Consider the following 113,805-nt stretch of genomic DNA (forward strand, 5'->3'; position numbering starts at 1 on the left):
CCTGAACCAGCGAAACGCCACCCCCCACAACAACGCCTTCCTGAACGGCTGCGCGCGTTGCGTTCAGAGCATCGTCAACACGATCCTTACGCTCTTTCACTTCAACTTCGGTCATGCCACCTACGCGGATAACAGCAACACCGCCGGCCAGTTTGGCAACGCGCTCTTGCAGCTTTTCACGGTCGTAGTCCGACGAGGTTTCTTCGATCTGAGTGCGGATCTGAGCAACACGTGCTTCGATCTCGGCTTTCTCGCCAGCACCGTCGACGATGGTGGTTTCGTCTTTGGTGATTTCGATTTTCTTGGCAGTGCCCAGCATGTCCATAGTGACGGACTCGAGCTTCATGCCCAGATCTTCGCTGATGACTTGACCGCCGGTCAGGATTGCGATGTCCTGCAGCATGGCCTTGCGGCGATCGCCGAAGCCCGGTGCTTTGACAGCAGCAATTTTCAGGCCGCCGCGCAGTTTGTTGACAACCAAAGTTGCCAGCGCTTCGCCTTCAACGTCTTCAGCAATGATCAGCAGCGGCTTTTGCGACTGGATCACCTGCTCGAGCAGCGGAACCATCGGCTGCAGCGAGGACAGTTTCTTTTCGTGCAGCAGGATCATGCAGTCGTCGAGGTCTGCAATCATCTTGTCAGCATTGGTGACGAAGTAAGGCGACAGGTAGCCACGGTCGAACTGCATACCTTCGACAACATCGGTCTCGGTTTCCAGACCTTTGTTTTCTTCGACGGTGATAACGCCTTCGTTGCCAACCTTCTGCATCGCGTCTGCGATTTGCTGACCGATTTCAGCTTCGCCGTTGGCCGAGATGGTGCCAACCTGAGCGACTTCTGCCGAGTCTTTGACTTCACGCGCCATCTCTTTGATGCCTTCAACGACCTTGGCAGTTGCCAGGTCGATGCCGCGCTTCAGGTCCATCGGGTTCAGGCCAGCAGCAACCTGCTTCAGACCTTCTTTGACGATCGACTGAGCCAGAACAGTTGCAGTGGTGGTGCCGTCGCCGGCTTCGTCATTGGTGCGGCTGGCGACTTCTTTCACCATCTGCGCGCCCATGTTTTCGAACTTATCTTCCAGTTCGATTTCCTTGGCAACCGATACACCGTCTTTGGTGATGCGCGGTGCGCCGAAGGATTTGTCCAGAACCACGTTGCGGCCTTTGGGGCCCAGGGTCACTTTGACAGCATCGGCCAGGATGTTCACACCTGACAGCATGCGGTTGCGGGCATCGGTGTCGAACTTGACGTCCTTAGCAGCCATGTTGTTTCTCCTTGAGAAAAATGTTGGAAATGAAGATCAGAGAAGCGCGGGCGCTTACTCGATGATCCCCATGATGTCGCTTTCTTTCATCATCAGCAGCTCTTCGCCGTTGACCTGAACCTCGGTGCCCGACCACTTGCCGAACAGGATCTTGTCGCCAGCTTTTACAGCCATTGCGATCAGTTCGCCGCTGTCCTTGCGCGCGCCTTCACCGGTCGAAACGACTTCGCCTTCGCTGGGCTTTTCTTTTGCGCTTTCGGGAATGATCAACCCGCCTGCGGTTTTCTCATCGCTTTCGGTACGACGAACCAGCACACGGTCATGAAGCGGTTTCAATGCCATCTTTGCAGCTCCTTGGGCTCAAAGTTTATCTATCCTCCCCCCGCCTTTCAGCGAGGCGTTAGCACTCAGCAGTAGAGAGTGATAACGACACATAGCTAGGGGGTCGAAATGACCGAGTCAACAAGTTGCCTGAATATTTTTCGCACGCAGAGCCCCAGAACGCCCGGTTTACACAGCGCCCTAGCCAACTTAGGTGATGGCGACCACATTTGACCAAGGCAGATTCGATGCGTGGGCTCAGGAAAATCACAACTACCCTGTTGTTTTTAATTACTATTACTGTTGGTTTAGCCACATCAGCACAGGCGCAGCCCCTTACCGAAACGGTCCAGAGCTGGGAGCGCCGCCTTGATGCCCGGATCGGGCTGCTCCTTTATGATCCCAGCAACGAATGGGAGGTTTCATACCGCGCGGATGAGCTGTTTCCGATGTCCAGCACGTTCAAAACGCTCTTGTGCGGCGCCGTGCTGGCAGAGGTGGATGCAGGTACGGAAAGCCTGTCAGATCACGTCACGTACCAGACGACGGACCTGGTAGATTACTCCCCTGTCACCAGCAAACATGTTGAGACCGGTATGACTGTCGGAGCGCTATGCGAAGCAACGATGACGATCAGCGACAATGCTGCGGCCAATCTGCTGTTGCGCCGCCTGGATGGGCCTGCCGGACTGACCGAGTTTTTTCGGACAAACGGCGACGACATCACCCGCCTTGATCGATGGGAGACGGCGCTGAACGAAGCCACTCCAGGCGATCCGCGCGACACTACAACGCCTCGGGCAATACTGGCGACGCTCGACCGGTTGTTATTTGGCCAGGCGCTCTCACCCGCATCCTCCGCACAACTCAGGCAATGGATGATAGACGATCAAGTGGCCAACGGTCTTATCCGCGCGCACGTGCCTGACGGGTGGACGATCGGGGACAAGACCGGTGCCGGAGGCCACGGCAGCCGTGCGATCGTTGCCTTTTTGCAGACACCCGAGCCCCGCACCTATCTGGCCGCCATCTATCTGACCGAAAGCGATGCGCCATTTCCTGAACGCAACGCCGTCCTTTCAGATATAACCCGCGCCATGATTGCCGAAATTGCCGCACGGCCTGACTAGTTCGCATCTTCCCAGCTATATGCCCAGTGCTTCAACCCTTCGGCCCCCGTTGCCGACAGCGCATAGACCCCTTTCTCGACCTTGTCGAACCACCCGTAGTGATTGTCCCGCATCAGGCGCGTGGCCTGGGCGACGCCGGTGGATTGGGCAACTTCCGCCCCCTTTGTCGCTCCGCATTCGGCCAGATGGGCTGCACATTTCAGCGCGTCCTGACGATAGGCCGTCACGATCCCGTGCCGGGTCGCCCCACCTGCGTTGGGATCACCTTCAAGCCGGTCAAATTCACGGAGCAGACGAGCCGATTTTGCTTTGTTTTTTCGCGGTGCATACGGGCCCGGGTCACATTGCACCTCGACCGCGCCGTCGGCACGTACAGTGATCAGACCAAGACCAAGCCTGCGGCACAGCGCCAAATTGTCCTTTAACGCGCGCCGCGCTGTTCGCCCTTTTGGTTTGCACACACCTATATAGACTTGGTCAGTCACCCTTAACCGCGTGATTGCCTGATGAAATAGCGCCAATGAGAACCGCAGCTTCAGCTCAACAATCACCGGCTCATCGCCATCTCGAACAGCGACGATATCGGCAGCGCCGACTTCGCCTTTGACGGTATAGCCCTGACGCTCGAACAGCGTCTTGATCGGCGGGTATAGATCCTGCTCGCGGTCCATTTCGCCATGCTATGCAAATTTGCCGCGAACGCCAGCCATCACCTGCATCTGGCTTGAATACATTGCTGCGCAAAGGCAATGTCGCGGTCACACTGAAGTTTCCGAGATGATCCTTATGCGCCTGTTTGCACCGTTGCTTTTCCTTTTCCTGCCCGCCGCCGTACAGGCCGCATGCGAAGGGAATGATCTGAGGCCGGGACTGAGCCCTGCGGTAAAGTCCGAACTGCAACAGGCAGTGGCCGATATCCCATTTCCCGAAGGTAACCACTGGATCGCTTCCAAGGGCGACACGGTTCTACACCTTGTTGGCACGTTGCATGCCAATGACCCACGCATGGACGCAGTGGTCGAACGGCTAACGCCGACCCTCAGCGATGCGGACGCGTTTTATTTCGAGGTAACGCAGGAAGAAATGGACGCGTTCGAACAAGACCTGGCCAAGGACATGAGCCCGGTGATGATCACCTCGGGACCCAGCCTGATTGACCTGATGTCCGAGGAAGACTGGTCTGCCCTGTCTGACGGGCTATCCGAGCGCGGTATCCCCGGCTGGATGGCAGCCAAAATGCGGCCCTGGTTTCTAAGCATGATGCTGGGCGTCCCCCCGTGTATGATGCAGGACCCCAGTGCGAGCCACGGGATGGACGCCCGTCTTGATCAACTGGCTGACGAGTTGGGCATCCCCAAACGCTCGCTTGAACAGGTTGCCGATCTTATGAGTATGTTCGACAGCCACCCCATCGAAAAGCAGGTCCAGTCCCTTGTGCGGATGGCCGGTGCCATGGGCGGCAGCGAGGATCAACTGGCCACGATGGCCAATGCATATCTGGAAGAGAAACATGTTGAAATCATCCAGCTCGCCCGCCTGCAGGGTTTGGAAGACTCGGGCCTGCCGCCCGAGGTGTTCGACGAGGAATGGAATGATTTCGAGCAAAAACTTCTTGTCGAGCGCAACAGCAACTGGATGCAGAAAATTCTGAGCATTCAGGACCAAACTGTCGTGATCGCGGTCGGTGCCGGGCATCTTGGGGGCGATTACGGGCTGCTGAACCAATTGCAGCAGGCCGGGTACACCCTGACCCGCGCCCCGTTCTGACCCCACCTCGATTTCAGACCAACCGTCGCAGCGTAAACACTGTTGGGTGACAACCCCGGCGGACCGCCCTATAAGGCGCGCAAAATGATCACCCTCAGGACGCTGACATGACAACGCTCGTATTTGGACATAAATCCCCCGACACCGACTCCACAGGCTCACCTATCCTGTGGTCATGGTACCTGAACGAAATCAAAGGCGAACAGGCTGAGCCGGTTTTGCTGGGCGAACCCAACACCGAAGCGGCATTCCTGCTGCAGCGCTGGGACCTGCCAAAGCCGCGCATCATCGAGGACGTGGCCGAGGGCGCACCGGTAGTCATCGTGGACACCAACAACCCGGCCGAGCTGCCAGCCAGCGTAAACAGCGCCGACATCCGCGCAATCATCGACCACCACAAGCTGGTTGGCGGTCTGGAAACCAAAGGCCCGATCGACATCACCGTGCGTCCGCTGGCTTGCACTGCGACCATCATGATGGACCTGATCGGTGACGACGCCGCCAAGATGCCCGACGCCATCAAAGCCGCCGCACTGACCTGCATCCTGTCGGATACGCTGGAATTCCGCTCACCCACCACCACCGCACATGACCGCGCAGTGGCCGAGAGGCTGGCCGCTGATCTGGGTCTGGACGTTGCGACCTATGCCGCGGAAATGTTCGCGGCCAAATCGGATGTGTCGTCTTTTTCGGACGCCGAACTGATCCGAATGGACAGCAAGGAATATGAGGTCGACGGTACCAAGTTCCGCGTTTCGGTTCTGGAAACCACTGCACCGGGCGTCGTTCTGGACCGCAAGGCCAGCCTGGCGGGTTCGATGGCTGACGTAGCCAAGGAAGACGGCGTTGATCAGGTTCTGCTGTTCGTGGTCGATATCCTGAACGAAGAGGCCACCCTGCTGGTGCCGAACGATCTGGTCAAAGGCGTCGCGGAAAAGAGCTTTGGCGCAAGCGTGGACGGCGATGCCGTAGTCCTGCCTGGCATCATGAGCCGCAAAAAACAGATCATCCCGAACCTCAAGGTTTGACGCTGACAAACATCCCAACCGAAAGGCGCCCCTCCCGGGCGCCTTTTTTCTTTGCTACTATTGTTTTGCGCGAATGGCATCCGTTGGTAGTCTGACATCAATAGCCAGACAGCGAATTGGGTCAGACGACGTTCATGAGTTCCCGCAAGTTCAGCACCACACGCGACATCCTGAGGTTTGAAGGCAAGGACAAATCTGCCTATTGGCGACGGTTTGCCATGCTTCTGACCTTATCCGTTGTGATCGCCACGATGGGCATGCTGCGAGATTCCGGTGCGGTGGTCATTGCCGCAATGCTTGTTGCGCCATTGATGACACCTATCCTTGGGGTCGCGGCCGCGATGGTCATGGGGTGGCTGGGTCGCGCGTTCAAGTTAGCTCTGATCGTCTGCGGCGCGGCGGTAATCAGCGTCTTGCTGGCGTGGCTTCTCGTCTATGTCGCAGACGTCCCGCGCGGTATTCTGATCCCCGATCAGGTTCTGGCCAGAACGGATCCGGGCACCGAGGATCTGATCGTTGCGCTGGCCGCCGGGGTGGCCGCCGCCTACGTTCAGATCAACCGGTCCGAGGCCAGCCTACTTCCCGGTGCAGCCATCGGCGTGTCATTGGTGCCACCTCTGTCTGCATCGGGTGTGTTGCTGTATTTCGACGAACCCGCCGAGGCCTATGAAGCCGGCCTGCTGTTTGCCACCAACCTTGGTGCGATCATTCTGTCCGCTTGCGCGGTTTACATCGTGTATGCAGCGCGGGCGGTGGTGTTTAGCAAGGGTAGGCGCAAGCTGAACTTCACCGCAAGCGTGGTGGTGACACTGGCATTCCTAGCCTTCGTTGTCCTTCAACTGGGAAAGTCGACCTACAACCGTTACCTCGAAACCCGGACCGAGGCGCAGTTGGCGCAAACGATCCGGGACTGGGCCGATCCGGTCTCAGTTGAGATCATCCGCGTGGACGTGAATGCCAAACGTAAACACGCCGATATTTGGCTGATCGTGGACCTTCCGATTGAAGCGGCTTACAAAGTATCCTCGATCGCCGGTTTGCTGCCCGAGACCCTGCGTGACACGCCTTTGGTCGACGTACTTCAGAAAGAACTGGGGCCGGGTTTTCTGGTCGTAGTGCGTTTCCAGAACAGGATCGGCGCACAGATCATATTGGGCACCGAAAACGTCCAACAAGCACCCGATGTCGAAGAAATCGTCGAATGACGCGATCAGACACACTGTGTTCGACCCGCAATTGATATTGCGGGATGGCCAAGAGGTGAAAGCTTTGCCATAGCTGTCACAACTCAGAATTTCAGGTCCCGAGGCTCCCATGACCCAGATCATCCACACGCTTTCCGAGATTTCAGGCCGCTACAAGGCACTGTTCGTTGACCTGTGGGGATGCGTTCACAACGGCATCATTGCCTATCCCGATGCGGTCGCGGCTTTGCAAAACTACCGGGCGCAAGGCGGGATCGTTGTGCTGGTCACCAACTCACCCAAACCGCGTGCTGGCGTGGCTGAGCAGCTTGGGCAGTTCAATGTCCCCGCAGATGCCTTTGACACCATCGCCACCAGCGGGGACTCGGCTCGGTCGGCCATGTTCCGTGGGGCGGTTGGTGAAAAAGTCTATTTCATGGGGGAATGGGAACGCGACGCGGGTTTCTTTGAGCCGCTAAAAATACTACACTATCCGATCCACATCGAACGTGTCCCGCTGGATGAGGCCGAAGGGATCGTCTGCTGCGGGCCGTTCGACCCAATGGCGGATCCGGCGGTCAATCGCGCCGATTTCCTCTATGCCAAACAGAAAGGCATGAAGCTGCTCTGCGCCAACCCCGACATCGTTGTTGACCGGGGCGAGATACGCGAATGGTGCGCGGGCGCGTTGGCGAAGCTGTATACCGAGATGGGAGGCGAGAGCCTGTATTTCGGAAAACCCCACCCGCCGATCTATGATCTTGCGCGGCGCAGGCTGCAGGAATTGGGTCATGACATCCCTGATGGCGACATTCTTGTGATCGGCGACGGCCCACATACGGACATTCTCGGCGGTATGGGCGAAGGGATTGATTCTCTGTTCATCTCGGGTGGTTTGGCCGCAGCGGAAACAAAAACTGAGCATCATCCGCATCATGAATCCCTAAGTGATTATATTGCAAAGGAAAACATCAATCCTACCTACACAATCGGTCGATTGAGGTAGTCAGAAAAGACTTGATTTTCTGCAGTTGCGAAGTAATAAAGTTGCCAAACCGGGGCAACTTGAGTTGTTTTGTTGCCCATTGAACTCGAGTGAGGGCGACATGTTGGATAATCTTCCACGCGGCACGATCTGTATTGAAGACATCGAGATGGGCATGACCCGCCACCTGCGCAAAGTGGTGACGGACGAAGATATCGAGATGTTCGCGCAGGTTTCAACGGACCGAAACCCCGTTCACCTGGACGACGACTATGCCCGCGACACGATCTTCGAAGGTCGCATCGCCCACGGCATGTTGACGGCGGGCCTGATCTCGGCGGTGATCGGCGAACAGCTGCCGGGCCACGGCACGGTCTATATGGGTCAGTCTCTCAAATTTCTGGCTCCAGTGCGCCCCGGTGATATGGTCTATGCCGAGGTCAAAGTGATCGATATTGATTTTGCCAAGCGTCGCGTGAAACTGGATTGTCACTGTGCGGTCGACGGCAAGAAGGTGTTGGTGGGCGAAGCGATGGTTCTGGCCCCGTCGCGCAAATTCGACTGAAGCCTCGATACCTCTATCCTTTTGAAGGGCGCCGGAAACGGTGCCCTTTTTTGTTGCGCAGCATTTGGACCAATCAGGTGCTTGAACCCGGTCTCCAGTCCCGCTAGGCAAGCTGCATGCAGATCATCCGTGATTTCCAGTTTGTCGAGCCAGAAGACCGCGGTGCCAGTGTGGCAATCGGGAACTTCGATGGCGTACATGTGGGCCATCAGTCGGTGATTGAACTTGCACAAAGCGTGGCCCCGGATGCTCCGCTTGGTGTTCTGACGTTCGAACCTCACCCTCGCGAGTACTTTGCACCCGATGCCCCACCTTTTCGTCTGATGCGCGGAAACGCACGTGCGCACCGGTTGGAGAAACTGGGTGTGCAAAAGCTGTACGAATTGCCGTTCAATGCAGCGCTTGCCGGTCTGACGCCCGAAGGCTTTGCCCGCAATGTCATCTGCGAGGGACTTGGTCTATCACACGTCGTGGTCGGCGCGGATTTCTGTTTCGGCAAAGGGCGTAGTGGCACCGCCGAAGATATGGCCCGGTTCGGGCAAGAAATGGGGTTTGGCGTCACCATTGCACCGCTGATGGAACGGTCTGACGATGTGGTATCCTCGACTGGTATCCGCACCGCGTTGACCGATGGCCGCCCCCGCGACGCCGCGGCAATGCTGGGCCATTGGCACCGCGTCGAGGGCGAAGTGATCGGCGGCGAACAACGCGGGCGCGAGCTTGGGTTCCCCACCGCGAATATGTCTATCGAAGGGTTGCACCCGCCAAAATTTGGCGTCTATGCGGTGCTGGTCGATGTGCTCGACGGACCTCATCAGGGCAGCTATCACGGCGCATCCTCTGTCGGCGTACGGCCAATGTTCAACGGAGAGGTTCCGAATATCGAGACCTTCCTGTTCGATTTCTCAGGCGATCTATATGGTTCGACCTTGTCCGTCGGCCTGGTCGAATACCTGCGCCCCGAGATGACGTTTGACGGGCTGGATGCCCTGATCGCGCAGATGGATGCCGATTGTGACAAGGCGCGCATCCTGCTGGCCGCGCTATGACCACCGATCCGATCAATCGCAATGGCCTTGGCCCGCGGTTCTGGGAACGCAAACCGCTGACCAAGATGAACCAGCGCGAATGGGAAGCCTTGTGCGACGGCTGCGGCAAATGCTGCCTGAACAAGCTTGAGGATGAGGACACCGGCGAGGTCGCCCTGACCTGCGTCGCCTGCCGTCTGCTGGACGATGAGACCTGCCGCTGCACACAATACGACATCCGCCACCAATTCGTCCCGGAATGCATCGTGATGAAGCCCAACAACATCGACGATCACGCCTATTGGCTGCCCCAAACCTGCGCCTATCGACTGCTGTGGGAGGGGAAACCGCTGTACGAATGGCATCCCCTGATATCAGGTACACCGGACAGCGTGCACGCAGCTGGCATGTCAGTTCAGGGGCGCACGGTGTCCGAATTCGAAACCCCCTTGGAAGAGTGGGAAGACTATATCATTGAGGAACCCAGCTGATGTATTTCGCCTCTGACAATTCCGGTCCGGTTCACCCACAGGTCATGGCCGCGTTGAACGAAGCCAATCAGGGCTATCAAATGGCCTATGGCGCGGACACCCTGATGAACGAAGTGCGCGATCGTATTCGCGGAATCTTCGAAGCGCCAGGGGCCGCAGTTTATCTGGTGGCCACCGGGACAGCCGCGAATTCGCTGGCTCTGGCGACACTCTCAAACCCATGGGAAACCGTGTTCTGTTCACCCGTCGCGCATATCCACGAGGATGAATGCAACGCGCCCGAGTTCTATAGCGGCGCAAAGCTGACACTGGTGCCGGGCGGCGACAAGATGGAGCCCGCAGCGCTGCGTCGCTCGATTTTGGCCGAAGAAACACGTGGCGTGCACGGCCCCCAGCGTGGGCCCGTGTCGATCACTCAGGTGACAGAGCGTGGCTCGGTTTACTCACTGGCCGAGTTGCAGGCGCTGTGCAGTATCGCCAAAGAATACGACCTGCCAGTTCATCTGGATGGTGCCCGGTTCACTAACGCATTGGTCGCGCTTAATTGCTCGCCCGCTGAGATGACGTGGAAAGCGGGCGTCGATGCGGTCAGCTTTGGCGGCACCAAGAACGGGTTGATGGGTGTCGAAGCGGTAGTTTTCTTTGACGAATCCAAGGCCTGGGAATTCGAACTGCGGCGCAAGCGAGGTGCGCATCTGTTCTCCAAGCATCGTTACTTGTCCGCCCAGATGGCCGCATATCTGAACGATGATCTGTGGCTGCAGATGGCGCGACAAGCCAACGCCAACTGCGCGCATCTGGCCGATGGTCTACGCGGCAAAGGCGCAACCTTTCTACATGAGCCGCAAGCCAACATGATTTTTGCGCAGTTTTCGCGCGCGCGTCACAAGCAGTTGCACCAAGCGGGTGCGGTTTATCATCTGTGGGGCGCAGAGCTGGACGGTGCGGATGACGACGAGATCCTGGCCTGCCGACTGGTCTGCGACTGGTCGATCAACTCAGATGATATCGACCGGTTCATCGGCTTGTTGTGATTTCAGGGATTAGGGGTGTCATCCTGTCAACAACATGGTTCAGGATAGACCACCCCAAAACTTTCGAATGACGGCAGCCGTCTGATCCGGGTGAGTGATTGGGACCATGTGGTCAGCACCCGAAACAACGCCCGTTCCGGCATTGGGAAGCCGCCGGGCAAGACCTTCTCCGATCGCGGGCATGACGGGGTGCGTCTCAGACCCGCTCAGGATCAGAACCGGCATAGATGCGCGGTCCAGAACGCCAGGGTTCAGCATCCCCTTCTGATCAAGGAACAAAGCGTCATCAACGGCGGGCACAACGTGAATACCACGGATCATTCCCGCGCGTGTCCGCTCTGGCAATTCGGGCCATCGTGGGCCGTCCTGTGCGCCCCACATCCGGTTGAACAAACGGGCGGCCTGCTCAAAATTTCCGGCCGCGAGCGCATCAGAGACAGGTTTCGCCTCTTCATCATGTTGCCGCACCAAATCGGGCGTGTCCTGAATCGCAACCGCAAAGAACACTGGCTCGATCAGGACCGCACTGCGGACCAGGTCCGGAAACTCGACAGCCAGCCGAAGGGCTAGCATCCCGCCAAAGGAATGCCCGATCACATCCATCGGTTCGGTCAGATGCGCGGCCGACAGTTGGGTCACTTGGTCAAAGAAATCCCCGTGCCCATCCCAATCCGCGCTGCGGCCATGGGACGGCATGTCCGGGGCCGTAAATGTCGCCTCGCCCTTTAGAGCCGTCGCCAGCCCCGACCACGCCCCGGAATGCGCGATTGTGCAGTGCAGGGCGAGCACCTTGCGCGCGCCCTGCCCCAACGTTCTGACAAAGATGTTGTCTGTCAGGGGGGTGTCCCTCACCCCTTCAGTTCCGACATATGGCGGTCCAGATCATCCAGCCGGTCCTGCCCCCAGAACCGCTGATCGTCTTCGGTGATATAAAACGGCGCGCCAAATACACCGCGATCCACGGCCTCTTCCAGATTGGCGGCATAAGTTTCCGCGCCAACCAGAAGGCCACTATCCGCCAGCCCCGGATCAAAACCGGCCTGTGTCAGGCAATCGCGGATCACATCATCCTGCGCGATGTCTTTCTCCTCGGCCCAACAGGCCCGCACGAAGGAATGCGCAAGCTTTCCAACGTCGCCTGACCCGTCCTTGATCGCAGCGATGATCGCATAGGATGACGGCGCCGCATTGGTCGGCCAATGCGCGGGCTGTAGATTGAATTCCATACCAAGTTGCTTGGACTGTCGCTGTAGTTCCTGCGCCCGATATTCGATGCGAGAGATGTGGCGGTCTTTGGGAGGAGTGCCCCCCGTACGCCCAAACAGAGCGACAATATCCAGCGGTTTGTAGTTGATCGTCGCGCCATGTTTCGCCGCCACCTCTTCCAACCGCATACCTGCAAGGTAGGTATAGGGCGAGAGTGTCGCAAAATAGTAGTCAATCTGGGTCATTTGCACTTTCTCCGCTGCGTTATCTTTGCTGGACGTTAGACCCGTGCTAAGCGGTGTCAACATCACGAATCTGTCACATTGCCATTGCTGCCCGGGGACCTCAGCCGATGCCGACACTCAACGAACCCAAGCTTATCGCTGGGAACGCCAACCTTCCTCTTGCCGAATCTATCTCGCGACGCATGAGCCTGTATCGCGGCGTCGATCAGAATCTGGTCGATGCGCGGGTCGAACGCTTCAATGACGGCGAGATTTTCGTCGAAGTGTTCGAAAACGTGCGCGGCGAGGATATGTTCATTGTCCAACCGACATCGAACCCGGCGAATGACAACCTGATGGAGCTGCTGATCATCGCTGACGCGCTGCGTCGGTCTTCCGCACAGCGTATCACCGCCGTGATCCCTTATTTTGGTTACGCCCGTCAGGACCGCCGCACCAAGGCGCGGACGCCAATCAGCGCCAAGTTGGTGGCCAACATGCTGACCGGTGCAGGGATCGAGCGGATCCTGACCATGGACCTGCACGCAGCACAGATTCAGGGGTTCTTCGACATGCCGGTCGACAACCTTTATGCATCGCCGATTTTTGCGTTGGATGTGAAACACCAGTTCCAGGACAATCTGGACGAGCTTATGGTGGTATCGCCTGACGTTGGCGGCGTTGCCCGTGCGCGCGAGCTTGCCAAGCGCATCAACGCCCCCCTGTCGATCGTGGACAAGCGCCGCGAAAAGGCTGGCGAAGTGGCCGAGATGACGGTGATCGGTGACGTCAAAGACAAGATCTGCCTGATCGTCGACGACATGTGCGACACCGCCGGTACGCTATGCAAGGCCGCTCAGGTCCTGCTGGATAACGGCGCGAAAGAGGTTCATTCGTACATCACCCACGGTGTCATGAGCGGCCCGGCAGTCGAGCGTGTGACGAATTCGGTAATGAAATCTCTGGTGCTGACCGACACGATCCAGCCCACCAAAGAGATCACCAACGCCAAGAACATCCGCATTGTGCCAACCGCGCCTATTTTCACTCAGGCGATCCTGAACATCTGGAACGGGACAAGCGTGTCTTCGTTGTTCGAGGACAAAACTCTGACACCGATTTACGAGTCGATGTATCACATGGACTGACCGAGTTGGGCGGCGTAACAGCCGCCCTTTTTTGTCAACACAACAAGGCAGGACGTACCCGTGACAGCCTCAAAACGCATTGTTCTTTCTAGTGACCACGCAGCCATCGAGTTGCGCCAGGCGGTCGCCGACCACATCGCAGCGCAAGGCTGGGAAGTCGTCGATATCGGTCCCAAAACACTTGAAAGCACGCACTACCCCGTACACGGTAAAGCTGCGGCTCAGGCTGTTGCTGCTGGTGATTGCCACCTTGGGATCGTCCTATGTGGTACTGGTCAGGGGATCATGATGGCGGCCAACAAGGTTCCGGGCATTCGCTGTGGCGTATGTTCTGACGCCTTTTCGGCCCGCATGATCCGCGCGCACAACAACGCCAACATGCTGTCGATTGGCGCGCGTGTCGTGGGCGAAGGTCAAGCCCTTGATATCGTCGACGCTTTCCTCGGCACTGAGTTCGAAGGTGGCCGCCACGCAACTCGTGTGGACATGATCGAAGCGTCGGACGACTAACCCGCCTTACCTATCCCGAGACCTCACATTGGCCCCCTGACAGGGGACCTGTCGCGTTAAGAGATATTCCAATCATCGTCATGGGCCACCTCTCCGATGGCGGTCCATGTGACACGTATCCGGGCGATCCGTGTATCCGACCATGTGCGGAAAACGGCGCTAAAGCCCTCTGGCGTGATGTCTTCGGCCGTAACTTCGGCGCGCAGAGCGGAAGATGTATCCACATCCCACAAAGAGACACCGATCTGAACCACTGGATTGGATCGGAACGGTTGCTTGAACGTAACGCTCGATCGCCGCTGGCGCGGTCCTTCGCCCGTCCACATTTCGCCACCATCGGCGAATTCGGAAAAAATAACTGCCTCGCCTTGGTCAATACCAATTGGATGGGTTCGAAACGTCTTCATTGATTTGTCTTTATCTATGTAATTCCGGACCTTAACCCGTCACACTTGTAAAATCACGATAAAAAAACGGCCCCGTGTTTACGGGGCCGTTTCTGACTGTCGGAATACGATGAGCCTTACAGGCTCATATGCGTTCCAAGGGCTTCCATGTCAGCCAGCAGTTTGGCAGCGTCATCGACAATTGTCTGATCATCGCCTGCCTTGGCTGCTTCGTGCGAAGCACGCGCCTCGGCGACCAGATCGTCCAGATGCGACCGTGTCACTTCGGCGACCGGAATGGCTTTTTCGGCCAGAACCGACAGGCCATCGCCATTGATCTGAGCAAACCCGCCGGTGACCAGATATTCACTGGACCCTTGGGGTGCCTCGACCTTCAGGATGCCCGGGCGCAGCGTCGTGATGGTGGGGGCATGATCAGGCATCGCCGTCATGTCCCCGTCCGCGCCGGGAAGCTGGACCGCGGTCGCGCTGAGCGAAGCAAGGCTACGCTCGGGGCTGACGAGGTCGAATTGCATCGTGTTTGCCATCAGGTGTGCTCCTTAGGCGGCTTCTGCGGCCATCTTTTCCGCTTTGGCGATCACGTCGTCGATGCCGCCAACCATCAGGAAGGCTGCCTCGGGCAGGTGATCGTATTCGCCGGCCACTACGGCCTTGAACGACGCGATGGTGACATCCAGAGGAACCTGAACGCCGGGCGAACCGGTGAAGACCTGTGCCACGTCGAACGGCTGCGACATGAAGCGTTCGATCTTACGGGCACGGGCCACGGTCAGTTTGTCCTCTTCCGACAGTTCGTCCATGCCGAGGATGGCGATGATGTCCTGCAGCGACTTGTAGCGCTGGAGGATCTGCTGAACGTCGGTCGCAACGGTATAGTGCTCTTCACCGACGATCGCCGGATCAAGCAGACGCGAGGTCGAATCGAGCGGGTCAACAGCAGGGTAAATACCCTTTTCCGAGATCGCACGGTTCAGAACGGTGGTCGCATCGAGGTGCGCGAACGACGTCGCAGGCGCGGGGTCGGTAAGGTCATCCGCAGGGACGTAGACGGCTTGCACAGAGGTGATCGAGCCCGACTTGGTCGAGGTGATCCGTTCCTGCATCGCGCCCATGTCGGTCGCCAGCGTCGGCTGATAGCCCACCGCCGAAGGGATACGGCCCAACAGGGCGGACACTTCGGAACCTGCCTGTGTGAAGCGGAAGATGTTGTCGACAAAGAACAAAACATCGGTACCGGTTGCGTCACGGAATTGTTCCGCAAGGGTCAGGCCCGACAGAGCGATCCGCATACGTGCACCCGGAGGCTCGTTCATTTGGCCGTACACCAGCGCGATTTTCGAATCTTCCAGCTTTTCGGGAACGATAACACCGGATTCGATCATCTCGTGATACAGGTCGTTGCCTTCACGGGTCCGTTCACCAACACCCGCGAACACGGACACGCCCGAGTGCACTTTGGCGATGTTGTTGATCAGCTCCATGATCAGAACTGTTTTACCTACGCCGGCGCCGCCGAACAGACCGATCTTACCGCCTTTGGCGTAAGGGGCCAGCAGGTCAACAACCTTGATGCCGGTAACCAGAACTTCGGATTCCGTTGCCTGATCCGAAAAGTCTGGCGCAGGCTGGTGAATGGCGCGCGTTTCTTTGGTTTCAACGGGGCCTTTTTCGTCGATAGGTTCGCCCACAACGTTCAGGATTCGTCCCAGTGTTGCGTTGCCGACCGGAACCGCGATCGGTGCGCCGGTGTCAGTTACAGCTTCGCCGCGAACCAGACCTTCGGTTGCGTCCATCGCAATGGTGCGGACAGTGTTTTCGCCCAGATGCTGTGCAACCTCCAGAACCAGCTTTTTGCCGTTGTTGGTTGTATCCAGCGCGTTCAGAATTTCTGGCAGCTGATCTTCGAAGTGCACGTCGACGACGGCCCCGATGATCTGTGTGACTTTGCCTTTTGCATTCGCCATGTTTCGTCTCCGGTTTGTCTCTACAGCGCCTCAGCGCCGGAAATAATTTCAATCAGCTCGTTGGTGATCACGGCCTGACGCGAACGGTTGAACTGGATCGTCAGCTTGTCGATCATCTCACCCGCGTTGCGTGTTGCGTTGTCCATAGCGGACATACGTGCACCCTGTTCCGAGGCTCCATTTTCGAGCAGAGCCGAGAAGATTGCAGTCGCAACCCCCTTTGGTAGCAGGTCGGCCAGAATGGCCTCTTCGCTGGGCTCGTAGTCGAACACGGCACCACTGTCGTCGCCCTCGGTATCCTCAAACGAGGCTGGGATGACCTGTTGTGCCGTCGGGATCTGGGTCACAACGTTGACGAACTTCGAGTAGAAGATCGTGGCAACATCGAACTCACCCCCATCGAAACGGGACAGGATGCCCTTGGCGATGTCTTGCGCGTTGGTGTAACCCAGACGCTTGACTTCGCTCAGGTCGATATGTCCAACGAACAGATCGCCAAGGTCACGCTTGAGCGCGTCGCGGCCTTTTTTGCCGACAGTCAAAACCTTGACCGTCTTGCCTTTCAGGCGCAGCTCTTCCGCTTTGACACGGGCCAGCTTGGCGATGCTCGAGTTGAAGCCGCCACACAGGCCGCGTTCAGCTGTCATGACAACCAGCAGGTGGACATCATCACTGCCCGTACCACGGAGCAGCTTGGGGGCGCTGTCGCTGCCCCCGACCGATGCCGCCAGCCCCGCCATCACGGCATTGAACCGTTCAGCATAGGGACGCGAGGCTTCGGCAGATTCCTGGGCGCGGCGCAGTTTTGCAGCCGCGACCATCTGCATGGCCTTGGTGATCTTGCGGGTCGATTTGACCGACTCGATCCTGTTTTTAAGATCCTTAAGATTTGGCATGTGCCCGCCTCTCCCTTAAGCGAAGGTTGCGGCGTATTCGTCCAGCGCAGCCTTGATCTTGTCGGAAGCGTCGCCCTTGATCTTGGGATCTTCGTCGGTGATCCACTGAAGCAGGTCGGCGTGCTTGCCGCGCAGGTGCGCCAGCAGGCCAGCTTCGTAACGGCCAACATCGGAAACGTCGATCTTGTCGAGGTAACCGTTGGTGCCGGCGAAGATGACACAGACGATTTCAGCATTGGTCAGCGGCGAGTACTGCGGCTGCTTCATCAGCTCGGTCAGACGCGCACCACGGTTCAGCAGCTGCTGGGTCGCGGCGTCAAGGTCGGAACCAAACTGCGCAAACGCAGCCATTTCGCGGTACTGAGCCAGTTCCAGCTTAACCGGACCGGCAACCGACTTCATCGAGTTGGTCTGAGCCGAAGAGCCCACACGCGAAACCGACAGACCGGTGTTCACAGCAGGACGGATGCCCTGATAGAACAGTTCGGTTTCCAGGAAGATCTGGCCGTCGGTGATCGAGATCACGTTGGTCGGAATAAACGCCGAAACGTCACCACCTTGCGTTTCGATAACCGGCAGAGCGGTCAGCGAGCCAGCACCGAAGTCTTCGTTCAGCTTCGCCGAACGCTCCAGCAGGCGGGAGTGGAGATAGAAAACGTCGCCAGGATAGGCTTCACGTCCGGGCGGACGACGCAGCAGCAGCGACATCTGACGATAAGACACAGCCTGTTTCGACAGGTCATCATAGATGATCAGTGCGTGGCGGCCATTGTCGCGGAAGAATTCGGCCATTGCGGTTGCGGCATAGGGTGCCAGGAACTGCATCGGCGCCGGGTCGGACGCGGTTGCGGCCACAACGATCGAGTAGTCAATCGCGCCGGACTCTTCCAGTTTCTTCACCAGCTGCGCAACGGTCGAACGCTTTTGGCCGATCGCAACGTAAACGCAGTACAGCTTCTTCGACTCGTCGTCGCCTGCTGCATCGTTGTAGGTTTTCTGGTTCAGGATGGCGTCCAGAGCAACGGCAGTTTTACCGGTCTGACGGTCACCAATGATCAGCTCACGCTGGCCACGACCAATCGGGATCATCGCGTCAACCGATTTCAGGCCGGTTGCCATCGGTTCGTGAACCGATTTACGGGGGATGATGCCAGGTGCTTTGACGTCAGCAACGCCACGCTCGGTGGATTCGATGGGGCCTTTGCCGTCCAGCGGGTTGCCCAGACCGTCAACAACACGACCCAGCAGACCGTTACCAATCGGAACGTCCACGATCGAGTTGGTGCGCTTGACGATGTCACCTTCTTTGATGTCACGGTCGGAACCGAAGATAACAACACCAACGTTGTCGCTTTCCAGGTTCAGCGCCATGCCCATGATGCCACCGGGGAATTCGACCATCTCACCCGCTTGCACATTGTCCAGACCGTATACGCGGGCAATCCCGTCACCGACGCTCAGCACGCGACCGATTTCGGCCACTTCGGCTTCCTGACCAAAATTCTTGATCTGGTCCTTCAGGATTGCAGAAATCTCTGCAGCTTGGATTCCCATTTATCCGACCTCTTTCATTGCATTCTGTAGGGAGTTGAGCTTCGAACGGATCGAGCTATCGATCATCTTCGAGCCCACTTTAACGACAAGACCGCCAATGAGGCTTTCATCAACGGTCGCATTTATTGTCACGGTCTTGCCCACACGCTCGGACAGCGTCTTGGACAGTTTTTCCAGTTGTGTCTTGGTCAGCGCCTTGGCCGACGCGACATCGGCGGTCACTTCGCCACGTTCGTCCGCCAGCATGTCGCGCAGAACCTGCACCAACTCGGGAACTACGAACAGACGGCGCTTCTGAGCCATCAGAGCCAGCGTGTTACGCATGATGGCGTGCAGACCCATTTTGTCAGCGATTGCGGTAATGGCGCCTTCTTGTTCGGCACGCGAAACCAGAGGCGATGCGATCAGGTCGCGCAGTTCGGCGCTTTCGCCCAATGCTGCTGCCAGATCGTTGATTCCGGTTTCCAGACCTGCGAGGTCATTATTCTCTTTGGCGATCTCAAAGATCGCGGTGGCATAGCGCTTGGCAATGCCTGTGGAAATCGAAGCTGGTTCGGACACGTCCACCCTTCCGATATTTTGGGCCCCGAATTCGCGTTGCGGCAGCTACCCCGGGGGCGTGAAGAAACCCCGGCCAGACGGTCGGGGATCAAAATCACCGGGGATGTAGCAGAGCCGAACCCAGCTAGCAATATATTATCACGGCAACAGGTTTATCCACAAAATGTTCAATTTCAATTACTTAAGGAGGGTGCGACCCTTTTATCCGGCTGAAACAGACGAAAAATGTTACGAAAGTGTAGGTTTTTGCGATTCCTGTGTCCTTTTTCCCTCAATTTTTGCGAATTGAAGAGGGGAAATGACCGGGCTGCTCAGGCTGGTTTCAGAAGGCCATCAAGCGCCTTTATCGGACGACGTTCGGCATCCTTTGCAACACTGCCGCTGGGCGGTCGGATGTGTTTTGTCACCTCAACCATAAGCACTCCGCCTGCCATGACTGTTGGCAGCCTTTGGCCAGTCTTTTCGATCAGGCTCGCCGACTTCAGCCAGAAACGGCGGAATGACGGCGGCAGATACAGAGCCGAGCAATGGCTTTCCGGGATGAAGTGATGCGCCTTGAGCTGACTTTCCAGCTGCGAGGCTGTGTACGGTCGGCCAAAGCCAAACGGGGTCTTATCCGTCCGAGACCACAAACCAGCCCGATTGGGCACAACAAAGAATGCGCGCCCCCCTGGCCCCAACACGCGCCAGCACTCATTTAGCAATTGGCTGGGCCGCTGCGAGGTTTCAAGCCCGTGCATCACAATCAGCTTGTCGACATGACCTGTTTCAATCGGCCACAGGGTTTCTTCGGTCAGAACCGACACATTGGGCATTCCGGCGGGCCAGGGCATGACGCCTTGCGGGCCTGGCATCAAACCGATCACGCGGCGGGCGTCCGCAAGATAAGGACGCAGCAATGGAACCGCGAAGCCGAATCCAGCAACCGTTTGCCCCTTGGCCTCGGGCCATTGCTCGATCAGTCGCCCACGGATCGCCGCCTGCGCGGCACGACCCAGAGTGCTGCGATAGTAGAAGTTCCTCAAATCCTGCACATCAAGATGCATTGCAGACACCCGGTCAATCGGCTTAGCTGGGCGCAGTCTAGCAACGAAAGGGCAAAAGGCCATGCCTCTTGAGGTCGTTACCATCCCATGTCTCAGCGACAATTACGCATTTCTGGCGCATGACGCCGCAAGCGGCAATACCGCACTGGTCGACGCGCCCGAAGCCGGACCCATTCTGGCCGAGTTGGACAAGCGCGGCTGGACATTATCCCATATTCTTCTAACCCATCACCATTGGGACCATGTGGATGGCCTGTCTGCCATTTTGGAAAAGCACCCGGCTAAAGTTGTTGGCGCGGCCTCCGATGCACACCGCCTGCCCCCGCTGGATCAGCAGGTCAGCGACGGCGATACGTTTGAATTCGGAAGCGAGCAGATTCGGGTGCTGGATGTGTCCGGCCATACTGTTGGCCATGTCGCCTTTTACATGCCGGACAGCGCAGTGGTTTTCACAGCAGACAGCCTCATGGCATTGGGGTGTGGACGCTTGTTCGAAGGCACGGCACCGCAGATGTGGGCCTCTCTCAGCAAGCTGGCCGCGCTTCCCGATGAGACAATCGTTTGCTCGGGCCACGAATACACGCAATCAAACGCAAAATTCGCTTTAACCGTCGATCCCACCAATGCCGCACTGCAAAAACGCGCGGATGATATTAACCGCGCTCGCGCTGCCGGAGAACCCACGGTTCCTTCGACGATGGCGCTGGAAAAGGCCACAAACCCGTTCTTGCGGGCCGCTGACCCGGCGATTCAGGCTCATTTGGGAATGCAAAATTCAGACCCCGCAGACGTTTTTGCTGAAATTCGGACTAGAAAAGACAGCTTCTAGTACCCAAATTGCCTTCCTCACGGCCACGGTCACGTGAAATGTGACTGTCAAGAGCAAGAAAACCCTTGAAGCCGGGCCACGATCAACCAAACTCTAATAGTATGAGGACATGGTTGGGATGGGGTTCCGGCCGAAGCCTGCCCCTTTCGACCCAAGACAGAGGAGCACCCGCGTGCCTTCATTCTCGAGCACATTAGAACAAGCCATCCACGCGGCCTTGGCGGCTGCGAATGAACGGCGTCACGAATTTGCCACGCTAGAGCATCTGCTTCTGGCGTTACTGGAAGAACCTGACGCCATCCGCGTCATGAAGGCCTGCAGCGTCGATCTGGAAGAACTGCGCAGCACTCTGGTTGAATTCATTGACGAAGACCTGTCCAATCTGGTCACGGATATCGACGGTTCCGAGGCCGTGCCAACCGCCGCTTTCCAGCGCGTCATACAACGCGCGGCGATCCACGTCCAAAGTTCGGGCCGGACCGAAGTGACCGGCGCAAACGTTCTGGTCGCCATCTTCGCCGAACGTGAAAGCAATGCGGCCTATTTCCTGCAAGAGCAGGACATGACGCGCTACGACGCGGTAAACTTCATTGCGCACGGCGTGGCCAAAGACCCTGCGTACGGCGAAAACCGCTCGGTTTCGGGCGCGGATCAAGTCGAGGAAGAGGCTCAGCCTGGCGTCACCGAAGGCGAACAGAAGGAAAGCGCGCTTGGGAAATACTGCATTGACCTGAACGCTAAATCGCGCGCAGGCGATGTCGACCCGCTGATCGGCCGTGCTGATGAGGTTGAGCGTTGTATTCAGGTCCTGTGCCGCCGCCGCAAGAACAACCCGCTGCTGGTAGGTGATCCCGGCGTGGGCAAGACCGCCATCGCTGAAGGCCTGGCACGCAAGATTGTTGGCGGCGAAGCGCCAGATGTGTTGTCTGAGACCACAATTTATTCTCTCGACATGGGTGCTCTGCTGGCAGGTACGCGCTATCGCGGAGACTTCGAGGAACGCCTGAAGGCGGTTGTGACCGAGTTGGAGGACCACCCCGACGCGGTGTTGTTCATCGATGAAATTCACACCGTGATCGGTGCCGGTGCCACCTCGGGCGGTGCGATGGATGCGTCGAACCTGCTGAAACCTGCCCTGCAGGGCGGCAAATTGCGCACCATGGGCTCGACCACGTACAAGGAATTCCGTCAGCATTTTGAAAAAGACCGCGCGCTGAGCCGCCGGTTCCAGAAGATCGACGTGAGCGAGCCTTCGGTCGAAGATAGCGTGAAAATTCTGCGCGGTCTGAAACCCTATTTCGAAGAGCATCATGAGATCAAATATACCGCCGATGCCATCAAGACCGCGGTGGAACTGTCGGCCCGCTATATCAACGACCGTAAACTGCCCGATAAAGCCATCGATGTAATCGATGAGGCCGGTGCGGCGCAGCACCTGGTGGCTGAGAGCAAACGGCGCAAGACCATCGGGGTCAAGGAAATCGAGGCGGTCGTCGCCAAGATCGCCCGCATTCCACCCAAGAACGTCACCAAAGATGATGCCGAGGTGCTGAAAGACCTCGAGGCCTCGCTGAAACGTGTCGTATTCGGTCAGGATCTGGCAATCGAGGCGCTGTCCAGTGCAATCAAACTGGCGCGTGCCGGTCTGCGTGAACCTGAAAAGCCCATCGGCAACTATCTGTTCGCCGGCCCGACCGGTGTGGGTAAGACCGAAGTAGCGAAACAGCTGGCGGATACGCTGGGTGTAGAACTGCTGCGCTTTGACATGTCAGAGTACATGGAGAAGCACGCCGTCAGCCGTCTGATCGGCGCGCCTCCGGGCTATGTAGGATTTGATCAGGGCGGTCTGCTGACCGATGGCGTCGACCAGCATCCGCATTGCGTGCTGCTGCTGGATGAGATCGAAAAGGCCCATCCGGACGTGTTCAACATCCTGTTGCAGGTGATGGACCACGGTGAGTTGACCGATCACAATGGACGTACGGTGAACTTCCGCAACGTGGTGCTGATCATGACCTCGAACGCAGGTGCGCAGGAACAGGCCAAGGCCGCCATCGGCTTTGCCCGTGACCGACGCGAAGGCGAGGATACGGCCGCAATCGAACGTATGTTCACGCCGGAATTCCGCAACCGCCTGGACGCTGTGATCTCATTCGCGCCACTACCGAAAGAGGTCATCCTGCAGGTGGTCGAGAAGTTCGTTCTGCAGCTTGAGGCGCAATTGCTGGATCGCAATGTGACCATCGATCTGACCCCCAAAGCCGCCGCGTGGCTGGCGGAAAAAGGGTATGACGACAAGATGGGTGCACGTCCTCTGGGTCGTGTCATTCAGGAACACATCAAGAAACCACTGGCCGAGGAGTTGCTGTTCGGCAAGCTGGCCAAGGGTGGTGTGGTCCGCGTGTCTGTCAAGAAAGGCGATTTGAACCTGGATATCCTTGGCCCCGATCAGCCAAGAATTCCGGGCGACAAACCTCCGCTTTTGACCGCGGATTAAGACGCCGCATTCGCCTAACAAGTCTAATCGCCCGGTTGTTCAGCAGCCGGGCGATTTCGTTTCGGCCACAAACTTTTTCGACGGAACAGCCAAACCTGCGCGTTTCATTATCACTGATAAATTGCAAAGGGGATTTTGATGACCAAAACCGTCGCCGTTTGGAGCGTAGCATTCGCCCTTTCTGCCGTTGCCGCCATAGCAACCGCTCAGCATAGATTTCGGTATCATGACGAAACGGAAACACGACCGTTGCGCCTGCAGGCCGCAACGGTTGATCCGGGGCACAGCCACTCTGAAATCTCTGAGACCCGCAAAAGTATACGCGTCTCGGCCAACGGGATCCCCGATCACCTTGTCGGGCGCTTTCCGAACCAAGGCAATCCGCACAGCATTTCCGAGCAGCGCGTCAACTTGAAAGTACCGACGAACCCGAAATCCAATCGATCCACCACCCCGCTTGAAATGGGTTGGAACTTTGGTGTGTCTCTAAACGGCGTCGTGTTTGACCCGTTGGCCGCAGAGTTTTGGCACGGCAATCCCCGCTCAGGCTGGTCCTACAATGCGCTTGGGGGCGCGATTACTTTGGGGTTCGACGAAAACTATGCCCATGTGCAACCCAATGGAAAATATCATTACCACGGCATCCCCACGGGCTTTATTGAGCTGCTGAACTATAAACCCAGCCGACATTCACCGCTGATCGGATACGCGGCAGACGGCTTCCCGATTTACGCAATGACCGGCGTTTTGGATGGGAAAGTGACGCAAATGAAGTCGTCGTACAGATTGAAAACCGGCAACCGCCCTGGAGGAAGCGCACCCGACGGAAAGCATGATGGCACGTTCAATGAGGACTACGCTTATGTAGCAGGCGCCGGAAATCTGGATGAATGTAACGGAGCCTTTACGATTTCACCTGAATATCCATCTGGAACGTATGCCTATTTCCTGACCGAAAGTTACCCGGTCGTCCCGCGCTGCTTTGCGGGTAAGCCAGACAACAGCTTTCGGTTTGGTCGTCGCTGACCCGTACCCTTAACGAGTGTCTCGGTTACCTTTCGGTGAGTTTCAGCTCGATCCGGCGGTTTTGTGCCCGGGCCTCCGGGGTGTCTGCCGGGTTTACGGGCTGGAACTCACCAAAACCGTTTGCGGCCAACCGGCTCGGCGGGATGCCCAGCGCATCGACCATGTAGCGCACGACGGACAAGGCGCGGCCCTGACTAAGCTCCCAATTGTCGCGATAGCGCCCGGACCCGGCAAGTGGCACGTTATCGGTGTGACCATCGACGCGGATCACCCAGTTCAGGCCTTCGGGAATTTCAGCCGCCACGCTGCGAAGGATATTGGCCACTTTGGCGATGTCCTGCTGCCCGGCCGGTGACAAAACGGCCGAACCCGTGTCAAACAGGACCTCGGACGAGAATACAAAACGGTCGCCTTCGATCCGAACGCCCTCCTCATCCCCAAGCACGTCGCGCAGTCTTCCAAAGAACTCTGACCGATAGCGTTGCAGGTCTTCGGCCTGCGCGGCCAGTTCCTGATTTTGTCCAGACAGAGCTTCTGCCTCGGCTTCAAGCCGGACACGCTCAGCCTCTTCCAGCAGACGCCGGCGGCGTTCTTCCGAGGCCGCGCGGGCCAAAGCTGCGTTCAGGTCCTGACCCAGGGTCTGAATTCGAATGTCCGAAGCGGCGTTGCGTTCTTCATAGTCGTCCAACAACGCCTGCAACCCGCCAAGTTGTTGGCGCAGCGCCGCCATCTGTTGATTCAACAACGCCGTCTCTCGCTGCGCTTTTGCGGAAATCGTTTTCTCCGCCGAGATCGCTTCACGGGCCACAGCCAATAGGTTTGCACGCTCTTCGGCTAATGATCGCTGCGATTGTGCCTCGGCCTGTGCCTCGGTCTGCGCAGCCAAAGCGGCTTGTAGTTGCGCCTGCAACTCGTCCGCATCCAGCGCACCGAACTGGCGCTCAAGCTCGGCCCTGGCGGCTTGTGCTGCGGCAAGCAGGGTCAATGTATCCTCAGCTTCTTTGCGCTGTGCTTCCAAGGCCAGTGTCATTGCTGTCAACTCGGCATCTGCATCCTGCAGACGGTTGCGCAGGTTCTCGGCAGCTGCAGCTTCGGCTAGCTTGGCGGCCTCTTCCGCACTGATCTGTTCTTCCAGTTCACTGATCCGCGTGGATTGCGCCGCGTCGCTTTGTTCAAGATCCGCAACCAACGCCTCCAGCGCCTCGCGTTGGGCGGCAGCCAGCCGGGCGGCTTCGGCCTGTTCGTCGATCTCAGATCGGCTTTGCGCCAGTGCGAGGTTCAGCGCCTCTTGGTCCTCCAGCAACTTGGCGCGCTGGGATTCCAGTGTTGCAATGGCACCGCGCGCCCGCTCCTGATCCGTCAGAAGTGCGGCGACCTGCGCCTCGAAATCCGTGATACGTGCCTGCGACAAGGCCAGGTCCACTTCGGCCCGCGCCAGCGTATCTTCAGTTTGCGAAAGGGTCGTGTTCAACGCGCCAAGACGGGCCTCCAGGCGGTTATTCTCACGCTCCTCCAATCCCAATGCCCCGGCCAGCGCTGCGACTTCGTCCGACAGGGCGGTCAATTCGTCCTCTTGCCCGGAAATGGTTTCGCGCAACACGAACTGCACCACCATAAAGATGGTCAGAACGAAGGTCAGCACCATCAGCAAACCGGTGATCGCGTCAACAAAACCCGGCCAAACCGAGCCCTGAAAACGCTGACCTGTGCGACGGGACAGAGCCATGGATTACTCTCCTTCCGGAGCGGTGCGCACGGCGCCTCGGGGCAATGTCAGAGCTTTGACCAGCAATTCGATATCCTTGCGCAGTTCGCTCATGCTTTCCTGACGACCGGCCGAGATTTCTTCGAGGATGCGCAATAGCTGAACGTCCATCGACCGCAGGCGCATCCGGCTTTCGGCGTCAATTCCTTCACCCGTGCCCTGATCACGCATGTGATCCAGAAGGGCGTCCTGCCCAAGGGCCACGCGTTCCAATGCGGCTGTCACCCCTTCGGATTCAGACTGTCGCACATTCATCTCACCAATCGCGTCGACCAACTGGCCCAGCTTGACCGACACGGTGGCGCGATCAGCCTCTTGCCCCGAAAACAGGTCTTGCAGCGCGTCCATCTGTTCAGACATCGCGTCTAGAACGGGTGTCAGGACCGCAATTTCCGCCCCACCTTCCTCAGCCGCGGCAAAGCCAACACGGGTGATTGAGGACAACCATTCCTCAAGCTCGCGGTAGAACCGGTTCTGACCGTGACCCGTGAACAGTTCCAGCAACCCGACGATCAGAGACCCGGCAAGGCCCAAAAGGGACGAACCGAATGCCACGCCCATTCCTTGTAGCTGTGCCTCAAGCCCCACCATCAGGCGGTTGAACACGGCCAGTCCTTCTTCGCCCTCTTGCGGGTTCAGGCTGCGGATCGTGTCGACAATAGCTGGGACAGTGGTCGCCAATCCAAAGAACGTGCCCAAAAGGCCCAGATAAATCAGAACATTGGTAATATAGCGCGTGATCTCACGTTCTTCCTCGACGCGTTCTGCAACCGAATCCAGGATCGACCGGGTCGAACTGGAACTGATCTGTGACCGGGCACCACGTTCCCGCAGCAACGATGCCAGGGGCGCCAACAATTGCGGCGTGCGCGCGTCCTCGCGAACAACGCCGCCAACAAAAGCCTCGATCCAGCGAACCGAGCCAATCAGCTGTGTCACCTGAAAGAAACAGGCAAAAACGCCGATTATGAAAACCAGAATGATAAAACCGTTCAGGTACGGGTTGGCCTGAAACACCGGCAGCACATAAGGCAGCGCCATGAAGACGCCCAACCCCGCCAGGCCAATTGCGACCAACATCATCACAATCTGACGGATGGGATGCGAGAAATGGGGTCTCGCGCCCTGATGTGCCTGCGCCATGCGCGTGTTTCCCGGTTTTTGCCTGCTCTGGCTTGAATCTAGCCAAAATCCGCCGGTGACGCCAAGGGTTTATGCTGTGATACTGCGTACCCGTTGCGCTAACCACTCAAGATCAGGATCGCGCAGGTTGATCTCGGCCAGATGTTCCGCAGTATTATACAGATATTCCGTATTCGGTCCGCGCCCGCCAATCGCATGTGCAATGATCTGCGCCTGCTCCTCTAACGGCATGCCACCACAGTATTGGACATGTTCTGCGTCGATCACATAAGTCACGGCGGTGACGACTTCGCCGTTGTTCAAATGCACATCAAGGTTTTTCTCGACATAAGCTGACGAAATCAGCTCGCGCTCGCGCAATTCATGCAAGGTGCGCTCTTCATGGCCGACCTCGACTGCAAGTGCCAAGCCGGTGCAATTGGCATCGGCCTGTTCGTCCAGTGCCAGTACAAGGCCGGGGTGTTCTTCGGTACCGCGGTGGTGAATTGAACTCATGCAGAATGCCCGGGCATACCCATGCAGCGTGGCGTGTTCGCTGCGTGCCACCGGAAAGCCCGGATTCCACAGCAATGATCCATATCCGAAAACCCACATCGTCATAGCTCTGGTCCTTGCCCGTTTCGGCCTATAAACATCAAATTCAACGCGGGAAAAAGGGCCAACTGCCATGCGCGGTCTAATACGAGTAGTCATTTTCTTAACGGTTATCTGGAGCGCCTATTGGTTCGTCGCCGGATTCGGATTGCGCAACGCAATCACCGCCTGGTTCGACAATCAGCAGGAACAAGGCTGGCAGGCGGACTTTTCCGATGTTTCGACAGCCGGGTATCCGTTTCGTCACGTTACGCGCCTGAACAGTCCTGCTCTGGCAGACCCGGTCAACGGCACCGCGTGGAGCGCGGATTGGATTGAGTTCCAAAGTCCCGCCATCTGGCCCGGACGCCAGGTGCTGCGCTTTGCTGACACCCCTCAGCGCCTGTCCTATTTTGATCAGACGGCGACCATTGAAGCCAGCGATCTGCAAGCCGAGCTGCAGCTGCAACCCGGTGTGGCGCTGGTGCTGGAAAAAATGGCTTTGACCGCGGGTTCATGGTTGATCACCGATGATGCCGAAGCGCTGGCTGGCGGCGATACGCTGACATTGGTTATGGAACAGACCTCTATTCCGGTAACATACGCCATCGGCGCTCGAATAGACGGGTTCACCCCGGGAGATGGTCTGCGCGATTTGATGCGGTCCGCGACCACATTGCCGCAGGCGTTTGAGACGCTCGAACTGGACATGACGGCCACGTTCAACAAACCGTGGGATCGTACGGCTCTGGAGCAGGGTAGACCACAGCCGGTGAAGATTGACCTGAACCTTGCCGAGATGAAATGGGGCGCTTTGCGTTTGTTTGCAGCAGGCGAGCTTGATATCGACCACCAGGGCATCCCAACGGGCGAGATTGCGGTCAAAGCTGAAAACTGGCGTGACATGATCGCCATGGCTAATGCTGCAGGCGCCCTGCCCGATCAGGCCGTTGATCCTGTGACACGAGCGCTGAATTTCATGGCCGGGCTGGGTGGGAACCCAAATGCGCTGGATCTGCAGCTTAACTTCCGGGACGGTTTCGTGGCGCTGGGGCCGTTGCCGCTGGGGCCTGCGCCCCGCCTGATCCTGCGTTAACGGCAGTATGGCCCGCGACGGTGGCGGGCTGTATCCAGATGGAAATGATCCCGGTGATACCGGTCCGCGTTTGGCCCCAATACGGTGCCAAACGGCCCGCATGCATCTCGCCAGATCTTGACCAGTTGTTTTTGGGACGGGTTCTTGCGCCAGCCATTCAGGACCGTCACAACCTCTCCATCGGCCATCTTGAAGGCCGAGATATCAATCGCGCGGCCTTTTCCATGCTCGGAAATGCGGGCGCCCTTACGGTTGTTGCGCGTCCGACACGCGTAGTGTGCGGCAACCTGCAATTGAACCACAGGCCCGCGTCGCTTGAACGTCGGCTTGACCGTTTTCTCAACCCATTTGTTCAGCGCAATCGCCGTTCCACAATCCATCGTGGAGGGACGGCTAAGCGTCACACCTGAGACCGAGGTGATCTGAACAGCGTCCTTGATCCCGCAAGCCTTGATCCTGCCCGGTACCGTCCCGACAGGCTTACCCTGAATATCGATGTCGCCACACACCGATCCTTTGCGCAGTTTGCGCTTTTTGAACAGCGCCTCCTGCTCCAAGGCTTTGGGCCGCAGGTAAGGCATCAGCGACGTGTCCGGGCCAAGCAGAGGCAGCTCTGCAGGTCGTGCCGCGGCTGCTAAAACCTGCGGTGAATCCGGCCGCAATTCTGGTCGTATGGTGGCCGGAGGCAGCTGAGGCACTGCGCTGCTAAGGACCGCAAGTGTAGCCTGAGGTCGCGATATCGGTATTAACGAACGTTCCAGCGAACCAGCCTGAGTTGACATTGCGCAAAGCGCTGCAAATCCGGTCAGAATGGTTCTCCAGCCCTGCGTCATGGGTTCGTTTTTCCCCGTCCGAAATCAGGCGCATCCGTATCCTGGCCAGCATCAATGATGCCGCGGCGGATGGCGCGCGTACGGGTGAAATAGTCGAAAAGCTGCTCGCCGTCACCCGTTCTGATCGCGCGCTGCAGTGCAAACAGTTCTTCGGTGAACCGGCCAAGGATCTCCAGCGTCGCATCCTTGTTGGTCAGGAACACGTCCCGCCACATGGTCGGGTCAGAGGCCGCGATGCGGGTGAAGTCTCGGAATCCTGCGGCGGAATACTTGATGACCTCGGTATCGGTGACCCGGCGCAGATCATCCGCAACGCCCACCATCGTATAGGCGATTAGGTGCGGCGCGTGCGATGTGACGGCCAGAACCAGATCATGGTGATCCGCATCCATCTCATCAACGTTTGACCCCATGCCTTCCCAAAGTGCCCGCAAACGGGCAATCGCATCCGGGTCCGAGCCTTCAACCGGGACCAAAAGACACCAGCGGTTGTCAAAGAGTTCTGCAAAACCCGATTCCGGGCCAGAATGCTCAGTTCCTGCCAGGGGGTGCGCAGGGATGAAATGCACACCATCCGGGATTACCGGCCCGACGGCCTGAATAACGTGACGCTTGACCGAGCCGACATCAGTCACCGTCGCCCCGGGTTTCAGGACAGGTGCAATATCTTTTGCAACAGCGCCCATCGCGCCGACAGGAACGCAGAGAACGACCAGATCCGCGCCCTCGACCGCCTCTTGCGCAGTATCGCAGACGCGATCACACAAGCCGATGCGGCGGGCCGTGTCGCGGGTGGTCTCGGACCGGGCATAGCCAGTCACTTCGCCAGCAAGCCCGGCACGTTTGATCGCCCAGAACATGGACGAGGCGATCAGGCCAAGACCAATCAAGGCCACACGGTCGTAAACTTGGCTCATGCGACGCCCCCTTTGAACGCGGTGATGGCCGCAACAACGCGGCGGCAGGCTTCTTCGTCGCCTACGGTGACCCGCAGGGCATTTGGCAGGTTGTAGCCCGCCACACGGCGCACGATCAAACCTTGTGTTTTCAGATAGTCGTCACACGCCTCAGCCTCTGCCCGATCGGCAAAGCGGGCGAGGATAAAGTTGGTGCAGGACGCATCCGAGGGCACGCCGATCTTGGCCAGTTCTTCCGACAGCCACACCCGCAGGCGCGCATTTTCAGTCTGACAATAGGACAGGAATTCTATGTCATTCACCGCAGCCTCTGCTGCCGCCAAAGCGGTCAAGGACAGGTTAAAGGGCTGACGCACCCGGTTCAGTACGTCGATAATCGATTGCGCAGCATAGCCCCAACCGACACGCATTCCGCCCAGACCGTACACCTTGGAAAAGGTCCGCGTCATGATCACGTTGTCAAACCGATCCACCAGCGATGCACCACCGTCGAACCCATCGACAAACTCGGCATAGGCCCCGTCGATCACCATCAGGCAGGTCTTAGGCAATGCTTCGGCCAGACGCAGCAACTCAGCCTCGGGGATCATAGTCGAGGTCGGGTTGCCCGGGTTCGTCACAAACACGATCCGGGTCTGGTCGCTCACGGCGGCCAGAATGTTTTCGACATCCACGTGGCGATTGCGCTCGGCCACCATCACCGGTGTCGCGCCGGCCATGCGGGCGATGATCGGGTACATTGAAAACCCGTGCTCGGTATAGATGACCTCATCACCCGGTCCGGCATAGGCCTGGGCAATGAATTGCAGCACTTCATCACTGCCAACGCCGCAGATAAGCCGCGCAGGGTCCAACCCGTGCCGTTCACCAATCGCTGAGCGCAGGCTTGCGTGATCGGTACTGGGATACCGATGCAGCGTCGTCGCACTATCGCGCACGGCCTCTATCGCCTTGGGGCTGGGACCGAACGGGTTTTCGTTGGAGCTGAGCTTGATCACATGCTCTACCCCGGCCACATGCGACTGGCCGCCCTGATAGAGCGCGATGTCCATAATGCCGGGCTGCGGGGTGATCTTGTTCATAAGAGGCTCCGTTGTTGGAGCCTCTCATACCCGTCTCAACGCGTTGAGAAAAGCGGCAATTCCGTCACGCCGCTTTGAAGCGGGCGGTCGCCGGGTCCGCGTTGTAATAAGGGGTGAATTCCTCAGTCCGGTGGGACAGATCATTGACGCTATCGATGATGAACTGAACCGTCTCCTCGCTCATAAGGTAAGAGAAATTCAGGCGGACCCATCCGGGTTTCTTCATCTCTTCCCCTGCGGACAAAGCAGCATGCAATTCAGTGGACGTTTTACGGTCGATATCCAGCAAGCGATGCGCATATGGCCCGGCACACGCGCAACCACCGCGCGCCTGAATGCCGTAGATGTCGCTGAGCATCCGGGTAAACAGCTGCTGATGCACCGGCTGGCCAGAGTTGTCCCGCACAAGGAAAGAATAGATCGGCAAACGATGCTGGTTTTCAGTGCCTAGCAAAGTCAGGTTTGGATTGTCGCCCCACCCTTTCAAGGCCATTTCATTATATCGTGCTTCGCGTTCAGCAATTTCATCCGTGCCGACGACATCCTTGACGATGAAGGCCAGCGCGGCGCGGATATCTCCGATCACATTGGGTGTTCCGGCTTCTTCCCGCGTGGCCAAATCCTCGCTGTAGTCATGGCGCCAGGGCGATACAAAGCTGACAGTCCCGCCACCAGGCCAACTTGGGCAAGTACGGCGAACTGCGTTCTGATTGACGATCAACACACCGGACGCGCCCGGGCCGCCCGGGAACTTGTGCGGGGAGACTACGATGGCATCCTTGCGCGCATCTTCTGGCCCCATGTCCATCGGCATGTAAGGTCCACCACCGGCGTAATCCCAGATCGAAACAGCGCCATGAGACTTGAGCAGCCGCGTGATCGGGTCCGGGTCTGTAATGATGCCGGTTACGTTAGAGGCAGCGGAAAATGAACCGACAATCAGATCGGAATCGGCATTGTCCACCAATGTCCGTTCAAGTGCACCGAGATCAACGCCGCCTTCGGGCGCTTCGGGGATTTCGATGACCTGCGCTTTGCTTTCCCGCCAGGGGAGGATGTTCGAATGATGCTCGTATGGCCCGATCAGAACAACCGGCCGGTCAGCCCCCTCAATTCCCATCAAACTGACCAGCCGGTTAAGGCCCGCAGTGGCGCCGGACCCGGTAAAGATCACCGCGTCGTCTTCCTTTGCTCCAACAATGCGGGCTATTTCCGCGCGCGCTTCGCGGCGCAGACGGGTCATATACGACCCACAATAGGAGGCCTCAGTGTGGCTGTTGGCATAAAAAGGCAGCACCTCATGGGCGACAAAATCCTCTACCTGCTGCAGCGCACGACCCGAAGCGACGTAGTCCGCATAAACCAGCGGCACGTCCCCATTCAGACCGGGGATCAGAACATTCTCTCCGATCAGCCCGTCGCGCAGGGTTGAATTGCGAGTGGTGGATTGGAGGTCTGCGCGAAATTTGGACAAGGTCATGATTAATTCTCCATATTGCATCACCAAATATGATTGAATGAGGACGCAGAAACTTCACCTTTCTTTTGGTATATTTCTAAATTTTTGTGTCATATGCTTCAGTATGGCAGAAAAATTAGATCATATTGACAAGCGCATCCTTCGCGAACTTCAAACAGACGCAACACTTTCGCAGCGTGAGTTGGCGGACCGAGTCGGGTTGTCGCAAAATGCCTGTTGGCGGCGGCTGAAGGCGTTGAACGAAAATGGCGTCATTACCGGTTCGACCGCGCGGATCGCCCGCGAAAAATTGGGGCTGAGCCTTGTGGTCTTTGTTATGCTGCGCACCCGGCACCATTCGGCTGAATGGCTACAGGCATTTCGAAGCCATGTCCTAACCATCCCCGAGGTAGTGGATTTTCACCGCATTGGTGGCGACTATGACTATCAGTTGAAAGTCGTCACGCAAGATATGACGTCATATGACAAGGTGTATCAGCGATTGATCGACAAGGTCGAACTAGACAGTGTGACCTCGTACTTTGCGATGGAGGCCATCGCCGAAAGCAGGTCGCTGCCAATTTGATTCAGCGCCTTCGGCGGACTTCTTCAATGGTCAGGCTGGAATACTGCTCGTAGGTTGTTACGCGTTCAATTCAAAACACAGCCTGCGCCACCCAAGCGTGTACTTCAGCATTCCCACCCACTGCAGGCGTTCCATTGGGGCACTTCGGTGGATATTTTCTAATAGCCGAGATGCAACTTGCTGGATCAGCCTTCAAACCCAATACGCGTCATCGCATGTCCAAAAAAAAAGGGCCGCGCAAATTGCGCGGCCCTGGAATTCTGGATGTCGGCGAAGATTAGTTCTTCGCGTAGAATTCGACGACCAGGTTCGGTTCCATGACGACCGGGTAAGGCACATCGCCCAGGCCCGGCGCGCGAACGAAGGTCGCGGTCATTTTCGAGTGGTCGGCGTCGATGTAGTCAGGCACGTCACGCTCGGCCAGAGCAGCGGCTTCCAGAACTACAGCCAGTTGCTTGGACTTGTCGCGTACTTCGATCACGTCGCCTTCTTTGACACGGTAGCTGGGGATGTTGACCCGCTTGCCGTTCACTTTGACGTGGCCGTGGTTCACGAACTGACGTGCAGCAAAGACGGTTGCAACGAACTTGGCACGGTAGACAACCGCGTCCAGACGACGCTCCAGCAGACCGATCAGGTTTTCACCGGTATCACCGTTCACACGTACAGCTTCGGCGTAGATGCGGCGGAATTGCTTCTCGGTCAGGTCGCCATAGTAGCCTTTCAGCTTCTGCTTGGCGCGCAGCTGCAGACCGAAGTCCGACAGTTTGCCCTTGCGGCGCTGGCCGTGCTGGCCGGGGCCGTATTCGCGACGGTTAACCGGGGATTTCGGACGACCCCAGATGTTTTCACCCATCCGGCGGTCAATTTTGTACTTGGCAGACGTGCGTTTGGTCACGGCTGATCTCCTTCGTTAGGTCGAGGCCCGTACAGGCCACTATGAAGGGCGTTGTCCTCTTGAGGTTTCCCCCATGACAGGAATCCCCTTACGGGGTCCACCAACACCAGTGAAGCCGCGCTTATATCCGCAGAATTGGCGGAGTCAACACGGCTGTGGATTTTTTGCTATGTGCGAATTTCGTCGGCCTGCTTGGCGTTTTAGTCTGCTACGCTTCGGACGCCCGCAACTGTGTTTTCCCAACTCTTATCCATCGGCGACCGCGTCGGGAAAGCGACAACGTTTTGGTCCGGGAGGCTGGAATTGCTTTCGCTTTCAAACTCGGTATACGCACTGACCCAGAATTCCTGATCGCGCGCGGGATACCCGTTTTCAAAAACCAGCGTTGGGTTTGCTTCTCCGGCGACCAAAAACAGGAGCGCCGTGTACTTTTGCGCGCCATTGGTCAGAACGATACGACCCAGCGCCCCGTCCGCCAGATTCGGCGACGGTGCTATGCTGCTTTGCAATTTTGAGGAATAAACTTCGGCCTGGCCTGACAACACAAGGCCCTGCTCGGCCGGACTGGCCAATGAAAGAGCCTGCCCACGCCACGACCATGCGGCTCCGATTTTCAAAAAAGACTGAGGCGCCGCCTCAAGTCCGTTTAACTCTGTCTGCGTCCACGAAATGGATATGCGACCGCTGTCCCCGGCTGTCATTGTATCCGCCTGTACCTTTCAACAAATCACTGCTTACTGCACCTTCTTATCAGGACAGAATCTGGCGGAAAAGAGACCGAAGTGCAGCAATCACGTAAATGTTTCCGGTGTGTCAAGTCAAACTGATACTAAAAGTGAAATAAATTCAACCTTAGATTGTTTTTGAACAAAAGGCGATGGACCAACCTCAAGAAAACTCAAAGCGATTCTCTACTCAAATATCTGTTTTTAAATTGCAAATTAAACCTAGGGTATTCGCTCTTCATGCACGGCCATTTCCCAGCGGTATTTCGAAAACCATGATATTCTGGTTCATCCAATCCTATCTGGGCATCCGATTTGAGCCGTCTGATCGTTGCATTACAGCAACTAAATTGGGCAGTGGCACCAATCTGGGCCAACCCTTGCTTCAACTCATCAATGGGTGCCATTCGATCGCTTCAGCTTGTCCAAGTAAGCTCGTTTCGCGGCTGCTATCTCTTCATCGCTCAAATTCGATCGGTTCAGGTCCAGAAAATAGTCGGTGCCTCCGGCTGGCTGGACGTTCCGATTGTCACTTGTGATGAGCCTATCGGATCTCACGTTTAGAATGGACAGCGCCTTAATCAACGGGAAATCGTGATCGTCCAGACCAGAAACGTTGACAGATTCCACCTCGGCGCGCGGTGAAACCGCCTCTTTCACGCGGCGGACCACCGCCTCAAGGTCTGCACCCTGTTGCAACACCTTGCCGTATTGTGACAGATCCTCGCGGATTCTATGGCTGCGAAGGTTTTGCCAATACGTACTTCTGATCCAATCAGCCGCGTTTCTGGTCGTAAACAGAAAGATAATGCGATCCCCGGCATCAGTCAGGCGCGAAACCTCATCCAACAGAGCTTTGGAAAGAACGTGCGTTTGCTCATATGACCAAACCCCTTTGCGACCGGGGATCAAACCAGCGAATTCTTCATTGCTGATCAGCAGGGGTTTGCCACCATGGTCCGCAAAAGGCTTCAGCGCCTCGCGAACGATTGCTCCGAAATTGCGAAGGGTGCGATCCTTGGGGGCGACCGCATACCGCCGTGCAGCCAGGCTGGCTTCTTGCAAGTCATCAGGCAATAGAACATTCACGCGATCTTTCAGGTATTCCCGATTTTTCGAGAGCGTCTTTTGCAGGGTCGTTGTGCCCGTTTTATGGAAACCTTGATGAATTACGACCTTCAATACAATACGTCCCGTTCGTCCTTGGCCTGCGTGCTGCAGGGCTTTCAAAAAAATGCCAAACCTGCTCAACACAGGCTTGGCACTTCTTTGGTCAGACCAATTTGAAACCGGCGCTGAATTTCACGACATCAGCCACATTTTGAATGACCGCAGCTGCGGCAGGTCATGCAACCCTCGATCATCACCATGTCGTACTGGCCGCAGGATGGGCAGGCTTTGCCGCGTGGCGCGTCCATGTTGACGACCTGAGCCTGGGGGTCGGATTTGAGCGCCATGCCCTCGCCCTCAAGAAAGCCAATATTGATCATGTGCTGTTCGATCACACCACCAATTGCGGCCAGGATCGACGGGATATACTTGCCCTGAACCCATGCGCCACCGCGCGGGTCGAATACCGCTTTTAGTTCTTCCACCACAAAAGACACATCCCCACCCCGGCGGAATACGGCCGAGATCATGCGGGTCAGCGCCAGCGTCCAGGCGTAATGCTCCATGTTCTTCGAGTTGATGAACACTTCGAACGGACGACGACGGCCACCAATGACAATATCATTGATCGTCAAGTAGATCGCGTGTTCGCTGTCGGGCCACTTCAACTTATAGGTCGACCCTTCCAGAGATTGTGGGCGATCCAGCGGCTCCGACATGTAGATCACGTCGCCACCGTCAATTTCATGCGGTGCGCTTGCACTTTCACCCGGCGCTTTGTCTTCGCTTTCCGACACGGTCAGGACGGACCCCGTCACATCGTTCGGACGATAGGTCGTGCACCCTTTGCACCCCTGATCCCAGGCCTGCATGTAGACATCTTTGAAAGCGTCAAAGCTGATGTCCTCGGGGCAGTTGATCGTCTTCGAGATCGAGCTGTCGATCCATTTCTGCGCCGCGGCCTGCATCTTGACGTGATCGGACGGGGACAGCGTCTGTGCGTTGACGAAATAGTCTGGCAGCTCTTTGTCGCCGAATTTGTCGCGCCACATCTGCACCGCGTAGTCCACGACCTCTTCTTCAGTGCGCGAGCCATCCTTTTGCAGGACCTTCCGCGTGTAGGCATAGGCAAAGACCGGCTCGATCCCTGACGACACATTCCCCGCATACAGAGATATTGTCCCCGTCGGCGCGATCGAAGTCAGCAATGCGTTGCGGATGCCGTGTTCGCGGATCGCATCGCGCACGTCATCATCCATCTGCTGCATCGTGCCGCTTTCCAAGTATTTCTCGGCGTCGAATAGGGGGAACGCCCCTTTTTCCTTCGCTAAGTCGACCGACGCCAGATACGCGGCGCGCGCAATCGCTTTCAACCAGAGCTCGGTCTGAAGCGCGCCCTCGTCCGATCCGTAGCGCAGACCCAGCATCAGCAGAGCATCCGCCAGCCCGGTCACGCCTAGCCCGATACGGCGCTTGGCCTGCGCCTCGGCGGCCTGTTCCGGCAGCGGGAACTTCGACGCGTCGACAACGTTGTCCATCATGCGGACGGCTGTCGCGACCAGCTCTTGCAGGGCAGCCTCATTCAGATGGGCCGCATCTTCGAACGGCTCTGCCACAAGACGGGCAAGGTTGATCGACCCCAACAGACATGCACCATATGGCGGCAACGGCTGCTCGCCACACGGGTTCGTCGCCGCGATGGTTTCGGCATAGCTGAGGTTGTTGGCTTTGTTGATCCGGTCGATGAAAATCACACCCGGTTCGGCATAGTCATAGGTGGCCTGCATGATCTTGTTCCACAGATCACGCGCTTGAACGGTGTGGTAAACCTTGTCTTCGAACACCAGCTCCCACGGGCCATCGGCTTTGACAGCTTCCATGAAAGGATCGGTGACCAGCACAGACATGTTGAACATACGCAGGCGTGCAGGGTCGGACTTAGCCGTGATGAACTGTTCGATATCCGGGTGGTCACAGCGCATGGTCGCCATCATCGCACCCCGGCGCGAACCTGCGGACATGATGGTGCGGCACATCGCGTCCCATACATCCATAAAGCTCAGAGGCCCGGATGCATCCGCCGCGACCCCATGCACATCCGCTCCGCGCGGGCGAATGGTCGAGAAATCATAGCCGATCCCCCCACCCTGCTGCATGGTCAGCGCGGCCTCTTTCAGCATATCGAAGATACCGCCCATGCTGTCCGGCACCGTGCCCATGACAAAGCAGTTAAACAGCGTCACACGTCGCGCAGTGCCTGCGCCAGCGGTGATACGGCCAGCAGGCAGGTATTTGAAATCTTCCAGCGCTTCGAAGAACTTCTGCTCCCAATGCGCCGGGTCTTTTTCGACCTGCGCAAGATCGCGAGCGATACGCCGCCAGCTGTCCTCAACCGTTTGGTCAATGGGAGTGCCATCGGCCTGTTTGAAACGATATTTCATGTCCCAGATCTGCTCGGCGATGGGGGCGGCAAAGCGGCTCATTGGTGATTCCCTGTTCTGAAAGAGGTATCCAGATTATCCCAGATCACACCTTAACCACAACACCTTGATGACAGGCTTTCTTGAGCTACAATGTATAGACGGTCTTGGGACGACTCTGTGGGAAAGCTGTGGATAAGTACATAAACCTCATAAAACTCTCCGTCGGATCGGAAAGCGTCGACACGCTGATGGAATGGCAGGATAGCCGCAAACCGCTTTATGAAGACGGCTTGCCGCGCCACGTCACCCGCATGTGGCCCAAGCGCGAGGCCGAGATTCTGAACGGCGGATCAATCTATTGGGTGATCAAGGGTGTCGTACAGTGCCGCCAGAAGATCCTGCGGCTGGACGAAGTGCGCGGCGAGGACGGTATCCGCCGCTGCGCCATCGTGCTGGACCCTGAGGTGCACCGCACACAGAACGCTCTGAAACGCCCGTTCCAAGGGTGGCGATACCTTAAACCCGAAGATACGCCTGCCGATCTTCCCAAAGGACGGGCCGAGGATGATTCTCTGCCCGACGATCTGAATCGCGCGTTGGCGGACATCGGCGTGCTGTAATCAGCTCAGCCGGTCAAGCAATTCGGAAAGAACCTCTTTTTCACCCACACCATAGCTGGCAACCCGACTACGCCACAGCGTGGCCTGTGATTGCAGGATCAAGCCGTCCGACAGGATTTTTAGGTGGTTTGCGCGCAATGTCTCACCTGTCGAGGTGATATCGGCAATCGCCTCGGCGGTTTCGTTCATCACAGTGCCTTCGGTTGCGCCCTGGCTGTCCACCAGAGTGTAATCTGCAACCCCAGCGTCCGTCAGAAACTCGCGCACCAATCGGTGGTATTTGGTCGCAATCCGCAACCGGTGCCCGTGGGTTTTGCGAAACGCTGCCGCGGCAGCATCGAGATCGTCCAGAGTTTCGACATCGACCCAGCAGGCTGGTGTCGCGATAATCAAGTCGGCTTTGCCAAAGCCCAACTCGGAGACTTCTTCAATCTGCTGTTCCCACCGTGGCAATTTTTCGTGCACCAGATCGGTTCCCGTGACACCCATATGAATGCGGCCAGCTGCTAGTTCGCGGGGGATTTCCCCGGCAGACAGCAGGATCAGCGAGACTCCGTCGATCCCTTCAACCTTACCGGCATATTCCCGGTCTGATCCGCTGCGCGACAATGTGATGCCGCGCTTTTCGAACCACGAAAAGGTCTTCTCCATCAATCGGCCCTTCGAGGGCACGCCCAGTTTCAGGGTCATTGCGCGGCCTCCTCGACTTCGAGCATCAGGTCGGGACGCAACACGCCGCCAACAGCTGGAATTTCTGCCCCGTTGCCCAGTTGTCGCGTCAGCGCATCGTAACGCCCGCCGGTGGCAATCGGAGGCAAATCGGGGCGACCTTCGGCATAAAACCCAAAGACAAACCCGTCGTAATACTCCATCGACGTACGCCCATAGGCAGCCTCGAAATCCAACCTACTCACGTCAACACCACGCGCCTGCAGGGCGGCAATTCTTGCCTCAAGCCTGTCCAGCGCCGGGGTGATCTGAGGCAGGTCAACGGCCACATCCCGCAACTGCTCCAAAGCAAAGGGCATGGTTTCCCGAACGGTCAGCAGAGATTCCAGGCCTGCAAGCTCGTTGTCAGAAATCGGTGACGTGTCGCGATCTTCGCGCAACGCGTCGATGCGCGCCTCGATCTCGGCAGCGCGGCGTTTGCCGATCATAGGAACGTCAAACCCCATCGGGTCTGCGGCCTCCAAAAGCATTGTGCGGTGTTCCGGCTCGGGCTTTCGCCCGGCGAACCGATCGAGCAGGACGCGGAACCGACGTGGACGCCACAGGTGGCGCATCAGCGCGGCCTTGCGCCGATCCGTGGTGCGCAGCCCCTGAACAGCCGCCGTAAGGATGCCGATGTCACCGGTTGCCGCGCGCAGGGGCAGCCCCCGCAATTGCAGGGCAAACAGAGAAAACACCTCGGCATCGGCCCCGGCGGGATCATTGCGGTCAAAAACTTCATAACCGACCTGAATGTACTCGTTGGACCGATCCGGGTCATGCTCTTGCCGACGAAAAACTTCACCAGAATAGGTATAGCGTGCGGGTTCAGCCCCTTCGGTCATGTGCATCTGCACGACCGGAAGGGTGAAATCGGGGCGCAGCATCTGCTCACCTCGCAACGCATCCGAAGTCACGTAAGCACGCGCGCGGATGTCTTCGCCATAAAGGTCCAGCAACGTTTCAGCCGGTTGCAGCAGGGGCGTATCCACAACCTGTGCCCCGGCGGCTTCAAACCGGACACGCATCATCGCGGCGCGGGCCTGTATCTGGGAACGATTGGGCATCGGTCAGTCCTGACTGTCCAGAATTTCGCGCACTTTGGCGACCAGATCACCACGTGACACTTCGAACTGGCTGGGGCGTTCTTTCCATTCCTCGAGCGTAGCGCTTTCGGCAATCTTCGCGCCAAGGATCAGGTCCTTGATCTGCACGATCCCATTGGCTTTCTCGTCACCGCCCTCGATCACTGCAATCGGAGAGTTCCGTTTATCCGCATATTTCAGCTGATTGCCGAAGTTCTTGGGATTACCCAGATAAACCTCTGCCCGGATACCTGCGTTGCGCAGTTCTGCCACCATCGCCTGATAATCGGCCATCCGGTCGCGATCCATAACGGTCACGACTACAGGACCCGTAGCCTGCGCGGCTATCCTGCCTTTTTCGCGCAGGGCAGCCAGCAGACGGTCGACACCGATGGAGACGCCGGTCGCCGGAACTTCCTGCCCGGTGAAGCGTTTAACCAGATCGTCATAGCGACCACCACCCGAAACCGATCCGAATTGCCGCTTGCGGCCTTTCTCATCGAAAATCTCAAAGGTCAGCTCGGCCTCATAAACCGGCCCGGTATAGTAACCCAGACCGCGCACGACCGAAGGGTCAATCTCGATCCGGTCCGCGCCGTACCCGCCCGCATCCAACAAGGTGCCGATTTGTTCCAACTCGGCGATCCCGTCCGCGCCGATCTTGCTGTCGCCTACGGCGGCGCGCAAGTTGGCCAATGTTCCGGCGGTTTCCGCGGCCTTGGAGGTCAGAAACGCGATCACCGGCTCAGCCTGATCCTCGCTAAGACCAACACCGTCGATAAACGCGCCAGAGGCGTCCAGACGGCCTTTGGTCAGCAGCTCTCGCACGCCCTGCTCGCCAACTTTGTCGAACTTGTCGATGGTGCGCAGAACGTTATCGCGGGCAGCGACGTCTTCGCCAAGCCCCATCGCCTCAAGCACGCCGTTCAGAACTTTGCGGTTGTTGACCCGCACAAGATAATCGCCGCGCGGAATGCCGACGGTCTCAAGCGTGTCCGACAGCATCGCGCAAATCTCGGCGTCAGCGGCCATCGAGGCCGTGCCCACCGTATCCGCATCGCATTGATAAAACTGGCGATAGCGCCCCGGCCCCGGCTTTTCATTCCGCCAGACTGGTCCCATCGCATAACGACGATAAGGCGTCGGCAAATCGTTGCGGTGCTGCGCGTAAACCCGGGCCAAAGGCGCGGTTAGGTCATAGCGCAGGGCCATCCAGTCGCCCTTGTCATTTTCGTCGACTTCCTGCCACGCGAACACACCCTCGTTAGGGCGATCTACATCCGGAAGGAATTTGCCAAGCGCCTCGACGGTTTCAACCGCGCTGCTTTCCAGGGCGTCAAAACCGTACTGATGATAGACGTCCGCAATAGCCCGCAGCATCTCGGTGCGCTGCGTGACTTCCTGGCCGAAATAGTCACGGAACCCTTTTGGCGTTACGGCCTTGGGGCGGGGCTGTTTCTTGGGCTTGGCCATGTGGGACGTCCTTGGGAGTTGCCTTGTTCCGCGCGCGGTCTATCCCATGGCCTGCATCGGGGCAAGGCGCGCTTTCGCTGGCCATGCGCTGTCCGGGTCGCTATGACCGGCCTAAGACACAGGAGTCCCCCATGCAGCATCTGGAAGAGCAGATCGCCCATCTTGCCCGTACGGTCGAAGACCTCAACTCGGTCGTCACCCGCCAACAGGACGAGATTGATCGTTTGACACGCCGTGTCGAGATGCTGATGCGCCGCGAAGGCGAACGGGCGCAGGAAGGCTCGGGCGGGATCGTTTTGGGCGACGAACGCCCGCCGCACTATTGAGTGCTTGGCTGATGCCGAATGATGTGAACGGTGACCTCTGCGTCTGGATTTCCACGACAGTAAACAACATCAACGCAATACAAGCGGCAGGCCGTAAGGAGTTTGGCGATACATGGCGTGCGAAGCACTCGCCAGAACAGGTTGAATGGTCCAAGAGGATGGTTCAGGAATCGTCTCTGGGCTGGAAGCATGGGAAGATCCTGACCAAAGAACAGGTTGGCGATATCTGGTACTACAATACACATCCAGAATATGAAGTGCCGCCGTATATTTCCGGGGGTGGATATCCTTTGGTTTCCGAATCCGCCAAAGCTGTTCTGGAACAGTATGATCTTGGGGAGACCGTCTTTCACGCCTTGATCTTGATGGATTCAGCTGAAACGCGCCTTTCAACACCCGAGCCGTATTTTCTGCTGAATGTCGGCAACAAGCGCGCGATGGGCAACTACGAGGCACTTGGTCCTGAAGGTGATAGTCGCGCACATCTAAACTGCCGAGGAGGCGGGATAGCGTATCTTCCGGTAAGCGGGAAAGAAGACCAGTTGGTCGTTACTCCTGAAGCGGTAAGTGGCCCAGACATATGGCTGGACCCCAAAGTGCCTTCACTACTGTTCCTGTCCGACCGCCTTGTCGCTGGCCTCAAGGCCGCCGGGATGGAAAAAGGTTGGGCTCTGGTTCGTTGTGCGGTGGGCACGCTCTAACGTGCCTAAAACGAACGTGGGTCACAAACCCAGCGATGTTTTCACCGCGTTGTCGACCACGCCGCCCAAAAGGGCATCCTTATCCGAGGCGCAACCTTCCGACAGCGCTGCTATGAATGCTTCACGCAACTGGGCCTTTTCCTCATCTGTGGCCGCATGATCTTCGATATTGATCTGGCGATTGTGGAGAGACAGGGCAGTCATCTTTGCGACAACAGTCACAACAAATTCTTCATCACCATCCGCTTCTTCTGCAATCGAGGCGCAAGTATAGTGCATGACGGGCAATGCATCCTGTACCATCTGCTCAGCCGCCTCATCGGCCGCAGCCACACACGGAGCCGCCAGGATTGCGGCGCAAGCGGACATTTTGAGTTTGAAAAAACGCATCACAATCACTTCCAGTTATGTCCAATAATAGCTCCGGCCACGCCACCAATCGCTGCGCCTTTTCCGTCACCGACAATCGCTCCAACACCTGCGCCGATCAGCGCACCCTCAAGGGTCTTCTTTTTCTTCTTGTCGTCCGCCGACGCGACCGAGGCTGCAATCAAGGCCAGCGATGCCGCCGCCCCGAACAAAACTCTTCTGAAATTGAGACCTGCAATTGTCATATCAACACCCTCCTGCGGCATGACCCAAAGACATCTCTGTCGGGTCAGCCTAGCGGGGTGCTAACTGTCTGGCAACAAAGAGAGGTCAGATCTCTTCGACGGACAGAATACCTTCTAGCGATTTTATCGCGCCTTTGATCTGCGGGTTGATCGGAAACTCAACACCCAGGTCCATTTCGACATCACCTGGCAGGCTTGGGTCCAGTAACAACAATTGGATCGGTCCGCGCGCTGCGCCTTTGGCAGCGGTAGCGGCATCCTCAAGGACTTTTGCTACGGTTGGCACCGCTTGCGCTGCGTCAACAAAGATACGTAGCCCCGTCGCCCCGGCTTCTGCCACCACGGAATCCGCCGGGCCGACCGAGCGCCCCAGCAGCTTGAGTTGATCCGCCTCCATCGTCGCTTCGGCGGTCAGCACCACCTGTGCTCCGGTTTCCAGATACTCGCGGGACTTTTCGAGCGTTTCTGAAAACAGCGTTACCTCGTATGCACCTGTCGGGTCGGACAACTGGGCAAAGGCGAACCGGTTTCCACGCGCGGATTTACGCTCTTGCCGTCCGGCAACAACACCAGCCATTTTGGCGATAAAGGGGCCAGAGCGTGCTTTTTCGGTCACCTCATCCAGCGTGAGAACCTGCTTTCGCTTCAGCGCGGGCATATAGTCGTCCAACGGATGGCCCGACAGGTAAAAACCGATGGCTTTGAATTCTTCGCTCAGACGTTCCGCCGGTAGCCAATCAGGCGAAGGCGACAAGCGCGGTTCGGGCAGGTCATCGCCCGCCTCGCCAAACAGCGACACCTGGTTCGAGTTCTTCTGGTCATGGATGGCGGCCGAATACTGCACCAGCGGATCGAGGCTTTCGAAAACGCGACGGCGGTTCTTGTCGAGTTGATCGAAGGCCCCTGCCCGCGCCATCATCTCTAGCGGGCGCTTGCCGACCCTCTTCAGATCAACCTTGCGGGCAAAGTCGAACAGGTTCACGAACGGCTTGCCTTCGCGACCTGCGACCACAAGGTTCATCGCTTCGACACCTACATTCTTTAGCGCGCCCAGCGCATAGATAAGATGCCCGTCCACCACGTCGAATGTCGACAGCGACCGGTTCACGCAAGGCGGTACATAAGGCAGTTCCAGCCCCTTTCGGACCTCTTCGAAGTATACGGCCAGCTTGTCGGTCAGGTGGATATCGCAGTTCATGACACCGGCCATGAACTCGACCGGGTGGTTCGCCTTCAGCCAGCCTGTCTGATAGCTGACAACCGCATAGGCGGCCGCGTGGGATTTGTTGAACCCGTAGTTGGCGAATTTATCCAGCAGGTTCCAAACCTCGGTCGCCTTGGCCTCATCCACATCGTTCTCAGCAGCACCCTTGAGGAACTTGGGCCGCTCTGCGTCCATCGCCTCCTGGATTTTCTTACCCATCGCGCGGCGCAGCAAATCCGCACCGCCAAGGCTGTAGCCCGCCATTTCCTGGGCGATCTGCATCACCTGTTCCTGGTAAACGATGATACCTTGTGTCTCGTCTAGGATATGATCGATGGACGGGTGCAGCGTGTCCCGCTCGCTCAGCTTGTTTTTGACCTCGCAGAACTTGGGGATGTTCTCCATGGGACCAGGACGGTAGAGCGCGACGAGGGCAATGATATCTTCGATACAGTCAGGCTTCATCCGCTTGAGCGCATCCATCATGCCCGAGGATTCCACCTGGAACACCGCCACCGTCTTAGCCGCCGAATAAAGTTTGTACGTCGCCTCATCATCCAGCGGGATGGCGTTGATCTGGTTCTCGGCCCCGTCTGCAGGCTCATAAAGCTCGGTTCCGTCGGCGGCGACGTGCAATGGACGGTTGGATTTGAAGATCAGATCCATTGCATTCTGGATCACAGTCAGCGTCTTCAGACCAAGAAAATCGAACTTCACCAGCCCGGCCTGTTCCACCCATTTCATGTTGAACTGAGTGGCCGGCATGTCGGATCGCGGGTCCTGATAGAGCGGCACCAGAGCATCCAGCGGGCGGTCTCCGATAACCACTCCCGCCGCGTGGGTCGACGCGTTTCGCAGCAACCCCTCGACCTGCTGGCCATAAGTCAGCAGGCGGTCCACAACCTCTTCGTTGCGCGCCTCTTCGCGCAGACGGGGTTCGTCTTTCAGCGCCTTTTCGATGGAAACGGGTTTGACGCCTTCCACCGGGATCATCTTGGACAGGCGATCCACCTGCCCGTATGGCATCTGCAGCACGCGCCCAATGTCGCGCACGGCAGCTTTCGACAGCAACGCACCAAAGGTGATGATCTGCCCCACCTTGTCGCGGCCGTATTTCTGCTGCACGTAACGGATCACCTCTTCGCGGCGGTCCATGCAGAAGTCGATATCGAAGTCCGGCATCGAAACCCGTTCCGGGTTCAGGAACCGTTCGAAAAGCAGCGAATAGCGCAGCGGATCAAGGTCAGTAATCGTTAGCGCATAGGCCACCAAAGATCCCGCACCCGAGCCCCGACCCGGCCCGACCGGGATATCGTGATCCTTGGACCACTGAATAAAATCGGCAACAATCAGGAAGTAGCCGGGGAACCCCATGCCTTCGATGATGTCGAGCTCGAAATCCAGACGTTCCTGGTATTCTTCAGGCGTCACCGCATGTGGGATCACCGCCAGACGTTTTTGCAAACCATCATTTGCAATACGGCGCAGTTCGGCAACCTCGTCATCAGCGAATTTCGGCAGGATCGGATCGCGGCGATAGGCCATGAACGCGCAGCGCTTGGCAATCTCGACCGTATTCTCAATGGCCTCGGGCAAGTCGGCGAACAAGGTCGCCATCTCCTGCTGCGACTTAAAATAGTGCTGCGCGGTCAGACGGCGGCGGCCTTCCTGCTGATCGACATAGGCCCCCTCCGAGATACAAATCAGCGCATCGTGCGCTTCGTACATATCTGTGGTCGGGAAATAGACGTCATTGGTGGCGACCAGAGGAAGGTTTTTGGCATAGGCCATTTCCACATGGCCACGCTCGGTCAGACGTTCGGCCTCGGGTTGACCGCCCTCACCCGGATGACGTTGGAGTTCGATATAGAGGCGATCGGCGAACATCGCTGACAATCGGTCCACCAAGGCTTCAGCCGCGGGGCGTTGACCCTGTTGCAACAACATCCCAACCGGTCCATCCGGCCCACCGGACAAGCAGATCAACCCTTCAGATCGTTCCGCAAGTTCTTCCAGAGTCACCTGCGGCAACTGCCCACCCTTGTCGACGTAAAGACACGAGCTGAGCTTCATCAGGTTCTCATACCCGGCCTCGGACTGGGCAAGCAAAACCACCGGTGCGGGTGTTTTGGGCTTTTCGCCCGGTTGCGCCTGCACATAGGTCAGGTCAACCTGACAACCCATAATCGGCTGCACTCCGGCCCCGCTGGCGGTGACCGAAAACTCCAAAGCCGAGAACATGCTGTTAGTATCCGTCACAGCGACGGCGGGCATATCCATCTTATCACACAAACCGGGCAGCTTTTTCAGCCGCACGGCGCCTTCCAGCAGGGAATATTCGGTGTGAACACGGAGGTGAATGAATCGAGGAGTACTGCTCATGACTGCCACGCTATCCCAGCCGCGCGCCCGGCAAAAGCAGGAACCTTGGCTTTGGATTGCCAAAAAGATGGGCTTTGATTATTCGGCTTTTCCAGAAGGTGCTTCGGAGCCCGACAGCAGCCAAAGACAAAAAACGCTTTAGTTTCAATCAGGTGATCTCTAAACGAAGATAACAATCACGCAGAGTCAGTGCACAATGGTGTATCACATAGGTAGTTTTTCTTGCCAGACAACCTGCGCTGTTTCTAACATCAGATGGCAAGCTATCCGCCCGCTACTCTTTCTACGTCGCATCGAAGGGGGGCACGCAAGGGCGCAACCGGGTAAGGCGACGGGTTTCTCGAATGAATATCACGTTTCTTCTGAACGGAGAGACAGTGGAACTGGCGGATGTCAATCCGACAGCGACCCTGCTGGATTGGCTGCGTGAGGATCGCGGCCTGACCGGCACCAAAGAAGGCTGCAACGAAGGCGATTGCGGGGCATGCACTGTCATGGTGACGGATGAAGGTGGCCACAAGGCGCTGAATTCCTGCATCCTGTTTCTGCCTCAACTGCATGGTAAGGCGGTTCGCACGGTCGAAGGCGCCAGTGGCCCCAACGGCGAGGCGCACCCAGCCCAGCAGGCGATGGTGGATCTGCACGGCTCGCAATGTGGCTTCTGCACCCCCGGTTTCGTTATGTCGATGGTGGCAAGTCATGCAAATGGCGCGACGGATCACGACACCCAGCTTGCTGGCAACCTGTGCCGCTGCACCGGCTACGCGCCGATCATTCGCGCCGCCAAGGTTGCCGAAGAAGTTCCCGTGCCAGTTTGGGTGAAAGACAAGCCAGTCGCCACGCGGGTCACATCGCAGATGTTGCCGGAGTCTTCGGATGAATTGGCCAAAATCTATGCGGAACACCCGGACGCCACTCTGGTCGCCGGCGCAACGGACGTTGGGCTTTGGGTGACCAAGCAACTGCGTGACCTCGACCCAGTGATTTTTCTGAACCGCTGTGATGATCTGAAAGAGATCACCATCACGGATGACGAGGTTCTGTTCGGCGCGATGGTCGATATGAACCGGATGGGCGAAGCACTGGCGGACCTGCACCCGTCTTACGCCGAAATGATCCGGCGCTACGCCAGCGTTCAGGTGCGGCACGCGGCCACCGTGGGCGGAAATATCGCAAACGGCTCGCCCATCGGAGACAATCCTCCTGCACTGATCGCCCTGGGCGCGACGCTACATCTGCGCAAGGGCGACGAACGTCGCTCGGTCGCATTGGAGGACTTCTTTATCGACTACGGCAAACAAGACCGGACACCTGGCGAGTTTGTCGAATCCGTAAGTTTTCCGCGTCAGGCGGATCGTTTGAAGGCCTACAAACTCAGCAAACGGTTCGATCAGGATATCTCGGCCGTGTGTGGGTGTTTCAACATCTCTGTTTCGGACGGAATGGTTACTGATGCCCGTATTGCCTTTGGTGGTATGGCCGGAACTCCCAAACGGGCTTCAAATGTCGAAGCCGCGCTGGTTGGCAAGCCATGGACGCATGAGACCGTTCAGTCCGCCATTCCGGCCTTCGACAGTGATTTCACGCCAATGACGGACATGCGCGCATCGGCCAACTATCGGCTGCAGACCGCCAAAGCGCTGCTCGAACGATATTTCCTTGAGGATCAAGGCGAAGTGACAAATGTATTGGAGGTGTCCGCATGAGCGTGACCAAACCCCTCCCCCACGACGCGGCGCCACTGCATGTCGCGGGAACCGCACGCTATGTAGATGACATTCCGACACCCAAAGGATCGTTGCATCTAGCCTTTGGAATTAGCCCGATTGCCAAGGGTAAGATCACCACGATGGACCTGTCGGCGGTGAAGGCAGCTGAAGGTGTCGTCATGGTGATGACAGCCGACGATCTGCCATTTGCCAATGACGTCTCACCGTCGATCCATGATGAACCTCTGCTGTCTGATGGCACGGTGCACTATATCGGGCAGCCCGTTTTCCTCGTCATTGCGACCAGCCACCTTGCCGCGCGGAAAGCGGCGCGTTTGGGCCAGATCGATTATGCCGAAGAGACCCCAATCCTGACGGTTGAAGAGGCGCTTGCCGCAGACAGTCGGTTCGAGGACGGTCCGCGCATCTACGCCAAGGGCGATGCGGATGCGGCCATTGCGGGTTCGGCGCATGTGATCGAAGGTGGATTCGAGCTTGGCGGTCAGGAGCATTTCTATCTGGAAGGTCAGGCCGCACTGGCCGTGCCCAATGAGGGCGCGGATATGTTGGTGCATTCTTCGACCCAGCACCCGACCGAGATTCAGCACAAAGTAGCGGACGCTCTGGGTGTTCCGATGCACGCGGTTCGCGTTGAAACGCGCCGTATGGGCGGCGGCTTTGGCGGCAAGGAAAGTCAGGGCAACGCTTTGGCTGTTTCCTGCGCTATCGCGGCACGTGCAACCGGCAAAGCCTGCAAGATGCGCTATGACCGCGATGATGACATGATCATAACCGGCAAGCGCCACGCATTCCGGATTGCGTATAAGGCCGGGTTTGATGAGAACGGTCACATCCAAGGCGTTTCCTTCCTGCATCATGCGATTTGCGGTTGGGCCCAAGACCTGTCCCTGCCCGTCGCGGACCGCGCGATGTTGCATTCGGACAATGCCTATCTGCTGCCGAATGCCCGGATCGAAAGCCACCGGCTGAAAACTAACACTCAATCCGCCACCGCCTATCGCGGCTTCGGCGGACCACAGGGTATGGTCGGGATCGAACGCGTGATGGATCACGCTGCGTATGAGCTGGGAATGGACCCGGTCGAATTGCGTCGCCGGAACTACTATGAGCCGGCGCATGTTGTTGCGGATCCCGTGATCGCTGAAAAGCCGCTGGGCCATCCTGACCCGCACGAGGACCTGACCAGCCGAGGCGCGGTTGAGATGGGCAACGCCCCGGTGCGTCCCTTGCCCGCAGGTGGCAATACCACGCCGTACGGGATGGAGGTCAGTGACTTCGAACTGCACGGCATGACTGCCAAGTTGCTGCAATCCAGCGACTACAACGCGCGCAAGGCAGCCATCCAGAAGTGGAACGCCGAGAACAGCGTGATCAAGAAAGGCATCGGCTTTTCTCCGGTTAAGTTCGGCATTTCGTTTACGTTGACCCATCTGAACCAGGCGGGCGCGTTGGTGCATGTGTATCAGGACGGCTCGGTTCACCTGAACCACGGCGGCACCGAGATGGGGCAAGGTCTTTTCCAAAAGGTCGCGCAAGTGGCCGCGTCCCGCTTTGGTATTCCGTTGGAGATGGTGAAAATCACCGCGACCGACACCGCCAAGGTGCCGAATACCTCGGCTACGGCCGCGTCCTCGGGCAGTGACCTGAACGGTATGGCGGTCAAAGCGGCCTGCGACACGATCCGCGACCGGATGGCTGACTATCTGGCGCATCGACATCAGGCCGATCCCTCAACGGTGACGTTCTCTGATGGCCACGTCTCGGTCGGCGTAGAGCGCTACACATTCTCAGAAGCAGCTGCGCTGGTTTATCAGGGCCGGGTCAGCCTGTCTGCGACCGGGTTTTATAAGACACCCAAGATCGAGTGGGACCGGATCAAAGGCCGGGGGCGTCCGTTCTTTTATTTCGCCTACGGCGCGTCGATTACCGAAGTCGCGATCGATACACTGACAGGCGAGAACCGCATTTTGCGGACGGATATCCTGCATGATGCAGGCGCGTCGCTGAACCCGGCGCTGGATATTGGGCAGGTCGAAGGCGCATACGTACAGGGTGCGGGATGGCTGACCACGGAAGAACTTGTCTGGGACGGCAAGGGCAATCTGCGCACGCATGCGCCGTCGACCTACAAGATCCCCGCTTGCTCGGACCGGCCTGATGTTTTCAATGTCGCGCTCTGGAGCGGTGAAAACCGCGAGGACACGATCTATCGCTCAAAAGCGGTCGGAGAGCCGCCGTTCATGCTGGGTATTTCCGCGTGGCTTGCCCTGTCGAATGCGGTGGCGGCCTGCGGGGACAGCTATCCGGCACTGGATGCACCCGCCACGGCTGAAGAAGTCTGGAAGGGTGTCCAGCGGGTAAAGGGAGAGACCTGATGGGATTTGATCGAGAGGCTTTGAGGGAGGCGGTCAAAACCCACGGCAAGGTGACCCGGGTGGTTATCGCCGGGATCAAGGGGTCATCCCCCCGTGAAGTTGGCGCTGCAATGCTTGTTTGGGAGAACGGGCAGTCGGGCACCATCGGCGGTGGCACGTTGGAGTATCAGGCGGCTGAAGCAGCTCGATCCCAAGCAGCGCCCATGCGCCAAACGCACCATGCCCTCGGCCCGGATATGGGCCAGTGTTGTGGCGGTGCAGTAACTCTGCTGAGTGAAATCTACGATCTTGCGGCCGTCGACAGGCTGGATGATGCAGTCATTGCGCGCTCGGCTTCGGGCGGTGAGATGCCGCTTTCGGTCAAGCGACTGTTGTCGCAGGCCCGCGGTCAAGGTGTTGCGCCCGAACCGCAGCTGATTGACGGCTGGATGGTCGAACCCGTTCACGAACCGGCGCGCAATCTGTGGATATGGGGTGCCGGTCACGTTGGCCGGGCTCTGGTTGACGTTCTATCCCCATTGCCTGATCTGTCAATCACCTGGGTCGATACCGGGCCTGAGCGTTTTCCCGAAGCGGTGCCCGCAGGCGTAACCGTCGTTCCGGCAAGCAAACCGGCCGAGCTGGTTCGCCATGCGCCGCGTGATGCCGAGCACCTTGTGCTTACTTATTCACACAATCTGGACCTGGAGCTGTGCAACAGGTTGCTTTTGCATGATTTCCGCTTTGCGGGCCTGATTGGCTCGGCTACGAAATGGGCGCGGTTCCGATCCCGGCTGGCCGCTTTGGGACATGCGCCCGAGCGGATTGGCCGGATCACCTGCCCAATCGGAGATCCAGCCTTGGGTAAACACCCGCAGATGATCGCAGTTGGTGTCGCGGCGCAGATCCTGCGCCCTGCCCGGCAAAACGAAATAAAGAAGGACCTGAGCGCGTGACCACTCCACTTCTAAGCTTACAAGGGCTGACTAAAGCCTATCCCGGCGTCGTGGCCAATGATCAGGTGTCCTTTGACATCGGTGAGGGCGAAGTTCACGCCTTACTGGGCGAAAATGGTGCCGGAAAATCCACTCTCGTAAAGATGATCTATGGGCTGGTGAAGCCCGACAGCGGCACCATGCTGCTGCGCGGACAAGCCTTCGCACCACCCGAACCCCGCGCCGCACGGGCGGACGGGATCGCGATGGTGTTCCAGCACTTCTCGTTGTTCGACGCATTGAACGTGGCCGAAAACATCGCCTTGGGGATGGAAAACCCACCAGCCATGGGCGATCTGGCGGCGCGTATTCGCGAAGTTTCGGAAACTTACGGTCTGCCACTGGATCCCTATCGCACCGTCGGCGATCTGTCCGCGGGTGAGCGTCAGCGGGTCGAAATCATCCGCTGCCTGTTACAGGATCCGAAGCTGCTGATCATGGATGAGCCGACATCGGTTCTGACACCTCAGGAAGTCGACATTCTGTTTGAAACGCTGAACAAATTGCGGTCCGAAGGTACTTCGATCCTGTATATCTCGCACAAGCTGGAAGAAATCCGCACACTGTGCGACCACGCCACAATCCTGCGTTTGGGTAAGAATGTCGGCGAATGCGTTCCAGCTGAGACCTCAGCGCGGGATATGGCCGAGATGATGGTGGGTTCGACCCTGCAAACACCCGAGCGTTCGGGGCGTGAGTTCGGTGAGGTCGCCCTGGATGTCAGCGGTTTGTCAGTTCCATCACCATCCGAGTTCGGTACCGCATTGAAGAATGTCCACATGACCGTCCGTAAGGGCGAAGTTTTGGGCGTTGGCGGTGTCGCGGGCAACGGCCAGGACGAATTGTTGGGCGTTCTGTCGGGCGAGATCACCACAGCACCCGACGCGATTAAGTTCAACGGCCAGCCGATCGGAAAACTGGGGCCTACCGCGCGCCGCAAGCTGGGCGTTCTGACCGCTCCGGAAGAGCGGTTGGGACATGCGGCCGCCCCTGACATGAGCCTGACCGAAAACGCTTTGCTGACTGGATCGGTCCGGGAAGGACTTGAGAACAACGGCTTCCTCAAATGGGCAGAAACCAAGAGTTTTGCCGAAAAGATCATCAGTGCCTTTGACGTCCGCACACCGGGGCCAGAAAACGCAGCACGATCTCTGTCAGGGGGCAACCTACAGAAATTCGTCATTGGGCGCGAAGTCCTGCAAAACCCGGACGTTCTGGTTGTGAACCAACCGACATGGGGCGTTGATGCGGCCGCCGCGGCCTCGATCCGTCAGGCCATTCTGGATTTGGCCGCCAAAGGCACCGCAGTCATCTGCATATCGCAAGATCTGGATGAGCTGATGGAGATATCGGACAGCTTTGCAGCGCTCAATGAAGGGCGGCTCAGCGCTCCGCGTACGACCACGGGTCTGACGGTCGACGAAATCGGCCTGATGATGGGCGGCGCGCATGGCATGGAGGTGGCCCATGTTTAATCCGTCGGACCGCCTTCGGCGGGAAAATTTACAAAAAGATGAAGAAACTGGGGGAATGAGCAGATGATTGTGTTGGAGAAACGGCCGCAGCCGTCCAAAGCGTGGTCTTACGCGACCCCTTTGGTGGCCGTGCTGGCAACCATGGTTTTCGGCGGCATCCTGTTCGCCATTCTGGGCAAGAACCCGATCCAAGCCATTGGCACCATTTTCTGGGAGCCGCTGTTTGGCGAGTTCGCTTTCTACTATCGTCCACAATTGCTGGTCAAAGGCGCGCCGCTGGTTCTGATCGCCATTGGCCTGTCCTTGGGTTTCCGAGCCGGTATCTGGAATATCGGGGCCGAGGGGCAATACATCATGGGCGCTATCTTTGGCGCAGGTGCAGGTCTGGCCTTTTACCCGCTGGATGCGTTCTACGTTTTCCCGATCATGGTGATCGCCGGCGCATTTGGCGGTTGGCTTTGGGCGGCGATACCGGCCTTCCTGAAGGTGCGTTTTGGCACCAACGAAATTCTCGTATCACTGATGCTGGTCTACGTGGCCGAGCAGATGCTGGCTTCGGTTTCGCTTGGCCTGCTTAAAAACCCCGAAGGGTTCGGCTTTCCCGGATCGCGCAACCTGCAATCCTATGAAAGCGCGCATAACGCTGAGTTGATCGCCGGATCGGGTATGCACTGGGGTGTGGTGACCGCGCTGATCGCTGTGATCTTTGCCTATGTCCTGCTGAACCGTCACATGCTGGGCTTCCACATTCGCCTGACGGGTGAAGCGCCTCGGGCGGCGAAGTTCGCGGGTGTAAACCCGGCACGTCTGATCCTGTTCTGTCTGGGCATGTCCGGTGCCCTGGCCGGGTTGGCGGGGATGTTCGAGGTCGCAGGCCCATCAGGTCAGGTCAGCATCGACTTTAACGTGGGCTACGGCTTTACCGCGATCATCGTGGCCTTTCTGGGCCGTCTGCATCCGGTGGGTATCCTGCTGGCAGGTGGCTTAATGGCGTTGACCTATATTGGCGGCGAAATCGCGCAATCCCAGTTGGGCCTGCCTGCGGCTGCCATTCAGGTCTTTCAGGGCATGCTCCTGTTCTTCCTGCTGGCTTTCGATCTTTTGACCAACTACCGCATCCGTGCGGCCCGTAATGAGGTGGCGTGACCCATGGACCTAGGTGAAATCAATCCCGTACTTCTGGTCGCCTCGCTTATGGTGGCCGCAACCCCCCTGCTGCTGGCGGCGATCGGAGAGCTTGTCGTCGAAAAAGCAGGTGTTCTGAACCTTGGCGTAGAGGGCATGATGATCGTCGGCGCAATCAGCGGATTTGCGATATCTGTCGAAACAGGATCACCCTGGCTGGGGTTCATTGCAGCAGCCATTGGTGGCGCGGTTCTGTCCCTGCTGTTCGTCCTGCTGACGCAGTTTGCGCTGGCGAACCAGGTGGCCAGTGGTCTTGCACTTACCCTGTTCGGCCTAGGCTTCAGCGCGCTGATGGGTCAAAGCTATGTAGGTGTCAAACCGCCCAGCATGGGAGATATCCATATCCCGTTGCTCAGCGATATTCCGGTGATCGGCCCCATCCTGTTCCAGCATGATCCGATCCTGTATCTGGGCATCGCGCTGGTTGCAGCCGTCTGGGCGACACTGAAATACACCCGCGTCGGTCTAATCCTGCGCGCAGTGGGTGAAAACCACGACGCCGCACACGCCCTGGGCTACAAGGTCATCAAGATCCGCATCCTGGCGATCCTGTTTGGTGGCGCCTGTGCGGGCCTCGGTGGGGCCTATATCAGTCTGATCCGCGTTCCGCAGTGGACCGAGGGCATGACCGCCGGTGTTGGCTGGATCGCTCTTGCGCTGGTGGTCTTTGCCAGCTGGAAACCATGGCGTGCATTGCTAGGTGCTTATTTGTTTGGCGGAATCACGGTGTTGCAGCTTAATCTGCAGGCAGCAGGCGTTGCCATCCCAGTCGAGTATCTGGCAATGTCGCCCTACATCATCACGATCCTTGTGCTTGTGATCCTTTCGGCCGACAAGAGCAGCGCACCTGCCTCACTGGGCCGGACCTTCCACGCCTCGCACTAGACGGGGCCAATTGAACCAACTTGGGGAGAAACCACATGAAATTCACTTCACTTCTTGCCAGTGCCGCCATGGTGCTGGGCCTTGCGACCGGCGCGGTCGCACAGGACAAAACAAAAGTAGGCTTTGTCTATGTCGGCCCGGTGGGCGATGGCGGCTGGACTTATGAACACGACAAAGGCCGTCTGGCGGTTGAGAAAGAATTCGGCGACAAGGTCGAGACCGTGTTTGTTGAATCCGTTCCCGAAGGCCCGGATGCCGAGCGTGTGATGACCCAGATGGCGCTTGAAGGCGCTGACCTGATCTTTACCACCTCGTTCGGGTACATGGACCCAACGATCAACGTGGCCAAGAAATTCCCGAACGTGAAGTTCGAGCACGCGACCGGCTATAAGACCGCACCGAACGTGTCCGTCTATTCGGCCCGCTTTTACGAAGGCCGCGCCGTTCAGGGCCACATCGCGGGTAAAATGACCGAGTCGAACATCATCGGCTACATCGGCTCCTACCCAATCCCCGAAGTGATCCGCGGCATCAACTCGGCCTACATCCATGCCAAAAAGGTAAACCCGGATGTCGAGTTCAAGATCATCTGGGCCTACACTTGGTTCGACCCGGCGAAAGAGGCAGATGCCGCAACCGTTCTGATCGAACAAGGTGCGGACGTGATCCTGCAGCACACCGACTCGACCGCGCCGCAGGCCGCCGCACAAGAGGCAGGCAACGTGATCACTTTCGGTCAGGCCTCGGACATGAGCGAATATGCTCCCAAGCCGCGCGTATCGTCGATCATCGACAACTGGGCGCCCTACTACATCGCGCGCACCCAAGCGGTCATGGATGGGTCGTGGGAAACCGTGAACACCTGGGACGGTATCAAGGAAGGCATGGTTGAGATCGGTGAGATCTCGGACGCCGTTCCGGCCGACATCAAAGAGGAAGCACTGGCGATGAAAGCGGCCATGGCAGCGGGTGAATACCATCCCTTCACAGGCCCGATCAAAAAGCAGGACGGCAGCGACTGGCTGGCTGAAGGCGAAACCGCCGATGACGGTACACTGGCAGGCATGAACTTCTACGTTGAAGGTCTGGAAGGCGAAATTCCGCAGTAAATCTTTGCACGAACACGCTGAAGGGCTGGCCATTAGGCTGGCCCTTTTTCGTTTCTATGCGAGCACCTCGCCTAACCTTAACTAAATACTGTCTTGACGAGTGCCGGCACGACGGACCTGATGGGGTTAATGTTTTACCTGTCTCAACACGAAACGTAAAAATCCCATGGAGATCAAAGCGCAAGACCACAGCCGCTGGTGGATACTCGGCGCAATGGGTGCCATCTTGGGTGTTATTCTGCTGGACGAAACGGTCGTCAGCGTCGCGCTTCCGACCATCCGCGATGAACTTGGCCTGTCTCTGCTGGAAGCGCATTGGGTGGTGAATATCTATCTGCTGGTGTTGGCTTGTTTTGCGGGCGCAGCAGGACGATTGGGCGATGTTCTGGGCATTCGTGTTTTGCTCAGTGCGGGTTTATTGGTTTTCGGCTTATCCTCTGCGCTGGGAGGGTTTGCCGAAAGCGGATTTGAACTGCTAACAGCGCGCGCCGCACAGGGCATCGGTGCAGCACTGATTTTCCCGCTGTCGCTAGTGGTTCTGATCCAGTCTTTTGACGAAAAGGAACGCGGGCTGGCACTGGGTTTATATGGCGGGATCGGGACAGTATTCCTGTCAATGGGTCCGCTGGTTGGAGGCGTTCTGACCGAATATCTGTCTTGGCGCTGGATCTTCTGGGTCAACCCCCCAATCGTGCTTGTGGTCGCTCTGGTCGCAAGGGCTTTCTGGCGGGACCCGCCACACCAACGGGAGCGCGAGTTCGACCTGAAAGGCCTAATTCTACTGGTGACGGGGTTGGCGGCTATTGTGTTTGGTGTCATGGAGGGCCCGGACAGAGGCTGGGCACAGCCCGAAGTTCTTATGGCCCTGTCAGCGGGTCTTATTTTTTTGGTGTTATTTGTCCGCGTCGAACAGAGGGCAACATCGCCTCTGATTGCCATCTCCCTTTTTGCCGGCCCCGGGTTTGCTGCTTCAAACATGATCCTGTTCACCGCACAATTCGGCAAGATTACTCTGTTCGTGTTCGGCGCATCCTACTTTCAATCAAAGCTCGGGTTTTCACCGCTGACTGCTGGTGTCGCCCTGTTGCCGATTGCTTTTCCGCAGATTTTCATTGCCCCGATGGCGGGGAAAATTGCTGATAAATTTGGCTCTCGCGGCCCTTCTCTGACAGGTACAGCGCTGGGTACGATTGCCATACTTATTGTCGCACTGGGAATGCATTTGGACGTCGCCGCGCTGATCTATGCTGGCTACTTCCTTTGGGGTTGTTGCGTGCCGTTTCTGTTTGTCCCCCCAAGGCGGGCCATCATGTCAATGGTACCACAAGCTCTGCACGGACAGGCAAGTGGCATCTCGATGACATTTCAGCTGCTGGGCGGTACGGTCGGGATGGCCCTGGGCAGTTCGGTTTTTGCCATAACTGGCTCGTTCACTCTGGTTTTCTGTTTTGTTGCGGCGTTCGCTGTCTGCATTCTCGCGTTTGCTTACGCGTCCCTCGCCTTAGATAACAAACCCGGCCGCCTAGCGGTTTAAACCTCACACAGGCCGGATCTGAAATCAAAACGCTTGAATGGATCAATGCCCGGTCAGCACCAGCGTATTCACCGGCATCAGGATCAGACGCAGGCGCAGACCTGCAGCATGAACAACACCGATCGTGTCGATCACATGCAAGGCGGCGGCGTGCCAGAATCCCAAATCCTCATGCTCAAGCCGTTCATGGTTATCGGTGTAGACATTGGCCAGACAGTTGCTGCCGGGCGGTATGTCATCGGCCATGTTTTTGTACAGCGGCTCCATATAGACCAAAATCGAGCCGGGCACCTTGTTGGTCTGAACATCGCGCAGCTCATCTGTGGGACGTATCTGACCTGACGGGATGACATCCTGCACCTCAACCACAACCATCGGGATCACGGTGAAGGGCTTGGTCATGCAGCCCAACTCTCCGATCATGCCCGGCTTGATGACCTGAGCGGCCATCTGGTTGAATGCAGCCTGAAACCGGTTATGGCCCGAGCTTGACGGGACCAGAATGCCCGCAGGCCGCAGCAAAGGACTGACATAGTCGCCCACCTGAAGGCCAAATTGTTCAACCCGACCGGTCACACCTGCGCTTACGAGTGTTTTGTCCAGCTCGGTCAGCGCGGCGTCCAACTGGGCGTTGGCGCTGGCCAGTTGGGCCGGGATCAGTTCTTCAATCTGCTGCACCACGGCGGCACGGCGGGATCGCGATGCGGTCAGCTGCGCTTCACGCTCGGCAACAAGGTTTTCCAACCGGTCGATTTCGGCCAATCGCACGGCGCTGGAGCCTTCGTCCCGCAGGGTGGTGTTACGCTCCAAATCCTCAAGCGATTGATCCAATGCAGCGCGCGCGCCTGCGATGCCTGCGTCGGCCTCGGCCAGATCGGTTTCCGCCACTTTCAGCGATGCCTGAACCTGCGCGATCTGCGCATGCGCGGCCTCAACCTGTGCGGTTTGGGTGAAATCCTCGATCCGGAAAATCGGCTGGCCGGCAGTGACCTGCTGATTGTTGGTGACGTAAATTTCGGACACGCGACCGCCGAGTTGAGGCAGAATTGTCACCGTTCGGAAATAGGACGCCGCCGTTTTACTGGCAGGGTGGAAGTAAAACAGCGTGGTGATCACGGTCAGCGCAAGAATGGCGCAGGTGGTCAGGCCCCAACGCAGTTCATACCACATAGTGAACAGTGTGATTTCATGGCCTATACGTTTGCCCTGTACGTAACGACGAAACAGGTAATCCGGCAACACGGTGACCAGCGCGCACATCAGTGTTTCAAGCATCTCTTACTGCTCCTGCTGCGCGGTCGGTTGCGATGGGGCCGCTGGGGCAGGAACATCGTTGCCTTGATTGCCCAAGGATCGGATCGCGTCAGCAATGGCGCGCAAGGGGGCGGCGACATCCGGGAACTGGAACCCGGCTACAAGAATGGCCGCCACCCAGAACAGACCATTGTGGGTAAACAGAGCCAACAGCGCCAATATCCCCACAAGCTGAAACTGAGGGTGGTTGGATTCATGCGCGATTTTTTCCGGGATGGAGTGCAGCGTAAAGTAGCCAACTCCGATCAGAACGATCACCAAAACGGTAAAAACAAACATGAAGGTCAGCAAAAAGTCGCTGCCATCTGCCTGCGTGACGTATGAGGGGATATGCCCCGTGGCCATTGGATGTAAATCTGCCGGTGTCACGTCTTTCTCCGATTCCGATGATAGCTGCACTAAAAACAGGCCGGTCTCTTTGGTTCAAGTTTACATTGCGGAAATTACGCCTCTTTTCCAATAGTGTTACGCATGCGAAGCTTTGCGCATGAATAAAAGCAGATCTCAAATCCACCCGTTTTGGGGTGATCCTAGGGCGGAGTTTCTAACATGATCGATTTCTTGGTCATCGGTGGCGGCATCGCCGGATTAAGCGCGGGCGCGCGTTTGTCCGAACATGGTCATGTCGTCGTGCTCGAAGGCGAAGACGCGCTGGGATATCACACCTCTGGCCGGTCAGCGGCGTTGTTTGAAAAGGGGTATGGACCACCTTCCGTCAAGACCCTGAATGCAGCGAGCGAAGCTTACCTCAGATCGAACGGCTATCTGTCGCCACGCGGGTTGATGCTGATTGCCGGGCATGATCAACGAGATGAGTTTTTTCAGGATCAGGCTGACCTTCGTCTGTCAGAGATCTCGGTTGACGAGGCCATTTCGCGGGTTCCGATACTGAACCCACAGACTGTTGGGTTTGCCGCCGCCAGCAACGTTGCTTTTGGCATTGATACCGACCGGATGATGCAAGATTTCGCACGTGTGATCCGGGCCAACGGTGGCTTGGTTCTGACCCGTCAGAAGGTCAACGGCATCATCAAAGCCCGACACTGGCTTGTCGAAGCGGCAGAAACCTTCGAGGCCCGAGCCCTTGTGAATGCCGCAGGCGCGTGGGTGGATGAGATCGCCATGATGGCTGGCGTTACACCGATCGGCATAGAACCGCGCCGGCGATCTGTGGCCCGTATTCCCGCCCCTGCCGGTCATGACGTGACCGGTTGGCCTTTGATGTTGGGCGCTGGCGAAGGCTGGTATGCGAAACCGGATGCCGGAAAGTTGATCGTTTCCCCTTGCGAGGCTGATCCGACCTTTCCCCATGATGCCTATGCGGACGACATGGTGTTGGCCGAGGGTCTGGCGCGGTACGAAGCGATGGTGACCGAGCCGGTCACAAGGGTCGAGGCGAACTGGGCTGGGCTTCGCAGCTTTGCGCCGGATGGTACGCTGGTCTTAGGACCCGACCCTGCCGAACCCACGTTTATCTGGTCGGCAGCGCAAGGCGGTTATGGCTTTCAAACGGCACCGGCGGCCTCACAGCTGGTGGCAGATTTGACGACCGGTGCTCGTTCAGAATTGGAGGCGGCGAGCGTTTCCGCCCTAAGGCCAGAAAGGTTACGTGGATGACGAAACGCAAACTTCCCGCAAATGCCAGCGTGGCGACGGTATCCGATGGGCAAAAATTGGTCGCTCCGGCGGCCAGCAGGAATGCCGATGCGCTGTGTGATCTCCTGGCTCAGTTCGCCCCTGTGTCCGGTCGCGCGCTGGAACTGGCCAGTGGTACAGGGCAGCACGTCGTGGCTTTTGCAAATCGACTGCCCGGCCTGAATTGGCAACCCAGCGAGATTGACAATGAACGGCGCGCATCAATAAACGCTTATGCAGAGGGCGTCCAAAACATCGCCCCGGCGATAGAACTCGATGTGGTCCAACCCGGTTGGCATTCTGTTCACGGGGCAAATGACCTGATCCTCTTGATCAACTTGCTGCATCTGATCAGCTGGTCGGAGGTGGAAGCCTTGGTGACCGAGGCCGCGCTGGCTCTGAACCCGGGCGGTCGGCTAGTCCTCTACGGGCCATTCATGCGCTCCGGCCAGTTGACCAGTACCGGAGACCAGAACTTTCATGCTGCGTTGAGCCGACAAGACCCGGACATCGGATACAAGGATGACGCCGACATTCTGGGCCTGCTGCGTCGAGTTCAACTGAGTTTAATCGGTGCTGTTGAAATGCCGGCAAACAACCTGGCATTTGTCGCTGAAAGACCTGCAGTCTGATCAAGATCAAAGTCAGGCAGCTTCCATAAACATATTCACAAGGTGATATGTTTAAAGGAAGCCCACAAATGAACTGGCAAGACAAGCTCTCGGATACGCGCAACAATCTGCGCAACCTCAACGCTGCAATCCCTGATACCGCCCGTGCCTTCGGTGCGCTGGGAAAAACCGTCAAAGAAGGCGGTTCGCTGGATTACAAAACCAAAGAGCTGATCGCTTTGGGTATGTCCATCGCTGCCCGCTGCGAACCTTGCATAACGCTACACACCGAAGCTCTGATCAATGCCGGAGCAAGCCGCGAAGAAGTGTCAGACGTTCTGGCCATGGCCATTCAAATGGGCGGAGGACCGTCGATGATGTATGCGGCCAAGGCGTTGGAATGCTTTGACGAGCTATCAGTATGAAGAAAGGCCCCGGAGATCTCCGGGGCCTTTGCTTGATCATCCGTCCTTGCGGATAGTTTCGTTTTTCGGATCGTAGGGGCTGTCGCATGTTACGACCGCATCCCACAATTTGTCCTGAAGCTTGACCTTCAGCTTGGTGCCTTCGACCGCCAGATCGGGTTTCACATAGCCCATGCCGATGGATTTCTCGAAGGCGACCGAATAACCGCCCGAGGTCAGACGACCGACGCGTTCACCTTCCGGCGTATACAGCACTTCACGGCCCCACGGATCGGCATCCTCCGGCCCGTCGATTAGCAGGGTGCAGCATTTCACGCGTACGCCAGTCTCTTCCAGCTTGGCCTTGCCATAGAAGTCTTTGGACAGGTCGACAAAGCGCGGCAGGTCGGCTTCTAGCGGGGTCGCGTCGCGGCCCAGCTCGGTGCCGAAGGCGCGATAGGATTTCTCCTGACGCAACCAGTTCTGGGCGCGGGCACCGACCAGCTTCATACCGTGTTTCTCACCAGCTTTTTCCAGTAGGTCGAACAGGTAGTTCTGCATCTCGATCGGGTGGTGCAATTCCCAGCCCAGCTCACCGGTATAGGCCACACGGATCGCGTTGACCGGGCACATGCCCAGTTCGATCTGGCGGGCCGACAGCCATGGGAAGCGCTTGTTGGACAGTGCGGTTTCCGGATCGGCGTCTTTGATGACCTCTTTCAGAACGTCCCGCGATTTGGGTCCGGCGATGGCAAAAACGCCCCACTGAGTGGTCACATCTTGGATCTCGATGTAACCGAACTCCTCCATCTTGTCCTCGGCCGCCTTGCGCAGGTAATCGGCGTCGTACTCAGTCCAGGCACCGGCAGAGACGATGTAGTAGTTGTTCTCGCCGTTACGGACGATGGTGTATTCGGTGCGGGTGGTACCGTGCGAGGTCAGCGCGTAGGTCAGGTTGATACGACCGACCTTGGGCAGCTTGTTGCAGGTGAACCAATCCAGGAACTGGGTCGCACCGGGGCCTTTGACGACATGCTTTGTGAAGGCCGATGCGTCGATCAGGCCAACGCCTTCGCGGATCGCCTTTGCTTCGTCAACGGCATGCTGCCACCAGCCACCGCGGCGGAACGAGCGGGCATCATGGTCGAAGTTTTCGGGTGCATCCAGCGGACCAAAGTAGTTCGGGCGCTCCCAGCCGTTAACCCAGCCAAACTGTGCGCCACGCGCTTTCTGACGGTCGTAGGCCGGAACAGTCCGCAGCGGGCGGCAGGCAGCACGTTCTTCATCGGGGTGGTGCAGGATATAGACGTGCTCATAGCACTCTTCATTCTTACGTGCTGCAAACTCGGTGGTCATCCAGTTCGACGAGTAACGTTTGGGGTCCAGCGAAGCCATGTCGATCTCGGCTTCGCCGTCGACCATCATCTGCGCCAGATAATAGCCGGTGCCGCCTGCGGCGGTGATACCGAACGAGAACCCCTCGGCCAGCCACATGTTGCGCAAGCCAGGCGCGGGACCAACCAGCGGGTTGCCGTCGGGCGTGTAGCAGATCGGGCCGTTGAAATCGTCTTTCAAGCCGGATTCGGCACAGGACGGCACGCGCTCGGCCATTGCCATATACTGGTCTGCAATCCGGTCGAGATCGAGCGGGAACAGATCAGCACGGAAGCTGTCCGGCACGCCGTGTTCGAACTGCGCCGGCGCACCATGTTCATAGATCCCCAAAATCCAACCGCCGCGCTCCTCGCGTGCATAAGATTCGTTGTCAGCATCACGGACAACAGGGTGTTCGGGGTTGCCCGCTTCACGCCATTTGACCAGCTCAGGGTCTTTGTCCATGACGATAAAGGTATGCTCGACCGGGATCGCGGGCATCTTGATGCCCAGCATCTTGGCCGTGCGCTGCGCGTGGTTGCCCGATGCGGTCACGACATGCTCGGCGGTGATAACCACCTGCTCATCCGACGGAATGAGGTTACCGCCCTTCTCGACCATTTTGGTGCAGGTGACTTCCCAATGAGTGCCATTCCAGTGGAAGGCATCGGCCTGCATCTTACGGACAATTTCCACACCGCGCTGACGGGCACCCTTGGCCATCGCCTGCGTTACGTCGGCGGGGTTAATGTAGCCATCTTCGGTGTGATAGATCGCGCCCTTCAGATCTGAAGTCTCGATCAGTGGCCAGCGTTCCTTGATTTGATCAGGGGTCAGCCATTCATATGCGACATCACAAGTCTCAGCCGTGGACGCATAGAGCATGTATTCATCCATGCGCTCTTGCGTCTGTGCCATGCGCAGATTGCCAACTACGGCAAAGCCCGCGTTCAAACCGGTTTCTTCCTCAAGCTGCTTGTAGAAGTCGACCGAGTACTTGTGGATGTGTGTCGTCGCATAGGACATGTTGAACAGCGGCAACAGCCCCGCTGCGTGCCATGTGGACCCTGAGGTCAGCTCATCCCGTTCGACTAGCATCACATCGTCCCAGCCTGCCTTGGCCAGGTGATATGCAATCGAAGTGCCGACGGCACCGCCGCCAACAACCAGTGCTTTGACTTGGGTTTTCATTACCGGGCGTCTCCCCTTGAATTCAGTTGACACCATATGGCGCATTTGAATGCCCCGGCGCGACATTCATCCGACCAGTGATATAAAGAAAACGACCCGTGCACGGCGCAGAGCGTCGATTTTTCGTGCGAAGGGTTTCAGTTGCCCCCGACAGAGCACCGTTTGCTGCTGCCCAACGTGGCACAGGATGACTTACCCAAACCGCCCTTCCTGACCTTGACCTCAGCCGATGGGGCAACCTGAGGTTCGGGCTCATCCGCGTTCGCGTTGGCGTGGGCCACTTTGCCCATCAATCCCTTAATGAACCCGCCGATACCACCTGTGCTGGCCACTTCGGTTTCCACCTCGCTCAACGCGGAGGCAAGCAGCAGGTTCTGCGTGCGAATGTAAGATAGCTGCGACAGTTCCTGATTTTCGAAGACTTCGCCGTTGGTGATGTCCATGACGCCCTCGGAATTAAAGCCCGAACTGCTTAGCGTGTTCGCTACCAAAGCGGCCGCATCCAGATTTTCCAGCTTTTCCTGACCCAACCTTAGCTGCGCGATTTGCATCGTTTCATAGAGATCGTGCATTTCACCCGCTATTTCGGGCTGCCGGATCAGGGGAACTTCGATTCCGTTGCCGACAACCAGGGCCGGATGCGGCAGCAATGCGTTCAGGCCTGCATAATCGACGAGGCCAAGAAACTCTCGGATCGTCGCATCGCTGGCATCTGCGTGAAGGCGGATAACCACCTCTTGATCAAAACCGATACGCCCTGTGAACGCGCGATGGTTGGTCTTTTTGGTATCATCCAGCAGATTTCCGGTTGTTTCGATGAAAGCGACGCCGTCAATCACCGCATACCCTCGTTCGGCCTTCATCCCATCCAGAAACGCGTCCTGCGCACTCAGCGCCAATCCGGCCAAAGTGTTTCGTGCCGCTTGGGGTTTGAGGGTGATATCAAGCCAGATCAGTTCATCTTCTTTTGCGTAAACAGTGCCTGTCTCATTCAGCTTTCGAAGCGCACCGTCTTTACCGGCAGCGTTGAGCTGAAGCAATTCGGCGGGCCCGCTGATCGAACTAATAAGGGGTACTGGCCCAAATTCTGAAAGAACTCTGGAGACTGCCTTGGCGTCGGGCTCGATCAGGGCATATTGCGCCCACCCTTCTGGGGGGCTCGGAAGAAAAGCTTTTGCACCGGCATCCCATAGCTTTTGACGTTCTCGCGCCGCTTGTTTCACTTCCCGCTCTTTTTGGCTTTGATCGAACCGAGCTGAGATGGTTTCAACATAACCGCTCAACGAAAGCGTACCGTCTGTCTTTTTGTCCTGCTGGAAGTAATCTAGCCCCGCAAGGACCAGACCAACTATCAACGCAAACCCAATGAACCTTAGCGCGCCCATTATGACCTCAAAATCAATTGCTCCTCATTTTCGCAATTGATAGCAGCAGAATTGGGCACCCTTGTGGCTCTGAGGCGGAATTCCCAAGGATGCGCCGTTTCTACGTGTTCGACAGGATCTTTCCGGGGTTCATGATGTTATCGGGGTCCAGTGCCTTTTTGATGGCAGTCATATACGTGACCGCTGGTCCGAGCTCTTTGACCAGGTAGGGCTGTTTGCCCTGTCCGATCCCATGTTCGCCCGTGCACGTGCCTTCCATCGAAATAGCCAGATCATTCAGCCAACCGACGAATTGGTCAGCTTTGCTGACTTCGTCCGCGTTTTCCATGTCGATCAGCAGCAAGGAATGAAAGTTGCCATCCCCGACATGCCCAACCACGGGGGCCATAAGTCCTAGCTCACGCGCTTTGTCCTGAGTCGCTGTGACGCACTTTGCCAAACGCGAGATCGGGACGCAGACATCCGTGGAAATTCCCCGCGCGCCCGGACGCAGTTGCAAGGAAGCCCAGTACATATCATGCCGGGCTTGCCAGAGTTTATTGCGTTCCTCAGTCGTTGAGGTCGCCGCAAAATCGGTGCCACCGAACTCTTCCGCGATCTGGTTGAAGGTTTCGGACTGTTCGACCGCACCGTTTTCCGATCCGTGGAACTCGAGCAAGAGCAATGGCGTTTCCGGCAGGCTCAGCCCGGAATAGGCATTAGCGGCCTGGACCGACATTTCATCCAGCAGCTCAATCCGCGCCACCGGAACACCATATTGGATCGTCATCATGACAGCCTGACAGGCCGCATCCACAGACGGAAATGAACAACGGGCCGAGGTGATCGCCTCGGGGATGCCCTGCAGGCGCAGGGTAAGTTCGGTGATGATTCCCAGCGTCCCTTCGGCCCCGATCAGCAGTCGGGTCAGGTCGTAACCCGCCGAGGATTTCTTGGCCCGGTGCCCGGTTCGGATGATCTGCCCATCCGGCATGACCACCTCAAGACTAAGGACATTGTCCTTCATCGTGCCATAGCGAACCGCGTTGGTCCCGGACGCCCGCGTCGCCGCCATTCCACCCAACGAGGCATTCGCGCCGGGGTCGATCGGAAAGAACAGGCCCTGATCCCGCAAATGGGTATTCAGGTCTTCGCGCGTCACACCCGGCTGTACGACGCAATCCAGATCACCCGGGTTCACAGCCAGCACCTTATTCATCTGGGTCAGGTCAACCGAGATACCACCAGCAGGGGCGTTCACGTGACCCTCCAACGATGTACCCGTACCAAATGCAATCACCGGTACCTTGTGCGTGGCGCAAGTTTTGACGATCTCGGAGACCTCTTCCGTGGAATGCGGAAAAACCACAGCATCCGGGGATTGGTTTTCGATCCAGGTGGTCGTGTGACCATGTTGTTCGCGGATTGCCTGACCGGTTTGCAACCGGTCACCAAACTTTTGTTTCAGGATGCCGACAGCTGCCTCGATCCCCACTTCATTTCGCGGCAAAGCGACTGCCTGCACCATGGTCTTCCCCTTTGAAACGCTGGGCTATTCGCCCAGCGCAATTCCTTCACGACGTGGATCGGCACCGCCGACCAGCACATCCCCGATCTCAATCGCATGCAGGCCCGATGTCAGGTCGCGCGGGTTCACTTCAAAACCCAACTCGATCAGCGGATCCGAAAACCCTTCGGCGGCGGTTCCCACTTCGACGTCATAAGTGCCAAAACGATTGACGAGATGCGGCAGTGAAAGGGCTTGCTGCACATCCATGTCCCAATCCGCCCAGGCGATGATCGACTTGGCAACATAGCCGATGATACGGCTACCGCCCGGCGATCCGATGGCCAGAACAGGCGCGCCGTCCCGCATCACAATTGTCGGGCTCATCGACGAACGTGGGCGTTTGCCAGGCTCCAACCGGTTGGCAATTGGAACACCGTCACTGTGCGTTTTAAACGAGAAGTCCGTCAATTCGTTGTTTAGCAGAAACCCGTTTGTCATCAGTCGTGAACCGAACCCGTTCTCAATCGTCGTCGTCATCGACAGGACGTTTCCGTACTGATCAACGATCGAGATATGCGAGGTTGAGGGTAACTCGATCGAGACATCGTCGGCCCAATTCGACGCATGATCAAACTCGGGGTTACCCGGTGCGACCTCTGTCAGGGCGGCTTCTCCGCCTAGCAGAGCGCCACGGTCGGACAGATAAGATGGATCAACCAAGCCCTGCGTTGGCATGGGAACAAAATCATGATCGGCCATGTAGCGACCGCGGTCGGCAAAAGCCAGACGCGAGGCATCACCGATCAGGCGCCATGCATTGGTGTCTTCGGGGCCCATCGCAGCCAGATCATAGCCGTCCAGCATGCCCAGAATCTGACCAACGGTCAGCGCGCCTGACGATGGCGGGCCCATTCCGCAGACCTCATAGGCGCGATAGGTTGCGCACACTGGTTCACGCTCAATCACCTGATATAGCGCCAGATCAATTCCCGACAGAACGCCCGGGTTGCCTTCGGCGTTGCGTACGGTGCTGACGATGCCAGCGGCAATCTCACCACCGTAGAAACCGGCCGAGCCTTCCTCGGCCAAAATATGCAGAGTTTCGGCATAGGCCGGGTTGGTCAGGCGTTGCCCCTGCTCAATCGGCTTACCGTCGGGCAGGAAATATTCTGCGGTTGCAGGAAAGCGCGACAGGCGTTCGGCATCCTTTTCGACCAGGCCAGCAAGGCGCGGAGATACCAGAAAACCGGCGTCCGCCAACGCGATGCCATCGGTAAACAGGCTTGGCCAGGGACTGCGGCCCCAGCGCCGGTGTGCCTCTTCCAGCAAGGCCGGTGTCCCGGGTGTGCCCACCGACAATCCGCCGACAACCGCATCAAAGAACTTCAGCGGTTCGCCGTTTTCGTCATGGAACAGCCTGTGGTTCGCCTCAAGCGGGGCCGTTTCACGCCCATCCAATGTCGTCAGCTTGCCCGATGCAGCGTCATACCAAACCAAAAATGCACCGCCACCAAGGCCCGACGATTGCGGTTCGACCAACCCCAGCACAACCTGAACGGCGACCATTGCATCAGCCGCCGACCCGCCAGCGCGCAAAACCTTTGCGCCTGCTTCAACCGCCAATGGATTCGCAGCAGCGACCATCCAGTTTTCAGATGTGACCGGCTGCCCTGCCATCTTGGCCTCAAGCGCAGCGATCACCTCTTCGGTCAGGCCTTGCACCTGCCCCTCGGACGCGCCTTCGGGCGCAACGGCATCCGCCGTTTCCTGAGCAGTCAATGGTCCTGCCAGCACCACCGCCGACAGCAACACTCCCGAAATCAGACTTCGTTTCATCGTATCCTCCTGAAAATATACGTGTGTAAATTGGCACCGCCCGCATCAAAACACGGGAAACACCTGATCAAAGCATTGCGGGGACCACCTGATCCGGTGGGCGGTGACCGTCTTCGAAAGTCTTGATATTTATAATAACTTTCTCGCCCATTTCGATCCGGCCCTCTAACGTGGCCGACCCCATGTGGGGCAGCAGAACAACGTTTGGTAACTGTCGCAATCTTGGGTTCACATCCGTCCCATGCTCATAGACATCCAGGCCCGCGCCGGCGATTTCGCCCGAGCGTATCCGACGCGTCAGAGCGTTTTCGTCGATCACCTCACCCCTTGAGGTATTCACAATAACGGCTGTCGGCTTCATCAATTTCAGCCGCCGTGCATTCATCAAATGGAAGGTAGACGGTGTCGACGGGCAATGGACCGAAATCACATCCATTCGCGCCACCATCTGATCAAGGCTTTCCCAGTAGGTCGCTTCCATCTCTTGTTCGGTCTCGGGGCGAAGCCTGCGACGGTTGTGGTAATGTACTTGCATTCCAAATGCGCTGGCACGGCGGGCCACGGCCTGGCCGATACGCCCCATGCCAAGAACGCCCAAACGCCGCCCGCCGATACGTCCGCCCAACAAGGCATTCGGCGCCCACCCGGTCCAATCGCCCTTTTGCATGACAGACAGACCCTCGGGAATTCGGCGGGTCACAGCGAGAATCAGCGCCATGGTCATATCAGCGGTATCGTCGGTCAGAACCCCCGGGGTGTTCGACACCAGAATGCCCCTCTGACGCGCGGTCGAGACATCGATATTGTCGACCCCCGCCCCGTAATTCGCGATCAAGCGCAGGTTTTCACCCGCTTGCCCCAAAAGGCCACCGTCGATCGTATCGGTCACGGTTGGCACCAGAACATCGGCGGTTTTCACGGCCTTCACCAGTTCTTCGCGGGTCATCGGGCTGTCATCGTCGCGCAACTGCACATCGAACAATTCGCTTAACCGGGTTTCAACCGCCTCGGGCAACCGTCGCGTAACGACAACACTCAGACGTTCTCTTGACACCTCTGCACTCCCACTGCTTTGCAAACCTTCGCGCGCCATGTCATCGTGGCGCAGGATAAGGCGGGGCACAAGAACCCCATAGGCATTGAGTCGACCTTTTTTCGAAGCAAGATCAACAGGCACAAGAGCAGACAGTAAGTGAGTGGTTTTCTACCCGTAAAACGCCTTGTTTCGGCGGCATTCGCTGTTTTCCTAACCGTGCTTGGCACCCTGCCCGCCAGCGCGCAGGACAAGCGTGGCCAAGTCACCAACCTGCCCCTTCCACGGTTTGTCTCGATGAAAGCCGCCGAGGGCAATGTGCGCCGAGGCCCATCACTGACTCACCGAATCGATTGGGTTTTCAAACGGCGCGGCATGCCACTGCAGATAACGGCAGAATACGGAAACTGGCGCAGGGTTCAGGACCGCGACGGCGCCGGGGGATGGGTGCACTACGCCCTGTTGTCCGGTGTTCGAACGGTGTTAGTCGATGCCGAACTACTGCCCGTGTACACCAGTCCGGACCCAAAGGCCCCGGTCAGCGCCCAATTTGAAACCGGCGTCGTGGCCCGCCTTGGCAGCTGTTCGTTGGATTGGTGTCAGATTTCTGCGGGCGGGTATCGCGGCTGGGCACAGAAAACGAACCTTTGGGGCGTCGACCCAGCCGAAATCCGAGAATAACCTAGTCGGATAGGGGTGTGCGCGCGATGAAATCGCAGGTCAGCTTGACCAGTTCCGGACCAACGTCTTCTTGCAAGAAATGCCCCGCATTCGGCAAGATAACATGAGGCTGCCCTGCGGCCCCCGGGCACAGTTTCTGGAACACCGCATCAATCCCCGCCATGACCAGATCATCGGCCCCGAAAGCAGTGAGGACAGGTGTCTGAAGCCCTCGGATCACCTCCCAAGCCCGCCGGTTCGGACCCGAGGACGGATCAACAGGCGTCGCTGGCACTAGCATAGGAAACTGCCGTGCCCCGGCCTTGTAACTTTCATCTGGAAAAGGCGCATCATAGGCCGCGATAACGTCTTCGGACAGGGACGATACAGTTCCGCCTTTCAGAATTCCACCGGCCGGAAATACCGGAACCTCCTGGCTGAACCTGCGCCAGTTCTCAAACGCTGCGCCCATTGGCTGATCGCCAGTTGGCAGCGCCGTGTTGGCAATCACTATGCGCGCGAACCTCTCCGGCATCTCTGCCCATAACCGCAGCCCGATTAGCCCGCCCCAGTCCTGGCAAACCAGAGTGATGTTGCGCAGGTTTACCTTGCGCAGCCACTCACCCATCCAAGCCACGTGCCGCTCATAAGTGTAGTCGCTTCGTTCGGTTGGCTTGTCGGATCGCCCGAACCCAATCAGGTCTGGCGCAACCGCGCGATGTCCCTGCGCGACGAATCCCGCAATCATGTGACGGTAAAGGTAGGACCAGCTTGGCTCGCCATGCATCATCAGTATCGGATCGGCCTCGGCTGACCCTTCATCCACATAATGCACCCGCAACTGGCCGCCTTCTGTGTCATCCACCTGCGCGTAGTTCGGTGCAAACGGATAATCTGAGAGCCCGTCAAACCAGGTATCTGGCGTACGTAGAAACTTCATTCTCTTCCCTTTCAGAGTTTCCAACCCGAACGCCCTGCCACCAATGCGCGCATCCAGCCCATCGCGAAACATTAGATTTCAAAAACCGCACTGCAAGATCAGGCTCTATAGGCGACCCATTCCGCACAAACTCCGCGGCCATGGCAAACGACCAGATCACAGCAGGATTGAACACCTTTCCCAGGAAAACAAGCCACTCTCAGATCTTCGATTAGCGCCTTTAGATTTTTTTCAATCCGCACTCATTTTTTTGTCTGAAAGGTCTTGAACCCACCGATCAACAATCGTAGACAGCGCCTCACCGTTGGGGTGTAGCCAAGTGGTAAGGCAACTGTTTTTGGTACAGTGTACCGTAGGTTCGAATCCTACCACCCCAGCCATCTTTTCAAGATGCGAATTAACCATAAGCGTGCAAATTGCACTCGGTTCGTGCAAATTGTCCGTTGTCAGGGATTCGATACAAAGAGAATGCTCAAATTGAGCGATTAGTCAGTATCTGATGAAAACAAGTCTGCAAATTCGAAGGCATACTGCACTTGCGTTCGGCAGGTCGCGGCCCGAAGCGGACATTCATCGTCGGGCTTTGCAAACCCCGAAATGCGGACAAAACGGCCTTTCGCAACAACACTCTTAAGGTACAAGCAGACCGAGGTAACTCCGTTCCTTCCAGTATGAAAGTATCGTGCAAATTTACGCAAAGATCGTTTCAACGGATGCAGCTAAACGAACTAAAACTTCAAGATTTTTGCGCGACAATATAGCGGCTCTGGAGCATTGAGGCTTGATCAGAAGTATAATGCACGTCGAAGCCTGCGGACGCGATTTTCCTTTCAAGCACTGATCCAGACTCAAAATGCACAAACGGGGCTTTCCCAAGAGCCTGCATGACTGGGATAGCGATCCGACTGATCATCGCATACTTGAAACCACCGCTCTCAGGTGCGCAGACGGTTTTGGATATAAAAAGCCCACCGGGTTTTGTAAGCGCGGAAATGTGCTCGAGCGCTTGGTCCAAATCGGGCAGAAGATGAAGTAAATTATGCGCCAAGATCGCATCGTAAGAACCTTCATCTAAACCGTGCTCAAGAACTTCAGCCACCTTGAAAGTGACGTTCTCCAATCCTTCTTTAGCACGCTTCTCATCGGCAATCTTGATCATGCCCGGAGCGAGATCCGTGGCAGTGACATGGGCGACATGCGGTGCAAGCAGCAGCGCGGTTGAACCTGTCCCGCACCCGATTTCCAGTACGTTGTCCTCCGCTTTCAGGTAGGACTTCGTAAGCTCGAGTGTTTTCAGATACCCTTCCATGTTGCGGATTGGGTCTGCCGCGTACTTTTGCGAGATTTTGCTCCAGAACGCGGCATCCTTGGACAAAGCAGTCATTTCATTACTCTCAAAAAAGGTTGTTGCCGTATCCTTTACTTCCAAACAATCATTTATGGAATTGCCACAATTTGCAGAAGTGTTATGCATAAATGCATGAACTGGAAGGCAATCAATTTCGACTGGAACCAGGTACGGTCCTTTCTTGCGACAGCCGAAGAAGGCTCGTTTTCTGCAGCGGCACGCGTTCTTGAGCAAACTCAACCCACTGTTGGCCGTCAAGTTGCTGCGCTGGAAACGGCCCTTGGCATCACCCTGTTTGAAAGAGTCAGCAAGTCGCTTAATTTGACGACTGCTGGCGCCGAGCTTTTGTTGCATGTCAGAGAAATGGCGGATGTGGCGAACAGGATTTCTCTTACTGCGACAAGCCAGTCGCAAGCTGTTGAAGGGCAAGTCAGGATTACTGCGTCCGATGTGATGTCTGCTTATCAGCTGCCACCTATACTGAAAACGATCCGACTTGCGGCACCGCGACTAGAGATCGACATCGTTGCTGCAAATGACATACGAGACCTACAGCGACGTGAGGCTGATATCGCAATCCGACATGTGCGTCCAACTCAGCCGGATCTGACAGCAAAGCTTGTCGCCGAGGCCTCGGCCCATTTTTACGCAGCACCTTCGTACCTTGATCAGGTGGGACGGCCGAAAAATGAAAACGAACTTGCGAAATTGGACTTTGTCGGGTTTGGCGACATCGACACGATGATCGGTTTTCTCGATCCGGCGGGCATTAAAGTAACACGAAAGAGCTTCAGGATTGGCTCACAAAGCGGGATTGTATCCTGGCAACTGGTGCGCCAAGGTTTTGGCATAAGTGTAATGTCGGATGATGTGGCTGCCTTAACACCTGGTGTGGAGCGCGTGCTCCCCGACCGCGAGCCGTTTAAGTTCCCAATTTGGCTGGCGACACACTCCGAGTTACATACCGCACGAAGGATCAGGTTGGTGTTTGATCAACTGGCGGACCAACTTAGCTCAGGGACCATCAAGTAATCCGGGAGTTCGTTCTATGTCACAGGCTATTTCAACGCTTCACTTGCTATGCGGCAAAGTCGCTTCCGGAAAATCTACTCTGGCAGCGGAACTAGCGGAAAGAGACACAGTCGTGCTCATTTCGGAAGATGAATGGCTTAGCGCCCTGTTTGGCGACCAGATGAAGTCCCTGCAGGACTACGTGAATTGCGCTTTGAAACTGCGACCGGTCATGGGGCGTCACGTGGCTTCTTTGCTGAAGGCTGGCGTTTCAGTGGTTCTCGATTTTCCAGCTAACACAATTGAAAATAGAGCTTGGATGCGCGACTTGCTGAAAGACACTACTGCGCAGCACCACCTTCACTTTTTGGATTTGCCAGATGAGGTTTGTCTGCACCGGCTGCATAAGCGCAACAGAGAAGGCGCGCATGCCTTTGCACCAACAGAAGATCAATATCGCCGTATTGCGCGGCATTTCGTGCCACCATCACCCGAAGAAGGTTTTAACATCATAACTCACCGTCAGTAGCGGCGGCACCAAACATGTTTCGAGCACCTACTCTGCATCGACGGATGAACGACTGCTTTGGGCTCAGTTCGGACGTTCGCCCGAATGTCGCGAGCAACCGCAATGCGGACTTTTCGGACATCCGCTTTTTCGCTCCGGAAGGCCGCTGCCAGACCAAATCAGACATGGCTGCAAGGTTGCTAGACGACGATGGCTGACTTTCATATTAGGGCACCCAACGAACAGAGAGGGCGCTAAGCCGTCGCTCGCCACTTCTACAGCCTAGGCATCAATCTGCGCATGCTTTTGCGCATAAAGTGGACTTTGCGACAAAGGATACTTCCTTGACTCTATGCCTGATAGGAACCACAAGAATGTATTGGAGAAATTTATTCGTCGTCGCAATGCTGCCGACTTCGATGATCCAATGGCCTTCCTAAAATCTGTAGCATGTGCCCCAGCTTAGGAACGGGTTCCGCTAGGGTGTTCGGAACGAACTCGTTACTCGCAAACCTTTGCAATTGTTTCCTGATCTTTGTCAGACGACGAACGACACATGAAAGCAGGCGGTACATGAACAATATATGGCTCATCAACTGCGTGTCTGATGCCCGATAGGTCCGGCCCCAGACACCACACTAACCAGACTTCAATCATATATATGCGCGATATTTCGTGTTTGATCTTGACATTAATCGTGTTGATTTCGGGAACGAAGCTCTCAGCTCAGGTAGCGCCTGAAAACACATATTTGACAGGCAGTTCCTATGGACGTGGCTGGGAATGCAATCACGGATTCCAGCGTATTGGGGATATTTGTGAGGAAATAGCAATTCCTGAAAATGCCTTCCTCACGTCAACGGGAGATAGGTGGACCTGCAATCGATTGTTTCGACGTATTGGTGAAGAGTGTGAGGAAGTAATTGCACCGGAAAACGGGTTCGTTGATACCCGATTTGGTGTGCAAGAAATACATTGCAACTGGGGATTTCGCAAAGAGGGCCGGAACTGTATTGCTATCGAAGTCCCTCTGAACGGTCGCCTGACCGAAAAGAACAGCGTAGATGGTTGGGTATGCCTGAGAGGTTTCATTGCTTCAGAAAGTGGCTGCGAACCTGTGGCCATTCCTGATCACGCATACCTCACATCTGACACCTATACCGGATGGAAATGCGAGCGTGGTTTCCGCACAATCAAAGGCAAATGCATGGCAATCATCGTCCCATCAAACGCTCATATAAACCGACGAGGCGATAGTTGGGAATGCAATCAACCCTTCAATCGCCAGAACGACAAATGCGTTGAAAAATTGTCGCGACATTAGGCTGTTGTAAGCCGCCGCCCCCACGAAAGAGCCGGAAGGATCAAACTGTGACTCTAGATTCGATTGACGAAAAACTGGGCAAAAAGCTCAAAGCCGAAAGGGCTCGCCGCCTAACTTACGGAATCAAATTATTTATCGCGTCAGTGGTGCTCGTAGCGGCGGTTGTTGTGGTGGTGTTCCTCTGATGCGCAATAGAGCCCCTCAAGTCAGTCTTCAAAACGCAAAAGCGTCAGTTCTTGGTCGGGAACAGCGAGAATTTCAGGACCGAAGTGTTCGAAAATCGCGAAATGCTGACGTATCTGGAGTTATTGAAGAAGAGTTCGGAAGGTACTTAATAAAAGCGGGTATTTTGAGCGGCAACAGCGTTGCGCGGGCGTTCCCCAAGCCACCTGCCAAGACACAAGCCATGATTGCCGACGCTATTGGTGAGACTCCGGCAATGGCTATTGAGGCGTTGAAAGAAATTCTTGAAGAACGTGATAAGAAGCGCTGCGATCAACGTCGTTTGGAAGGAAATTCCGGCACGCTTGTTCCCAGCGAACGGGAATACACAGAAGCCTTGCGCCAAGTCAGGTTTACACCGGCTCAGATCACTATGCTCAGAGCACTCTCAATCGCTGGGAAGAAAGGCCTGACTGTTGGTCAACTATCTCAGGCTGCTGGTTACAAATCGCGCGAGACATCCATCAAGGCCTTCAAAAAAGCAGGGCTGTTGATCGCGGAGTATCTGGACCTCGATCTTCCCGAAGCCGTATCGGAACAGAATGATAGTGCTGCACAAATCGTGGCCCTCTCTCATATCGAAAGTGACGATAAGCCAGCGACTTGGATCATGCATGAGGAACTGCACTACGCCGTTCGTTCGGTACTTTGATGTACGTACCAGCGCGCGCTTTCAAAGGGAAACCCGAACGGGACCAAATGCACGAAAGGTTGCACGGGTAGCTTATGCTGGTGAAAAGACCATACCCGCTCGAATTGATCTACGTACCTGTAAAGCGTGCAAAAACACTTGATCAAAACAAAGTTCTGACGCTTGCCAAGGATATATTGAGGAACGGCCAGAGTACTCCGATCCAATTGCGCGCCGACAACAAGAGGTTCGTGCTGATCGAAGGTCTCCACCGATTGGAGGCCATTCGCGCCCTCGGTGGTGACACAATTGAAGCCTACCTAGTACGTGCCAGGCTGCACTGACAGTTCTTTGGAACCGGCAGCCTCCCGGCCCAAACCATCCGTGTGCGGTTGCAGCAATCCAAAGTCTACTGAACGGCGGCTAAGGGCTCAAAGTAGACATTCAGAGAATGTCCGCCCAATGTCTGCTGTGCGGACTTTTCTGCCGTTCGCACTGTTCAGCCCAACTGGCGCTTTCGGCCCAAACCGGTCGCTCAACTATGGACTAGATTGCTGTAGTCGCAGCCCGCTTTCCGGACATTCGCTGCAAGCCTGCAGTGACAGGCGCCCCTCAGTTCAATCGTTGAGGCACCTGCGTCGCGTTGCTCCATTGCCGGGGCGACTGGCCGTACATCCGCTTAAATTCGCGGCTGAATTGAGAGGAGCTTTGATACCCCACATCCCATGCCGCCTCCGACACGGTCTTTCCTTCCGCAATCTTCATCGCAGCGTTGTTCAGCCGCATCGATTTGACAAACTGGATCGGAGACATTGTCGTGGCTTCCTTGAAGCGCCGATGGAAGACCGCGCGGCTCATACCAACGTGGTCGGCCATGTCGTCAATGGTGACCTGTTCGTTCAAGCGGGTTGAAAGGTAGTCGATTGTTCGCGCGATTTCGTTGCCGACGCCATAGGCCCGTCTTGCCGCCGCCCCAGCTTCGCCCATGAGAACCGCGTAATACAACTCGCGCAGTCGCCCATGTCCGAGCACCTCCAGGTCAACCGGATTGTCGAGCAACTCGAGAAGCCGCCACAGTGCCTGCGTGAAACCGACATCCCAGGACGCTAGTTCCAAAGCCGAAGGCGCATTCCCTTGCGGCTGTCTACGTCCTCCAGTGGCGGCCTCGATCTCCATCGTAAGCTCTCGCATCATGCGTCGATCTAATGTGATCATGACTCCCAGTAGCGGGTCCCTTTCAGAAGCTCGTGGTGCGCCTGCTTCGACCGGCAAAGTCATGGGGCAAAGCAGGTATTTGTCGCTTCCGTACACGTAATGCTGTCCGTCCAGTACGGCTTCCTTGGCGCCACTGAGAATGGCCACGACCGTGGGCTCATAGACGGCAGGAACACAAGGCACCGCCTCGGTCACCCGGAAAAGCTGGACGCCCCTTAGTGCGGTATCAACAAGGCCTGCATCTGGCAGACGGCGCTCGACAAGGTTTTTGATCTGGTCTTTGCTCATGCACTAAAGCTGGCAGGGAACTTTCTTCTTTGCAACGGGGTTGAGACGATTGGGCAAATAATCGAGAGGATATCGCCTGTATCTGTACCCAGTCAGATTCTATCTGTGCGTTCAAGCAATAACACCACAACCGCCGGCCAAGGCTGGAAGGAGATAGAATATGGCAGATACGACATTCGGACCTAAAGGTTGGACACCCGAGCGCCTCGGCGACCAGTCGGGCAGAACCTACATCATCACCGGTGCAAACGCTGGCGCAGGCTTTCAGGCCGCGCGCATCCTTCTCAAGAAAAACGCCAAGGTGGTCATGCTGAACCGCTCTACCGAGAAATCAGAGGCGGCAATCGCGGACCTGAAACAGGAATTCGGCGCGAAAGCAGATGTGAGCTTCATCCGCATGGACCTGTCCGTTTTGGATAACGTGCGCGAGGCTTCCGAAGAAGTTCTGAAGACGGTGCCTCGGATCGACGCGCTGATCAACAATGCGGCCATCGCTCAGGTGCCGACGCGCAAGCTGACCGTCGACGGGTTCGAAAGCCAGCTTGGCACCAACCACTACGGACATTTTCTGCTCAATGGTCTGCTCTTTGACCGCATCGCGGAATGCAAGGGCCGGATCGTGGTCGTTGCGAGCCTCGGCTACAACATGGGTCTCAAAACAATCAAGTTCGATGACATGAACTGGGGTGAGGGCTACGGCGCAAACGCCGCATATTCGCAGAGCAAGCTGGCGCAGATGATGTTCGCCTACGAACTGCAGGACCGTCTGGCCGCGGCGCGGCGCACCTATGTTGAGGTCTACGTTTGCCATCCCGGCTCATCGGCGACGTCTCTGATCACAACAAGCGGCAGCCGCACAATGCGTTTCATCTGGTGGCTGATGACCAAGACGCCGATGGTCCAGACCGCAGAACAAGGCTCATACCCTGAGGTCATGTGTGCCACCGAAGAGGCTCTGAGCGCGCAGCGCGCCCTTTATGGACCGACGGGCCGTCTGGAAGCGGTCGGCCCGGTCGGCAAAGGCACACTGAACGCGCATGCCCATGACAAGGCTGTTATGTCGCGTCTCTGGGAGGTGTCCGAAAAAGCAGTTGGGTTCGAGTGGAACCTCTGATCCCATTGCCACCGGAACCGGCAAAGCAAATGCAGATCGGTTCAGCCTAAAGGACGCGGAAATATGATCGCAGCGCGCAGTAAGGGTCGCTTTTTGAAAGACGGCCCTAGGCTCCAAAGAATGCTCAATTCCCCCTAACTCCAGTCAATTAGCCTCCGCCTCTTTGAACGTAAGTATTGCTGTAACGTTCGGCAACGTTATCTACGTCGCACGTCAAAGTCTCGCAGGCTTGTTTGAGGGCCAGATGCCTCAATCATACCTTGCATGATCAGATGCTGAAGCCTCCCAGATAAGAACACATCACCCAACAAGTTGTGTTCGTCGCATCGCCCCATGGCCGTACCGACAACGCGCGCAGCAGGTGTCCAGTTTGTTGCACAGCATGATAAAAGTAGACTGTCATAGAGATTGTCGGAAACATCGACGATCTTGCCTGCTTCCCATATACGCAGTGTAGCACCACTGTCTCGCAGGCGCAGAAAATCAGAAGAAAGCGTTGCTCTTGTGACCGGGTCTACCGCTTCGCGTTGATCAAAAAGGCTCGCCAGTAAAGCCGGAGTTTGCGGACCTATATACGGCAGTGACTTTAAGCCAGTCGTTCCAACTCGGGTCACCGAACCTTTGAAAAGGCGCAGGCCATGACATGCCATCTCCAAAAACGTCCGCTCTGATGCATTCTCACCCGCCCATATGCAAACTTCCGGCGTGAGATCCTGCGTCAAATGGGCCGAGATCCGGTCGAAATCGACTAGTGACGGAAAGGGATCGTCAGGCAACTGGCCATAGTTTTGGAAAAGCTCTCTGAAATATGCCGCCCGCGATTGTTTGTCGTTCAAAGGCCCGTGGCTCAGATCATCATCGAACACATCCACGTGCCCTGTCAGGCCGTAAGTTGCAACTGCCGCGCGTAGACAACCTCCGGCACTTCCTCCCAAAACCAGATGTAGATATGCGGGCTGTGACATTGGTTACCTTTGGCTTAAGAGCGCGATTTGGGTTGTCAGGGGACACGTCCCGGCTTGGGGGCACGCAGCTTGAAGTAAATCATTTTCCGCGCAGTTTCCCAGTCTGAATTTTTCCACTTGCACATGAAACTTGCACTGCCGCTGTTTTTCGTAAGCCTTTCAAGATGTAAATATAGGACTGCCAGAGCAAAACGAGGGGTTTTACAATGGGTTTCACGCAATCGGTCATGACCTGCCTGTCCAAATATGTCGTGTTTTCGGGCCGCGCGCAGAGATCAGAATATTGGTGGTTTGTTCTGTTCGTCGTCCTGGTCAGCGTTGGGTTGGCGGTACTCAGTTCGGTCCTTTTTGGCACTGATCCGGAAACAGAAGAGGGATCGAACTTGTTGAACTCCGTTTTCCAACTGGCGATGTTGCTTCCGATGCTCGCCGCGGGGTGGCGTCGATTACATGATACAGGTCGTCCTGGATGGTATCTTCTCCTTCCAATGGCCTTCAGTATCGCAACGATGTTCATGCTGCTGACCGGGGTTGCAGTTTTTTCAGCGCTCGAAACTGGCGTTGAAGACCCTGAGACTTTGAGAGAACCAGCAGCCTTTCTCGGTGCAACCGGTTTGATGGTCATATACGCGATTCAACTTGTCCTTTCTCTCTTGATGATCTGGTGGCTTTCGCGACCCTCACAGGAAGGAACGAATGAATATGGCGCACCGTCATAGCATTACATGACCACTCACTGGCACCTCAATGCTGGAGAACCATTATTGCCTCCTCGTACGAGGAACTTTGGGAGTTAAAAATGAAAAACACTTTCTGGTCTGCGTGTCTGATGTGTTGTCTGTCGGCGGCCCCTGCACTGGCCGAATGGGGCTTCAGCGGCAGCCCGTTGCCAAATGCATTTATTCAGACAAACAACATGACGCTGGAGTTGCAGTGCGACAGGATCAGGTTCGCCCCGGCCGGGTATGAGGATTCGCAGGATATCGTACGAAAGAACGGCCTTTCTTTTCGTTTTCTGATAAACGGATCGCAAGAAGTTGCTGCTTTTCAGATGGGACGCGAAAACTCGTTCGTCCAGATCGTCGACAACTATCCTGTCGAGATCCAGTTCAGCGACGAGGCGGATTATGCGTTCGTCCTCGACCAGATTGCCGCAAACGCCACCCTGAACCTGTCGATGGTAGATCAAGACGTCAGCTACGGCATTTTTGATCTTAAGGGATCAGGTACAGCCATCCAGTCACTCCGGGCCGAATGTCGGGCATTGGACCAAACCTCCGCGCCTATGGAGGCACCAGAAGGCGTGGTCTATTGCGGCGGCGGTGGGGTCAAACGGCAAATCGAGTTCGTGATCCTCGATGATGCCAATGATGAGTGGGACGCGCGCGTCACCGTGAACGGCGAAACCCAGCGGGCAATGACCTCATACAGCTATTTCGGCAACTCCGAATTGGTCAAGGACTTCGTTGTTGCCCTACTGGCGGAGGATCGGGCCGAATTTCTGATCTTCCGGAACCAGAGGAAAAACTGGCTGGAGTTCGGCGATTATCGGTACGACCAATGCAACTGATGCCGAGATCGAGCGCCGAATCCAGCCTTGTTTCGATTGTCAGGATGCATTTCTGCGCGTTGCTTGCGACGGCTTTAACATTGCCGCAGCCTGCCAGTGCTTCAGAGATATCTGAGCTCCCGGCGCAGCTTCAAGAAAAGATCAATCAGGCGCAACAAGCCTGCTCTGACTTTGAGAACGGTGAATTTGCATTGGAATGGGGCGCTATTGTGCGCGTGGATCTGGACGGAGATCTGAAAACTGACTGGGTGTTGAACGAGGTGTTCTTTGCCTGCTCGTCGGCCGCGTCCCTGTATTGCGGAACTGGCGGATGCATGTCGCACTTCCTTGTGGGTGATGTCATTAGCTCTATCCTCAACCAAGGTTGGGATGTCGTAGATCTTGGTCCCAACCGTGTTCTTCTCACCGATGTTCACGGGTCGCAATGCGGCGGGATCAATCCAACCCCATGTGTCACTGCAAGCGCCTGGGACGCAGAAGATGGCATTTGGCGTAGCACAGCCGCGGAATGGGAGAAGTAGAATGGCAACAACTATTCACTTGAAGCAGCTATTGGCATCCTTCTTTATCTTGCCAGCGACGCTTTTACTCACTGGATGTATTGAGGCGCCGGTTGAGGTTGCGGTCAGCGAACCGGACCCCGATCTCGTCTTTGTTCGCGGCTACCGCAGCCCGTCGGATGAATGCCAACTTGTCGGCGAAAGCGCATTCACCGTAGACTTTCTTGATGATGCCGCCGATCTTGTAGCGTGTCCGACGGGCAGCTCAGCAATGCAAACGCTTATGGCTGAGACGGGATCACGCATAGTCACCCAGACGAACAGCTTCTCGTTCTTCAGCTTGCCCTACCGCTGAACCTGTAAATTCAGGACGGACTCCCAATTCTGGAAAGTGGGCCTGTCACACGTCAGGTAGAGTGAAGACCTGTCTTTGCCACGATGCTGGCGTCAGCCAAGTGATCCAGCCTACGGCATCCGCAGAGCGGACCTTGGTGCAAACCGCAGCGAATGGCCGCAATCCGCCGTTACTGCCAAAATGTGTATGCCGCAGCATCTGTCACAGAGGCCTCAGTGCAGTCATTCGCTGCAACTTGCTTGAACGACTGCTTTGCGGAAAATTTTTACTGAAGCGGGAAATGCGTCTTCTTGCTTCAGCCCGTACAAGTGTTGCTAAGAACGCTTTTCTACTAGGTGCGCGATACCCGAAGCCAGTAGTCGTCTCGCCTCGTAGAGTTCACGCTGGCCAGACATCAGGTTTGGAGGCAGAGCACCTATCTTTTCAGAATGCTTGATCGATATCTCTAACCTATCAGCCGCTTCGATTGCTTCTTTTAGTGCAGCCTTGATGGCGGTCCTATCAGAAATGGGCAGGCGAGTTCCAGCCATTCCTCCGCTGTCTGTCCATGACCCTCTCTTCATTTTTGTTCCTCGCTCAGGCGGCCCCATTTTGGTAGCAGTGACTTATCAATTGCGGCGGTCGTTCTATCCGTACGTCGCATTTCCTCGACCTCTGCACGGAGTGCGGACAGTTCTTCAAGCCCTTTGAGCTGGGCATGACGACCCAAGACATCCTGAAGAAGCCTTGCCTGTTGCAAGCTGATTTCGCCCCGCGATGCTGCATTTGTGGTCCGCTCTGAAGCGACAAGGATATCTTCAATTGAGCTCAATTTGTTCCTGTCAGCCAATTGAACGAAGTCAGAGCGTGCAGGAGGCCGAACCCGATCAACGAGCCATTGGGCTACGGTTGGATTGCCGTTATCAAGCTCGTCGGAAATTACGTCAGTGGCGCGCCCGAGCATCTCTTCAAGCCGTTCTCCCGCAAGCCGTGCTGCGCGTGCTTTAATGCCATTTGCACCCCGCGGTCGGCCGGTTGACTTTGGCGGTTTGTGCCCGGGCAGGAACTTGCCATCCGGGCCGCGTTTAGCTTGTTGCTCGTCATGGGGCATAGAACCGTCAATCTCGTCATTTATACGTCAATATTACTGACATAATAGCTTAACTTTGCGTTCTTGTCACTGTCTTGGGATTGACCCGTGGGTTACGGAGTTCGAGAGCGAGGTGATCCGCTCCTTCGAGTGAAAAACCAAATCGGCTGTTGCATTCCCACAAAGAAATCAAGACGTGAGGATGCCTCCAAGGCCATCTGGCATCACATGCTCAACGCTCAATTCCTTAGTTACAAGACATGCAACACACCTAGGATGCTCCCACTCAATTCTCAATTTCCATTCCTCAGTGTTGAACGCACGTTGGCCAAGTTGTCTGGATGAAGGAGATAGCACCGCGCGACAGCAAGGTTTTGGACTGCCAAATTGGTTTCATTAGCCCAATTGACAGCAGTTGAAGTCAGGAGAATTCAGTAATATGTGGGGTTCTATGTGGGGGTGAGATGTCCCAACTGGTGGAAAACGCAGCGTTTTCAATGAGGGTATGGTGGCCCTAGGCTCCACCAAACTCTAACAACACAACTAGATGCAAGCATTCGAGCGGTGTGACACACAGGTGTGACACAAAATGAAGCAGCATGCGTATCTCTCACTGTCCAGACACGGCACTTATTACTCCCGTTGGCCCCTAACCATTGCCGTTTCAAAGCCCGTTCTCATCAAAGAGTGTGATTTCCGGTTTTGCCACAATCGCCCCACAGTTAGCGGCCCCGCTTTCCTCAACCATCTCACTCAGCTGGGTTAGGTGCCTCGCGGGCGTGCCGAACTTGGCCGAAAATCGCCAATCCCATGGCGATCAGGGCCAAACATGCAGTGGCCGTAAAGGTCATCGAAAAAGCATGTGCAATATCCGCAACCGGAGCGTTCGCAGTATCTCCCGTCCCGACTATGGCAACAAACAGTGTGGATATAGCAGAAGCACCCGTCATCAGACCCAAATTCCGCGAGAGCCCGAGGAGGCCAGAGAGTCGGCCACGCTGTTCCCTGGCAGCGTGGATCAGAACTGCTGTGTTGTTGGCGGCGAGAAAAAGTTGAAAGCCAGGCGTCAGCATGATGAGTGAGATCAAATAGCCGCCGACTCCGAAGTATCGCGGCAGGTATGCCAAGCACAGCAGACCAAGCGTGGTTTGCACAAGGCCGATGATCATCGCGCGATCTGCGCCAACCCGATCTGTTACCCAACCGGCCGGAACACCGAAAAGCGCGGCGACCAATGGCCCCACCGCCAAAACCAAACCAATGGCTGCATCGTTCAACCCCAGAGAAAAAGCTAGATAGAACGGACCAACAACCAAAGTTGACATCATGATTGCACTGACCAGCAGGTTCATCAAAAGCCCGATACTTGTTCTCTGGTCGCGGAGCAATTTCATGGGCACCAGTGGAGAGGCCACACGGGCTTCGACCATCCCAAACACGACGATTGCGATCAAAACAGTGAAAATAAGCACGCCCGGAGACAACGGAATGCTTGATGCCCCACCGCTGGTTGCCACCGCGTAGGCTGAGAGAGCTATCACCAACACAAAGGTTCCCGGAAAATCCAACTTTCGGAAAGATACGGTCCTCCGTTCGCAATCGCGCGTGATAGAGGCGACAGACAGACAAAGCGTGACACTGGCGAACCCGGCAAGAAACCAGAATGCCATGCGCCAGTTGCCCATAGCAAGTAGCACACCACCCAGCGAGGGGCCCAATGCAGTCCCGGCAGCGGAAGTCGTCCCGAGCAACCCCATCGCTGTGCCCAACCTCTCTGTCGGGACGAGATCACGTGCGATAGACATCGGAAGCGCGATCAGGATCGCTCCGCCAAGCCCCTGCAACGCACGTCCAGCGATCAACAAGCTGAGGCTCGGAGCCGTCGCGCTTAATACTGACGCTGCTATAAAAACGATGAGACCTAAAACCAGCAAGCGACGATGGCCGAATAGATCGCCAAGCCGTCCGGCCGATACAACGGCGATGGTCACTGATGTGAGATAAGCCAGCATGACCCATTGCACCTCCGACACTGTCGCGGAGAAGCTGTGTGCCAGTGTCGGAAGCAGTACCGCCGCTATACTGATTCCCAATGAGGCGGTCAGTGTCGCCGCAGCGAGGGCAATCAGGATGGGAGTGGGATTTTGTGCCTGTATCGCATCGGTCATCGTAAATTCTCTTGTCTCGTGTACCAGTGAGAAGTTACTCTGCCACTTCAAGTCAACTTGAGGTCAACCATGAAACTTCTTGATATCGGTGTCTTGTCTAAAAGGAGCGGCGTCCCGCCCTCAACACTGCGCTATTATGAGGAAATTGGACTGATCCAGTCGGCTGCAAGGAATGGCCTGCGGCGGCAGTTTGAGACCTTGGCGTTGACGCAACTCGCCTTGATCTCTTTAGGAAAAATGGCAGGATTCTCGCTTACTGAGATCAGGGGCATGTTCGCCAAAGATGGAACACCGAAATTACCTCGCCCCGAATTACACCTCCGGGCAGATACTCTCGACGAACAAATCCGTGGCCTGACCCGGCTTCGGGATGCGCTCCGTCATGTGGCAGATTGCCCGGCAGAGACCCATATGGACTGCCCGAAGTTCAAACGCCTCATGGAGTTTGCGTCGCGCTCCGCCGCTGCTCGAAAGTGATAGGAGCGCCAGCGAAGGCTGCCTGCAACCCGCCAAGCAACAGGAAGGTCTTTTGCTGCGATCTGACGAATGGGATAGCTTTGCACGGACCTATCATGCGGTGGTGAGACATATGATTTGATCCTGAACTAATATCCGGCGTTTGGTTTCGGCCCAAAGCGGACCTTCATATTGATCGCAAGTGCTGCGGTGCGGCTTCGCCAAACCACTTACTCGGTGCACGCCCGAGTGTCGCATCCCTATGGATGGCAGCAACACGCAACGGAGCCTGTCAGGAAATTTTCTCAACAACAGCAAAATAATCAATGCTTAGATTAAACATAGGGAAAGGGCCGAAACACAGTTAGAAGTAGTTAAATCGGATAGAATTTCTCAAGAGGCGAAGAACACGCCCGAACCGGATAGGTCTGTTGATTTGATACCGACAATTACCTTTGTGGCCATTGGAGCAGTCGTTCTTTTAGGATTACTGTTCGCTCCGTTTTCACAAACCGCGATTTGGCGCGCCACAGTTACCCCACTCGCCTCAATCATCGGGAGTGGTTTTCTGGTTTCCGCCCCTCTGCTTGCCCGGGAGTTCGGGGGCTTTGCTGCGCTTGCGATGGCGCTGTTAATTCTGGTGGCAATGCTGATTGGATGGACAATTCGCTACAACATCAGAGTTGTCGAACCACAATTGGCAGCTGACAAGGATCATGTTCTGCATTCGATTGAGCAACTCAGTCATATTGTTCTCGCATTTGCCTACTTCATTTCCGTTTCCTATTATCTTGCCCTTCTCGGGCACTTTGTCCTACAGGGCGCAAATATCGACCGGCCAGAGTTAGCAAAACCCATCGCGATAAGTCTTTTGATAGCAATTGGGCTATTAGGTTGGAGCGGTGGAGCGCAAAAAGTTGCCCGCGTTGAACGCTATGCGACAGCTTTAAATCTATCAGTGATAGCTGGTTTTCTTGCGGCTCTTGCGGTTTTTGCATTCGGGAAGATCGTCGGGCCAGGCGACTTTCTGTCAGCTGCTGGCAAATTCGAGCTTAAGTCACTTCCTGTTCTTCTCGGGTTGCTGATTGTTGTGCAGGGATTTGAAACGACAAGGTTCATGGGCGAGGAATTTGATGCGCAGACCAGAATTAAGGCGATGTGGAATGCGCAGTTGCTCTCCGGGGTTATTTACATTGTCTTCTTCATACTCCTTTCGCCGCTGCTGATAGATCTGTCTCAGGGAGAGGGAGTTGCTGCTGTTATATCTGTCTCGGCTTTGGTCGCGGGCATACTGCCGATTTCTTTGACAATTGCTGCGACAGCCAGCCAATTTAGCGCATCTGTTGCAGACAGTATTGGGGATGCCGGCCTGATCGGCGAGATCACTCATGATCGCGTAAACCCCAGCCACGCCTATGGTTTAATTGCGCTGGTTGGAATCGGCATTCTGTGGTCGACTGATGTTGACCAGGTGATTGCCTTGGCAAGCCGTGCCTTTGCCTTGTTTTATGCCCTTCAATGCCTGGTCGCATTTGAAGCTGCACGTAAGCGTATGGGTGACGAGAAAAAAGCCGCTGCCTTTTTGGCGCTAAGTGTTGTTTCCGGAGCGGTTTTTATTATTGGGGTTCCCGCTGGTTGAATAGGATTGCACCAAGGAATGGAAAACCGAACGCTTTCAACACTCGGTTATGTCCGAACGAAGCCGACTTCGCCTCCTCGCTTAGATCAACTGAAGTGGCGTTAATGGTTCGCAGACCCTGGAAATTTGACCCGATAGCGCCCAGAACACCAATTGAGGTGACGGCTATGTGCAGAACGCCTAACCTATGAAAGAAATTGTTCTTGTTTCCAGTTTCTTGGGGTCAATTCAGAAACAGATTTCAAAAAGCGCCATGTTCTATTGAGGAAAACGCAATAAAGGAGAGGGAAATGACCACTGAAGACCAACTTTGGGCAACAGAAGAGCGGCTGTGGTTAAACGGTTTCGATTCCGCACATTCTGAAATATCTGAAGATGCCGTGATGATCTTCCCGTACCCAGCGAAAATTCAACGCGGTACGACTGGTGCGCAAGGTACGGCAGGATGGCGGACGGTTCGAATGAGCGACCGACATTTCAATCAAAAAGGTGAGATTGCTGTTCTCGCATATCGGGTTTCAGCCGAGCGTCCTGACGCTCCGATTTACCATGCGCTATGTGCGTCGACCTATTTGAACGATGCAGGTATTTGGAAGCTCGTGTCACATCAGCAAACACCAGTCGACGATGAGGCGCCAGCGCAGCCCGAGCTTTGATAGATTGATACTAAGGATATTGTTCCGGCCGTCACACTGGGCCTGCAGTTGATCTCGGACGCAACGCGGGAAGAAACCGTTAGTTGCGAGCTACATGCGTTACCGGTAAGGGCTACCGCACTTCTTCAGGATTTGGACCCGGCGTCGCTTTCCGCATGTTGTACGGCTTGAAAACGCAACTGTTGCCCAAGTTGAATTCTCTGATTATCCGGTGGGTGAATACCAGATCGGCGAGCCCCAGGCGCGTTCCTGAATCGTAGCGGGGACTTCTTCCAACAAAGGAAGGCCAGAACGAACGGCATCATACGTCGACCACCTAGGCGTCGGAATCTCGATAGCACGTGCGTAATAGAACGCGCCTTGCTCTGGGTCGAAACCGGGGTCAGTCCAACTGCCCATCAATGTTGGGGCGCCAATGTCGTTCGTATACAGTGCAGTTTTCAGATCGACAGTATTGCCCACCGAAGGAAGTTTGCCATCTGCGGCGATCTCGCGATCGCCGGACCAGGCCACGTCAATGATCTCTTCGTGGATCTCGCCCGTTGCGTCGACCCAGCCCTTGATGATTTGGATGCGATCCAGATTGGCGCCGTCCGGGTCTTTTTGCGCATATACGGTGAAAGTGGGCGCTTTGTCTCCAATCAAATCACCACCCATCGGTACGCCGTTTTCATAGCCATCTTCCACCATCGCAACGGGGTCGGTCGGATTGCCCGCAAGGTCCGCACCACCGAACATCCGCACTTTGACCCGAGGCCCGGATGTAGCGAAAGTTTCACGCCGTTTCATCGCGTCCCAAATCGAAGATCGGGTGTTTTCCTCGGCCCAGACACCAGCAAGTGAACCAATCGAAAGGTCGATCCCGTCGATCCAACCGCCAACCCCGCCCTTGCGACGTCGATCAACACTGCCATCTTCGGGACCGTGACCGCCGATAAAGTCATCTTCGGCCACATCTGACGTCAGGCCGTTATGGCTGTCAGTGCCGCCGATGAACCCATATTTGTAGGGATTTACGCCCAACTCCTGTTGGGCCGCCAGTCCCAGTTTTAACCCTTCGCGCACAAAGTCGCGCTTGTGGAAATACCGGTTTGAGTTTTTCTGGATGGAATTTGCGTTTTCGAAACCGGCGAACTCATCCGCCTGCCAGAATGCTTCGTGTACCTCAGAATTACCCTTGATCTGCATCATTTCGATTAGCGGCTCCCAAACCTGCCGAGTGCTGGCCCAGTCCTTGTCTGGAGCTTCGCCAAAACTGTTGAGTTCGGGAAACATCTGCTGCTTTGACGCGTTCGAATTATGCGGGATCGCCAAAAGGGTTGATCCATTGTCTTGTGCGTTTTGCAGCCAGTCCCAGAGGTCTTCGACCTTGTTGGAATCATAGCTGGACATCGGAAGGTCCGGGACCACGCTATCGCGGAAAATCACGTTGCGATGCATGTTGCCACCGTTCGGCGCTGCGGACCATTCAAAGGCAATCAAGGCGGTAAAACTGCCCGGATCATTGTGTTCCTCGGCGGCATCGATGATGATCTGCCAACCGGATTTGGTGGTCTCAGGCCCCTGATAGAAAGGTGGGTGGGTAGGATTTTCACCGCGATTGTTGGCGATGACGTACTTGTAGAACCAATCCTGTTTGTCTTTCAGCGTTTCCAAGCTGCGTAGTTGTTGCAGATCTTCCTGCTCGTATCCTGGTGCCTCGGGGAATATCGTCGAATACATCTCGCCCAGATATTCCACGTGATCGCTGACCGCTGCAAAGTCGAGCGGGCGCGACAATTGTTTGTGACGTCCATTTACCAAGACCGGTTCGCCCTTGGCAAAGCGCAGGCTGTCAGACGGCATCAATCGTGCACCACCTATATATGCATCCAGCGACAGTGCCGTATGCATATGGGTCTCGCCAAAGTATGCGTTACGCATTGGGTTGGGTTCCGCCAACGCCATAGTCGAAAGCGCCAAGGTGGATGTCGCAATAATAAGTGTTTTCATCGGCTTCATCCTTCAGGTGTGTACCAAATCGGCGAGGTGTAGGCGCGCTCTTGCGTGATCATCTTGACCTCATCGAGCATGTCGACATCAAAGCGAACTGCATCATAGGCGGTCCAGCGTGGCGTCGGGATTTCGATAACACGAGCATAGTAGAATGCGTGCTGCGAGGGTTCGAACTCCGGATCAGTCCACACGGTACCCAGTTCGGCCCGGCCAATATCATTGGTCCAGCTTGGGATGCTCAGATCGACGGTATTTCCGACGGCTGGTAATTTACCGTCATCACCGGGCGTGCGATCACCGGCCCAAACCACGTCATGGATTTTTTCATGGATCTCGCCGTTTGTATCAACCCAGCCCTTGATAATCTGGATGCGGTCCAGGTTAGCGCCAATCGGATCACGCAGGGCGTAAACAAGGAAAGACGGTGCATCGCTTCCCGCCAGATCACCACCCATCGGGACACCTTTTGAATAGCCGATCCGTGCCAACTCGCGGTGTCTGATGTCGTCGGCCACGAAGTCTCCGCCGAAGAACCGCACTGTGATGCGTGGGCCCGTGGTCGCATAGACCTCGCGCCGTTCCATCGCGTCAAAGATACCCGCCCGGGTGTTTTCAGTGGCCCAGACGGCCGTCGGACCCGGAGTGGCATATTGCCAACCCTTATAGGAAATTCCCAAATCCGCATTCCCTTTGGCCACCGAGGTGGCGCGGGTTTTTGACGGCTCCATCCAAGTGAATGCGCCAAAGAAGTTGTTGTCGAGCTGCGTGGTCAGCCCGGTGTGGATATCCGAACCACCCACAAAGCCCAGCTTGAAGGGGTTGATCCCATCGGATTGATCAAAAGCCAGACCATTTTTTAGCGTATTGCGCACCATTTCCGTGGCGAGCATCTCAGGCGTTTTGGCTTCGGAGACATCCAGATTGGCCCAATCCCACCGTTCGTATTCTGCAAACTCATCTGTCGGGGACAGCATCGGATGGGTTTCGCTGTCTCCTTTAGTCTGGCCAATTTCAACCAGTTTTTCCCATTGCTGCCGGGTTTGCAGATACTCTCGGTCAAAAGGCGCGTTGTTGTTCAACGTGTCATTCAGCGCAAACATGATGCCGTTGCTGAGGTTCGGATTGTGCGGAATAGCAAGCACGTCCCCTCCGGTCTTGTCCTCATAGCTTTGCATCCATTTCCACAAATCGCGGGGATCCGGGCTGCCCATTGGAGGCGCCATCAGGAATGGAACCACTTGCAACGCCCTCTCAGGTCCATCGCGAAAGATGACATTGCGATGCAGGTTGTTGCCTTCGGTCAACGAGGTCCATTCATAAGCGATCATCGCAGTAAAGACATGCGGGTCGTTGAATTCTTCTGCGGCCTGTACCAGATCGCGCCAGGTATTGTCATAGCCTGGCATCCCGGGTTGATACAGCAACGCCTGGCTCAACGTGCCCTGACTGAATTGCGCGATCAGGTCGATGCTGGCCTGTTTGGCCTCGTCACCGCCCTTTGCGAACGCTTCGTGAAACTTCTTGCCCTGTGTGTCCGCCATGATATTTGGCGCACCTTTTTTGATGTCAGTAATCACCCCCATGCCATCGGTGTGTTCAGTCAGCATGTAAAAGTCGAAAGGACGCTCAAGCTTGACGGGTTGCCCGGTGTTCGACGTCACCTGCTCGCCCCGGGCGAACCGGTACATATCTCGCGGCATCAAAGTCGTGCCGCCCCCACCTGCGTCCGCCGACAATGCCGAATGGACATGCGTATCACCGAACAGGACCCTGGTCGGAAATCCCCGGTTGGCATTGGGAGAATAAGGCTGCCCCTTGAGGTCACCAGCCGCGTTGTCAGCCGAGGCCGTATCCTGCGCCAGCGCGGGTAACGTAAGTGACACCGCAAGTGCAGTTGCCAGAGTCAAATGCATGGTCATCTCAAACCCTTTCGTTCAAATATCCGCCCATCGTCTTTTCGGCACCAACAGCTTTGCTGTCAGGCCAATCGTGTCTTGTGGCCCGGTGCCGGTATCATAGAAATTACGCTCATAGTTCAGCTGCCACTGAACCGGGACACCGCCGAGTTTGCTCAACTTCGAGACTTTCAGCCCAATCGGCAGGCTGGTGAATTGTGATCGGTCCCAATCGTATACAACAGTCATGTCAGATGTGCCGACCGACCAGCCCTGATCAAGCGTGTAGCTGACGATGGGTTGCAGAGTCGAAATGTTAACGTCCGGTCGCGTGTTGTCGCCGGCAACAGTCAGAATGTTCTGATTGAATAGCCCTGCAAGCCCCCACCCGGGCCGCGCCACGAAACCAAGCGCTGGCCCCAACCCCCATTTTTCGGTGCTGACACCATCAGCACCCGTTGGCAGCAGGGCCACGACACCGATCCCATAACGGCCCCACGAACGGTCAAAGGCTGCCAGATTGAATAGGGTGGCATCGCCGATCCCGGTGTTGCCATTTGAGTTATACGTAACCGAGGGAAGCGTCAGGCGGGCAATGTTACTGATCCCCCCCAACTGAAACGGAATGGCGGCGCGAAACTGGGTAACGTTCAGTGCCCCGTTCGCGTTATGCGAAGAAGGTGAATAGAAATTCTGCAGTTGAAACGACATCAAGGACGCGGTCGGGTCGCTGGCTTGGCTGGCCAATGTCTGATTGTCCTGCTGTGCAATCGCAGAGGTCGGAATGACAGCCATCAGGACAATAGACAGAACACACCTCATCAGAACACCAATCCAACGGTCATCCAGACCTTGTCGCTTTCAAATCTACGTTTGGCCCCAAACTCCTTGATGTACTTTGCCTTGATTGAAATCGGCGTCTGGCCAACCTGGGTTGACCAGGTGACGATCGGGCCCAGCCCATAAACACTGGCCTCCAAACTATCAGCGCCAAGCAATTGTTTGATCCCATCCGCCCCGCTGCCGCTGTCATCGCCGATCTGATGGTAGGCATATCCCGTTAGCCCAAGGGCAAGTTTGTTGGGCAAATGCCGCATGACCGCGCCTTCAAAATGCGCCTCGGGCGCGGTCTGATAGTCGGTTGCGTCGTTCTCGGCGCTGAAGGTGACGCCAAACGATCCTGAATACTCCCATCCCGTGGTCGGGTCGAACCAGGTCATCGACAGGGTTGGGTCAAATGCAAATCGGTTTTTTCCGGCATTCAGGGCGTCAATCGACCGGTTTGCGACGTTGATTTGCGTCGTCTGATAGTGGCCAGTGGGCAGAAAGAACTGTAAGGCCAATGTTGTGTGTAACTTGCCTTTGCTCCAGTTGAAGAGAGGCGAAAGAACGATATCACCAAAGGCATGTTCGCCGTCATCGTTGAGGGTTCCGGAAAACCCCGAGCTGAGGTCGCCAGAATACTGCCCGTTTGCCGAAACGTAGGGCAAATTGAAATTGAGGCCCAATCGCGCATTGCCCCACTGCGCGTCAAAAACATGTGTGAAATTGAATTTATAAGTAAACACCTCTACATCAGGGTCCGTCACGACCACACCGCCCGAAGCCATGCTGGGAGCGGTGCCGCTGAAATACACGAAATCATTATTTAGGTATGTTCCGGGAGGCGGAAGGATGCCCGACATGCTGTCACGGCTGCCAAGAAGATAGGTCTCGATACCTCCCTCTGCGGCTTGCACCTTTTGCGCGCACAAGAACACCGAAGCAGACAACGCAAGTAGCACTATTGTTGTCTTCAAATTCACTCTCCCAGATACAGAGCGCTTGTTCGCACGCTTTCAGATATGATAATCCAAAACGCGTGCGGAGATTGTCTTAAATTGGATATTTGATGCAGAAACCACCCAGAACAAACGAGATTCAGGCCTTAGTGGCGGCATCTCCCTGGCTTCGTGCGATAGATACACGTCTGGCTAACAGCCTGGTAAATTCAGGTCGCAGTGTGAGTGTCGAAAGTGGTGCGGGAATTTATGCACTCTCTGATCACGATCAATCCGTCTTTGCCGTGGTGTCAGGCGCTGTTGGAATTCAGTTGGACGATGGCCAATCAGGGATCGTGTTGGGCCATGTGTTCGGGCCCGGTGCCTGGTTTGGAGAGGCGGCGGCAATCACCGGCTTGCCCCGTCAGATTGGCGCGATTGCTCTGACAGATTGCCAGCTGCTTCGGGTCCCGTACGAGGCTTTGATCCAACTAGAGCAGGACGACCAACCGATATGGCGTGCACTTGGGGCACTGGCCGTCACAAATGGCGCACTTGCCATTCGCGTTGCCCGTGATCTTATGCTGGCGGATTCCAAACTGCGCAGCCTCACAATCCTGACCAGGATATCCGACGCGTTTGCGCCGACCCGCGCCATTCCCCTGACCCAACAGCATTTGGCTGAGATTTGTCGCTTGTCCCGAAGTGCCTTCGCCAAGCTGGTGGCAGAGCTGGAGGCCGACGGGTTGGTTCAGCGAAAATACGGCTCACTTGTGGTCGTCCCGCAATGATGGTCTTGGGCAAAGGAGCGCCCTTCCGATTTTGTGATCAGCTTCTTAGCAGCCAAAAAACTTACCAAACTCGGAAATACACAAGCCATTTCGCAAAGAGCCGCTGTTTCATTTCTTTCTTCTTGGGCTAGCGATATTTGGCTGGTATTCGTTCCTCCATCCCGAGTTGATCTGAGCCAGATTGTCATTGATGACGTGGATACTAATCGGTGGATCCAACAATTTCAGACTCCCGCGCAGCGACCTCCAACTTTAGATTAACTGACTTCGCGTCCAAACGGGTTGGTGCGCGAGAAGTTCTTGTGCGCGAGGCGCACACTGGTCCTTGATCGCGGCGAAAGTGCCATTCGCCGCAGTTTGGCGAAAAAGACGGACTTTTTGACACTGTAGGTGGTGCAATCGACGGAACCTGACGATGCGGCACTGAAAGAGAACCTTAACAAGAGCTCTGAGCGTTTCCTGAGTCCAGTGGCAATTGCGTTTCATCAGATCTGATTTGGGCCTGATCCCGACCCAGAAACCACTGAGACAACAATCGCTGCGTTGAATTCCGGGGCGAACCTGGATGATTTTGGCACACTTAGTCTGCTACCGGCAATTATTGCGATAACACCTGGCCAACAAATCGCCGGTACGTTTGGGTGCATTTTATTGAATCGATCAGCAGCTTGCCGCTTGGGCAAAGGCCCGGCCCGGCGCCCTGGGGATATTGCGCCAATATTGTGTGGGTAGATACGCTCCAACAGCCCGCCTTGCGCGCGTTTGAGGACATTCGTGATGAGGTTCTATTTGACTGGCACCGCGATTTGAAATCCGAGCCTCCCGCCGCTCAGATGAATGCGTTGAAATGCAAAATCGACATCTCCATGCTCACTCCGGAAAATCTGGGTGAAAAGTTGCTACAATGATCCTGCGCCGATTTCTTGGTTGTGAAGTCACCGATGAATGCCGCTTGCCGCACTACCTCATGTTTCAATACCCGCCCCCAGTTGGAGCGGTCATAGCACTGTCTATTGTATTCCAGGCAGTTGAAGTGCTCAAGCGGGACGAAAAACAGGTGCGTTTTTTCGAGCGTTCACCATGGCTCATCGCGTTTGGCTTCGGCCTGTTAAGCGGACTCGGTTTCACCAGTGATCCACGGAATATTGAACCGCCTGGCGGTGATGCTCCAACTACGCTTGTCGCATTTAACCTTGGGGTCGAGGCAGGCCAGATTGCGTATGTCGTGAACATCTTCGCGACAGGATCTGTAATCCGCCGTGCCATTCCATTCCTCTTTCGCCAATGGCAATATGCCCTCAGCCACCTCACTTCCGCAACGGGACATGTCATCGGCTGCGTGGCTACGTTTTTGGATAGCCGAGTGGTTCGCCTATTTTGGGTGCAATACCCAATACTAGGCCCAGAGTTGGGTAAGCAGGGTCAAACAAAGGAACCCATTCGCAGCGATACTAATTACGATTGTCGACACCTTCAGCAGCGAGGGACTCTGTGACGACGTGCCAAGAAAAACATAGTTTGAGGCGTGCTCAATATCTGCTTCCGATTTCGCAAACTCACTAACTCGCGGCTGCTGCGAACCTCCGCTCTCCGCCCTGAAACACCCAATCTCGTTCGGGAAAGATGAGTCTTCTGAATGCTCTTGTTTTCGGTCTATCGCATCCTCAAGTAATTTGGCCTGATCATCAGCCCGGCCGAGGTGGTTCTGTCTGTCGCAGACGAGCTCCGTAACAAGACCACACAGCCGAACCAGCTGTGGCAGACAGACTTCACGTATCTGAAAGTGATCGGCTGGCTGGGGTTGCTTACTACTCTCGACGACTACAGCCGTACATCATCGCCTGGAAGTTCTGCGCGACGATGAAGGCCGAGGATGTGACCAACACGCTCGGCCTAGCGTTGCAAGCCTCAGGATGCGATCAGGCAATGGTCCTGCACAAGCCAAAACTGCTAGGTGATTACGGGTCAAGCGACGTCTCGGACAAGCTTGCCGAGTGGCAAGGTGATCAACAGATGAAACACGTCAAGGGCACGCCGAAACACCCGCAAACCCAAGGCAAGATCAAGCGCTGACACCAAACTCTGAAGACCCGCACCCTGCTGAAAACGGCGACATACCTGGTGAACTTCACCATCAGATCAATGCATTTGTCGATCACTACAATCACAAACCCAAATGCAAGAACCTGCAAATCTTAACGCCCGCAGATGTCTATTTCGGGCGCGAGCAATCCATCCTAAAACGACGAGAAAGGATCAAACGAAAGACTACCGAAACGCGACGTTTGCTTCACCGCACAATCAAACAAAATAGATGAGCCAGATTCTCTCTAAGCTTACGCTGCCATCGGTTCAGTTTTGTGGGAGGCCGTCGAAAATTCTGTGTCTACGTGCCAGGGGCCGCGCCTGTTTCAGAGGCCATCGCAAACGGACGCTGTCTTGATGCCTTTTCACAAGGCTCTGACGTGCCGACACAATCTATTTGGATAGCGGGCTGCCAAATTGAGTGCACACGCAGCGTTTCAAATATGCTGAACAAAAAAGGAGCCAGAAGATGAAAAAAGTAGTGATTGCTCCCGTTGTCTCGCTTGTTATTGCAGCATTGTCTGGGGTGACATTTGCAGACACATTTGACGTAAGCCCCGCGACGTCACAAACGCAATTGCAGAACACGATGCCATCTTCGGGGGGCTATGGGAAATCTCCTGTAGTATGTAAAGAATGCAGGGAAGCGGGCAGCCACGGGACAGAGCTTATCGGCGGCGTGACCTTTTATTTCCTTGAATTGCCTGAGGTGGACATTGATGCAAGAAAGCGAAAGAACGTTTTTGACATTGATGCTGGTACAGTGATCAAACGAATGAGGCGCTGAGCCTACGATGCCGCAAGAGACCCGGCTGTGTGAACAGCGGGGCGAGATATGCCGGTGATTAACTCCAGCCGGTTAGCCCCTTTTGCTGGCTAAACGCTGTGATGTGACGGAGCTTCATTGACCCGCTAAATTCTTAGATCACAAACCGATCAATTACTTTGCCATTACGCGTAGCCAGTGACCATTCTTTCAAACTAAACCAACAGCGGAATGGGTGCACTTGTCGGCTTCTACGTGATCAATCCGGCGCGCGGTTGCCGCAAAACCAGTGTTTGCCTGACAGTTAACGCCCACTGCGAAAGACGCCCGACCGGGCGTTAACTTGATGCCTTTTCTCAAAACCTTGACCTGCCAGCGCAATCAATCTGAGCCGCAGATTGCCATCTTTATTGCACCCACAGCGTACCAAACACGCTTAGCTGAAAGGCGCAAAAAGATGAAAAAGGTCATGATTACATCCGTTACAGTGTTCGCGATTGTTGCAAGTGCTGGAATCTGCATGGCCGGCCCGTCGCATGGCCTCGGCCAACGCGGCTATGCAAAGGATGTTCGCTCATCTGTTTCGCAAATACGCAACCACACTGCAGCGGAAAGCAACGGTTCCAAACCATTCAATAGTAGCCTGGCGCTGACTGACTTGACAACAACCGCAGGACCATTGTTCTGGGTTGAGTCCCAAGGTGAACGCGACAGCTATGATGTCGGTGACGGCGAGATGACGACGAACAGCGGCAGTCTGCGGTATGGCGCGAATTTGACTTTGGGTGAGGTCGGGGGCGGACAGCTGTTTGGCGGACTGGAATTTGGCATCGGCAGCCTGTCATCGAACATCGGCACCAGCTCGGCCAACGCCAATATCTCTACCAACGCCTATGATGCAACCCTGAGCGCGCTTTGGGTTGCGGATAGTATGTTCTATATCGACGGGCAGCTTCGCTATGGGTTTTTCAACAGCCAGGTACGTCCGAATGGCGGGGGCGCAGTGGATGCCGATGGCAGTGGGTATGAGATATCTATTGAGGTTGGCAAGCCCTTCACGCTTCCGAACGAATGGATGCTCATCCCGCAAGCGCAGGTCATGTACAGCGATATCGACATGGACGATGTCCCTGATCGAGTCGCGGGTAGTCAGATCGGATCTCTGGTGGATAGTGACACGTTGACCGCCCGGGTCGGATTGCGTGCTGAACGTGCCTTTGCAAACAATTCGATGCTGTATGGTCAAATCGACTTTTATCATGCGTTCGACAACGCGACCTCGGTGGTGTTTGGGCAAAGCGCAGTGTTCACGGAGCGAGGCCAGAACACAGCGGCCCTGAGCATAGGTGGCGATGTCGCGCTTTCGGATCGCTCATGGCTTTATGGTGAGATCACCAGTGAAACCGGTTTGGGAAGCAGCTCGAACGACCACTCCTTCGGCTGGAACATTGGCGTCGAGGTCCAGTTATAAAGTATCTTGCGTTTGGTCTGAAGCGAAATGGGTTTCAGGCATTAGCTTAATACCTTTTCCTAAAACCATGGTCTGCCAGCGCAATAAATCTGAGCCGCAGATTGTAAAATAAAAGACACACACAGCGCTTCAAACATGCTCGACCGAAAGGAACCTAAAACGAAAAAAGTAATGATTGCATCTGCTACGGTATTTGCGCTTGTCGGCAGTGCGGGAATGTCTAGAGCAGGTTCGTTGCGTGCCTACGACAACCCCGGGCACGCGCACGATGTTCGAACATCTGTATCGCAAACGCAAATCCACGCAAGTTCGAAAGCACGCGATCATACTGAAACAAAATCTACCAAACTGCTAAAGAATCTGGCGCTGGTTACGGTTTGATATCAAAGTATTCGGTTGACGAAGATTGCAATGATGCATGCACTAATGCTTGGTCCTAAGAGCGTCGAAAATTGATGTCGGATGCTTGAGGTTGCGTTTCAATCGACAAGCATCCGCGAACCACCGTAGACCCTTGTGATGGTGCAAAAACTCTTGGACAATGTGATATCATCTGAACTGGGGCACCAGCTTGCTTACCCCACTGCGCATTGTTGGCCGACGTGCGGCTCCCCAGACTACCCTTACCTTCTCGAACACTACCCGGAGATCGGCCCGTCCAAGCCTGGTAAGGTCCGGTGTAGATCGCGTGTGTATACCCCTTGGGCTACTATGCCACGACTTTGCAAAAGTAGGTACCTGTGCAACCTTGCCGAAATATCCGATTGGGTAGTACGTGCAGCGAACGGCGGCGGCGTCCGCAGAGCATATTTTATTGTGCTTTCGCAACGTGCCCAAAGCCGGCAAGCGCTACATCCGGTCGCTTTCTCACAGCGACCAAAATTTCAAACGTCCGGTCGGATTCACCACTGCAGCAGGCTTGGTTTTTGGGCCTCGAAGCCTTTTGTCGTTGGGAAAAGCGAGCGCATCCGAGCTATAATTTCGATGTCACCATCCAGCATTGTTTGGACCGTGTTCAACCAGTTCTTAAAAGCTTCAGAATCCCAGTGATCCTGAACGGCTGCTTCGTCCCGGAACACTTCGTAGAAATAGAACCGATTGGGATTTGCCAAGTCCACCATGAACTGAAACTGGAAAACCTCTGCCTCTTCGCTGACAACACTTTGCGCTTCAAAGATGCTGGCGTTCAAAAAAGACTGCCGGTGCTCAGGTTTGACATTAACTGCGAAGAATCCCCCGCGCATTCCATCGTCCATACTTAGCCTCCTTGGCCGCCCGTAAACCCGTCTAATGGTATCAAACGTTTCGACGCCGCCGGATGGCGTGAACCTTCTCCACTGCTTTAGCCAACACTAACCTAGGCGGATTTCATATTCGCGTCTGCGCCATCCCATCCTAGGGCAGATGATAACTCATGCGACATTTCGATGAGTGCTTGGCCGATTTTGACCCGCATTGGAGGCGTAAACACCCGAACGGAAGCTGTGGCGCCAATGGACAACGTCGAACCAACACCTGTTTTGCCCAGTGTTGTTGCAACAGAACTTATACCTCTTTCCAGCTCCTCGACACATTCGGCGTATCCTTTGGCCCGAATGACATCGAGTTCTTTTGCCAGATCTTTTCCGCTGGTAATGGAGTGCTCGGTGTACCGCTTGAGCTGCCCGTTCAATTCGCCATGAGACAGCAGCTCTGGAGAAACGGCGGCAATTGCCTTGGCGCAAGAGCACGCGTGCATAGGCCGTTTGCCCACACCCGGGTGAAGATATGACACGCCCGTTTCTGGCGTGGCCACATGAATGATCTCGACCCAGTTGCCGCGCAGTCGGGAAAGAAAGAACGCAGCCCCGTAGTCTCTGGCGCCCTTGGCCAGGACCGGCGCAATCACTTCCAGAAGCGCAGGATCAGAATGATCACTCCGGGTGATACGCTTCAATCGGGTTCCAATGGCAAACTCCCCTCTCGCAGATGTCTGCAACAGTCCGGACGAAACAAGATCCTGAACCAACCTATAGGCTGTTGGCTTAGGGAGATCGGATTGTGCACAAATTTCCGCGACAGTCGCATGCCCTTTTTGACCTACGACTTCCAATATCAGCGCTAAGCGTTCTAGATGCATTTTTCTCACTATACGATAATAGTATTTTCGATATACGATACCGTAATCGTGATCAAGGGAGGGTTCAACGATGGATGGTGCATGTTGCGGACCGGGCTACGCCAGCCCGCAAGAGGCAATCCAAGCCCCCCGTGAGAAGCTTCTTTACACGATTGCCATTTATACAGGCACGGGCATTCAGAAGCCCGACTATCTTGCGACAGTGGATGTAGACCCGGAAAGCCCAACTTATTCTCAGGTGATCCACCGGCTGGAAATGCCGGGGATCGGGGATGAACTTCATCACATGGGCTGGAATGCCTGTTCGTCCTGTCACGACGACGGCTCAATGTCGCGAAAGTACCTGATCCTGCCTGGCGTGCGTTCCAACAACCTACATATCGTCGATACGGCCACCGACCCTCGCGCACCACGGCTGCACAAGGTTATCGACGGGGCCGAGATTAAGGCCAAGGCCGATCTGTCAGGGCCGCATACAGTGCATTGTCTGGGTTCGGAGATCATCATTTCCTTCCTTGGAGACGCCAAGGGTGAAGCTCCGGGCGGCTATCTGCATCTCGATAAAGAATTCAACATCGTCGGCCGCTGGGAGAACTCGATGGGCGGCATCAAGTTCGGTTATGATTTCTGGTATCAGCCCCGTCACAACGTGATGGTGAGTTCCGAATGGGCCGCGCCCAACACCTTTATGCCGGGTTTCGATCTGGAAGAAGTTGGCCATCTGAAATACGGGCGCGAGTTGCATTTCTGGGATTTCGAAAAACGCGAACCAGTCGAAAGCTTCTATCTAGGCGAAGACGGGCTGTTGCCGTTGGAGGTCAAGTTCCACCACGACCCCGACAGCACGCATGGGTTTTGTGGGGCCGCGCTGTCGACCAACGTCATTCACTGGTGGAAAGACAGCGACGACGTGTGGAAGTGGGAAAAGATCATCGACGTTGATAACGAGATGCACCCGGAATGGCCGATCCCGCTGCCAGGAGTGATGTCGGCGATACTGATCTCGATGGACGACAAATACCTCTATCTCAACAATTGGCTTCATGGCGACATGCGCCAATACGACATCACCGACCCGCATAATCCCAAGCTGACCGGCCAAGTATACATGGGGGGGCTTTTGGGCAAGGCGCCAGCCGTTAATGGGGTTGAGGTCGCTGGCGGTCCACAGATGTTCCAACTCTCTCTCGACGGACGCAGGCTCTATGTCACCACCTCGCTGTTTTCGACTTGGGACAACCAATTCTATCCCGAGATCCGCGAAAAGGGCGGAGTAATGGTCATGATAGATTGCGATCCTGAAAACGGCGGCATGAAGATCAACGAGGACTTCATCGTAGATTTTGGGAAAGAGCCAAATGGCCCCTCGCGCTGCCACGAGAGCCGGTATCCAGGCGGTGATTGCACAAGCGACATTTGGCTATGACAACGCATACTGTGACGATCGCCAACAGGGATGGCGCGACATATGAGGTGAACGCACGACGCCCACTTTTGGACACGTTACGCGAACAGGGGGTTGATCTGCCCTTCGGCTGCAAATACGGCGGCTGCATTACCTGCGCCGCGAAACTTAAATCAGGCACGGTGGATCAGCGCCGACAGGTCGCGCTGAACAATAGGCAGATCGCCAACGGCTACGTAATCCTCTGCGTGGCACGCGCGACGTCCGACATCACCTTGGAGATCGGGGTTGAGAGCCATGACAAGCTTTACCGCAATCCGTTCCTCGATCCGCTCAAACCCCACGAACTCAAGGCAGACATTGCGACGCCGAAGGAAGGTTAACCGATGCCCGAAGCAGATATCGACCGTATGTATGATTACGACCCCAAGTATCTCGCTGAGATCCTGAAGTCGGTCAAAACCATTGCAATGGTTGGTGCAAGCGCCGACAAAACGAAATTTAGCTACGGCGTTCTGCGACAGCTCAGCGAAATTGGCTACGACATTCTGCCGGTAAACCCTAACCCGAACGTCAAGGAAATCAGGGGCCTGAAGGTCTATCATTCACTCGAAGAAATCGACAAACCCGTTGACATGGTGGATGTCTTCCGCCCCAAGGAAGAACTCTTTGGCTTTGCCGAAAAGGCCATCGCGATCGAAGCCAAAGTTCTTTGGGGACAGATCGGCGTCTACGACGACAAAGCAGCACAGCTCGCCGAGGATGCGGGCCTCAAAGTTGTGATGAATCGATGTCCGAAGATTGAACTCTTCCGGCCGTTTTGGAAGCCCCGCCTCGATCTGAAGATATGATGGATCCTAGTGGAATGTGGTTTGCTGAGTAGCCAAACAGGCACATTTCATAGAGTGGGCAGTTTCCTCGTGCCAACAACTCAACGAACATCGAAATAAGTTTCACGGGCCTTAGGAAGCCTTCTAGTGATACAAGCGTAAGGGACTATTTCCAAATCGCAGAGAAAGGCACCTGGAGAAGAGACCGCAAAAATACCTCCTGCAATCTGTTCGAAGTCAGCTCGAAAGTGGGTGGTGCTCTTCACGCATATCACCGAATAATTCGCAGGGTTTAGCCCGATATGAGTAAAATGTGCACGATCCAGGCATTGATTGCGTATGCTTGTGACGACAAGGTCAATATCGGCCTCGTGCCCAACCAATCGTAGAGCAGCTGTTTTGCCCAGCGTTGCCACGCCACCGCCATACATTTCTCCGGTATAGCGGCAAGTGCCATCACCCAAAGCCAGGACCTCAAACTCTGCTTTGACCGGAACGTGTCCGGCCAGGTTCGACTTTGCACCGATTGCCAACTCAATCAGTGCACCCTCTCCTGCCTCATGGGCTTGCATTGCGCTGTCCGGATCATGGAAAAGACCCATCACAACACTCTTTACCCCACCCTCAATCAGTGCGGCCAGCAAGCCTGTGGTATCAGACGTCCCGCCCGCGCCAGCGTTGTCCTGAACATCTGCGAGAACAACGGGTTTTTCCCGTCTTTCGCGGCATGTCGAAACAGCTTCCTCCAACGACAGCATCGAACAATCAAGATCGGCTTCCCGGGATATAAACAAGTTGACGATTTCTTCGGCGGCGGCGGCGGCTTTCTGGGCTGTGGCTGAGTAGGCAAGGCAGGCCGGGCCGGTGTCAGGGAAGTCCGCCGCCGTGAAGCCCAAAGCAATGTCGGCCAAGGTTTCCTGCCGCTCAAGTCTAACTGGTAACTGGTAGATTTCGTCGAATGGCGCAGAGCCCGTATGTTGCGCATGCAAAGGGATGAGATATGGCACCGGCTGGAACACTTTGTATAGTGTTTCGCCCGCCAGCAATTGCTGCAGGACAGGAACGCATCGTGCGCCGGTTTCCGCCATATCCAAATGAGGATAGGTTCTAAAAACAGACAAATAGTCCGTATATTCGACCATCTGAGCAGAGATATTGGCGTGCAGATCCAAACTTGCGACCACTGGAGTTCCGGGACCCACAAGCTCTCGAATACGGCGCAGAAGCTCTCCTTCACCGTCAGCAAGGCTTTCAGTGACCATTGCCCCGTGGAGATCCAGATAAACGCCGTCAATGTGGCCGGCATCTCGGATTCCATTGAACAACATCCCGCAAATCGTTTCGAATGCATGATCGGTTACATGCGCAGACGGCTCGGCAGAACACCAAAGGATTGGAACAACCTCAACCCCTGCGGCTTGAGCAGCCGCAGCAAAACCTGCGACGGGTAAGTTCATGCCCTCCGTTTCCAACAAGACCTTTTCACCGCGCAACATGCCGGGCCAGGAATCTGCCATCTCAAACTCGGGGAGACCGGCCTTTGTCACACCAAAGCAATTTGTTTCATGCTGAAACCCCGCAATCGCAATACGCTTGGTCTTCATTAGGTGTGCTCGATTTCTTTTTTGGCATGCGTTGCGGCAAAAACACTTTGACCGGCTCGGATCGTTTCGAGCACCTGTGTATCCTTCAGACGGTTCGGATCGTGAAGGGGATTGCGCGAAAGGACAACGAAGTCTGCAGCTTTACTCGGTTCGATAGACCCACGTTGATCCTCTTTGAAGACCTGCCAAGCGGCATCGATCGTCTGGGCACGCAAAGCTGACAGAACGTTGATCTTTTGATCCTCGCCAAGCACACGGCCTGAAGAGGTTTTCCGATTTACCGCACAATGGGCCAGGTGGATTGGACGTGTTGGCGTGACCGACGCATCGTTGTGGATCGTATAACGCACGCCAAACCGCTCGGCTGATGCTGCCGGGGATATCCTCTCGGACCGCTCGGGGCCCAAGAAGGTGTCGTAGTGGCGATCCCCCCAAAAATAAACATGGGCGGGAAAGAAGCTAACAGTAAGGCCAAGTTGGGCCATACGCTCTAACTGATCATCTCGCAGGGCCTGGCCATGAATAATGGTGTGACGATGATCTGTACGGGGGGACGCTCGCAGTACTTTTTCAACCGCATCAATGAACATCTCTGCGCCGGCATCGCCGTTACAGTGGCAATGAATCTGTAGTCCCTTGCTATGGAGTTTGCTGACATCAGCATCCAGCTGCTCTTGCGAGGTGTAAGTCATCCCACGTGGATGTTCTGGATCAGCCGGCTTGAAATACGGGGCAGTCAGATACGCGGTCTGCAGTTGAAAGGCTCCATCCGTGAACAGTTTGCGCGGACCTAGTGTGAAATGCGGGTTGCCGGGCCAGTTCGTGCCGATCCATTGGGTACTTAGTTCTGGCTCCAGACTCCCGACGGGTAACAGCTCGATATCAATTCCCGGATCCTGATCTGCGGGCAGGCTGGCGAAGTGATCCAGCATGGTTTGCGACGTCCAGGCATTTTGGGCATAGGTCACCCCATGGGTCAGATATTCGTCACGGCAGGCATCAAAGCCCTGCCAGAACCTTTCGCGGTCGATCAGGAAATCTGTATCGCCCATCTCTCCCATGGCCGAAAGACCTTCGATCAATCCCGTTAGGGTTCCGGTTTCAGGGTCACGGCCAAAACGGCCGCCGTCCGGGTCCGGTGTGTGACGGGTTACCCCACGCCTCTCAAGCGCAAGAGAATTTGCCGTACCATTGTGACCCGATGCATGAATAACCCAGATTGGATGACGTTGTGATACCTTGTCCAACTCGGCCCGCGTGGGCATGCGACCATCGAGAATGGATGTATTGTCAATCGACACCCCCATGATCCATTCACCCTCGGGCGTTGCACTAGCCTTTTCCCGAAGCCTGTCCAACGCCTGCGCCATGGTCCGGCAATCCCCTAGAGGAGGCGACGACAGGTCAACACGGAACAGCCGGATGAACCCGGGATCCGGAAAATGCCCGTGTGGGTCAATAAACGCGGGCATCAGAGTGCGCCCCCGCAGGTTGCGTTCCTGAGTATCCGGCGGCATGCAAGCGCGCAGATCGGCCTCGGTTCCAACGTCCTTAATCCTGTGTCCTTCGGTCAGAACCGCCTCCGGCGAAGAATTCTGCGCATCCATAGTCAGGATTGTGCCGTTGAAAAAAAGTGTACTTGGCATTGGATTTCCTTCTACGACAACGGCGCCAGACAACGCAGCCCGTGACCGCCGTCCACTTCCCATTCCGGGGTCTGGGTGCAAATTTCCTTTGCAAAAGGACAGCGTTCACGGAATTCACATCCCGAAGGGCGTTTGAGCAGGCTGGGGGGTTCACCTTTTAGGGCGATCCGTTCCAATCGTGCATCCGGGTCGGGCTCTGGGTTGGCGCTCAGAAGGCAGCGTGTATAGGGATGGCGCGGGTCGTCGAAGATCGTCTCGGTCGTGCCTTCCTCGACCAACCGGCCCAGATACATGATGCCCATTCTGTCGGCCACGTGGCGCACGACGCTGAGGTTATGGGTGATGATCACCATCGCCAGCCCCAATCTTTCACGCAGATCGTTGAGCAGGTTCAAAAGCTCACCCTGTACCGACACATCGAGGCCCGCGGTCGGCTCATCCGCAAGGATCAGCTTGGGTTCCAGCGCCAATGCGCGCGCCACGCCCACGCGCCGTGCCTGACCACCCGACAACTGATAAGGATAGCGATCGGCGAAATGCGTCGGCAGGTTCACCATTTCCAACAGGCGCTTGGCCTCGGCATCCAGATCGCGGTCTTTCATGCCCTGAATGCGATAAGGCTCGGTGATCAGGCTACGGATGGTCAGGCGCGGTGACAGACTGCCGACCGGATCCTGAAACATCATCGCCATATCCTTGCGCAGCGGACGCATGACACGTTCCGGCGCGCCGCGAATTTCCTGCCCCTCAAATGTGACCGAACCGTCCTGTGCGGGCGCAAGCCCCGCAATGGCGCGTATCACGGTCGTTTTGCCGGAACCGCTTTCGCCAACCAGCGCGTAGGTCTCGCCGGGTTGCACGGTAAAGCTGACACCTGCCAGCACATTGACCGGCCCGTAACTGGTGTGCAGGTCCACAACGTTCAGCAAGCTCATGTTGTGGCCTCCTCATGATTCAGCCAGCACGCGGCGTGGTGGCCTTGCTTCAGTTGATCCAAGGGGGGCACCTCGCTGGCACAGCGCGCCATCGCCTGATCGCACCGATCCCGGAATATGCAGCCCCCTGGCAGGTTCGCCAGATCGGGCACTTCTCCTGGAATGGTTGGCAATACGCGGGCGCGTTCCTTGATGTGGCCGGGGTCGCATTCGATCAGGCGGCGTGTGTAGGGATGTTTGGGATTGTGGAAAATCTCTCGCACGTCCCCACTTTCGACCACCGCACCGGCATACATCACCACCACCCGATCACAGAGCTCCGCAATCACACCCAGATGGTGTGAAATAAACAGGATGGCACAGTGAAACTCGCGCTGCAGCTCTTGCAGGCGTTCGATGATCTGCACCTCTAGCGTTGCATCCAGCGCAGTTGTCGGCTCATCCGCGATCAAAAGGTCAGGTTCGGACATCAACGCCATCGCAATGGCGATCCGTTGACGCATCCCGCCAGAAAATTCATGTGGATACTGTTTCAGGCGAGCTTCGGGATCGGGAATGCCAACGGCGCCTAACATCTTGGCTGCGTGGGCCAGCTTGTCCGCCTTTGACTGTTTGGAGCGGTGCTGAATGTCCAGCATCTGCTGCCCGATGGTCAGAACCGGATTGTGCGTTTGCATCGGGTCCTGAAAGACGATGGATATGTCCGACCCACGCAAGTCGCGCATATGTCGTTCGGAGGCCCGCAGCAGATCCTGTCCTTTGAACCTGATCTCTCCTTCGCGGAACCGCGTATTAGGCGCTGTCAAACGCAGGATGGACGAGATCAGAGTGGACTTACCGCAGCCGGATTCCCCGACAATGCCAACTATTTCGCCTTTGTTGACGTCGAATGTGATGTCCCTCAGAGCCTTGAGGTCACCACGGCCTGTTTCGTAATCGACGCTGAGGTGGTCGATTTCCAGAAGTGTGTCGGTCATCGCTGTTTCCTCAGTTTCGGGTCAACCACATCGCGCAGGCTTTCACCCAGGAAGGTAAATCCGAGCGTCGCCAGAATGATCGGGAGCCCACCACCGACCACCAACCAGGGGGTTTGGCGGATCAATGAATACCCGTCCTTCAGCAAGGCACCCCAGCTGGGGGTCGGTGGTTTCACGCCCAGCCCCAGAAAGGACAGCCCCGCCTCCAGCGCGATAACCGTGGGGATATCCATGGCCGCCAACACAGCTAGAACGCCAATGATATTCGGCAGCATATGCACGCCCAGAATGCGCGCCATGCTGGCCCCCATCGACCGCTCTGCCAAAATGAATTCAGAGTTGCGCAGCGTCAGAGTCTGGGTTCGCGCCACGCGCCCATATGTTGGGATTGAGGTCGCCATGACCACGAATACCACCGTCTGCAGGCTGGGTCCGATCAGGGCCACAACTGCAAGCGCAAACATCACCGTTGGAAAAGATCGGATGGTATCGAAGAACAGCATCAGAAGGTTATCAAGCCATTTGGGCCCATACCCGGCAATCATGCCCAGCGTCAGACCAATCGCCATAGCGCCGAACACGGCGGGCAATGCCACCTTGAGCGCAACCTGCCCCCCGGCGATGACCCGCGAAAACGTATCGCGCCCTAATTGATCTGTACCAAGCAGGTGTGCGGCGGACGGCCCTTGCAAGCGGGATTTGATATCCATCGCAATCGGATCATAGGGTACAATCCAATAGGCGAAGATGGCACAGAACACGATGACACCGACGATGATCAAGCCCATAAGACCAAGCGGGTCGCGGGCGACGCCGATGATGATCTGGCCAAGTTCGGAACGAGATTTTTCCATAACGCTCCCCCCTCAATGAGCCGTGCGTGCGCGTGGGTCGAGCAACGCATTGATCAGGTCTGCCAACGCGGTCGACACCACGAACAACGCCGTTGATATGAGGACCGAACCCATAACAATCGGGTAGTTTCGGGTGGTAATGCTATCGATAACCAACTTACCCAAACCCGGACGGGCAAAGACAATTTCAGCAAAAACAGCGGAGCTGAGAAGAAAGCCCATCCCTACCCCGATCACGGTGACCACCGGCAAAATGGCGATCCGTAGCGCATAAACCATGACGACACGACGCTCGGCGATCCCAAAGGCGCGCGCGGTGCGCACATGGCTTTCGCCCATAACCTCGAGCATCGAAGCGCGTACAAGTCGAGCAATATAGCCGACCCAGCTGAGGCCGATGGCAAAGGCCGGCAGAACCAGATGGTCGAGGCGGTCCCAGAACCCCTCTCCGGCACCGATTGCGGGAAACCATTGCAGATGCACAGCGAATACCAGCAGCGCTAAAAGCGCGACAACAAAGGCCGGGGCGGCCACGAAACTGACGGATATTGCGGCGGCGATCCGGTCGATCAGCGTGTTGGGATGCGCCGCCGCATAGGCACCAAGTGCGATGCCCAGGCTTGCAGACCACAGGATTGACGCAAAAATCAGTTCCAGCGTGAACGGCAATTGCTGGAACACGATATCGGTCACGGAACGGCCCGAAAATACATCGGTTCCCAGGTCTCCTTGCAGCAGATTCCCATAGAAGATCAAAAGCTGTTTCCAGATCGGTTGATCAAGCCCCAGCGCCGCTGTGAGTTGGGCCTGAAGTTCGGGCGTGGCACGCGGGCCCAGCATGATCTGGACCGGATCGCCAGGCACGGCGCGGATCATCAGGAACATGACGGTGACCGCCACGAACAGGATGAGCAGCGACAGCCCGAAGCGACGGGTTGCAAAACTTAGCATGGCCAACTGGCTCCTTGTGGCTTGATGGCGTTCAATTTGGCACGGCGAGCGTCACGCGCTCGCCGTACCCGGTCGACCTGGGGAGGTCAGGTCGCCTTGCCGAAATAGCGAAGCAACGACAGGCCATCTGGCCGCAATGCAGGAATGACCCGGGCGCTGTGAATGACCGGTGTCGCCTCGTGCGTAATGAAGCGATAGGCGCCGCTTTCTTCCATCAGATCCTGCGCACGCTGATACATTTCCGCCCGCTTTGCGATATCCGTTTCAGCAGCCGCAGTTTCGTGAATCTCGTTGAATTCAGGGCTGTTAAAGCGTTCCCAGTTCCATTTTCCTATCTGTTCAGGCGTGAACCACGACGTCGCATAATACGGATCTGGGGTCATCGAAAAACGGTTCAGAACGAGCTGCAGGTTTTCATTGTCGCCGGACGCCCAGAATGCACCGGATTCCAGAACGTTGACTTCAACCGTGATCCCAATTTGCGCGAGCGTCGCCTGAATGATCTGAGCCGTTGTCGTGAAGGTCGTTTTGTTCAGCGTGTCGAGGGTCAGCGTGACATTGGTTTCACCGGATTCCGCCAGCAGCTGTGCCGCCTTCTCAAAATCCGCCGCCGGTGGCACCAGCGAAGAAGCCCGATGCCCGGCGAGGCCCGGTGCGATGATGCCGGTCGCTGGTTCGGCAGCACCAAAATATGCGGCCTCCAGAATGCTGGGTACATCCACCGCGTGCTGAATCGCCTGCCGCAGTTTTTGATTTTGCAGCTTCGGATGCTCGACGTTCATGCCCATCCAGACATAATAAAGCGAGGGTTTTTCGACCAGCGATCCACCATTGGGAACCCCGGCACGGTAACGCTCGACCGAGCCCAGCGACACGCGGGTTACATCCAGTTCACCCGCTTCGAACGCAATCTCGGCAGTGTTTTCATCGTCAATCGGATAGATCTCGACGGTGTCCCAAGTGGGCGCGTCCCCTTTCCAGTCGGGGTTGCGCTTAAGAACAGTCTTTTCCTTGGGCGACCAGCTGTCGCGCAGGTAAGGACCGGATTCCGCAACCGGATCAGCGCCGATCCGGCCGCCGGCGGCTTCGACCGCTGCTTTCGAGACAATGTTGCCAGTGATATACGGCAGGGCAATCGACCAGATCGGTGCAAAC

At 56.3% G+C, this 113,805-nt stretch carries 106 protein-coding genes, 1 tRNA gene and 2 pseudogenes (2 of these 109 only partly in view); 53 read left to right on the top strand and 56 right to left on the bottom strand.

The annotated features are described in order from the left end of the window. Together groL and AC2FLJ_RS05895 are read right to left on the bottom strand one after the other, a co-directional pair. Window positions 1-1,264, bottom strand: partial view of a chaperonin GroEL gene (groL, locus tag AC2FLJ_RS05890; RefSeq protein WP_058275524.1) — the 5' portion only. It extends 380 nt beyond the left edge of the window; only the first 1,264 of its 1,644 coding nucleotides appear in the window; its start codon is at window positions 1,262-1,264; its stop codon lies beyond the left edge, outside the window. A gap of 54 nt (window positions 1,265-1,318) precedes the next feature. After that, a complete protein-coding gene (locus tag AC2FLJ_RS05895) occupies window positions 1,319-1,606 on the bottom strand; it encodes a co-chaperone GroES (protein ID WP_058275523.1) in 288 nt (95 codons plus the stop codon). A gap of 227 nt (window positions 1,607-1,833) precedes the next feature. Between AC2FLJ_RS05895 and bla the strand changes: the two genes are divergently transcribed. Then, window positions 1,834-2,715 (top strand): class A beta-lactamase, encoded by an 882-nt coding sequence (gene bla, locus AC2FLJ_RS05900; protein WP_496704954.1) that lies wholly within the window; start codon window positions 1,834-1,836, stop codon window positions 2,713-2,715. Here the strand turns inward: bla and AC2FLJ_RS05905 are convergent. Continuing rightward, entirely contained in the window at window positions 2,712-3,386 is a 675-nt protein-coding gene (locus AC2FLJ_RS05905) for a DUF2161 domain-containing phosphodiesterase (RefSeq protein ID WP_282168974.1), read from the bottom strand. The genes bla and AC2FLJ_RS05905 overlap by 4 nt on opposite strands. Before the next feature lie 115 nt (window positions 3,387-3,501). On the opposite strand from AC2FLJ_RS05905, the gene AC2FLJ_RS05910 reads away from it, so the two are divergent. From AC2FLJ_RS05910 to AC2FLJ_RS05945, 8 genes are all read left to right on the top strand, one after another. Further along, on the top strand, window positions 3,502-4,482 hold the full coding sequence (locus AC2FLJ_RS05910; protein ID WP_496696174.1) for a TraB/GumN family protein: 981 nt from the start codon (window positions 3,502-3,504) through the stop codon (window positions 4,480-4,482). A gap of 107 nt (window positions 4,483-4,589) precedes the next feature. Further along, window positions 4,590-5,510 (top strand): manganese-dependent inorganic pyrophosphatase, encoded by a 921-nt coding sequence (locus AC2FLJ_RS05915; RefSeq protein ID WP_496696176.1) that lies wholly within the window; start codon window positions 4,590-4,592, stop codon window positions 5,508-5,510. 134 nt (window positions 5,511-5,644) lie between these two features. Continuing rightward, window positions 5,645-6,715 (top strand): DUF389 domain-containing protein, encoded by a 1,071-nt coding sequence (locus AC2FLJ_RS05920; protein ID WP_058275520.1) that lies wholly within the window; start codon window positions 5,645-5,647, stop codon window positions 6,713-6,715. Window positions 6,716-6,824: 109 nt separating this feature from the next. Further along, on the top strand, window positions 6,825-7,700 hold the full coding sequence (locus tag AC2FLJ_RS05925) for a TIGR01459 family HAD-type hydrolase (protein WP_496704815.1): 876 nt from the start codon (window positions 6,825-6,827) through the stop codon (window positions 7,698-7,700). Window positions 7,701-7,800: 100 nt separating this feature from the next. Continuing rightward, a complete protein-coding gene (locus AC2FLJ_RS05930; protein WP_058275996.1) occupies window positions 7,801-8,244 on the top strand; it encodes a MaoC family dehydratase in 444 nt (147 codons plus the stop codon). Between the two features lie 116 nt (window positions 8,245-8,360). Beyond that, entirely contained in the window at window positions 8,361-9,293 is a 933-nt protein-coding gene (locus AC2FLJ_RS05935) for a bifunctional riboflavin kinase/FAD synthetase (protein WP_496696180.1), read from the top strand. After that, window positions 9,290-9,763: a YcgN family cysteine cluster protein gene (locus AC2FLJ_RS05940; protein WP_496696182.1), complete on the top strand. Its 474-nt coding sequence runs from the start codon at window positions 9,290-9,292 to the stop codon at window positions 9,761-9,763. The genes AC2FLJ_RS05935 and AC2FLJ_RS05940 overlap by 4 nt, the downstream gene beginning before the upstream one ends. Continuing rightward, on the top strand, window positions 9,763-10,797 hold the full coding sequence (locus AC2FLJ_RS05945) for a threonine aldolase family protein (protein WP_282118966.1): 1,035 nt from the start codon (window positions 9,763-9,765) through the stop codon (window positions 10,795-10,797). Before AC2FLJ_RS05940 ends, AC2FLJ_RS05945 begins: the two co-directional genes overlap by 1 nt. A gap of 39 nt (window positions 10,798-10,836) precedes the next feature. On the opposite strand, the gene AC2FLJ_RS05950 is transcribed toward AC2FLJ_RS05945, so the two are convergent. Further along, window positions 10,837-11,649, bottom strand: a complete 813-nt coding sequence (locus AC2FLJ_RS05950; protein ID WP_496696184.1) for an alpha/beta fold hydrolase — start codon at window positions 11,647-11,649, stop codon at window positions 10,837-10,839. After that, entirely contained in the window at window positions 11,646-12,248 is a 603-nt protein-coding gene (locus AC2FLJ_RS05955; protein WP_496696186.1) for a 2-hydroxychromene-2-carboxylate isomerase, read from the bottom strand. The genes AC2FLJ_RS05950 and AC2FLJ_RS05955 overlap by 4 nt, the downstream gene beginning before the upstream one ends. Window positions 12,249-12,355: 107 nt before the next feature. Between AC2FLJ_RS05955 and AC2FLJ_RS05960 the strand changes: the two genes are divergently transcribed. Together AC2FLJ_RS05960 and rpiB are read left to right on the top strand one after the other, a co-directional pair. Beyond that, entirely contained in the window at window positions 12,356-13,375 is a 1,020-nt protein-coding gene (locus tag AC2FLJ_RS05960) for a ribose-phosphate pyrophosphokinase (protein ID WP_058275513.1), read from the top strand. Between the two features lie 60 nt (window positions 13,376-13,435). Further along, entirely contained in the window at window positions 13,436-13,885 is a 450-nt protein-coding gene (rpiB, locus tag AC2FLJ_RS05965; RefSeq protein ID WP_496704819.1) for a ribose 5-phosphate isomerase B, read from the top strand. A 56-nt stretch (window positions 13,886-13,941) separates the two neighbouring features. On the opposite strand, the gene AC2FLJ_RS05970 is transcribed toward rpiB, so the two are convergent. The 7 genes from AC2FLJ_RS05970 to AC2FLJ_RS06000 form a co-directional block, all read right to left on the bottom strand. Continuing rightward, complete coding sequence (locus tag AC2FLJ_RS05970; protein WP_113789831.1) at window positions 13,942-14,292, bottom strand: H-type lectin domain-containing protein; 351 nt, start codon at window positions 14,290-14,292, stop codon at window positions 13,942-13,944. A gap of 116 nt (window positions 14,293-14,408) precedes the next feature. After that, complete coding sequence (locus AC2FLJ_RS05975; protein ID WP_496696191.1) at window positions 14,409-14,819, bottom strand: F0F1 ATP synthase subunit epsilon; 411 nt, start codon at window positions 14,817-14,819, stop codon at window positions 14,409-14,411. Window positions 14,820-14,831: 12 nt separating this feature from the next. Then, complete coding sequence (atpD, locus tag AC2FLJ_RS05980; RefSeq protein WP_058275509.1) at window positions 14,832-16,256, bottom strand: F0F1 ATP synthase subunit beta; 1,425 nt, start codon at window positions 16,254-16,256, stop codon at window positions 14,832-14,834. Between the two features lie 20 nt (window positions 16,257-16,276). Then, window positions 16,277-17,152, bottom strand: a complete 876-nt coding sequence (locus AC2FLJ_RS05985; RefSeq protein ID WP_058276006.1) for a F0F1 ATP synthase subunit gamma — start codon at window positions 17,150-17,152, stop codon at window positions 16,277-16,279. Between the two features lie 15 nt (window positions 17,153-17,167). Continuing rightward, window positions 17,168-18,706 carry a F0F1 ATP synthase subunit alpha gene (gene atpA, locus AC2FLJ_RS05990; RefSeq protein ID WP_058275507.1) on the bottom strand — a complete coding sequence of 513 codons (1,539 nt, stop codon included), beginning with the start codon at window positions 18,704-18,706 and terminating at the stop codon, window positions 17,168-17,170. Further along, a complete protein-coding gene (locus tag AC2FLJ_RS05995) occupies window positions 18,707-19,267 on the bottom strand; it encodes a F0F1 ATP synthase subunit delta (RefSeq protein WP_058276054.1) in 561 nt (186 codons plus the stop codon). Between the two features lie 311 nt (window positions 19,268-19,578). Continuing rightward, window positions 19,579-20,313 carry a class I SAM-dependent methyltransferase gene (locus AC2FLJ_RS06000; RefSeq protein WP_109313357.1) on the bottom strand — a complete coding sequence of 245 codons (735 nt, stop codon included), beginning with the start codon at window positions 20,311-20,313 and terminating at the stop codon, window positions 19,579-19,581. 61 nt (window positions 20,314-20,374) lie between these two features. Here AC2FLJ_RS06000 and gloB point away from each other — a divergent pair, with 61 nt between their 5' ends. From gloB to AC2FLJ_RS06015, 3 genes are all read left to right on the top strand, one after another. Beyond that, complete coding sequence (gloB, locus tag AC2FLJ_RS06005) at window positions 20,375-21,142, top strand: hydroxyacylglutathione hydrolase (protein ID WP_496696194.1); 768 nt, start codon at window positions 20,375-20,377, stop codon at window positions 21,140-21,142. Between the two features lie 172 nt (window positions 21,143-21,314). Further along, entirely contained in the window at window positions 21,315-23,639 is a 2,325-nt protein-coding gene (gene clpA, locus AC2FLJ_RS06010; RefSeq protein ID WP_058275504.1) for an ATP-dependent Clp protease ATP-binding subunit ClpA, read from the top strand. 138 nt (window positions 23,640-23,777) lie between these two features. Continuing rightward, on the top strand, window positions 23,778-24,665 hold the full coding sequence (locus AC2FLJ_RS06015; protein ID WP_496704823.1) for a YHYH protein: 888 nt from the start codon (window positions 23,778-23,780) through the stop codon (window positions 24,663-24,665). Between the two features lie 25 nt (window positions 24,666-24,690). Here the strand turns inward: AC2FLJ_RS06015 and AC2FLJ_RS06020 are convergent, their stop codons facing one another. The 3 genes from AC2FLJ_RS06020 to AC2FLJ_RS06030 all read right to left on the bottom strand — a co-directional run bounded on the left by AC2FLJ_RS06020 (window position 24,691) and on the right by AC2FLJ_RS06030 (window position 28,173). Beyond that, window positions 24,691-26,391 carry a peptidoglycan -binding protein gene (locus AC2FLJ_RS06020; RefSeq protein WP_109313293.1) on the bottom strand — a complete coding sequence of 567 codons (1,701 nt, stop codon included), beginning with the start codon at window positions 26,389-26,391 and terminating at the stop codon, window positions 24,691-24,693. Between the two features lie 3 nt (window positions 26,392-26,394). Then, window positions 26,395-27,573, bottom strand: coding sequence for a biopolymer transporter ExbB (locus tag AC2FLJ_RS06025; protein WP_282118959.1), 1,179 nt, complete (start codon window positions 27,571-27,573; stop codon window positions 26,395-26,397). 69 nt (window positions 27,574-27,642) lie between these two features. Then, entirely contained in the window at window positions 27,643-28,173 is a 531-nt protein-coding gene (locus tag AC2FLJ_RS06030) for a gamma-glutamylcyclotransferase (RefSeq protein ID WP_496704826.1), read from the bottom strand. 67 nt (window positions 28,174-28,240) lie between these two features. Here AC2FLJ_RS06030 and AC2FLJ_RS06035 point away from each other — a divergent pair, with 67 nt between their 5' ends. Beyond that, window positions 28,241-29,242 carry a DUF2125 domain-containing protein gene (locus AC2FLJ_RS06035; protein WP_170559057.1) on the top strand — a complete coding sequence of 334 codons (1,002 nt, stop codon included), beginning with the start codon at window positions 28,241-28,243 and terminating at the stop codon, window positions 29,240-29,242. Here AC2FLJ_RS06035 and AC2FLJ_RS06040 read toward each other — a convergent pair. From AC2FLJ_RS06040 to AC2FLJ_RS06055, 4 genes are all read right to left on the bottom strand, one after another. Next, window positions 29,239-30,075: an extensin-like domain-containing protein gene (locus AC2FLJ_RS06040; RefSeq protein WP_108859255.1), complete on the bottom strand. Its 837-nt coding sequence runs from the start codon at window positions 30,073-30,075 to the stop codon at window positions 29,239-29,241. The two genes, AC2FLJ_RS06035 and AC2FLJ_RS06040, sit on opposite strands and share 4 nt — an antisense overlap. Beyond that, window positions 30,072-30,992: a prephenate/arogenate dehydrogenase family protein gene (locus tag AC2FLJ_RS06045; RefSeq protein ID WP_496696203.1), complete on the bottom strand. Its 921-nt coding sequence runs from the start codon at window positions 30,990-30,992 to the stop codon at window positions 30,072-30,074. Before AC2FLJ_RS06045 ends, AC2FLJ_RS06040 begins: the two co-directional genes overlap by 4 nt. Continuing rightward, complete coding sequence (gene hisC / locus AC2FLJ_RS06050; RefSeq protein WP_496696205.1) at window positions 30,989-32,074, bottom strand: histidinol-phosphate transaminase; 1,086 nt, start codon at window positions 32,072-32,074, stop codon at window positions 30,989-30,991. Before hisC ends, AC2FLJ_RS06045 begins: the two co-directional genes overlap by 4 nt. A gap of 64 nt (window positions 32,075-32,138) precedes the next feature. Further along, window positions 32,139-33,554: an aminotransferase class V-fold PLP-dependent enzyme gene (locus tag AC2FLJ_RS06055; RefSeq protein WP_496696207.1), complete on the bottom strand. Its 1,416-nt coding sequence runs from the start codon at window positions 33,552-33,554 to the stop codon at window positions 32,139-32,141. A gap of 103 nt (window positions 33,555-33,657) precedes the next feature. Here AC2FLJ_RS06055 and AC2FLJ_RS06060 point away from each other — a divergent pair, with 103 nt between their 5' ends. Beyond that, entirely contained in the window at window positions 33,658-34,119 is a 462-nt protein-coding gene (locus AC2FLJ_RS06060; RefSeq protein ID WP_496704830.1) for an Lrp/AsnC family transcriptional regulator, read from the top strand. Between the two features lie 277 nt (window positions 34,120-34,396). Here AC2FLJ_RS06060 and rpsD read toward each other — a convergent pair whose 3' ends face one another. The 4 genes from rpsD to AC2FLJ_RS06080 all read right to left on the bottom strand — a co-directional run bounded on the left by rpsD (window position 34,397) and on the right by AC2FLJ_RS06080 (window position 39,335). After that, window positions 34,397-35,017 (bottom strand): 30S ribosomal protein S4, encoded by a 621-nt coding sequence (gene rpsD, locus AC2FLJ_RS06065; RefSeq protein WP_058275494.1) that lies wholly within the window; start codon window positions 35,015-35,017, stop codon window positions 34,397-34,399. A 200-nt stretch (window positions 35,018-35,217) separates the two neighbouring features. Further along, window positions 35,218-35,718, bottom strand: coding sequence for a hypothetical protein (locus tag AC2FLJ_RS06070; protein WP_496704832.1), 501 nt, complete (start codon window positions 35,716-35,718; stop codon window positions 35,218-35,220). Window positions 35,719-36,135: 417 nt separating this feature from the next. Beyond that, window positions 36,136-36,924: a hypothetical protein gene (locus AC2FLJ_RS06075; protein WP_496704834.1), complete on the bottom strand. Its 789-nt coding sequence runs from the start codon at window positions 36,922-36,924 to the stop codon at window positions 36,136-36,138. 128 nt (window positions 36,925-37,052) lie between these two features. Then, window positions 37,053-39,335 carry an adenosylcobalamin-dependent ribonucleoside-diphosphate reductase gene (locus AC2FLJ_RS06080; protein ID WP_496704836.1) on the bottom strand — a complete coding sequence of 761 codons (2,283 nt, stop codon included), beginning with the start codon at window positions 39,333-39,335 and terminating at the stop codon, window positions 37,053-37,055. A 128-nt stretch (window positions 39,336-39,463) separates the two neighbouring features. Here AC2FLJ_RS06080 and AC2FLJ_RS06085 point away from each other — a divergent pair, with 128 nt between their 5' ends. After that, window positions 39,464-39,895 carry a DUF1489 family protein gene (locus AC2FLJ_RS06085; protein ID WP_282118950.1) on the top strand — a complete coding sequence of 144 codons (432 nt, stop codon included), beginning with the start codon at window positions 39,464-39,466 and terminating at the stop codon, window positions 39,893-39,895. Here the strand turns inward: AC2FLJ_RS06085 and hisG are convergent, their stop codons facing one another. The 3 genes from hisG to hisS are packed head-to-tail and all read right to left on the bottom strand — an operon-like array spanning window position 39,896 to window position 43,161. Continuing rightward, window positions 39,896-40,585, bottom strand: a complete 690-nt coding sequence (gene hisG / locus AC2FLJ_RS06090; RefSeq protein WP_058276022.1) for an ATP phosphoribosyltransferase — start codon at window positions 40,583-40,585, stop codon at window positions 39,896-39,898. After that, entirely contained in the window at window positions 40,582-41,670 is a 1,089-nt protein-coding gene (locus tag AC2FLJ_RS06095) for an ATP phosphoribosyltransferase regulatory subunit (RefSeq protein ID WP_496704838.1), read from the bottom strand. The genes hisG and AC2FLJ_RS06095 overlap by 4 nt, the downstream gene beginning before the upstream one ends. 3 nt (window positions 41,671-41,673) lie before the next feature. Continuing rightward, window positions 41,674-43,161 (bottom strand): histidine--tRNA ligase, encoded by a 1,488-nt coding sequence (gene hisS / locus AC2FLJ_RS06100; protein ID WP_496696219.1) that lies wholly within the window; start codon window positions 43,159-43,161, stop codon window positions 41,674-41,676. Window positions 43,162-43,292: 131 nt separating this feature from the next. Here hisS and AC2FLJ_RS06105 point away from each other — a divergent pair, with 131 nt between their 5' ends. Beyond that, window positions 43,293-43,487, top strand: coding sequence for a SlyX family protein (locus AC2FLJ_RS06105; RefSeq protein ID WP_058275721.1), 195 nt, complete (start codon window positions 43,293-43,295; stop codon window positions 43,485-43,487). Between the two features lie 11 nt (window positions 43,488-43,498). Further along, window positions 43,499-44,188: an imm11 family protein gene (locus AC2FLJ_RS06110; protein ID WP_496696221.1), complete on the top strand. Its 690-nt coding sequence runs from the start codon at window positions 43,499-43,501 to the stop codon at window positions 44,186-44,188. A gap of 21 nt (window positions 44,189-44,209) precedes the next feature. On the opposite strand, the gene AC2FLJ_RS06115 is transcribed toward AC2FLJ_RS06110, so the two are convergent. The 3 genes from AC2FLJ_RS06115 to dnaE form a co-directional block, all read right to left on the bottom strand. After that, the gene (locus AC2FLJ_RS06115) at window positions 44,210-44,578 is read right to left on the bottom strand and encodes a hypothetical protein (protein WP_496696223.1); all 369 of its coding nucleotides are present in this window, start codon (window positions 44,576-44,578) and stop codon (window positions 44,210-44,212) included. Between the two features lie 5 nt (window positions 44,579-44,583). Continuing rightward, window positions 44,584-44,802 (bottom strand): YMGG-like glycine zipper-containing protein, encoded by a 219-nt coding sequence (locus tag AC2FLJ_RS06120; protein ID WP_496696225.1) that lies wholly within the window; start codon window positions 44,800-44,802, stop codon window positions 44,584-44,586. Window positions 44,803-44,887: 85 nt separating this feature from the next. Next, window positions 44,888-48,388 carry a DNA polymerase III subunit alpha gene (gene dnaE, locus AC2FLJ_RS06125; protein WP_496696227.1) on the bottom strand — a complete coding sequence of 1,167 codons (3,501 nt, stop codon included), beginning with the start codon at window positions 48,386-48,388 and terminating at the stop codon, window positions 44,888-44,890. A 344-nt stretch (window positions 48,389-48,732) separates the two neighbouring features. On the opposite strand from dnaE, the gene xdhA reads away from it, so the two are divergent. The 8 genes from xdhA (at window position 48,733) to AC2FLJ_RS06165 (ending at window position 59,655) form a co-directional block, all read left to right on the top strand. Next, window positions 48,733-50,094, top strand: coding sequence for a xanthine dehydrogenase small subunit (xdhA, locus tag AC2FLJ_RS06130; RefSeq protein WP_496704842.1), 1,362 nt, complete (start codon window positions 48,733-48,735; stop codon window positions 50,092-50,094). Next, complete coding sequence (gene xdhB / locus AC2FLJ_RS06135; RefSeq protein ID WP_496704844.1) at window positions 50,091-52,493, top strand: xanthine dehydrogenase molybdopterin binding subunit; 2,403 nt, start codon at window positions 50,091-50,093, stop codon at window positions 52,491-52,493. Before xdhA ends, xdhB begins: the two co-directional genes overlap by 4 nt. Next, the gene (gene xdhC, locus AC2FLJ_RS06140; protein WP_496696233.1) at window positions 52,493-53,428 is read left to right on the top strand and encodes a xanthine dehydrogenase accessory protein XdhC; all 936 of its coding nucleotides are present in this window, start codon (window positions 52,493-52,495) and stop codon (window positions 53,426-53,428) included. Before xdhB ends, xdhC begins: the two co-directional genes overlap by 1 nt. Beyond that, window positions 53,425-54,942, top strand: coding sequence for an ABC transporter ATP-binding protein (locus AC2FLJ_RS06145; protein WP_058275481.1), 1,518 nt, complete (start codon window positions 53,425-53,427; stop codon window positions 54,940-54,942). The genes xdhC and AC2FLJ_RS06145 overlap by 4 nt, the downstream gene beginning before the upstream one ends. Before the next feature lie 63 nt (window positions 54,943-55,005). Beyond that, window positions 55,006-56,088 (top strand): ABC transporter permease, encoded by a 1,083-nt coding sequence (locus AC2FLJ_RS06150; protein ID WP_058276029.1) that lies wholly within the window; start codon window positions 55,006-55,008, stop codon window positions 56,086-56,088. Window positions 56,089-56,091: 3 nt separating this feature from the next. Next, window positions 56,092-57,012 (top strand): ABC transporter permease, encoded by a 921-nt coding sequence (locus AC2FLJ_RS06155; protein ID WP_108859238.1) that lies wholly within the window; start codon window positions 56,092-56,094, stop codon window positions 57,010-57,012. A gap of 35 nt (window positions 57,013-57,047) precedes the next feature. Next, complete coding sequence (locus AC2FLJ_RS06160; protein WP_282151819.1) at window positions 57,048-58,121, top strand: BMP family ABC transporter substrate-binding protein; 1,074 nt, start codon at window positions 57,048-57,050, stop codon at window positions 58,119-58,121. Between the two features lie 166 nt (window positions 58,122-58,287). Then, the gene (locus AC2FLJ_RS06165) at window positions 58,288-59,655 is read left to right on the top strand and encodes an MFS transporter (protein ID WP_496704847.1); all 1,368 of its coding nucleotides are present in this window, start codon (window positions 58,288-58,290) and stop codon (window positions 59,653-59,655) included. 42 nt (window positions 59,656-59,697) lie between these two features. Here the strand turns inward: AC2FLJ_RS06165 and AC2FLJ_RS06170 are convergent, their stop codons facing one another. Together AC2FLJ_RS06170 and AC2FLJ_RS06175 are read right to left on the bottom strand one after the other, a co-directional pair. Continuing rightward, window positions 59,698-60,930 (bottom strand): HlyD family secretion protein, encoded by a 1,233-nt coding sequence (locus AC2FLJ_RS06170; RefSeq protein WP_282118935.1) that lies wholly within the window; start codon window positions 60,928-60,930, stop codon window positions 59,698-59,700. Window positions 60,931-60,933: 3 nt separating this feature from the next. Then, window positions 60,934-61,338, bottom strand: a complete 405-nt coding sequence (locus AC2FLJ_RS06175; protein WP_496704849.1) for a hypothetical protein — start codon at window positions 61,336-61,338, stop codon at window positions 60,934-60,936. Window positions 61,339-61,518: 180 nt separating this feature from the next. On the opposite strand from AC2FLJ_RS06175, the gene AC2FLJ_RS06180 reads away from it, so the two are divergent. From AC2FLJ_RS06180 to AC2FLJ_RS06190, 3 genes are all read left to right on the top strand, one after another. Then, the gene (locus AC2FLJ_RS06180; RefSeq protein WP_496704851.1) at window positions 61,519-62,586 is read left to right on the top strand and encodes an NAD(P)/FAD-dependent oxidoreductase; all 1,068 of its coding nucleotides are present in this window, start codon (window positions 61,519-61,521) and stop codon (window positions 62,584-62,586) included. After that, window positions 62,583-63,236: a DUF938 domain-containing protein gene (locus AC2FLJ_RS06185; RefSeq protein ID WP_496704853.1), complete on the top strand. Its 654-nt coding sequence runs from the start codon at window positions 62,583-62,585 to the stop codon at window positions 63,234-63,236. Before AC2FLJ_RS06180 ends, AC2FLJ_RS06185 begins: the two co-directional genes overlap by 4 nt. 68 nt (window positions 63,237-63,304) lie before the next feature. After that, complete coding sequence (locus AC2FLJ_RS06190; protein WP_058275472.1) at window positions 63,305-63,640, top strand: carboxymuconolactone decarboxylase family protein; 336 nt, start codon at window positions 63,305-63,307, stop codon at window positions 63,638-63,640. A 36-nt stretch (window positions 63,641-63,676) separates the two neighbouring features. Here the strand turns inward: AC2FLJ_RS06190 and AC2FLJ_RS06195 are convergent, their stop codons facing one another. The 5 genes from AC2FLJ_RS06195 to AC2FLJ_RS06215 all read right to left on the bottom strand — a co-directional run bounded on the left by AC2FLJ_RS06195 (window position 63,677) and on the right by AC2FLJ_RS06215 (window position 71,948). Next, on the bottom strand, window positions 63,677-66,184 hold the full coding sequence (locus AC2FLJ_RS06195) for a GcvT family protein (protein WP_496696242.1): 2,508 nt from the start codon (window positions 66,182-66,184) through the stop codon (window positions 63,677-63,679). Between the two features lie 137 nt (window positions 66,185-66,321). After that, window positions 66,322-67,569, bottom strand: a complete 1,248-nt coding sequence (locus AC2FLJ_RS06200) for a hypothetical protein (protein WP_496704855.1) — start codon at window positions 67,567-67,569, stop codon at window positions 66,322-66,324. Between the two features lie 100 nt (window positions 67,570-67,669). Continuing rightward, the gene (locus AC2FLJ_RS06205; RefSeq protein WP_496696246.1) at window positions 67,670-69,076 is read right to left on the bottom strand and encodes an FAD-binding oxidoreductase; all 1,407 of its coding nucleotides are present in this window, start codon (window positions 69,074-69,076) and stop codon (window positions 67,670-67,672) included. A 24-nt stretch (window positions 69,077-69,100) separates the two neighbouring features. Further along, a complete protein-coding gene (gene ggt / locus AC2FLJ_RS06210; protein ID WP_496704857.1) occupies window positions 69,101-70,894 on the bottom strand; it encodes a gamma-glutamyltransferase in 1,794 nt (597 codons plus the stop codon). 67 nt (window positions 70,895-70,961) lie between these two features. Then, window positions 70,962-71,948 (bottom strand): 2-hydroxyacid dehydrogenase, encoded by a 987-nt coding sequence (locus AC2FLJ_RS06215; protein ID WP_282169011.1) that lies wholly within the window; start codon window positions 71,946-71,948, stop codon window positions 70,962-70,964. Between the two features lie 198 nt (window positions 71,949-72,146). Between AC2FLJ_RS06215 and AC2FLJ_RS06220 the strand changes: the two genes are divergently transcribed. After that, complete coding sequence (locus tag AC2FLJ_RS06220; RefSeq protein ID WP_234416571.1) at window positions 72,147-72,608, top strand: SH3 domain-containing protein; 462 nt, start codon at window positions 72,147-72,149, stop codon at window positions 72,606-72,608. A gap of 1 nt (window position 72,609) precedes the next feature. On the opposite strand, the gene AC2FLJ_RS06225 is transcribed toward AC2FLJ_RS06220, so the two are convergent. Then, complete coding sequence (locus AC2FLJ_RS06225) at window positions 72,610-73,527, bottom strand: haloalkane dehalogenase (RefSeq protein WP_496704859.1); 918 nt, start codon at window positions 73,525-73,527, stop codon at window positions 72,610-72,612. A 305-nt stretch (window positions 73,528-73,832) separates the two neighbouring features. On the opposite strand from AC2FLJ_RS06225, the gene AC2FLJ_RS06230 reads away from it, so the two are divergent. Beyond that, window positions 73,833-73,907: transfer RNA gene (locus AC2FLJ_RS06230), tRNA-Gln, on the top strand. 356 nt (window positions 73,908-74,263) lie between these two features. Here AC2FLJ_RS06230 and AC2FLJ_RS06235 read toward each other — a convergent pair. Then, on the bottom strand, window positions 74,264-74,911 hold the full coding sequence (locus AC2FLJ_RS06235; protein WP_496704861.1) for a class I SAM-dependent methyltransferase: 648 nt from the start codon (window positions 74,909-74,911) through the stop codon (window positions 74,264-74,266). 84 nt (window positions 74,912-74,995) lie between these two features. On the opposite strand from AC2FLJ_RS06235, the gene AC2FLJ_RS06240 reads away from it, so the two are divergent. From AC2FLJ_RS06240 to AC2FLJ_RS06260, 5 genes are all read left to right on the top strand, one after another. Then, on the top strand, window positions 74,996-75,907 hold the full coding sequence (locus tag AC2FLJ_RS06240) for a LysR family transcriptional regulator (protein ID WP_496704956.1): 912 nt from the start codon (window positions 74,996-74,998) through the stop codon (window positions 75,905-75,907). Between the two features lie 16 nt (window positions 75,908-75,923). After that, entirely contained in the window at window positions 75,924-76,415 is a 492-nt protein-coding gene (locus AC2FLJ_RS06245) for a P-loop nucleotide/nucleoside kinase family protein (protein ID WP_282022344.1), read from the top strand. A gap of 664 nt (window positions 76,416-77,079) precedes the next feature. Then, the gene (locus AC2FLJ_RS06250; protein WP_282121389.1) at window positions 77,080-77,718 is read left to right on the top strand and encodes a hypothetical protein; all 639 of its coding nucleotides are present in this window, start codon (window positions 77,080-77,082) and stop codon (window positions 77,716-77,718) included. Window positions 77,719-77,902: 184 nt separating this feature from the next. Beyond that, complete coding sequence (locus AC2FLJ_RS06255; protein ID WP_496696256.1) at window positions 77,903-78,592, top strand: hypothetical protein; 690 nt, start codon at window positions 77,903-77,905, stop codon at window positions 78,590-78,592. Between the two features lie 74 nt (window positions 78,593-78,666). Beyond that, complete coding sequence (locus AC2FLJ_RS06260; protein WP_109310371.1) at window positions 78,667-78,915, top strand: ParB N-terminal domain-containing protein; 249 nt, start codon at window positions 78,667-78,669, stop codon at window positions 78,913-78,915. 268 nt (window positions 78,916-79,183) lie between these two features. Here the strand turns inward: AC2FLJ_RS06260 and AC2FLJ_RS06265 are convergent, their stop codons facing one another. Then, window positions 79,184-80,074 carry an AraC family transcriptional regulator gene (locus tag AC2FLJ_RS06265; RefSeq protein WP_496704864.1) on the bottom strand — a complete coding sequence of 297 codons (891 nt, stop codon included), beginning with the start codon at window positions 80,072-80,074 and terminating at the stop codon, window positions 79,184-79,186. A gap of 160 nt (window positions 80,075-80,234) precedes the next feature. Between AC2FLJ_RS06265 and AC2FLJ_RS06270 the strand changes: the two genes are divergently transcribed. Beyond that, window positions 80,235-81,188, top strand: coding sequence for an SDR family oxidoreductase (locus AC2FLJ_RS06270; protein ID WP_282169977.1), 954 nt, complete (start codon window positions 80,235-80,237; stop codon window positions 81,186-81,188). Between the two features lie 197 nt (window positions 81,189-81,385). On the opposite strand, the gene AC2FLJ_RS06275 is transcribed toward AC2FLJ_RS06270, so the two are convergent. Beyond that, window positions 81,386-82,153 (bottom strand): DUF3658 domain-containing protein, encoded by a 768-nt coding sequence (locus AC2FLJ_RS06275; RefSeq protein WP_282169978.1) that lies wholly within the window; start codon window positions 82,151-82,153, stop codon window positions 81,386-81,388. Between the two features lie 206 nt (window positions 82,154-82,359). Here AC2FLJ_RS06275 and AC2FLJ_RS06280 point away from each other — a divergent pair, with 206 nt between their 5' ends. The 4 genes from AC2FLJ_RS06280 (at window position 82,360) to AC2FLJ_RS06295 (ending at window position 84,578) form a co-directional block, all read left to right on the top strand. After that, a complete protein-coding gene (locus AC2FLJ_RS06280) occupies window positions 82,360-82,872 on the top strand; it encodes a DUF805 domain-containing protein (RefSeq protein WP_496704866.1) in 513 nt (170 codons plus the stop codon). An 80-nt stretch (window positions 82,873-82,952) separates the two neighbouring features. Continuing rightward, the gene (locus tag AC2FLJ_RS06285) at window positions 82,953-83,723 is read left to right on the top strand and encodes a hypothetical protein (protein ID WP_496704868.1); all 771 of its coding nucleotides are present in this window, start codon (window positions 82,953-82,955) and stop codon (window positions 83,721-83,723) included. Then, a complete protein-coding gene (locus tag AC2FLJ_RS06290; protein ID WP_496704870.1) occupies window positions 83,723-84,244 on the top strand; it encodes a hypothetical protein in 522 nt (173 codons plus the stop codon). The genes AC2FLJ_RS06285 and AC2FLJ_RS06290 overlap by 1 nt, the downstream gene beginning before the upstream one ends. A 1-nt stretch (window position 84,245) precedes the next feature. Beyond that, the gene (locus tag AC2FLJ_RS06295; RefSeq protein WP_282169982.1) at window positions 84,246-84,578 is read left to right on the top strand and encodes a hypothetical protein; all 333 of its coding nucleotides are present in this window, start codon (window positions 84,246-84,248) and stop codon (window positions 84,576-84,578) included. A 559-nt stretch (window positions 84,579-85,137) separates the two neighbouring features. On the opposite strand, the gene AC2FLJ_RS06300 is transcribed toward AC2FLJ_RS06295, so the two are convergent. Then, on the bottom strand, window positions 85,138-85,668 hold the full coding sequence (locus AC2FLJ_RS06300) for a hypothetical protein (protein WP_496704872.1): 531 nt from the start codon (window positions 85,666-85,668) through the stop codon (window positions 85,138-85,140). A gap of 728 nt (window positions 85,669-86,396) precedes the next feature. Further along, window positions 86,397-87,815 carry an MFS transporter gene (locus AC2FLJ_RS06305; RefSeq protein ID WP_496704874.1) on the bottom strand — a complete coding sequence of 473 codons (1,419 nt, stop codon included), beginning with the start codon at window positions 87,813-87,815 and terminating at the stop codon, window positions 86,397-86,399. 69 nt (window positions 87,816-87,884) lie between these two features. Here AC2FLJ_RS06305 and AC2FLJ_RS06310 point away from each other — a divergent pair, with 69 nt between their 5' ends. From AC2FLJ_RS06310 to AC2FLJ_RS06320, 3 genes are all read left to right on the top strand, one after another. Next, window positions 87,885-88,292, top strand: a complete 408-nt coding sequence (locus AC2FLJ_RS06310; RefSeq protein WP_282120794.1) for a helix-turn-helix domain-containing protein — start codon at window positions 87,885-87,887, stop codon at window positions 88,290-88,292. 415 nt (window positions 88,293-88,707) lie between these two features. Further along, complete coding sequence (locus tag AC2FLJ_RS06315; protein WP_496698435.1) at window positions 88,708-89,910, top strand: Aq_097 family APC-type transporter; 1,203 nt, start codon at window positions 88,708-88,710, stop codon at window positions 89,908-89,910. A gap of 290 nt (window positions 89,911-90,200) precedes the next feature. Then, window positions 90,201-90,566: a hypothetical protein gene (locus AC2FLJ_RS06320; protein ID WP_282169987.1), complete on the top strand. Its 366-nt coding sequence runs from the start codon at window positions 90,201-90,203 to the stop codon at window positions 90,564-90,566. A gap of 204 nt (window positions 90,567-90,770) precedes the next feature. Here AC2FLJ_RS06320 and AC2FLJ_RS06325 read toward each other — a convergent pair whose 3' ends face one another. Genes AC2FLJ_RS06325 through AC2FLJ_RS06340 form a run of 4 tightly spaced genes read right to left on the bottom strand, consistent with a single transcriptional unit; the run spans window position 90,771 to window position 96,255 of the window. After that, a complete protein-coding gene (locus AC2FLJ_RS06325) occupies window positions 90,771-92,558 on the bottom strand; it encodes a DUF3604 domain-containing protein (protein WP_496698434.1) in 1,788 nt (595 codons plus the stop codon). A 5-nt stretch (window positions 92,559-92,563) separates the two neighbouring features. After that, window positions 92,564-94,474 carry a DUF3604 domain-containing protein gene (locus AC2FLJ_RS06330; RefSeq protein WP_496698433.1) on the bottom strand — a complete coding sequence of 637 codons (1,911 nt, stop codon included), beginning with the start codon at window positions 94,472-94,474 and terminating at the stop codon, window positions 92,564-92,566. Between the two features lie 21 nt (window positions 94,475-94,495). After that, the gene (locus AC2FLJ_RS06335; protein ID WP_496704877.1) at window positions 94,496-95,278 is read right to left on the bottom strand and encodes a hypothetical protein; all 783 of its coding nucleotides are present in this window, start codon (window positions 95,276-95,278) and stop codon (window positions 94,496-94,498) included. Further along, a complete protein-coding gene (locus tag AC2FLJ_RS06340; protein WP_496698430.1) occupies window positions 95,278-96,255 on the bottom strand; it encodes a SphA family protein in 978 nt (325 codons plus the stop codon). Before AC2FLJ_RS06340 ends, AC2FLJ_RS06335 begins: the two co-directional genes overlap by 1 nt. A gap of 203 nt (window positions 96,256-96,458) precedes the next feature. Here AC2FLJ_RS06340 and AC2FLJ_RS06345 point away from each other — a divergent pair, with 203 nt between their 5' ends. The 5 genes and pseudogenes from AC2FLJ_RS06345 (at window position 96,459) to AC2FLJ_RS06365 (ending at window position 101,329) form a co-directional block, all read left to right on the top strand. Further along, complete coding sequence (locus tag AC2FLJ_RS06345; protein WP_496698428.1) at window positions 96,459-97,007, top strand: Crp/Fnr family transcriptional regulator; 549 nt, start codon at window positions 96,459-96,461, stop codon at window positions 97,005-97,007. A gap of 904 nt (window positions 97,008-97,911) precedes the next feature. Beyond that, entirely contained in the window at window positions 97,912-98,502 is a 591-nt protein-coding gene (locus tag AC2FLJ_RS06350; protein ID WP_496704879.1) for a HupE/UreJ family protein, read from the top strand. 153 nt (window positions 98,503-98,655) lie between these two features. Further along, a pseudogene (locus AC2FLJ_RS06355) lies at window positions 98,656-99,325 on the top strand (transposase); the annotation flags it as partial. 236 nt (window positions 99,326-99,561) lie between these two features. After that, window positions 99,562-99,879: a hypothetical protein gene (locus AC2FLJ_RS06360; RefSeq protein ID WP_496704881.1), complete on the top strand. Its 318-nt coding sequence runs from the start codon at window positions 99,562-99,564 to the stop codon at window positions 99,877-99,879. A 436-nt stretch (window positions 99,880-100,315) separates the two neighbouring features. Next, window positions 100,316-101,329: an autotransporter domain-containing protein gene (locus AC2FLJ_RS06365; RefSeq protein ID WP_496698420.1), complete on the top strand. Its 1,014-nt coding sequence runs from the start codon at window positions 100,316-100,318 to the stop codon at window positions 101,327-101,329. A 902-nt stretch (window positions 101,330-102,231) separates the two neighbouring features. Here the strand turns inward: AC2FLJ_RS06365 and AC2FLJ_RS06370 are convergent. The 3 genes and pseudogenes from AC2FLJ_RS06370 to AC2FLJ_RS06380 all read right to left on the bottom strand — a co-directional run. Then, window positions 102,232-102,585: a putative quinol monooxygenase gene (locus AC2FLJ_RS06370; protein WP_496704883.1), complete on the bottom strand. Its 354-nt coding sequence runs from the start codon at window positions 102,583-102,585 to the stop codon at window positions 102,232-102,234. A gap of 101 nt (window positions 102,586-102,686) precedes the next feature. After that, on the bottom strand, window positions 102,687-103,265 hold the full coding sequence (locus AC2FLJ_RS06375; protein ID WP_496704957.1) for an IclR family transcriptional regulator domain-containing protein: 579 nt from the start codon (window positions 103,263-103,265) through the stop codon (window positions 102,687-102,689). 45 nt (window positions 103,266-103,310) lie between these two features. After that, a pseudogene (locus AC2FLJ_RS06380) lies at window positions 103,311-103,448 on the bottom strand (helix-turn-helix domain-containing protein); the annotation flags it as partial. A gap of 70 nt (window positions 103,449-103,518) precedes the next feature. Here AC2FLJ_RS06380 and AC2FLJ_RS06385 point away from each other — a divergent pair. Genes AC2FLJ_RS06385 through AC2FLJ_RS06395 form a run of 3 tightly spaced genes read left to right on the top strand, consistent with a single transcriptional unit; the run spans window position 103,519 to window position 105,704 of the window. Beyond that, window positions 103,519-104,874, top strand: a complete 1,356-nt coding sequence (locus AC2FLJ_RS06385) for a selenium-binding family protein (RefSeq protein WP_282120778.1) — start codon at window positions 103,519-103,521, stop codon at window positions 104,872-104,874. Then, entirely contained in the window at window positions 104,871-105,236 is a 366-nt protein-coding gene (locus tag AC2FLJ_RS06390; protein ID WP_496704885.1) for a 2Fe-2S iron-sulfur cluster-binding protein, read from the top strand. The genes AC2FLJ_RS06385 and AC2FLJ_RS06390 overlap by 4 nt, the downstream gene beginning before the upstream one ends. A gap of 3 nt (window positions 105,237-105,239) precedes the next feature. Beyond that, a complete protein-coding gene (locus AC2FLJ_RS06395) occupies window positions 105,240-105,704 on the top strand; it encodes a CoA-binding protein (protein ID WP_058273704.1) in 465 nt (154 codons plus the stop codon). Window positions 105,705-105,784: 80 nt separating this feature from the next. Here the strand turns inward: AC2FLJ_RS06395 and AC2FLJ_RS06400 are convergent, their stop codons facing one another. The 7 genes from AC2FLJ_RS06400 to AC2FLJ_RS06430 form a co-directional block, all read right to left on the bottom strand. Beyond that, window positions 105,785-107,287, bottom strand: coding sequence for a M81 family metallopeptidase (locus AC2FLJ_RS06400; RefSeq protein ID WP_496698417.1), 1,503 nt, complete (start codon window positions 107,285-107,287; stop codon window positions 105,785-105,787). Beyond that, window positions 107,287-108,933 (bottom strand): amidohydrolase, encoded by a 1,647-nt coding sequence (locus AC2FLJ_RS06405; RefSeq protein WP_496698415.1) that lies wholly within the window; start codon window positions 108,931-108,933, stop codon window positions 107,287-107,289. The genes AC2FLJ_RS06400 and AC2FLJ_RS06405 overlap by 1 nt, the downstream gene beginning before the upstream one ends. Window positions 108,934-108,944: 11 nt before the next feature. Beyond that, entirely contained in the window at window positions 108,945-109,868 is a 924-nt protein-coding gene (locus AC2FLJ_RS06410; protein ID WP_496698414.1) for an oligopeptide/dipeptide ABC transporter ATP-binding protein, read from the bottom strand. Then, the gene (locus AC2FLJ_RS06415) at window positions 109,865-110,845 is read right to left on the bottom strand and encodes an ABC transporter ATP-binding protein (protein ID WP_496698412.1); all 981 of its coding nucleotides are present in this window, start codon (window positions 110,843-110,845) and stop codon (window positions 109,865-109,867) included. The genes AC2FLJ_RS06410 and AC2FLJ_RS06415 overlap by 4 nt, the downstream gene beginning before the upstream one ends. After that, window positions 110,842-111,699, bottom strand: coding sequence for an ABC transporter permease (locus tag AC2FLJ_RS06420; protein ID WP_113791915.1), 858 nt, complete (start codon window positions 111,697-111,699; stop codon window positions 110,842-110,844). Before AC2FLJ_RS06420 ends, AC2FLJ_RS06415 begins: the two co-directional genes overlap by 4 nt. Window positions 111,700-111,711: 12 nt before the next feature. Continuing rightward, window positions 111,712-112,650 (bottom strand): ABC transporter permease, encoded by a 939-nt coding sequence (locus AC2FLJ_RS06425; protein ID WP_108859860.1) that lies wholly within the window; start codon window positions 112,648-112,650, stop codon window positions 111,712-111,714. An 86-nt stretch (window positions 112,651-112,736) separates the two neighbouring features. Continuing rightward, a protein-coding gene (locus AC2FLJ_RS06430; protein ID WP_496704889.1) for an ABC transporter substrate-binding protein crosses the window boundary here: on the bottom strand, window positions 112,737-113,805 show its 3' portion. 497 nt of this gene lie beyond the right edge of the window; the window shows 1,069 of its 1,566 coding nt (coding positions 498-1,566); its start codon lies off the right edge, out of view; it ends in the stop codon at window positions 112,737-112,739.

The organism is Ruegeria sp. CDSA034 (assembly GCF_059612275.1).

Excerpts from the sequence above, each read along its gene's own strand:
- AC2FLJ_RS06240 (WP_496704956.1), top strand. The coding sequence starts at position 74,996 with ATGCATAAATGCATGAACTGGAAGGCAATCAATTTCGACTGGAACCAG.
- AC2FLJ_RS06400 (WP_496698417.1), bottom strand. The coding sequence starts at position 107,287 with ATGAAGACCAAGCGTATTGCGATTGCGGGGTTTCAGCATGAAACAAAT.
- AC2FLJ_RS06045 (WP_496696203.1), bottom strand. The coding sequence starts at position 30,992 with ATGAGCCAAGTTTACGACCGTGTGGCCTTGATTGGTCTTGGCCTGATC.
- AC2FLJ_RS06420 (WP_113791915.1), bottom strand. The coding sequence starts at position 111,699 with ATGGAAAAATCTCGTTCCGAACTTGGCCAGATCATCATCGGCGTCGCC.
- AC2FLJ_RS06180 (WP_496704851.1), top strand. The coding sequence starts at position 61,519 with ATGATCGATTTCTTGGTCATCGGTGGCGGCATCGCCGGATTAAGCGCG.
- AC2FLJ_RS06325 (WP_496698434.1), bottom strand. The coding sequence starts at position 92,558 with ATGAAAACACTTATTATTGCGACATCCACCTTGGCGCTTTCGACTATG.
- AC2FLJ_RS06155 (WP_108859238.1), top strand. The coding sequence starts at position 56,092 with ATGGACCTAGGTGAAATCAATCCCGTACTTCTGGTCGCCTCGCTTATG.
- AC2FLJ_RS06245 (WP_282022344.1), top strand. The coding sequence starts at position 75,924 with ATGTCACAGGCTATTTCAACGCTTCACTTGCTATGCGGCAAAGTCGCT.
- AC2FLJ_RS06305 (WP_496704874.1), bottom strand. The coding sequence starts at position 87,815 with ATGACCGATGCGATACAGGCACAAAATCCCACTCCCATCCTGATTGCC.
- AC2FLJ_RS05925 (WP_496704815.1), top strand. The coding sequence starts at position 6,825 with ATGACCCAGATCATCCACACGCTTTCCGAGATTTCAGGCCGCTACAAG.
- AC2FLJ_RS05910 (WP_496696174.1), top strand. The coding sequence starts at position 3,502 with ATGCGCCTGTTTGCACCGTTGCTTTTCCTTTTCCTGCCCGCCGCCGTA.
- AC2FLJ_RS06115 (WP_496696223.1), bottom strand. The coding sequence starts at position 44,578 with ATGCGTTTTTTCAAACTCAAAATGTCCGCTTGCGCCGCAATCCTGGCG.
- AC2FLJ_RS06335 (WP_496704877.1), bottom strand. The coding sequence starts at position 95,278 with ATGAGGTGTGTTCTGTCTATTGTCCTGATGGCTGTCATTCCGACCTCT.
- AC2FLJ_RS06390 (WP_496704885.1), top strand. The coding sequence starts at position 104,871 with ATGACAACGCATACTGTGACGATCGCCAACAGGGATGGCGCGACATAT.
- ggt (WP_496704857.1), bottom strand. The coding sequence starts at position 70,894 with ATGAAACGAAGTCTGATTTCGGGAGTGTTGCTGTCGGCGGTGGTGCTG.
- AC2FLJ_RS06030 (WP_496704826.1), bottom strand. The coding sequence starts at position 28,173 with ATGACGATGTGGGTTTTCGGATATGGATCATTGCTGTGGAATCCGGGC.
- AC2FLJ_RS06095 (WP_496704838.1), bottom strand. The coding sequence starts at position 41,670 with ATGCCCAATCGTTCCCAGATACAGGCCCGCGCCGCGATGATGCGTGTC.
- AC2FLJ_RS06405 (WP_496698415.1), bottom strand. The coding sequence starts at position 108,933 with ATGCCAAGTACACTTTTTTTCAACGGCACAATCCTGACTATGGATGCG.
- AC2FLJ_RS06200 (WP_496704855.1), bottom strand. The coding sequence starts at position 67,569 with ATGGGCGCGCTAAGGTTCATTGGGTTTGCGTTGATAGTTGGTCTGGTC.
- AC2FLJ_RS05905 (WP_282168974.1), bottom strand. The coding sequence starts at position 3,386 with ATGGACCGCGAGCAGGATCTATACCCGCCGATCAAGACGCTGTTCGAG.
- AC2FLJ_RS06110 (WP_496696221.1), top strand. The coding sequence starts at position 43,499 with ATGCCGAATGATGTGAACGGTGACCTCTGCGTCTGGATTTCCACGACA.
- AC2FLJ_RS06185 (WP_496704853.1), top strand. The coding sequence starts at position 62,583 with ATGACGAAACGCAAACTTCCCGCAAATGCCAGCGTGGCGACGGTATCC.
- AC2FLJ_RS05915 (WP_496696176.1), top strand. The coding sequence starts at position 4,590 with ATGACAACGCTCGTATTTGGACATAAATCCCCCGACACCGACTCCACA.
- AC2FLJ_RS05975 (WP_496696191.1), bottom strand. The coding sequence starts at position 14,819 with ATGGCAAACACGATGCAATTCGACCTCGTCAGCCCCGAGCGTAGCCTT.
- AC2FLJ_RS06195 (WP_496696242.1), bottom strand. The coding sequence starts at position 66,184 with ATGAAAACCCAAGTCAAAGCACTGGTTGTTGGCGGCGGTGCCGTCGGC.
- AC2FLJ_RS06425 (WP_108859860.1), bottom strand. The coding sequence starts at position 112,650 with ATGCTAAGTTTTGCAACCCGTCGCTTCGGGCTGTCGCTGCTCATCCTG.
- AC2FLJ_RS06015 (WP_496704823.1), top strand. The coding sequence starts at position 23,778 with ATGACCAAAACCGTCGCCGTTTGGAGCGTAGCATTCGCCCTTTCTGCC.
- AC2FLJ_RS06165 (WP_496704847.1), top strand. The coding sequence starts at position 58,288 with ATGGAGATCAAAGCGCAAGACCACAGCCGCTGGTGGATACTCGGCGCA.
- AC2FLJ_RS06360 (WP_496704881.1), top strand. The coding sequence starts at position 99,562 with ATGAAAAAAGTAGTGATTGCTCCCGTTGTCTCGCTTGTTATTGCAGCA.
- AC2FLJ_RS06160 (WP_282151819.1), top strand. The coding sequence starts at position 57,048 with ATGAAATTCACTTCACTTCTTGCCAGTGCCGCCATGGTGCTGGGCCTT.
- AC2FLJ_RS06205 (WP_496696246.1), bottom strand. The coding sequence starts at position 69,076 with ATGGTGCAGGCAGTCGCTTTGCCGCGAAATGAAGTGGGGATCGAGGCA.
- AC2FLJ_RS06290 (WP_496704870.1), top strand. The coding sequence starts at position 83,723 with ATGCCGAGATCGAGCGCCGAATCCAGCCTTGTTTCGATTGTCAGGATG.
- AC2FLJ_RS06070 (WP_496704832.1), bottom strand. The coding sequence starts at position 35,718 with ATGACAGCCGGGGACAGCGGTCGCATATCCATTTCGTGGACGCAGACA.
- AC2FLJ_RS06080 (WP_496704836.1), bottom strand. The coding sequence starts at position 39,335 with ATGAGCCGCTTTGCCGCCCCCATCGCCGAGCAGATCTGGGACATGAAA.
- AC2FLJ_RS06410 (WP_496698414.1), bottom strand. The coding sequence starts at position 109,868 with ATGAGCTTGCTGAACGTTGTGGACCTGCACACCAGTTACGGGCCGGTC.
- hisC (WP_496696205.1), bottom strand. The coding sequence starts at position 32,074 with ATGAACAAGATCACCCCGCAGCCCGGCATTATGGACATCGCGCTCTAT.
- AC2FLJ_RS06385 (WP_282120778.1), top strand. The coding sequence starts at position 103,519 with ATGGATGGTGCATGTTGCGGACCGGGCTACGCCAGCCCGCAAGAGGCA.
- hisS (WP_496696219.1), bottom strand. The coding sequence starts at position 43,161 with ATGGCCAAGCCCAAGAAACAGCCCCGCCCCAAGGCCGTAACGCCAAAA.
- AC2FLJ_RS06255 (WP_496696256.1), top strand. The coding sequence starts at position 77,903 with ATGCGCAATAGAGCCCCTCAAGTCAGTCTTCAAAACGCAAAAGCGTCA.
- AC2FLJ_RS06285 (WP_496704868.1), top strand. The coding sequence starts at position 82,953 with ATGAAAAACACTTTCTGGTCTGCGTGTCTGATGTGTTGTCTGTCGGCG.
- hisG (WP_058276022.1), bottom strand. The coding sequence starts at position 40,585 with ATGACCCTGAAACTGGGCGTGCCCTCGAAGGGCCGATTGATGGAGAAG.
- AC2FLJ_RS06275 (WP_282169978.1), bottom strand. The coding sequence starts at position 82,153 with ATGTCACAGCCCGCATATCTACATCTGGTTTTGGGAGGAAGTGCCGGA.
- AC2FLJ_RS06320 (WP_282169987.1), top strand. The coding sequence starts at position 90,201 with ATGACCACTGAAGACCAACTTTGGGCAACAGAAGAGCGGCTGTGGTTA.
- AC2FLJ_RS05935 (WP_496696180.1), top strand. The coding sequence starts at position 8,361 with ATGCAGATCATCCGTGATTTCCAGTTTGTCGAGCCAGAAGACCGCGGT.
- AC2FLJ_RS06170 (WP_282118935.1), bottom strand. The coding sequence starts at position 60,930 with ATGCTTGAAACACTGATGTGCGCGCTGGTCACCGTGTTGCCGGATTAC.
- AC2FLJ_RS06365 (WP_496698420.1), top strand. The coding sequence starts at position 100,316 with ATGAAAAAGGTCATGATTACATCCGTTACAGTGTTCGCGATTGTTGCA.
- AC2FLJ_RS06035 (WP_170559057.1), top strand. The coding sequence starts at position 28,241 with ATGCGCGGTCTAATACGAGTAGTCATTTTCTTAACGGTTATCTGGAGC.
- AC2FLJ_RS06395 (WP_058273704.1), top strand. The coding sequence starts at position 105,240 with ATGCCCGAAGCAGATATCGACCGTATGTATGATTACGACCCCAAGTAT.
- AC2FLJ_RS05940 (WP_496696182.1), top strand. The coding sequence starts at position 9,290 with ATGACCACCGATCCGATCAATCGCAATGGCCTTGGCCCGCGGTTCTGG.
- AC2FLJ_RS05960 (WP_058275513.1), top strand. The coding sequence starts at position 12,356 with ATGCCGACACTCAACGAACCCAAGCTTATCGCTGGGAACGCCAACCTT.
- AC2FLJ_RS06190 (WP_058275472.1), top strand. The coding sequence starts at position 63,305 with ATGAACTGGCAAGACAAGCTCTCGGATACGCGCAACAATCTGCGCAAC.
- AC2FLJ_RS05945 (WP_282118966.1), top strand. The coding sequence starts at position 9,763 with ATGTATTTCGCCTCTGACAATTCCGGTCCGGTTCACCCACAGGTCATG.
- AC2FLJ_RS06295 (WP_282169982.1), top strand. The coding sequence starts at position 84,246 with ATGGCAACAACTATTCACTTGAAGCAGCTATTGGCATCCTTCTTTATC.
- AC2FLJ_RS06260 (WP_109310371.1), top strand. The coding sequence starts at position 78,667 with ATGCTGGTGAAAAGACCATACCCGCTCGAATTGATCTACGTACCTGTA.
- AC2FLJ_RS06150 (WP_058276029.1), top strand. The coding sequence starts at position 55,006 with ATGATTGTGTTGGAGAAACGGCCGCAGCCGTCCAAAGCGTGGTCTTAC.
- AC2FLJ_RS05970 (WP_113789831.1), bottom strand. The coding sequence starts at position 14,292 with ATGAAGACGTTTCGAACCCATCCAATTGGTATTGACCAAGGCGAGGCA.
- atpA (WP_058275507.1), bottom strand. The coding sequence starts at position 18,706 with ATGGGAATCCAAGCTGCAGAGATTTCTGCAATCCTGAAGGACCAGATC.
- xdhA (WP_496704842.1), top strand. The coding sequence starts at position 48,733 with ATGAATATCACGTTTCTTCTGAACGGAGAGACAGTGGAACTGGCGGAT.
- AC2FLJ_RS06000 (WP_109313357.1), bottom strand. The coding sequence starts at position 20,313 with ATGCATCTTGATGTGCAGGATTTGAGGAACTTCTACTATCGCAGCACT.
- AC2FLJ_RS06280 (WP_496704866.1), top strand. The coding sequence starts at position 82,360 with ATGGGTTTCACGCAATCGGTCATGACCTGCCTGTCCAAATATGTCGTG.
- AC2FLJ_RS06105 (WP_058275721.1), top strand. The coding sequence starts at position 43,293 with ATGCAGCATCTGGAAGAGCAGATCGCCCATCTTGCCCGTACGGTCGAA.
- AC2FLJ_RS06265 (WP_496704864.1), bottom strand. The coding sequence starts at position 80,074 with ATGAGCAAAGACCAGATCAAAAACCTTGTCGAGCGCCGTCTGCCAGAT.
- AC2FLJ_RS06350 (WP_496704879.1), top strand. The coding sequence starts at position 97,912 with ATGATCCTGCGCCGATTTCTTGGTTGTGAAGTCACCGATGAATGCCGC.
- AC2FLJ_RS06370 (WP_496704883.1), bottom strand. The coding sequence starts at position 102,585 with ATGGACGATGGAATGCGCGGGGGATTCTTCGCAGTTAATGTCAAACCT.
- AC2FLJ_RS06120 (WP_496696225.1), bottom strand. The coding sequence starts at position 44,802 with ATGACAATTGCAGGTCTCAATTTCAGAAGAGTTTTGTTCGGGGCGGCG.
- AC2FLJ_RS06415 (WP_496698412.1), bottom strand. The coding sequence starts at position 110,845 with ATGACCGACACACTTCTGGAAATCGACCACCTCAGCGTCGATTACGAA.
- AC2FLJ_RS06235 (WP_496704861.1), bottom strand. The coding sequence starts at position 74,911 with ATGACTGCTTTGTCCAAGGATGCCGCGTTCTGGAGCAAAATCTCGCAA.
- AC2FLJ_RS05985 (WP_058276006.1), bottom strand. The coding sequence starts at position 17,152 with ATGCCAAATCTTAAGGATCTTAAAAACAGGATCGAGTCGGTCAAATCG.
- AC2FLJ_RS06040 (WP_108859255.1), bottom strand. The coding sequence starts at position 30,075 with ATGACGCAGGGCTGGAGAACCATTCTGACCGGATTTGCAGCGCTTTGC.
- AC2FLJ_RS06060 (WP_496704830.1), top strand. The coding sequence starts at position 33,658 with ATGGCAGAAAAATTAGATCATATTGACAAGCGCATCCTTCGCGAACTT.
- AC2FLJ_RS06300 (WP_496704872.1), bottom strand. The coding sequence starts at position 85,668 with ATGCCCCATGACGAGCAACAAGCTAAACGCGGCCCGGATGGCAAGTTC.
- xdhC (WP_496696233.1), top strand. The coding sequence starts at position 52,493 with ATGGGATTTGATCGAGAGGCTTTGAGGGAGGCGGTCAAAACCCACGGC.
- AC2FLJ_RS05895 (WP_058275523.1), bottom strand. The coding sequence starts at position 1,606 with ATGGCATTGAAACCGCTTCATGACCGTGTGCTGGTTCGTCGTACCGAA.
- AC2FLJ_RS06020 (WP_109313293.1), bottom strand. The coding sequence starts at position 26,391 with ATGGCTCTGTCCCGTCGCACAGGTCAGCGTTTTCAGGGCTCGGTTTGG.
- AC2FLJ_RS06330 (WP_496698433.1), bottom strand. The coding sequence starts at position 94,474 with ATGCATTTGACTCTGGCAACTGCACTTGCGGTGTCACTTACGTTACCC.
- AC2FLJ_RS06025 (WP_282118959.1), bottom strand. The coding sequence starts at position 27,573 with ATGGCGCAGGCACATCAGGGCGCGAGACCCCATTTCTCGCATCCCATC.
- atpD (WP_058275509.1), bottom strand. The coding sequence starts at position 16,256 with ATGGCGAATGCAAAAGGCAAAGTCACACAGATCATCGGGGCCGTCGTC.
- dnaE (WP_496696227.1), bottom strand. The coding sequence starts at position 48,388 with ATGAGCAGTACTCCTCGATTCATTCACCTCCGTGTTCACACCGAATAT.
- AC2FLJ_RS06225 (WP_496704859.1), bottom strand. The coding sequence starts at position 73,527 with ATGAAGTTTCTACGTACGCCAGATACCTGGTTTGACGGGCTCTCAGAT.
- AC2FLJ_RS06270 (WP_282169977.1), top strand. The coding sequence starts at position 80,235 with ATGGCAGATACGACATTCGGACCTAAAGGTTGGACACCCGAGCGCCTC.
- AC2FLJ_RS06310 (WP_282120794.1), top strand. The coding sequence starts at position 87,885 with ATGAAACTTCTTGATATCGGTGTCTTGTCTAAAAGGAGCGGCGTCCCG.
- xdhB (WP_496704844.1), top strand. The coding sequence starts at position 50,091 with ATGAGCGTGACCAAACCCCTCCCCCACGACGCGGCGCCACTGCATGTC.
- bla (WP_496704954.1), top strand. The coding sequence starts at position 1,834 with ATGCGTGGGCTCAGGAAAATCACAACTACCCTGTTGTTTTTAATTACT.
- AC2FLJ_RS06055 (WP_496696207.1), bottom strand. The coding sequence starts at position 33,554 with ATGACCTTGTCCAAATTTCGCGCAGACCTCCAATCCACCACTCGCAAT.
- AC2FLJ_RS05920 (WP_058275520.1), top strand. The coding sequence starts at position 5,645 with ATGAGTTCCCGCAAGTTCAGCACCACACGCGACATCCTGAGGTTTGAA.
- AC2FLJ_RS05930 (WP_058275996.1), top strand. The coding sequence starts at position 7,801 with ATGTTGGATAATCTTCCACGCGGCACGATCTGTATTGAAGACATCGAG.
- gloB (WP_496696194.1), top strand. The coding sequence starts at position 20,375 with ATGCCTCTTGAGGTCGTTACCATCCCATGTCTCAGCGACAATTACGCA.
- AC2FLJ_RS05955 (WP_496696186.1), bottom strand. The coding sequence starts at position 12,248 with ATGACCCAGATTGACTACTATTTTGCGACACTCTCGCCCTATACCTAC.